The following is an 87,561-nucleotide window of genomic DNA, read 5'->3' on the forward strand; positions in this document are numbered from 1 at the left end:
GTTACTGATCAAGTGAGGTACAAAAGAAGCGTCACTTGAAGAATAAAGTGGATTTAGTGATCAAGTGAGTCTCAAAAGAAGTCTCACTTGAAGAATAAAGCGGATTTAGTGATCAAGTGAGGTACAAAAGAAGCGTCACTTGAAGAATAAAGTGGCGTTACTGATCAAGTGAGGTACAAAAGAAGCGTCACTTGAAGAATAAAGTGGATTTAGTGATCAAGTGAGTCTCAAAAGAAGTCTCACTTGAAGAATAAAGCGGATTTAGTGATCAAGTGAGGTACAAAAGAAGTGTCACTTGATGAATACTTCCGAGGGAACAAACTTTTTTCTCCACGCTGACGCGTTCCAGTTTCCTATACCTGATTTGATTTGATAAAGTAAGTCTACAAGGAGGGATAGAATGGTTAAATTACCAAATGGGGAAGAATATCCTAAATTTGGCATAGGGACGTGGCATTTGGGGGATAGACAAGAGAATCACCAGCAAGAAAAAGAAGTGATTCAATATGCGCTGCAACATGGTGTGACGTTAATTGATACTGCCGAAATGTATGGTAATGGAAATTCTGAAAAGTTAGTGGGTGACGCGATTCAAGGTTTCGATAGAGAAAGTTTTAAATTAGTATCAAAAGTATTGCCTCAAAATGCGAGTAAACAAAGAATGCGTCAAAGTTTAAACGCCAGCTTGGAACGATTGCAAACAAATTATTTGGACCTTTATTTATTGCACTGGCTTGGACAAGTGCCGCTGCAAGAAACGATCGAAGTCTTTGAAGAATTAAAAGCAGAAGGTAAAATCAAAGCTTGGGGAATCTCCAATTTTGATTTAGAAGAAGTAGCATCATTGCGGAATAAAGCTGATGGTGACCAAAATCAAATCAATCAAGTATTGTACCACCTAGGCTCACGCGGTATCGAGGTTGCTTTGAAACCTTATATGGACAGTATAGGCATACCTGTGATGGCGTATTGCCCAATGGGACAAGGCGGTAATTTAAATTCAGGCTTGCAGCATAACGATACGATTCAAGCTATCGCTAAAAAGCATCAAGTAAGCGAAATGCAAGTAATTTTGTCCTTTATTCTTCATCAACAAAATACCATTGCTATTCCACGTACCGGAAATCTGGAACACATGAAAGAAAACATCGCTGCTCAAGATATCAAATTGACTTCAGAAGAGTTGGACAGACTGGATCAAGCATTTCCAGCTCCAACAAAAAGAGTGCCTTTGGATATTGAATAGCAAATAGTACTGCAATCTTCTATATAGAAGATTGCAGTTTTTTTTGAATAATAGCCAAACCAACGATACGTTGAATAAATTTGTTTCTTTAGCTGTCTAACGTTAGGATTGTTCATGCTTATTGTTACCCTTTAAAAAAATATGGTTGACAACGAGCGGAATAAAAGTAAACTGAAGATAAGAAATGACATACGGAGCGTGAAAAAATGGCAACAAAAAATCGTGTATTGGATTATTTAAACCAGCATAAAGAATCAGCAGTGTCAGGTCAGGAAATAGCCGACCATTTAGCTGTCTCAAGAACATCTGTCTGGAAAGCGATCAAATCATTGCAGTCAGAAGGCTTTCAAATAGAAGCCACTACCAACAAAGGCTACCTCTTGACCAATGAGCCGGATATTTTATCTAAAACCGTTCTGCATTCCCTGCTCAAAGAAGAACCGGATTTCATTGAAGTGTATCCGCAAATCGGTTCCACAAATGATGAAGCTAAAAACATCATTAATGAGCGCTCTATCAACAAAGGAATCTTATTAGCGGAAGAACAGACAAAAGGAAGAGGTCGTTTAGGCAGACAGTTTTACTCTCCTCACCAAACAGGTCTGTACATGAGCTTGATCTACAAAAATAAGGACCAGTTGAACGCAGCTTCCATCACTACAGTAGCAGCAGTAGCGGTATGTCAAGCGATTGAGAAACTAACTGGTAAACAACCCGTAATCAAATGGGTGAACGATATCTTTCTTGACGGACGCAAAATTTGCGGTATTTTGACAGAAGGAATCCTGAATTTTGAAACGGGAACGATTGATTCCATTATCATAGGGATCGGATTGAATTTTAAAGTTTCTGATTCAGTTCCTGAAGAGTTTCGATCCATTATCGGCGCTTTATTCCAAGAGCAAGAAGTAACGTTGACGCGCAATCATCTAGCAGCAGAAATTATCAACCAGCTAGATGATATATACCAACATTTAGACAGTATCCAGTATTTGGACGAATACCGGAAACGCTGTTTCGTTTTGGGTCAGGCAGTTTCGTTTACAGACAAACAGAAAGTCATGAGCGGGACTGCGCGAGCGATTGATGACGAAGGCGGATTAATTGTGGAACTGAACGATGGACAAATGAAGACCTTGCGTTATGGAGAAATCAGCATTCGATTGGTGGGAGGTAATGAAAAATGACTTTATCGGTTAGAGACCTTACGCAAATCAGTCTGATGGCTGCCTTGACGTTTATAAGCGGATTTATCCTTATTCCGATGGGACCCGTACCGTTTACTCTGCAGACTCTTTTTGTACTGGTGACAGGTCTGTTGTTAAAACCAAAAGCCGCCTTATTGACGCAAGTGCTGCATGTGGTGCTGAAATTAGTGTTTGGCGGAGGTCAATCAGTACTGAGTCCCAGCTTTGGCTTTTTGTTCGGCTTTATTTTAGCAGCATGGGCAATGAGCAGGATGTTGCTCAAGTGGGAAAACAACATGGTTTCTTACGCGAAAGCAACGATAGTCGGGACTTTCCTTACTTACTTGATTGGAATGCCTTACATGGCTCTGATTTTAAATGGTTACTTAGGAGCAGGCTATTCCATTACACAAGTCTTTTGGACAGGAATGGGCTTGTTTATACCAGGCGATTTGGTAAAAGCCGGGTTAGCTGTTTTGATCGCTATGAGAATAAGAAGACACATTCCTCTGTTTAATTAAAATGTTCTGTTAGCTAAAAAGTAGAAAAAGATTTATGATGAAAAAGAAAAACGATTTTATTTTTGGAGGGATTTACGTGATTACATTGGAAAATGAAGAACTGCTTGTTGAGATTTCATCTAAAGGAGCAGAATTGCAAAAGATTTACAATAAGAAAGCAGGTTTTGACTACCTTTGGAATGGAAATCCCGAATACTGGGGCAGCCACGCGCCGAACTTGTTCCCGATCATTGGCCGTTTGAATGAGTACAAATACAAAAAAGGCGACGCTGTCTTCGAGCTGCCGCAACATGGCTTTGCGAAGGAAATGGACTTTGAAGCCATCAAAGAATCGGATGAAAAAGCGGTATTCACGTTACAGAACAACGAACAATCAGCGGAAATGTATCCTTATAAGTTTACATTGACCATTGAGTACACGTTAATCGGTTCACTAGTCTCTGTGAGCTATAAAGTGGATAACCATTCAGAAGAACGCATGCCGTTTTCTATCGGAGGTCATCCTGCTTTCAACGTTCCGTTAAACGGAGCCGGCAACTACGAAGATTACACGATTACGATCAGTCCAAAAGAAGAGGTTAGATACTTCGAAAGCAACCCACTGCCTTATCGTAGTGGAAACCGAAAAGTGCTTCGTGAAATGCGCGATGGTGTGATGCAAATGAATCATGAAACATTCCGTGACGGTTTGATTATTATTGATGAGCCAAAATTGAATCAAATTACCTTGACTAGTCCTGAAGAACATGGGGTAACCTTAAACGTCAGTGACTTCCCATATCTATGTCTATGGACAAAAGAACAAATCGACGCACCATTTATTTGTATCGAGCCCTTCTTTGGACTTCCAGATATTGCTGGTGAAATAGGCACGTTAGAAGAAAAAGACGGCATTATTTTACTGGAATCAGGAGACACGAAACAAATCAGCTTTACGATTGATACATTTTAAGCTGTGCAAATAAAAGAGGTTCTGGCTGCGATTAATTGCGGCTAGAACCTCTTTTTTTACTAGTCAATGGAAGAGTTAAAAAGATAGGTAGTATCATTTTGCAAAAAAAACACCAAGGAGGTTCTCCTTGATGTTTTTACTTTTAGGATCTTCATCTTCTAACGTTAGTAAAGAAATTTCCTCCGGCCTATAGGGTTGCTTATGGAAAGCCATGATTGTTGCTGCTTCAGCAGCTTACAAGCATGGTACACTTGGGCGTACGCCCACAGTGTTTCCTTTTTTTACATCCTTTTCATGGCTATAAGCAACCCCATATTCCTCCAGTAATTTCTAAGAATGAGTTTCTAATGGGGTTAGAGTTAAACAGAAGTGTATTTTCTACTTACCAATGTCAAATATTGTAGAATCTACTTTTAGCCACTCTTTAGTTAAAACGAGCTGCACAGAGCAGACCACATGTCTATAAGCCGAAGCAGTCCTGTTGATAAAAAGCATCAACTGGACTGCTCCTTCTTATAGCCAGTGGTCTGAACGCTCTGTTCCGCTCTCTTTAGACGAGTTGCGCGCGGCAGATTGCACGTCGATAAGCTGAAAAGGGTCTGTTAGGAAAGTTCACCTAACTGACCCTTTTCTTCTTATAGCCGGTAATCTAAACGCCGCGCTCCACTCTCTCTATCTAAGACGAGCTGCACAGAGCAGACCACATGTCTATAAGCCGAAGCAGTCCTGTTGATAAAAAGCACCAACTGGACTGCTCCTTCTTATAGCCAGTGGTCTGAACGCTCTGTTCCGCTCTCTAGCGGTCTCCGTTAAAGATTGAGTTTTTAACCAGTACGTAGTCTACTTTACGGATGGCTTCGAGATCTTTTCCGCCAGCGTATGAAATAGAGGATTGTAAGTCTTGTTTCATTTCAACTAAGGTATCTTTGATGCTGCCTTTGTGTTCAAGCATGATTTTCTTACCTTCGACGTTTTTGCGTTCGCCTTTTTGGTATTCAGAAGCACTACCAAAGTATTCTTTGTATTTTTTACCGTCTTTTTCAATCGTGTGTCCTGGAGATTCTTCGTGACCTGCAAATAATGAACCGATCATGACCATTGAAGCACCAAAACGGATTGATTTAGCGATGTCACCGTGATCACGGATTCCACCATCAGCAATAATCGGTTTGCGCGCAGCTTTAGCACACCAATTGATAGCCGCTAATTGCCAACCGCCAGTACCGAATCCAGTTTTTAATTTCGTGATACAAACTTTCCCAGGACCCACGCCGACTTTTGTAGCGTCTGCTCCAGCATTTTCCAATTCACGAACAGCTTCTGGAGTACCTACATTTCCAGCGATCACAAATGATTCTGGCAAATGTTTTTTGATGTGTTGGATCATATCGATAACCGATTGTGAATGACCATGAGCAATATCAATCGTGATATATTCTGGGATCAATGCTTTTTCAGCTAATTCTTCGATAAATGAATATTCGTTTTGTTTTACTCCTACACTAATAGAAGCAAAAAGACCTTTAGCGTGCATTTTTTCAATAAATGGGATACGGCTGGCTTCATCAAAGCGGTGCATAACATAGAAATAATTGTTGGCCGCTAATTTTTCAGCTAATTCTTCATCAATAACAGTTTGCATATTCGCCGGAACAACAGGCAATGCAAATGTATGGTTTCCTAAAGTAACAGTAGTGTCGCATTCTGAACGACTTCTTACAATACTTTTATTAGGGATCAATTGAACGTCTTCGTAATCAAAAATTTTCATGATTATTCCTCGTTTCTTTATTTAGTGTTGCTCTATTAGCACACAAAAAAACACGAACTTTTAAAGATTTGCATCTAATTAAAATTCGCACCTAGAACAATTTACACTATATTTATTCTTTTGTCAAAGGAAAAACGCAGAAAAAAACTGGTCTCTTCCTGTTTACAGATGGATTTGCCATAATCTCTTCTTTTTTGATTTTTAATATAAATTAATCAACCTTTCAAGTCTTTTTTGGTACAATAAAAACACTATCGAGAAATAACAAGGAGGAAGGAAATGCCAAGTCAGAAAAGGATTTTGGTTTTAGTTGGACCGAGCGGCAGCGGGAAATCAACCGTGAGTGATTTGCTGGTCGAAAAAGGTATCCCTAAATTGGTAACGTCAACGACAAGAAAGCCGCGTTTAGGAGAAGAGAATGGAATCCATTATTATTTCCGAACCAACGAACAAATGAAGGAAGAACCGTTTATTGAACAAACTTTTTATGCTGAGAATATTTATGGTTTATCTGTGAGAGAAGTCGAAAGCAAGTTGAGAAAGTACGACACAGTGCAAGTGACCTTAGATAAAAATGGCGCTCGTGTGATGAAGGAACAATTTGCAAAGGAAACGAAAGTGATCTTTTTTCAAATTACCGAAGAAGAAATGATAGAACGTATGAAAAATAGAGGCGATACTTTAGAATCCATTGAAAAGAGAATCGATTTCTGTCAAGCAACTAAAGAGCTGGAATCGCCTGAAGATACAGATTTAATTATTTCCAGCGGAACGCCCCAAGAGATTACCCAACAAATTCTGGATGAATATCATTAAAGTTATTTCAAGCAGGAAATACAGACAGAATACCTGCAAAAGTAAAACATTCTTTAGAGCATAAAGATGGCTATCAAAGTGACGTATGGATGTGAAAAGAAATAGGGTATTAGAGGCAGGGGAATGTATAAAGCATTCATCTGCTTCTAATTGCATATGTGCCAATATGGAACCTCAAAATATAGGACAAATAATTTAATTTAGCTAGATACTTCTAAATTAAATTGTTTACATAGAAACAATTGAGTTATAAAGGAGGGTCAACCAGTCTGAAGTTCCTAACAATCATTGCTCTACTGTTATTTTGTAAGCGTATTTAGTTGACCGTGGAAACTGGTCAAAATTAGTACGCAGGTTATAGCTTCATAGGAGGTTTAAATGGAGAATGCAACGAATATTTTCAAACTAACTCATATGATTGAACAGGTAATCAATGGAAATATTGTTCGATTTACTAAAGATTTTTCTTATCCTATTGGCATATCAACCATTAGTGTTTTAAGTAAGATAGAAGCCAAAGGTCCGGTAAAGCACATTGACTTGACTGAACCATTAGGGTATTCCAAAAGTACGAGTACAAAAATGGCAGAAAAACTGGCCAAGCTTGAATTGGTAAAACGGATGTATGATAAGAATGATTGTAGAGCGATTTATTTAGAAATTACTCCTAAAGGTACGGAAGCACTGAAAGAAGCTAGGGTTTATTGAAATAACATTAAAAAATAAAAATGATTTTATTACTGGAACTGGAGTTTTTTTATGGCTCGTTTAGAAGAAAAAGTTATCATTATTACTGGTGCTGCTCAAGGTATGGGTGAGTCTCATGCAAGACGCTTTATTGCAGAAGAGTGGGCTGCTGTTGTTGCTAAAACGGAAGAAACATTTGGACCAGTGGATGTCTTAGTCAACAATACGGGCATCACAATGGCAAATCTCTACTAGACACAACGGAAGAAGATTACCGCCGCATTGTGGAGATCAATCAAGTTTCTGTATTCTTAGGAATGAAAACAGTGGTTCCGTCTATGCAAAAAGCCGGTGGCGGTTCTATTGTGAATATCTCTTCTATGAACGGTATCGTTGGGGGAGCTGTTGGCTATACTGATACTAAATTTGCTGTTCGCGGTTTGACAAAAGCTGCTGCAAGAGAATGTGCCAATTATGGTATCCGTGTTAATTCAGTGCATCCAGGTGTGATTGCAACTCCGATGGTGGTTCAAGAAGATACAAAGGCTGTTATAGAGGCTTTTGCAAAACAAATTCCATTGAAAAGAGTTGCTCAGTCTGAGGAAGTAACCAACCTTGTATTGTATTTAGCTTCTGATGAATCCAGCTATTCAACAGGTTCTGAGTTTATTGTAGATGGCGGATTAACTGCTTATTAATGTAGACTCTCCAACAAACAAAATAGTAATTTTATAACTATCGGTGAAAAAGCAGCGAAGTCTTTCGGTGCTTTTTTGACGATTACCAGTAAAAAGTTTGCTATACTGGATTGGAATTCAATTAGAAAAAAAGTATGAGGAGAAAAAAATGGATAAAAATACCATTAAACAGTTAACAAAAAGAATGAAGAAATTCAGAACATGGACAGAAGGAACGTTTATCAATCCGATTTCTTACCGTGTAAATGGAAAATTGTATTATATGACAGGATTTACTAAAGGTGGAGAAAGTGTAGGGACAGCTTATTTTACTTTGGATGGAGAAGAAGTGAAAGCTGAAGCTTACGAAGCACAGACATACTTGTCTACATTTGCCGATATCAGCAAAAATATTTTTTCTATTGGAGAAGACCACTTGAAAATCGATCTAGATTATTATACGCTTCCTTTAGCGATTCCTGTGGATAGTGAACTATCAGAGGTCATTGCAGGACATCAAGCCTACCAAAAACTGTGGGAGTGGCACCAGGAATACAATCAATGCATTTTAGAATACAAGGACTATTATGAAAAAGATGTATTGATTCGGGAAGAGATTACCGTAGACGATGTTAGAAAGACACAAAAAACAGCTGCGATAGTCAATCTGTACCAATACGATACGCTCAAATTGTTATTGGAAAAAAATGCTGAAATAGAAGCCTATGTAGCGTATTTAGAAACTACTGCAGAATGGAAGAAGTTGACTAAAAATCAACGGTATTTTGTTAAAGAACTAACAAAAAATAAAGAAAGATTGAAGAATAGTCTACATACGTTAGATTTAATTGAAGCTGAAAATCGTGAAGAGATGCTGCAGCTGAATTTCGATTACGGAGTTAAAATAAATGTCGAGCAAATGATAGGGCAGCAACAATATATCCGTTACCCTTAATAAAATAAGCCTAAAAACGACGAATAATCGTCGTTTTTTTGTGCTCGCGTCACGAAAAAATTGTGCTATACTAAAATTTAGATGTAGAGAACAGAACGCATCGAATAAGCAGTACATAATCAGTAGTAAGATACTATCATAGAATGAAAAACAGAGGGGAAAAATGAAAATTTACTTGCTTTTAACGGATACAGGAACTGTTTTGAATACAGCGATTAAAAAATATACACGTAAACCTTACAATCATGCCTCTTTAGCTTTAGACAATCAGTTGACTCAAGTTTACAGTTTCGCAAGAAAGAATGTCTATAATCCGTTTTTTGGAGGTTTTGTTCGAGAAGATGTGACAGCACATCTATTAAACGAAGCTTTTTGTGAGCTCTACAGTTTAGAGGTCACGCCACTGCAATACAAACAGCTGCAGTTTATGATGAGTCAATTTGAGAAAGACAAAGACAAATATAAGTACAACTTTTTAGGCCTGTTAGCGATCGTGCTGCACAGAGACTTTAATCGTGACAATGCTTATTTTTGCTCACAATTTGTAGCTCATGCACTGAAAGAAGCCGATATTCAGCTGCATGATAAAGCTCCGCACCTGACGACACCGGATGACTTTAGACAACTTGAACAAGTCGAATTGATTTATGAAGGAACGGTTCAGGAGTATTTAGTCAAAGAAAATCCTATGTTTGATTTTTCTCGAGAAGCTGGTTTAACAGGAACACTACATCATTTTTATAAGCTTTGCCAAAAACGGTTAGTAGGATAATCAAAAGGAACGAGGAGATAGTATGTTAAAAGAAGTCTGCGTAGAAAACTTCACCAAGATTCCTAAAGCTATTCAACAAGGAGCCGATCGAATTGAACTGTGTGATAACTTGGCTGTTGGGGGAACAACGGTCAGTTTAGGTGTAATGGAACAAGCAATAGCTTATTGCAAAACCAAGGCGGTTCCGGTTATGGCCATCATCCGTCCTCGTGGCGGTAATTTTGTATATGACGATATCGAAAAGGCTATTATGCTGCGAGACATTCAACTGGCTCAACATGCTGGGGTTGATGGCATTGTTATTGGAGCTTTAACGGAAAAGAAAGAGCTGGACAAAGATTTTTTACGTCAAGTCGTTAAGTATGGCGGTTCCATGGAGAAGACATTCCATATGGCATTTGATGAGATTGCGGAAGATTTTCAGCAGAAAACTATCGATTGGTTATGTGACGCAGGCTTTTCACGTATTTTAACACACGGAGGTCCTTTGACTACTCCGATTGAAGAGCATTTTGTCAAATTAAGAGAAGGGATCAATTATGCTGGAGACCGGATCATTATTTTGCCCGGTGGAGGAATCACGCAAGATAATTTAGAAGAAATCCAACAAGAATTAGCGGTGCAAGAAGTACATGGCACAAAAGTCGTTGGAATATTATAAGCAGGAAAGTGGCCGTTAAAGGAATGCGGTCACTTTTTGTTGCCCTAAGTTAGTAAATTGTGCGATGACTAATCAGTGGCTTTTAAGACAAGAAAGCTATATGATGATAGTGAGGAAACAACAGGTAAAATGCAGTCAGAGTAATGGTTGTGTCAGGAAGAACTTCGTTAGGTAGCTAAATAGGAACACCTAATTTCTGTGAAAGCGAGGGATCTTTATGGAATGGGAAAAAGAACTCATTGCTGTGAACAAGCAGTATACGCCCTTAGACACTAAAGGCTTGATGGTCTCAGTAGGGGATAAAATGGTAACGTGGCAAGCAGAAAAGCTGTTTACAGCAGCAAATCTGACCAAGTTGCCCATCTATTTATTTTACTATGAAAAAGCTGTTCGTGGGCAAATGGATCTGCTGGAAGAAATCATTGTACCAACGGAAAGACGGATCGCAGGCAAAGGGGTACTGCATTTACTGCCCCGAATCGAAAAATGGACCATAGAAGATTTGCTGACAATGATGATCGCTGTTTCAGATCATGAAGCGACCAACCAATTGATCGCCCATGTTGGGCTCAGAACGATTCAAGAATGGATCGAAACAAAAGAATGGAAAAAAGATGTGAAGCTAAGACGTTACTTGATGGATTATGCTTCTGGCTTGACCAATGAAATCTCTCCTAAGGGAGCCATTGCAGTGATGAAAGACATCATTCAATTAGGAGAACAGAATCTGGAGTGGCAAGAAAAAATTGAATTTCCTTTATTAAATCAACAATTTCGAAACGGATTGCCTGGATCATTAACCGAAAAAAATATCCCTATTCTGGAAATATTAAATAAAACAGATGAAGACAACACTGTCTTGCATGATGTGGCTTTATTCCGCTACAAAGACAAGAAAGTGTATATCGCAGCTCTTGCTATGGACGTCCAAGATGAAGCTCAAATGTATGCTTGGATGCAGGACATCGGAAAATTGATCTTCCAGAAAATCGAAGAACGCTGAATGTGGTCTAAGTTTGACAACAGTTAAAGAATGAGAACTTTTGGGTTACTAAAAGTTCTCATTCTTTTATTGTTGTTAAAAAGGAACCATCTGAGCTGAAAAATGACGTGAAAAATTCGATTCTTTTGTTATAATGGACGAATACTATATTTTAGGAGTCTTGTAAACGATGAAAAAATGGATAGATTATTACCTTAATCAGCAGCTAAAAAAAGGGAGTCGTTCTCAGATTGGGATTTTCTCTGGTAAAATAGGCTTATTTTCCAACCTGCTTCTCTTTCTGTTTAAATTAAGTGCAGGCTGGATATCTGGAAGCGTCTCTATTATAGGAGATGCAATCAATAGCATGGCAGATTTCGCGTCCTCTATCCTTACATTATTTGGTTTTCATATGGCTGCCAAACCTGCAGATAAAGAACACCCATACGGTCACGAACGTTCTGAATACATCATCGGACTAATGGTTTCCATCGGGATCATGTTTGTGGGATTTCAATTTTTATTAACTTCCATTCAACGCATCTTGAATCCAGAGCCTTTATCCACGACACCGCTTGTTTTTATCCTGTTGATAGTCTCAGTGATGATAAAGGTGTGTCAGGGGTATTTCTATAAGCGAGTAGCAAATACGATCCATTCCAATGCTATTGAAGCAGCGGCTCAAGACAGTTACAACGATGTTTACACCACATTGGTTGTGTTAGGTGCCTCCATCGTAGAAGTTCTTTTTGGCTGGCAAATAGACGGTTATGCTGGTACATTGATTGCGGTGTATATTTTATACAATGGAATCCAAATCATACGCGACTCAATTGATGACTTGCTTGGTCCAAGACCAAATGAACAAGAAATAGAAAAAATCACGCAGTTTTTAGACAATTATACGGCTATCGTGGGTTACCATGATTTACTGCTCCACCATTATGGCCCAAACAAAACATTTGCTACTATTCATATCGAGATCGATGACAGCTGGAGTTTGACAGAAGCCCATCGCGTAATCGATACTATTGAAAAAGAATTTAAAGAACAGTTAGAGGTAGAGTTGGTGTGTCATTTGGACCCGATCGCAATCCAGAATGAGGAACAAACGAACATTTACAAACAAGTCAAACGCATCTTGCAATCCTATCAACTGAATCTTAAGTTCCATGATTTTCGTGTGGAAGAAAAAAATGGAACAGCTATTATTCGTTTTGATTTAGTAGTTCCTGATAATATTGAAAAGACTACTAACCAAGCCCTCCACGCCTCTATCCAAAAGAAAATCCAAGAAGAAGTCGGAGCCTATGAAGTAGCCATTGAATTTGATCGCCTGTACTTGCTGAAAAAGTAACTCATTCAATAGAGTACTTTTAAAGAAAAGAGCAAAGCTTGTTTCATCCTACAGTAAAAGCCCTTTCCACTACTGACTAGTGAAAAGGGCTTTTATTGGTTTTAAATTAAGAAACAGATGCATCATAAATTTCTTGAATAGAATCTTTTAAGATCGCATCAAATTCTTCTTCCGATTGATTAGCGTATAGTCCTTCAGATAGAGCACGAGAGAAGCTGGCAATCAAGCCGGTGTTGTTTTTCAATTTTTCGTTGGCTTCTTCGCGCGGATAACCTCCAGACAAAGCCACTACTCGCAGAACGCGAGGATGTTCGATCAATTCTCTATAAAAATCAGCGACTGTTGGAATAGATAACTTGATCATCACATTTTGAGAGTCATCCAGTTGATCCAAGTACGTTAAGAGTTCTTCTTTCAAAAGACTTTCGCATTTTTCTTTGTCTTCACTGTAAATATTGACTTCTGGTTCAATAATCGGCACTAAACCGGCATTGAGAATTTGTTTTGCTGTTTCAAATTGTTGGTCTACTACTTGATGGATGCCGTCTCTATTGGGTTCTTTGATAACAGAGCGCATTTTCGTACCAAAAATATTTCGTTCGTTTGCGCGTTTCAATAAGTCATCTAAAGTTGGATTGGGCTTCATTAATTGAACGCCTTCAGCTTCTTCTGCCAAACCTTTATCGATTTTCAAGAAAGGGACAATGCCTTTTTTATCCCATAAATAATCTGCTGTATAGTCATCTTCGATCTTACGGTCCATAGTCTGCTCAAAAAGAATAGCCCCTAGTATCGAATTTGAATTAAATGATGGAGAGGTAATAATACGTGTTCTCATTTCATGGACAAGATCAAACATTGTATCTTCATCAGAATATGAATTTTCATCCACACCGTAAAGTGCTAAAGCTTTCGGCGTACTTCCACCACTTTGGTCCAGTGCAGCGATAAAACCTTTGCCATTTTTGATAATGTCTACCTGTGCTTTATTCACGATATTTTCAGCTCCTTGTTTTTTTTTTGAAAAAGTTGTTTATCGAATGGGTATTGATTTCAACCGTTAACTTCTTCATATAGATTATAACAATGAAACACTAAATCGTAAAAAGATAACCATTATGACTCATTTGTGACAGAGAAAAAAACTTTTCCTAATAAGAAGGTTATTATTTTACTCCTTAAATAAAGAACGTTATAGTAGTTTTAAAAGTAACTGCTTACATTTTAAAAGAATGTAAGCGAAAAAAATTTAGGAGGCAAGAGAATGGAAAAGAAATATATCATGTCGATCGACCAAGGAACGACCAGTACCAGAGCTATTATTTTTGATAAGGAAGGGAACCCGAAATGGACCTTCCAAAAAGAGTTTACTCAATATTTTCCTGAACCAGGTTGGGTAGAACATGATGCAAATGAAATCTGGATCTCTGTGTTGACGGTTATTGCCGGTGCTTTGATCGAGTCAGGACTTAGACCCGGTGAAATCGATAGTATCGGAATCACCAATCAACGGGAAACTACCGTGGTGTGGGATAAAGAAAATGGCCGCCCAATCTATCATGCAGTGGTGTGGCAATCAAAACAAACCAATGATATTTCTACAAAGTTAAAAGATGACGGCTACACAGATATGATCCACAAAAAAACTGGTTTAGTGATCGATTCTTATTTCTCTGCTACTAAAGTTAGATGGTTGTTGGATAAAGTTGAAGGAGCTCAAGAAAGAGCTGAAAAAGGTGAATTGTTATTTGGAACGATCGATACATGGCTTGTTTGGAAGCTGACTGGCGGTGCTGTTCATGTTACCGATTATTCTAATGCTAGTCGAACAATGTTGTATAATATTTATGATTTAGAATGGGATAAAGAGATTTTGGAAATTTTAAATATTCCCGAAGCGATGCTTCCTGAAGTAAAATCTTCTTCTGAAGTTTATGGAAAAACGATCGCAGAGCACTTCTATGGAGAACAAGTGCCTATCGCCGGAATTGCCGGGGACCAACAAGCTGCATTATTTGGGCAAACGGGTTACGAAAAAGGGATGGTGAAAAACACCTATGGTACAGGTGCGTTTATCATCATGAATACCGGAAAAGAACCTATCCAATCTAAAAATGGGCTATTAACGACGATCGCTTACGGGTTGAATGGAGAAGTAACGTATGCATTAGAAGGTAGTATTTTCGTGGCTGGATCTGCTATCCAATGGCTGCGTGATGGTATGCGCATGTTCAGAGCGTCTCCAGAATCAGAAGAGTATGCTAAAAAAGTAGATACTACAGATAATGTCTATGTTGTTCCAGCCTTTACTGGATTAGGGGCTCCTCATTGGGACCAAGATGCGCGCGGTGCAGTCTTCGGAGTTACACGTGGAACATCTAAAGAACACTTTATTAGAGCCACTTTGGAGTCATTAGCGTACCAAACTAGAGACGTCATCGACACGATGAATAAAGATTCCGGCATCGAAACGACGACTATGCGTGTTGACGGTGGAGCAGCCAATAATGATTTCTTGATGCAATTCCAAGCCGACATTCTAGATGTGACGATTGAGCGTTCTAAAGTAAGCGAAACAACTGCTTTAGGTGCTGCTTATCTTGCAGGGTTAGCAACTGGATTTTGGAGCAGCCAAGAAGAAATCAAAAAATATTGGGAAAAGAATGCTACATTCGAGCCCGAAATGGACGAGGAAAAACGAGAAGACTTGTATGCAGGATGGCAAAATGCTGTTGAAGCTACCAAAGTCTTCAAGCACAAACCATTAAGAAAAAGCAAAGACTAATCCTTGAAACACGACGCTGTTCTTTAAGGAGGTTATGGAAACATGCCATTTTCAGGAAAGACTCGTCAAGAAAATATCGAGACTATGAAACAGACACCGCTGGATCTATTGATTATCGGCGGGGGCATCACTGGTGCAGGAATTTTGTTAGAAGCCGGAGCTAAAGGCATTTCCAACGGATTGATTGAAATGCAGGATTTTGCTGCAGGAACAAGCAGTCGTTCGACAAAATTGATCCATGGCGGTTTGCGGTATTTGAAACAAATTGAGGTCGAATTGGTAGCAGATGTCTCTCGAGAACGAGAGATCATCTACAATAATGCCTCTCATATTGTCAAACCGACTCCAATGACGCTTCCAATATATGAAGAATCAGGAGCCTCATTCGATTCTTTTTCAGCAAAAGTGGCGTTAAAACTTTATGACGACTTATCTGATGTGCAAGAAGAATACAAACACTACTTTTTAGATCGAGAAGATACCTTGAATCGGGAACCGGCTCTAAATAAAGATGGATTATTGGAATCCGGTGTTTATTTGGATTACACATCTGATGATGCTCGTTTAACACTTGAAATATTAAAAAAAGCCCATGGATACGGCTCGCTCATTGCAAATTACGTTCGTGCTGTCGATTTTATTTATGATGCAACGGAACAAATTTGCGGAGTGAAAGCAGAAGATGTGCTGACTGGTGAGGTATTTGATATCCAAGCGACTGTTGTGATAAATGCGACTGGTCCATGGTCAGATACCATAAGAAAAATGAGTACACCGGAAACAGAAAGTCTGATGCGGCCAACAAAAGGTGTGCATTTAGTAGTGGACAAGAACCGATTGCCTGTAAATGGACCTATTTATACCGATACTGGTTTACAAGATAATCGTATGATATTTATTGTACCACGACGGGATAAAACATATTTTGGGACTACGGATACAGATTATCAAGGCGACATTGCCGATCCAAAAGTGACTGATGAAGACATAGTATATCTGCTTAAAGCTGTCAATCAGCGCTTTCCTGAAGCACATTTGACCAACGAAGACATTGAAGCCAGCTGGGCAGGATTAAGACCGTTGATCAGTGAGGGGAAAGGAAAAGATCCTTCTGCCGTATCTCGTGGAAGCTCTTTGAAAGAGTCGAGTGATGGCTTAATGACCATCGCTGGCGGAAAATTGACGGATTACCGTCGGATGGCTGAGGGATCGATCGATCTGGTTGAAAAACGGCTGAAAGAGAAATCCGGCAAAGAGTTTCCAAAAGTTGAAACAAAAGCCATCAAGCTTTCTGGTGGAGACGTTCCATTAGGAGACGGGTTTGGTAAATATATAGAAGAATTATCAGCAAAAGGTGTGCAATTAGGGTTGCCCAAATCAGAAGCTATGCGATTAGTAGAATGGTATGGTTCAAACGCAGAAATCTTATTTAATGAAACAGAGGCTTTTGATCAATTACATGGATTAAATCACGGAGAAGGTTTATCACTGAAGTATTCTTTAGAAAACGAAATGACTTTGACTCCCACTGATTATTTTTCTCGCAGAACAGATACACTATTGTTTGATCATCCTCATTTACAGGAAATCAAAGAGCCGGTAATCAAAATCATGGCTGATTTTTATCACTGGGATGAAGCAACAAAGAGGAAGATGAGTGACGAGTTGGAAGATATGATACATGAAGTAAATCGGTCTTAATTATTCAAACTATGGAATTGAAAGAGAGGGAAAGAGAATGGACACAACTTTATGGCAACAGTTGATTGGAGAATTTATTGGAACAATGATTTTAGTGTTACTAGGGGACGGTGTTGTGGCGGGCACTGTATTAAATAAAACAAAAGGATTTAATACAGGTTGGCTGATGATCACATTAGGTTGGGGACTAGCGGTTACAATAGCTGTTTTCTCATCAGGATTTTTAAGCCCGGCGCATATTAACCCAGCAGTAACATTAGGAATGGCTATAGCAGGAGAATTTAGCTGGGATTTAGTATTGCCTTATATGGGTGCACAAATATTAGGAGGTATTGTTGGAGCAGTACTCGTTTGGATTCACTATATGCCTCACTGGAAAGCAACAGAAGACTCTGAAACAATCCTTGGTGTTTTCTCAACAGGTCCGGCAATTAAAAGTCCAATTTCCAATATCGTTAGTGAAGCTATCGGTACGGGTATGTTAGTATTTGGATTATTGGCTTTCACACAAGGTGAATTTACAGATGGATTAAACCCGATCGTAGTTGGTTTATTGATCGTATCTATTGGTCTTTCATTAGGAGGAACAACTGGATATGCCATCAACCCGGCTCGAGACTTAGGTCCAAGAATCGCTCACCAAATCTTACCGATCGCCAATAAAGGCGACTCTGACTGGGGATACGCATGGGTTCCCATCGTAGGACCATTAGTCGGAGCAGCAGTAGCCGCGTTATTATACCAATTATTACCATTAGGATAGAAAGTTAAGCAAGGCGTTAAAAAAATATAAACGACGAGAATTAGGTGTTCTTTACCTAACTCTCGTCGTTTATATTTTAGTAGGATAAGCAGCGCGGGCTGAATTGTGCAACGCGTAAAAGGAAGGCGGTCAGCTAATATTAAAAAGAAACCTGACAGGGAGAAACATTTCCTGTCAGGTTTCTTTTTAACGATGAAGTGCAGAGAATTAACATCAACTAGGCCGCCTAGATGATGAAGTTTACAACTTGAATACCGAGACTATTTCTTTCTCGATAAAGTTCCAAACTAAAACTCGACTACTAAACTAACTGGTAAAAAAATTCTTTTAGATTTTTGAAGTTTTTAAAAATAGCGCTATCATTGATAAAGCAACGTTTTGATTGTGTTTCTGTGCACAAGAAAGACATATTTTATTCAAAAAAATAAAAAAGCGGATTCTTTTTTGAGATATTAATCTTGTAAAGGGTTTCCTTTGATGATGCTATGTATTACATTGTGATACTACAAAACAAAAGTATTCTATAACACTCACAAAGGAAAGAGGAAATAAAATGGCAAAAGAAAGTTATGTAGAAGAAAATAGTACTTTAGCTACAGCGGCAAAAAAAGATGTACGTCCTTTCGGGATGAAGGATAAAATCGGATATATGGCAGGGGATATGGCCAACGATATGTTCTTTATATTTGCTAGTTCGTTCTTGATGGTTTACTATACAAATGTTTTAGGGATTAGCGGAGCAGCAGTCGGAACTTTATTCTTAGTAGCACGAATTGTAGACGCTTTTACAGATATTGGGATGGGACGCATCGTTGATACTTTTAAACCGGCAAAAGATGGCAGATTCAGACCATGGATACGTCGGGTAGCTCCATTTGCAGTTATTGGTGGTTTTTTGATGTTTGTTTATGTCGTAAAAGATTGGTCTATGCCAGCTAAAATGATTTACGTTTATGCAACTTACTTATTTTGGGGTAGTTTTTGCTATACTGGTATCAATATTCCTTATGGTTCAATGGCTTCAGTAATTAGTGACAAAGCAGAAGAGCATGCGGCTTTATCTACATTCCGTAGTGTTGGAGCAAGTATTGCATCTATCGTTATCTCGTTTGCTGTTCCATTAGTTGTTTATACAACCAATAGTTCTGGTAATCAAGTGATTATTCCTGAACGCTTTACAATGGTTGCAGGTGTATTTGCTATTATTGCTTTAGTATTGTATGCGCTTTTGTACTTCTGGTCTACGGAAAGAATCCAACTCCCGGAAAAAGATGCTTCTGAAACTGAGTCGATGGGTGAGCAAATGAAAACCATCGTTAAAGGATTGACAACGAATAGAGCCTTATTGGGAATCATTGCTGCGGCCATTTTCTTATTGTTGGCACAATTGTTAGTAGGTTCAATGAATGCTTACCTATATACAGTTTACTTTACGAATACTTCAGGTCTTGCTATTGCGGGTGTTCTTGGAACGGTAGGGGTATTATTGCTGGCTCCATTTGCAAGTAAAATCGCTGCACGTTTTGGGAAAAAAGAATCCGGTACAATCGCTTTGATCTTCAGTGCTGTAATGTATGGAATTTTATTCTTCTTAAAACTGGATAATGTATGGGCTTTCTTAACATTTTCATTCTTAGGGAACTTAGGTATGAACTACTTCAACATCATTATCTGGGCATTTATCTCCGATATCATTGACTTCCAAGAAGTACGTACTGGCAATCATGAAGACGGAACGATTTATGCAGTTTACTCTTTCTCTCGTAAAATTGGACAAGCATTTGCTGGTGGATTAGGGGGCTTTGCATTGACGGCTATTGGCTTTGTCTCTGGTGCAGCTTCTCAATCACAAGCAGTAGCAGATAATATTTACCGAGTGGCAACTGGAGTTCCTGCATTGGGTTACTTGATGGTAGCTCTTGCTTTAGCCTTCATCTATCCTTTAGGCAAAAAACAAGTGGAAGAAAACACACGTATCTTACAAGAACGTCGTGCAGCTGGGGAATAAGATATAAAAAAATAGGCTGTCTCAGTTGAGATAGCCTATTTCTTTATAGCGTTATTTCACTTTCAATTCAGCTAATTGTTTATCGATATCTTCCAGAGGAACTTCCACTTGCAAGAGAGAAGCTGCTGTATACGCACTTTCAATAAACGCTGTATCGTATAATGTGATATTTTTGTCTGAAGTTTCAATCGCCATTTCCAGATTCATTTTGGCACTGCCAAGATCGTAAAATGCGATGATCGTATCTTCTTCAAATTCTTCCACAGCTGCAGAAATCTTGTCGAAACTAGTTCCCACTTCGCCATCTTCTGTACCGCCAGCAGGTTTGATTGTGACATCAGCTGCTACTTGGCTTAATAGTTTCGTTAAGCCTTGCGCCACTTCTTCAACGTGTGAAACCAATAAAATACCAATTTCTTTACCCATTGTATACACCCGCCTCTAGCATAGTTTTGAAAAGATAGCTGCTGGACATGGCGCCTGGATCTAAATGACCAACGGAACGATCGCCTAGGTAAGAGGCCCGGCCTTTAGTAGCTTTCATTTGTTCTGTTTTCGCTGCAGCTTCTTCAATGATTTCGGTGGTTAAGGAATTTTCTTTGACAGCGTCTACTACCGGGATCCATTCGTCGACCATGGTTTTTTCTCCAGCGACAGCTTTGCCTCGTTTCTGAATACCATCTAAACCGGCTTCCAATAATTCAGCCAAATCTAGTTCGTCGTTGTCCTTGCTGGCTTTAGCCATACTGATAAAAGCAGATCCATATAGAGGACCTGAAGCTCCGCCGATTTTGCTGACGAAAACCATACCGATGTCTTTTAACAAATCAGTTAAAGCTTCATATTCATTATCTGCTAATTTCTCTTTCAATGCAGCAGCCCCGCGAGCTAAATTGTTGCCGTGATCTCCGTCACCAATTGCGGTGTCCAGTTCACTTAGATAAACTTTATTTTCTTGCAGTTGTTCAATAAATAGATCCATCCATTTAGTTACATTTTCAATTGAAAGCATATTGTGAGCTCCTTTCTTACCAAGCGATCGTTGTCACTGGTGCGTTTAAATAATCTAACCATTTTGTATCTTCTAATTTGACTAAAGTAACGGAGAGTCCAGCCATATCAATAGAAGTCATGTAATCGCCAACTTTTTTAAAGGGCAGTTTTAAACCATCTTGTTCTAATAATTGATGGACATCATTTGTGAAAACGAATTGTTCCATTAATGGAGTAGCACCCATTCCGTTAATCAACAGAGCATACTCTTCATCAGCGGACCATTGGAATTCTTTCTTCAATTGCTTCACTAATTCAGCTGCCAAGTCTTTTGAAGGTTGCAGTTTTTCTCGGCGGTAACCGGGTTCACCATGAATACCCACGCCAAATTCAATCTCATCGTCTGCTATATCAAATCCAGGTTTACCTACTTCTGGGTTAGTAGCTGGTGTTAAAGCAACTCCGATAGACTTGATAGCGGGAACTAATTTGTCCGCTAAAGATTTGATTTCTGTCAGAGAGGCACCTTCTTCTGCAGCGGCACCAAGAATTTTATGGACTAATACAGTACCTGCGATTCCGCGTTTTCCTGCAGTGTAGGTGCTGTCTTCAACTGCAATGTCGTCATCAACAACCACGAAATCGACAGGAATGTCTTCCATGTCTGCCAAGTCTTTAGCCATTTCAAAATTCATGATATCGCCCGAGTAATTCTTAACGATCATAAAGACGCCGTTTCCTTCATCACTGGCTTTAACGGCTTCTAGAATTTGATCTGGGGTAGGAGAGGTGAAGACTTCTCCGCATACAGCTGCAGACAACATACCTTTGCCTACGAAACCAGCGTGTGAAGGTTCGTGACCACTACCACCACCACTAACCAATCCTACTTTTCCATTTTGAGACTGTTTGCGATGAATCACGTTTGTTTCAGGTAAACGTTCAATTAATCCGTCGTAAGCAAAAACCATCCCTTTGATCATTTCATCGACGACTGCGGATGGTTCATTAATGATTTTTTTCATGACTCTTCCTCCCATTTCAATATAGTTCATTTCATCTCTATTGTAACCGTTTGCTTGGCAAAGGACAAATAGTAACTTGGAGATGATTTGACAAAAAAGCTTGAGAATAAAGTTGTAGGATAAGGTAATTATTGAGATAATGAAATAGAGCTAAACTTGCAACAAGTGAAGATAAATTAAGCTTACAACAAATAAAGAAAAGTGACGAGAAATTTAACTTCGTTCTACAGGGGGTGTGTCAAATGAAAGAGGAGACCAAAATATTTCAATTAGCTAAAGACCTCTATCAAGCCGCGTTTTGGGAAGATTATTGGGACACAGACATTTTAGCTTTACAGTTTCCAAGTAGAACTGAGCCTGTTTTTATCTCTATTTTAGGAAAAAGCGATGGCAATTATGGATTTCTTTTTTACCGTAATTTAGAAGAATTAAGGTATTATTTTGAAATGGCAAAGCAGACTCAAATAAGAGATTTGGAAACCTCGTTAGATTTTTTGCTCCTGCAAAAAGGCATCTCTTTAATGTATGAAAATCGTTCAGATTTAGAAAAAGAAGATTATGATAGAATAAAAAGCAGTGGTGTTGTATTTAGAGGAAAAAAAGCTTGGCCAGTGTTGATTGATTATAAACCAGGTTTTTATCCTGACGATGTTGATCCAATCGAAATACCATTTGTGATTGAAATAATGGAAAAATTGTTGAAGATGGGACACGACTTCCGCTCTAAGTTGGATGTATACGACACGGAAGAAAATAAAGAGAGGGTATTTTTACGTACATACCAAAAAAATGGAAAGTATAAAGATGATTTATTTTCCGTTCCGCTGACTGTTTTACAAGGTACAGCTGTTCAAGTGTATGAAAAGCAAGAAATTAAAATAACCGATTTTGAGATGAGACGGGCAGAATCTTTAAAGATCGGCAGCTCTATTTGGGAATTGGAATTAAATTATGTCGCTTTGCCAGTAGAAAATGAAGCAACTGAGCGGCCTCGTTTTTCTGTCATGTTGATGGTTGTGGATGCCAAAAGCACCGAGATCGTACTGGGTGAACTGGTTGAATTTGATGAAATCGAGCGTATTCAGCGCCTTTTTCTTAAAGCTTTAGTTGCTACTAATGTAAAACCGCCAACTATAGTAGTGAATATTGGTCGTTACAAACAGATTTCCGGAATATTTGGGGAGATGTTGAGTAAATTAGGCATTGGATTGACACCCGTGTATAAATTGCCTTTGATTTCTGTGGTGCAAAAGGATATGGTAGACTTTTTTGACGAGATTGAAAACACGTAGCATCATTCATTCAATACATGGAGGGGATAATAAACAGATGAAGACGTTGGTGATTATTTCGCATCCTGAGATAACTGAATCGGGAACCCAGCAATTTTTGTTGAGCTCGATTGCAGATAATGACACAGTAGAAGTACATCATTTAGAAGGAATTTATCCCGATAGAAAGATAGATGTGCTTGCTGAACAGAAGTTGCTGAAAGAGTATGACCGTATCGTATTTCAATTTCCATTCTACTGGTACAGTTCTCCGCCGATGCTGAAGCAATGGCAAGATGAAGTATTGACGGATGGATTTGCTTATGGAAAAAACGGACATCAATTAAAAGGGAAAGAGTTCGGATTAGTGCTGTCGATTGGGGTAAGAGAAGCTGAATACCAAGCTGGTGGAAGAGAAGCGTTCAGTATCCACGAATTGACGAAACCTTTTCAAGCCATGGCAGTTAAAACAGGAATGTCCTATTTGAAATCCTTTTTGATTTATCAATTTTCTTATATGATAGAAATCCAAAAGATGACCTTGCTGATCGAATACCAACAATTTTTAACTCGAGCAGCTGATGATAGCTTGCTGACGAGAGAAAATTGGTTGATAGATCAATTGTTGAAGACCGATAAAGAAACGCTAGCTCCTGGTGATGAAGTGATTTTACAACACGCGGTAGAAGCTATTGAAGAGAATCGGGATACGATAGATGGTTTAAAGATGGTTTTAGATGAGATGAACGGGTAAGAAAACGAATAAATTGGAGAGAAGAGTATGGATCAAAATGAGTGGATAGTGGAAGAGTTGGAACGTGTTTTTCAAAATAGTCGCGACTACAAACAAAAAGCTCTAATTGCTGCGACTCAACAATTGATCAAAGAACAAGCTTTGCGCGTAACGCAAATGGAAGGGGAACTTGATGGAACCCTTTGGAGTCCAAGAAATTGGAGTGAGTAGCGGGGTATTTTAAGTATTTTATAAAAAAAGCGGTCAAACCGATTGAAACAACTCGGTTTGACCGCTTTTTTATAGTGAACGACAACGTTTCTCTCGTTAGAAATGTCCTAATAAACTGGAAATCTTACGAGTGGTTTCGACAATTTTTTGGATGTAAATATCTTTATTTTTTACTTCCGAAAGCGGCAAGGAGATGCTGATAGCTCCTGCAGATAAATCCTTGTAGCTCGCAAATGAAGCCCCTATACAAACGATGCCATACTCATTTTCTTCATTGTCTATCGCGTAACCTTGTTGACGAACAGTATCGATTTCTGCTAAAAAGTCTTCAAGATTTGTGATGGTATGAGTAGTTTTAGGCTGGATGTCAACTTGATTCCAATAGTCAACAATAGCGCTATTGGTTTTAGTAGCTAAAATAGCTTTTCCGACAGCTGTGACATACATAGGTGCTTTTTTTCCAATTCTGGAATGCATCCCAGTTTCGGAATCTTGAGAATCGTGTTTATCTATATACAATACTTCGTTATCATCCTCAATGACCAAATGAACGGTTTGGTTGATTTCTTGAGATAACTGACGAATCATACTTTTAGCAACATTTAAAAAATCAATATTTTGTACTCTTCTATTTCCTAATTGAAATAACTTTAAAGAAATACGGTATTTTTTTGTAGTTGCATCTTTTTCAATATATCCATTTTCAAGTAAAGAGTTCACTAAGCGATGTGTAGTTGCTTTATGCAGCTGCACTTTTTCACTTATTTCCATTAGACTTAAATTGTCATAATTGGAAAGAATCTCCAAAATAGATAAAGCTCGATCTATGGTTTGTACTTTACCTGGGGAATTATTAGCCATATTATTACTCCTTTAAAAAATTATGGGTTGCTGTTTAACCGGTTCCAAATCTTAACAAGTTTTATTATATGAGATAACTTTTCAATGTACAAGTTGATGGAAAGAAATAAACGTAAATTTTGAAACGAATAATTCTACATTTGAACTAATTGTGACAATAAGAGGTAATATCAGACTAGAATAAATACAACTAGACCTCTTGTATACTTTTTCGGATGAAAAACCTTGTCTTATATTGTGAAAAAATAATTAATATAAAAGATGGACAAGAGAAAACGTTGTTATTCATAGTACATAACTAAAGAAAACCATTATACAAGATAGTAAAGTACGATTAACAGAATTTAGAATAATTTTCTGCTAATTTGTTCAAAACAGCACAATAAAGTGAAAAGACGTTCTCTCTCAAACTGCTAACATATGTAAATTTTCTATACCAATTAAAATAGGGATAAAGAAATCGGAACTCTGTAAAAGCTGAAAAAACATTGAAAAATGAGAGATTAATGAAAAAATACGGCAAAATGTTTCGTAAAACCGAAAGCTGTTTCATAATGTAGAACTAGATTCTGAAATATGATACTTTTTTTATGCGAAGTAATCTACAAAAGTCAATTGAAAGCGATGGCATATTGTTAAAATGACCTGAATAAGTTCAATCGAGTTTGTAAGAGAAGCACAATATTAGTTAGAGGTGGTAAGGAATAAAGTAAGAATGCTGGATGCAATGGATACGCAGATGACGAAGTATTAATGGTTGAAGATGCTCCTGGAGATCTTTCTGCAGCGCTTAAAAACAGTGTCTTGTACTACCCGATTTTATTTGGAAAAGAATCCTTCTCTTGGAAACGTTTATCAAGTGAAGCAGCTCCACGCTTTACAAATAAAACCTATACAGGCGAATACCAAGATTCAGTTATTCAAGAATTTGATGAGTTATTGAAACAATATTCTTAATTCGAAGTAAAGTTTTGACCGAAACTGTAATTACTTTAAGGAGGATTCAATAAAATGGCGAAAGTAGATTTAACAGCAAAACCGTACAACTTAAACGAAGAACAAATCAAATGGGTAAACGACACAATCGCTGGCATGTGAGACGAAGAAAAAGTTGGACAATTGTTCACGAACTTATTCTTTTTCGGAGAAGATAAATTCAGCGGGAACACGTTGACGAATAAAGAAATCTTAGAAAAATACCACATTGGAGGAGCACGTTACCAAGGTGGTACGGCTAAACAAGTTCAAGAATTGATCAACTCGCTACAAAAAGATACGAAAATTCCTTTATTAGTAGCTGCTAACTGTGACGCAGGTGGTAACGGAGCTGCTAATGATGGTACGTATATTGCTTCTGGAGCACAAGTTGAAGCTTCTGGCGATACTACAGTGGGATACAATGCGGGATACGTTTCAGGACGTGAAGAAGCTGCAATGGGAGTAAACGTCAACTTTGACCCATGTGTGGATATCTTGAAAAACTGGAGAAACACGATCGTTAACACTCGTGCTTACGGTACGAACGCTGACGACGTGATCAAATACACGAACGCTTATCTTGAAGGATTAGACCAAAGCGAAGTGATCAAATGTATCAAACACTGGCCTGGTGACGCTACTGAAGAACGCGACCAGCATTTAGTTTTAGGTGTCAACGAATTATCTGTTGACGAATGGGAAGATTCATTCGGACGCGTTTACCGCAACCACATCGACAACGGTGTTGAAATGATCATGGCTGGACACATTGCTTTACCTGAGTACCAAAAAGCTTTGGATCCAACATTGGAAGACAAAGATATCTTACCTGCAACATTAGCTCCTGAATTGATCGAAGACTTATTGAAAACGAAATTAGGTTTCAATGGTATGGTTATTACAGATGCTTCTCACATGTTGGGTATGACATCCGCTATGCGTCGTGAAGACTATGTTCCTAAAGCAATTGCTGCTGGATGTGACATGTTCTTATTCTTTAACGACATTGATGAAGACTTTGGATTCATGCTAAAAGGATACCAAAACGGTGTGATCACTGAAGAACGTATGACGGATGCTTTACAACGTGTTCTAGGATTGAAAGCTAAATTGAACTTGCACACAAAACAAGCTGAAGGCACTTTATTAAAAGATGAATCTGAATTAGAAGTTGTTGGTAGCGAAGAACATTTACAAATGCGCGCTGATGCAGCTGATAAAGGAATCACTTTAGTAAAAGATACTCAAAACAATTTGCCGATCAGCCCAGAAACACACAAACGCATTCGTTTATATGTACTTGAAGGTGAAAAAGGCGGAATCTACGAAGGCGGATCTGATATCGCTCAAAAAATTACAGATGAGCTAACTTCTCGTGGATATGAAGTAACGTTAAACGATGGTTCTACACGTGTGAAAGGTAAAACGCTAGAATACCGTGAAAACGTTGATTTAGCTTTAGAAGTTTCTGATATTGTTGGTTATGGTGCACAAAAGAACTACCGTATCCAATGGAGTACAGCAATGTCTAATGAAGTTCCTTGGTTCGTATACGAAGTACCAACTGTATTCGTATCTCTAAACTTCACGACTCATTTGCATGATGCAACAATGGTGAAAACTTTTGTGAATGCATACCACAATAACGATGAAACAATCAAACAAGTCATCGACAAATTAGAAGGTAAATCAGAATTCAAAGGAACTCCAAACGAAAATGTTTGGGCTAATAAATGGCAAGCTAAACTATAATTAATTGCCTGTTTAAATTCTTTTCTTTCTTGCACGCACTCGACTAGCTTTGGCTAGTGGGGTACGTGTTTTTTTTGTATAGTTTTGGGATATTCATCTTCTAGCGTTAGTAAAGAAATTTCCTCCGGCCTACTGAATTGCTTATGGTAAGTTAATGGACCGCAGTGAGCCGAAAAAAGTCTTAACCACCATATCTTTAAATTAGTTAACGGCATATGGTCCAAACCAGCTTCTCAACGACCATATCCTCAAACTCTTTAATCACATATGGTTCAAACCAACCCTTTAACTACCATATAATAAAAAAACCTCAACGATATGGTCCAACCTCCAATAAAAAGGCTCAATTGTAGCAATACACTTGGACGTAAGCCCGCAGTGTTTCCTTTTTTTTGCATCCTTTGTATGGCTATAAGCAACATCATATTCTTCCGGAAATTTCTAGAAATGCGTTTTTAAAAGGTTTAGATTAAAAAAACGTATTTTTTACTTACCAATGTCTAACGTTGTAAAACTTAATTTTGACAAGTTTACTTGTCAAATGTATAATTAACTTTGACAAGTAAACTTGGCAAAAATGGAGGAGAGAAAATGGATAAAGAGAAAATATTAGAGAAGTACCGCTCTGAAAAGAAAGACGAGGGAAAAGACTACGATAATGACTATTCAGACAACCAAGGTTTTTATGCTATGTGTTTTTTAGCAATACTGCTTATGACCTATCAAATTTTTAATGATTTGCCATTTGGAGACATTGCGGCACTCCTTTTTGCATTTATGGCTGTAGGAGGATTTTATAGGTATAAACTCAGAAAAGATAAAAGAGATTTATACTTTAGTCTATTCACTGGAATGGTAGGGCTGGCTTTTCTTATTTGGTATGTCGTACAAACTATATAAACTGGAGTAGTTATTATGGAAAAAGACGAATTAGTTTTAAAAAATACTATTAAACAGGCGAGAAAAGAAAAAGGTTTGTCTCAAAGAGAGTTAGCTGAAATCGTAGGAGTGTCCAGAAATACTATCAGCTCTATTGAAACCGGTCAATTTAATCCGACTGCAAAGTTAGCATTGATATTGTGTATTGCTCTAGATAAAAAGTTTGAAAGGTTATTTTATTTTTAACGGATGTGCCGACTTTATTCGGAAGGTACTTACTTTTAGTAAGTAAAATGATATGCTAAGTTAAATAAGAAGTCCTTCTTTAAAACTAAAATTTTACACATTAAGAAAGGAGCCAAAATAATGATTAGAGTATTGCCTCGTATTAATGAATTGGCTAAGAAAGCTAGAGTAAGTGGATTAACTAAAGATGAAAGAATAGAGCAAGCCACTTTAAGAGAGCAGTATTTGACTGTTATCAGGGGCTCCTCTAAAGAATTGCTTTTGAGCAGCACGGTAGTGGATATCCTAGGAAACGACGTTACGCCAGCCAAATTAAAACTGGCTCAAGGCAAACTGGATATCAAAGAAGAATGGCAAAAAAATCCCGATTCATTTTATGAGTAAATAAATATACTTTTTAGGAGGCTTGATTCTATGCAAGCCTCCTCTTTTTGCGCTCTTTAATTTGTATGTTATGGTTAAATCAGAGATAGAAATGAAAGGGGAAAGTATGAATGAAAGTATTAGTAGTCGGAGCAAATGGAAAAATAGGACGTCAAGTGGTAAATATGCTGGAAGAAAGTGATACTCATTCCGTCACAGCCTTTGTACGTAAAGAAGAACAAGTAGAAGAACTGAAACAAAAAGGTATTGAGGCTTATTTAGGCAATTTAGAAGGACCTGTAACAGATTTAGAAGAGGCTGTTAAAGGGATGGATGCAGTGGTATTTTCAGCTGGATCAGGCGGCAGTACTGGTGCAGACAAAACATTACTGATTGACTTAGATGGCGCTATAAAAGTCATGGAAGCTGCTCAAAATGTCGGTGTTAACCGATTTGTAATGGTCAGTGCATTTGGAGCCAACAATCGTGAAGGTTGGAGTAGAGACATGAGACCTTATTACGTTGCCAAACATTATGCAGACAAGGCCTTGGAACAAAGCGGCTTAGAGTATACAATCGTTCGTCCAGGTGGATTGTTGGATGAACCCGCTAAAGATAAAATCAAAGTTGCAGGGAATTTAGAAATATCTGAATCAGATGAAAAAACTGTTCCTCGCGAAGATGTAGCCAAAGTGATTGTGACTAGTTTAGACAATGAAAAAACTTACCGCAAAGCTTTTGACTTAGTGACCGGGGAACAATCGATTGAAGAAGCGTTGAACCAACTGTAAAAATAAGAAGTACCGCAAATGTTGTTTTTAACAGTTGTGGTGCTTTTTTATATGGGTTTCAAGTTTTTTTTAACTTGTCTAGATATTTTCCTGCAGTAGATTAGTGTACTTTTACATCTTGGAATCAATTGAAACTAGTGATGGTTATAAGAAAAAAATTAACACAATTGATTGTATTAATTTTTTTGGATGTTAAGATAGTAACGAGACTCTTTTTGAAAGCGGTGTCTTTTTTTTGTATGAGGAAATAAATTAGAGTAGGAGGAATTATAAGCTATAAACTACCAAGTTTACAATTTAAAGAAAATTACGAATGAAAGAACAAAATGAAGGAGTATACTAACGAAATGACTAATCATACTTATAATGCTTTTCATCTCCGTTTTGGAGATAGAAATTTGATTCCAGAATTAAAAATATTGATGGAAAAGGTACTCGCTCCGGCTGGAGTAGATATGCTTATTCTAGAAATTGATAAATCATTTGTTTTTAAAAGTCACCCCGAAATCGATGGTGGGAAAAACGCATTAACAACAGATGATGCTGCTAACTTATCAGCATTTTCAAGAAATTTAGGTATAGAGATTGTGCCATTGATGCAAAGTTTAGGACATCAAGGTTGGGGAGGAAGTAGAAGTGCGTTACTAACAGCTTATCCTGAATTTGATGAAACGCCTAACATTCCGTTGGATGCTGAATGGCCGGAAATTTTTTGCCGCAGTTGGTGTCCTCAACATCCAAATGTAAATGAAATCGTTTTTGATTTGATGGATGAACTGATCAATGGATTTTCTGCAAATTATTTCCATATTGGAATGGATGAAGTATATGAAATAGCGAGTGATCAATGCGAGCGATGTAATGGTGGAAACCGCGCAGAACTATTTACTAAAGCTGTAAATGATATGTATTCCCATTTGAATAAAGAATGTGGAGTAACAGTTATGATGTGGGGAGATAGATTAATTGATGCAGAATTATTTGGCTATGATAATTGGGAAGGGGACACATTTGGTACTTTCCATGCAATCGAAAACATACCAAAAGATATAATTCTGTTAGATTGGCATTATGATGAACGCGAAAATGGATTTCCAACACCAAAATATTTCATGGAACATGGATTTTCTGTAATGCCATCATGTTGGTTCAAACAAGATGTTGCTGAACAACTATTTAATGAAGCAAATACTGCTGCGAAAGAAGTGAAAGCTTCTAATCAGTTTTTTGGTAGACTAGTTACTTCTTGGCATTCATGGAATGAAGAAGCATTTGATCGCTTTATTTCATTTTCAGAGAAAGAAGGACAAGATGGAGAAGAACAGTGGAGACTTTATAATACGCTGCAGAAAGTTACTTCAATGAAATAGTATTAAAGGTATATCATAGAAGGTCTATTTTTTATATAGAGACCTTCTTATTTTTTTGCAGAGTTTTTAAACAATGAGATATAGGGAAAGTACTCGTAAAAGCCTATGACTAGCAGTTAAGCAAAAGGAAAATGTGTATATAACGTTCAGTGTGTATTTATTGCAGTTGTATTGAAAAGGCTTTCAAACTCCTTTAAACTAAAAAGTGAGCTTAAACATGAAAAAAATAGGAGGAAAATATAGTATGCTAAAATTACATCTTATTGGTGATTTGCAAGATCTGGAAGCTGGGTTGAAGTTACTGTCTCATGAATATAAGTTTGAAGAAAGCGAGGCAGGAATTCCACTTGAAATTCAAAAAAGTTTAGTGAAAGACAAACTATCCATTAGTTATGACGGTCAAAAAGGAATTATTGAGTACACTTCTAAAAATTCTTTTTTCAGGTTATTAAACTTATGGCTTTATCAATATAAAAAGAATACCACTTTCTCAGTTCAAGAAAAGGATTGCTTTGATAAAACAGGCGTAATGGTAGATGCATCAAGAAATGCCGTTGTAAGTGTTAGTGGAATGAAACTAGTATTGAATTACATGGCTAAACTCGGTCTAAATTTAGTTATGCTGTATACAGAAGATACATACGAAGTAAAAGAGTACCCTTACTTCGGTTACTTACGAGGAAGATATACACATGAAGAAATGAAAGAGATGGATGATTACGCTTTTGAATTGGGTATAGAGATGGTTCCATGTATTCAAACATTAGGACATCTTTTCAATGCTTTAAAATATGAATATGCAAATGGAATCAAAGATACATCAGATGTTGTTCTTGTTGGTGAAACAAAAACATATGAGTTTTTAGAAAACTTGATTCAATCGGCTACTAAACCGTTTAGATCAAATCATATCCATATCGGAATGGATGAAGCATTTGGATTGGGAACAGGTGTTTATCGCTCAAAAAATGGTATACGAGACAGCTTTACCATCATGAATGAACATTTAGAAAAAGTTATTGCTATTACTAAAAAACATGGCTTAGAAGCAATGATTTGGAGCGACATGTATTATCGTTTTGGTTCAAAAACTGGAGATTATTATGATTTAGAAAGTGATATTCCTGAAGAAGTTATTAACGATATTCCAGACGTAGATATGGTTTTGTGGGATTACTACCATGAAGATGAAAAAACATATGACATTTTGTTAGGAAAGCATAAAGAAATGAAGAAAAAAGTTATATTTGCAGGTGGAGTATGGACTTGGAATGGAATCGCTCCAAACTATGGGAAATCATTTGAAACAACAAAAGCAGGGTTAGCTAGTGCTAAAAAGAATGGTATTAGAGAAGTATTTGCTACGTTATGGGGTGATGATGGTGGAGAAACACCAATTTTATCTGCACTGCCTGGGTTACAACTATTCGCTGATTTATCTTATCGAGATGAAGTAGGTGAAGCTCAAATGAGAGAAGAGTTCCAATACAATACAGGATATTCTTTAAAAAAGTTTATGTTATTAAATGATTTTGATGAAACTCCAGGCGTTATGGAAAATAATTTAAATACCTCGGCTGCATCGAAGTTTTTATTATGGCAAGATCCATTATTAGGGCTGTATGATCAAACTGTTGCAGGGCTTGGCTTAGGCGAACACTACCAAAACTTGTCGATTCAGTTAAAAGAATTAGTCTCTAAAGAAAATGATTTGACTCCATTATTTGAGTTCTATCATACATTAGCCGTGGTTTTAAGTGTAAAAGCTGAATTAGGAATTCGTTTAAAAACTGCGTATGATACAGATAATAAGGATGCATTGAAAAATGAAGTAGAACAAATGAAGGCTCTTCAACGTTCACTTAATGAGCTTCGTATAGCACACCGAAATGTATGGATGGAATACAATAAGCCATTCGGATGGGAAGTTCTAGATATTCGTTATGGAGGGACAATTTCTAGAATGAGTACAGCTGTTGACCGAGTAACTGATTATTTAAATGGGAAATTGGATGAAATTTCCGAATTAAAAGAAAATAAATTACCATTCTCTAATCCTTATTATCTCGGGGAAGGAACTTTAGGAAGAGGATTATATAAAGACATGGTGACACCAAGTAAATTATCTGATGTTTAGTAAATAAGTGAAGTGTTAGATTTAAAGTGGATAGAAAGGCGGAGGAAAAGAATGAAAAAAGTACTTTTATTAGTTATAGCTGGAATTTTTTTAACTGGATGTAATTCGGTAGCAGTATATCAAGACCCGAAAACGGTTAGTTACTCTCTCGAAGGTGAATACGATAATACTGAGGATGCGCAGGAAGTAGTTCAAGTTATTCAAGATAATTTACATTACGCTCAAGAAGAAGATATGGAAGGGTACCTGTCCACTCTCATTTCCTCCGCACGAGAAGAGACGGAAGAAGAACTTTTTCCATTTTTTGAATCCTATGACTTGGAACACACGGTTTTAAGTGTAGAAATACTGGACCAAGAAGAAAACCGCATGTTGGTTAAAACGGAACAACAGGCAGTTATGGTGGATTCAGTAGACGGAGCAGAACAGTATAGAGACCATATAGCAGAAGCAAATCATACGGTGATAAAAGAAAATGAAGAATGGAAAATTGAAGAAACGATAATGACTGACACATTATTTTTAGATTAGAGGGAAGAAGATGAAATATGCAAATTGGAACAATGAATTAGGAAATTCAGAGTGGTTTTTACACGATCGATTTGGAATGTTTATTCATTTTGGCTTGTTCAGTCTAGCTGCACGCCATGAATGGCTAATGACCACAGAACAAATTTCTCCAGAAGATTATTATCACTATTTTGAACATTTTAATCCAGAATTAATGGATATGAAGGCATTAGCTAAAGCAGCAAAAGGAACGGGTATGAAATATGCAATACTTACGACTAAACACCATGAAGGATTTGCCTTGTGGGATACGGAATATTCAGATTATAAAATTACAAATACTTCATTTAAAAGGGATTTAGTACGAGAATTCGTAGAAGCATTTCGTGCTGAAGATATCAAGATTGGTTTATATCATTCTTTAATCGATTGGCATCACGAAGACTTTACAATAGATGGTCTTCATCCACAAAGAGAAGATGAAGAATATAGAAAATCAAACAACACTCGAAAAATGGATATTTATTTAGAGTTTTTAAAAAAACAAGTAACAGAATTATTGACAAACTATGGAAAAGTAGATTATCTCTGGTTTGATTTTTCATATGGCCATCGTGATTGGGGATGGTCCAAAGGAAAAGGCAAAAACGCATGGAAATCAAAAGAAATTTTAGATGTAGTGACAAAATTACAACCAGATATTCTAGTTAATGATCGATTAGACTTAGGTTTAGGTGTTGTAACACCTGAGCAATACCAACCCGTTCAGCCACTTGAAAAGGATGGGCAACCAGTCATTTGGGAAGCTTGTCAAGCGATGAAACCAACCTGGGGTTACGATCGTGACGCGAAAGATTGGAAAAGCAGTGAAATATTGCTAAAAATGTTGATTGAAACAGTATCCAATAATGGGAACTTTTTGTTAAATATTGGTCCAAATGGGAAAGGTGAATTAGATAAAAGAGAAGAAAACAGATTAAATGATATTGGTGACTGGATGAAACGAAACAGTAAATCCATCTATGGAGCAGGACAAAGTCCGTTTGAAGCTCCAAAAGACTGCCGATATACACAAGTCGGAACTAATAAATTGTATCTTCACATTTATTCTTGGCCATTAAGACACATTCATTTACAAGGATTAGCTGGAAAAGTACAATACGCACAATTTTTACATGATCATTCTGAAGTTTTCTTTAGAGAGTTTGATCCTGAAGAGGTCATTACAAGTACAGAAACGCTCATTGATAAGGATAGTGTCATGTTAGAATTGCCTGTCGAAAAACCTGAAGTTTTAGTTCCTGTAGTCGAGATTTTTCTGAAAGATTAAGGAAACGAAACAAAAGTATAAGGAGTGCAGTTATGCAATGGTGGAAAGAAACTGTCGTATATCAAATTTATCCGAGAAGCTTCCAAGATACTAATAACGATGGGATTGGTGATCTTTCAGGAATCATAAAACATTTGGATTATTTAGAGAAGTTAGGCATTGGAGCAATTTGGTTAAGTCCGGTCTATCAATCACCTAATTTTGATAATGGATATGATATCAGTAACTATGAAGAGATCAATCAAGAATCGGGCTCGATGATTGAAATGGAATTACTTATTGAAGAAGCAAGGAAAAGAAATATACGCATTTTAATGGATTTAGTATTGAATCATACAAGCGACAAGCATCATTGGTTTTTAGAAGCAAAAAAAGGGAAAGATAATCCATACCGCGATTATTATATTTGGAGAGATTCAAATAAAGGAAAAGAACCGAATGACTTAACAGCGGGGTTTGGTGGATCAGCTTGGGAATATGACCAAAAGAGTGAACAATACTACTTTCATTTATTCAGTAAGCAACAGCCGGACTTAAATTGGGAAAACCCTCGATTACGGCAGAAAATATGGCAAATGATGAGCTTCTGGCTCGACAAGGGAGTAGCAGGTTTTCGCTTAGATGTTGTGGACTTGATAGGCAAAGTCCCGGATGAAAAAATCACTGTAAATGGACCAAGATTGCATGATTATTTGCAAGAAATGTATCGAGAAGTACTTGCAGACAGAGATACCCTGACTGTTGGAGAAGTTTGGAGTGCCTCTCCAGAAGTCGCACAGCTTTACGGTGACCCTTCAAGGAATGAGTTATCCATGGTTTTTTCTTTCGAACATATGGTATTAGATGAACAACCAGCTAAATCTAAGTGGGACTTGAGGGTATTTACTTTACTCGAACTAAAGCATGCTATTGCAAAGTGGCAAGTAGCATTAGATGGAAAAATATGGAATAGCTTGTTTTGGAACAATCATGATCTTCCAAGAATCGTATCTAGATGGGGAAATGAAAAAGAATATCGTGTAGAAAGTGCAAAGATGTTTGCAATCATTCTTCACCTATTAAAAGGTACACCCTACATTTATCAAGGAGAAGAAATTGGAATGACTAATTTTCCAATTTCTGATATTTCAGAAGTTAATGATATTGAAACACGTTATATGTATTTCAAACGAATTAAACAAGGATACTCGCAAAAGGATATTTTTCATTCTATAAATGCTAAGGGACGAGATAATGCTCGAACTCCAATGCAATGGAGCGAGAGTAAAAATGGTGGTTTTACTCAAGGAGAACCTTGGCTCCATGTCAATCCCAATTATTCTGATATTAATGTAGAAGCAGCATTAGCTAATCCAAATTCTATCTTTTACACCTATCAGAAATTGATTAAATTGAGAAAGGAAAATCCTATAATTATTTGGGGAAAGTTTAAATTACTTCTTCCAAATCATCCGAAAATATTTGCTTATGAGCGTATTTATAAAGAAGAAACTTGGATAGTGGTGGCAAATATGAGTGAAAGCTATGTATCTTTCAGTTTGAATGATAGTCTAGATAAAAAACAATCAATTATTGGAAATTATCCAAATAAGGTTTATCAATTGAATAAACTTAATTTGCGTCCGTATGAAACGTTTGTTGTAAAGACTCACAATTAATAAAAACAATTTTAGTTTTTTTGTTAAACCTGCGAGAAGAACGATAGAAATAAGAGGTCATATCTATTTCTATCGTTGTTTTTTTTAAGTTTGGTATGTCGCAAACCAAACCTTATTTGATAAAAGCGCTTTTTTGTTATAAACTAATTTCATATGAAAAGACTAACAAAAATGGATTTGAAGTCTTTTTTTATTAAAACAAAAAGAAAGCGGTTCCTTAGCGGCTGCTGAAATGATTTTAAAGACCGAATTAGGGGGAGTTAATAAAATGTCGGATAATATTAAGAAAAGTAAATTTTTAAATGCACTTATTTCATTTGGAATGTGGATTTATAATTTTTTTATTTTGCAATTATTTTGGGTTTTACATAGTTTAAAAGGATTTATTGTATTTGGAGTTTTCCCTGCGAATGCTTCTGTTATAAGAGTAATGTATAGATGGTTTAATGAAAAAGGGGAAAGTTTTTCTATAAAAGAAGAATTTAGTCAAGCATACAAAGCTTACTTCAAGCGTTCAAACCAAATCGGGTACATGATGCTTTTGGCATTTGCAATTGTATATATTGATTTAAGGGTATCAAATGTGTTTATTCAATCTATTATTCTACATACGCTAATATTGTTTCTTGGGTTCCTTGTTCTTTGTGTTGGTCTATACACGTACACGATTATGATTCGATACAATTTCTCTTTAAAAAACACCCTTAAACAATCTTTTTTTATCGCTCTTTCCGTTCCATTATTTACTCTTTCAGCTGTGGTAGGGTTAATCATTGTTATTACCCTAATGAGAAATTACCTATTTCTGCTATTCTTTTTTGGGATACCATTATTTTTTCTGCCTATAGTGTGGTTCACATATACTGGAGCAATAAAAGCAGAGGAAAAGAGGAAGGAATTACAGGATTAATGCCAATCAGTTTGTTGTAAGAAAGGGGGATAAAATTTAGCAATGAGAAAAATTCCAAACTCTGATCTGTTTAAAAGTTATTTTGGTTCTTATTTACTTGTTTTTTCTATTCCTTTTATCATTTCTTTAATTGCAGTGAATATAATTTATGTCAGAAGTATCCGTGAAGAATTAACCTCAGCGAATCAGACTTCTTTAGAACAAGCAAGTTTACAGTTAGATGAACAAATTATGGAAATGGATTCAGTCGGGAATCAAATCAATTATACTCGTGATTTTGTTCCGCATTCGTTAAGTAAAAAGGAAGAATATAGGGAATATGTAGAACGCTTAAGGATGTATGATAACTCAATCCGTTCTACAAAAGGCATTTATATTATTATTAATGATCATCCAACTGTTTTTTCATCTAAAGGTACTATGTCGCTAGAGGCATTAATGAATAATACAAGTGATTTTAATATTACTGAAAAAGATCGGTTAATGGAAGAAATTATGCATCCTACAGAGAATGCATCTGTTTATACATTGGATAGGTTCTCAGGTAGTAATCTCTCTAACAATAAAATTGTCTATTATACTATGCCGCTTGAAGGAACATCTCCTGAATATGAATATGGCGTTATTCTTTTCGTAATGAATATGGATCCCTTAAAAGCAAATCTTAAAGCAATGGGTAATGAGGATGAAAGGATTTCGTTTGTAGCGGATAAAAAAGGAAGCTTGCTTTTTTCAAATGGAGAAATCTCTAAAGTGTCCCAATCAGACATCTTAAACAAAATGCCAGTCATCATGAATAATGAAACAATTCAAATCAATCAGAAAAATTTTACATTAAATAGTCACTCTAATTCAATCACAAGTTGGACAATCGTTTCTTTGATTGAAACAGTTCGTTTTTATCGCCCACTATATCGAGTATTATTTATTTTCATAGCAGCGGCAGTATTGCTTAGTCTTGTAGGCATGGGTGTTTCTTTTTACTTTGCTACAAAAAATTATCGGCCAATTAAGCGGTTAACGAGTACATTTTCATCAGAAGAAGATAAAATAAGTGATGAGTGGATGTTTATACAAACAAATGTAAAGCGCACTCGATCAGAATATAATTTGTTAAATCGTTTGATGAATGAGCAGGCTCCAATTGTACGAAATTCTGCATTATTGAACTTAATTGAAGGAAAGTACCTCCAAGACGACAAGTTTATAAATGGTTTGAAAGATATAGGAATAAATTTTCCATTTCCTTTATTTGCTATTTTAATTTTAGAACTTGGAGAAAAATCTGTGGAAACTAAAAATATTATCAATATAGAAAAAATTGTACAAAAATTAAATAAGACTGAAGAAAATCTAGATTGCTATATTGTTGAAGCAACTGTTCCACATTTTAAAAATAATCAGATTTTTGTCATCTTAAATATGGAAGAGGATAATAAAGCCCATTGGAATAAAACCATTTCATTTATTAAAGAAAAAATTGAGAGTGAAGATTTGCCAAAAAATGAAGCGTGGAAGTTTGCAGTCGGGAATGCCTACGAATCAGTAACTAAAATTAAAAATTCGTATATTGAAGCTAGTTCTACATTGGAACAATTGAATTCCTCTTCTTCTAAGACATCATCTATCATGTTTTTCAAAGAAGTGTCGCAAAAGAACGGTATAACGAATCCGACAGACATGATTCATTATCCAAATGAAGAAATGTTGGTTCTGATGCAAAGCATGAAGCAAGGGAATAAAGAAACTGCATTAGAAACAGTGGAGTCTTTATTTTATAAAATTGAACAATATGCTTATCAAGCAATTGCCACACAGGCAGTAGTCGCTGATGTATTTAATACTGTGTTTAAATTAGCTATTGATTTAGAAATAGACGATTACTATAAACAAGCTCTACAGTTATCTAATTTTTCCAATACGAAAGAAACAAAAGAAGTGTTAAACAGCATTGTCATTTCTATTTGTAATAACATAAATGAAAGACAAAAAACGGAAAGTATAAAAACAGAACAAAGAGTTGTTCAATTTATTTACCAAAATTATGATTCCCCTGATATTTCATTGGAAAGAATTGCTTCCGAGAATAATATTTCTATTTCATATGCCAGTAAACTAATTAAGGAAGAAACAGGAAAGTCTTTTTCAAATACTATACAAGTATTGCGTATGGGACGCTTTAAAGAGTTGCTGTTGACAACGAAAGAACCGATACAAGAATTGGTTAAAAAGATTGGATATTATGATGTATCTAATTTCACCAGGAAATTTCGGAAAGAAAATGGAATAACACCTGGAGAGTATAGAAAAAGATATCGAGAAAGCAATTAAAAAACAAAAAAGATATGAATGGGTAAACTATTCGTATTTTTTTTGTGTAGATGTGTAGAAAAATTACACATTCTATAATGCACAATCATTGATTTGATAATGTTTTTAACAAAAAAGCGTAAAAAACAACACATTGTAAATAATGCCTGATCTACATATAATGAAAGTGCTTACATTAGGGGTGGCCAACCACAAGCAACTAGGAGAAAGATGATTCTATTTTTACTCCTAAGAATAATATAGAAGAAGGAGGAATCAAATTTGTATGGAGAAACAAGCTAAGAAAATAGCGAGTATCCCAAATACTACAATTAGAAAGGGAAGCCTAGAAAAGACAAGGATAAAATCAAGTTGGAAAGATAAAACAAAAAAAATCCTCTCTAGCTGGCAACTATATGTATTGATATTACCTGCCTTTCTTTACTTTTTAGTTTTCCATTATGGACCTATGTATGGTGTTCAAATAGCCTTTAAAGACTATATGCCATCATTAGGAATTTGGGATAGCCCTTGGGTAGGACTTGCACACTTTGAAAAGTTCTTTGATTCTTATTACTTCTTGGATCTATTAAAGAATACATTGGGGATTAGTATTTATTCCTTAGTAGTTGGTTTTCCAATACCAATTATGTTAGCACTAGCCTTAAATGAAGTGAAAGATGGCGCATTTAAGAAAATGGTTCAAACAGTTACTTATGCTCCTCATTTTATTTCAACAGTCGTTATCGTTGGGATGATTATTGCTTTCTTATCGCCAACAAATGGGATTATTAATCACGGTTTGGAAGCATTTGGTTTTGAGGCAAAAGCATTTATGGAAGATCCTTCTTGGTTTAAATCAATTTATGTTCTTTCAGGAGTTTGGCAGAGCACAGGATGGAGCTCAGTCATTTATATGGCAGCTTTATCAGGGGTAGACCCGCAATTGCACGAAGCGGCTACAATCGATGGAGCATCAAGGTTACAGAGAATGTGGTACATCAATTTACCAGTTCTTATTCCTACCATGGTTATTTTACTCATTATGAATTTTGGAAGTATTATGTCTGTAGGACATGAAAAAATATTATTGATGCAAAATCCATTGAACATGCCGTCTTCTAACGTAATTTCTACATTCACTTACCAGCAAGGGTTATTGGATGCTCAATATAGTTATGCGGCAGCGATTGGTTTATTTAATTCAGTGATCAATGCGGCATTATTGATTGTAGTGAATAAGGTATCTCGTAAAGTAAGCGATGTATCCTTATGGTAATAATGAAGGGGAGTGAGGAAAATGAAAAGTGCTGCAGTTATAAAAAATTCTACCATTAAAGAATCTAAAACAGACCGAATGTTTCTTACCGTTGTGTACCTATTGCTATTGATCGCTCTTTTAATAGTAGTTTACCCCTTGGTTTATATCTTAAGTGCTTCAATCAGTGACCCATCTGTTGTAAACTCGGGAGAAATGTGGCTGTTTCCAAAAGAAATTACATTCAAAGGGTATCAAACGATATTGCAAAATGAAGCTATTTGGAGAGGATACCTCAATACTATTGTTTACACCGTGGTTGGAACATTAATAAATCTTGCGGTGACTATTCCGGCGGGGTATGTTTTGTCGCGTAAGGATTTTCCTCTCAAGGGCTTTTTTACAAAAATGATGATTATCACGATGTTTGTTTCTGGAGGGTTAATTCCAAGTTATATTTTAATAAATGATTTAGGATTGTCAAATACGATGTGGGCTTTGATTCTACCTGGAGCAGCGTCTGTTTATAACATAGTGATTACGCGAACGTTTTTCCAATCTACCATTCCTGATGAGCTAACGGAAGCAGGCCTTATGGATGGGGCTTCAAATTTCAAACTATTTACTGCAGTAGTTTTACCATTGTCTAAGCCAATACTAGCTGTAATGGCTTTGTTTTATGGAGTTGGTCATTGGAACCAGTATTTCCAAGCATTGATTTATATTGATGATCGAAATAAGTATCCATTGCAAATGGTTTTGAGAGAAATTCTTGTGTTACAGGATTTATCTTCAAATCCAACTACTATGATGACAGAAGAGACTGCAATGTACTTAAATGAACAACAAAACTTAAGCGCTATCATAAAGTACGGCGTTATGATTGTTGCTACACTGCCTATTATTATTGTGTATCCATTTTTACAAAAATATTTTGTAAAAGGTGTAATGATTGGTTCTATTAAAGGGTAATAAAAAATAAAAATTAGGAGTGAATATTCTAATGAAAAAAAACAAACGATTTTTAGCAACGGGACTCTTGTTCTCCACTTCATTATTATTAGCAGCATGCGGAGGTAGTTCAGCTAGCGAAGGTAGTTCCGATGAAAATACACCATCAGATACTCAAGAAGTTGCAAAAGAAGGGTTCCCATTAGTGGAAGAACCTATCAATATGACGCTGATGGCTCCTGGTACTGGTATGGCAGAATGGGAAGACATGGCAACGATGATAGAGTATGAAAAAATGACAAATATTGACCTTGATTATACTACACCACCCTTAAGTGATTTTAGTACGAAATTCAATTTAGCTTTTGCTAGTGGAGACGTACCGCATATGCTTTTTGGGCCAGGAACAGATGTTTTAACACCAGCTTTGGAAGTAGATTATGGTAAACAAGGTTTGTTATTGCCGTTAAATGACTTAATTGAGGAATACGCACCAAACTTGAAAGCAGCTATGGAAGAAAATCCAGAAATCAAGCAATCTATCACAACAACTGATGGAAATATTTATAGTTTGCCACGAATTAATGGAGGAGCAAGCTCAACTTGGATAAGAGGGCCTGTTTGGATTAATGGAGACTGGATGGATGCTTTAGAAATTGATGAGGCACCTAAAACGATTGATGAGTTATATGACATGCTTGTTAGATTTAAGACGGAAGATCCAAATGGTAATGGTAAAGCAGATGAAATTCCTTTTACAGATGTAAAAATGGATAGTACTCGTCCATGGTTACTTTCAGCATTTGGAATTAAAGAATGGGGAATTGAAGAAAATGATGGTACTGTTCGCTATGCTCCAACAACAGAAAATTACCGTGGCTATTTAGAATTCATGAACAAATTATATACAGAAGGATTACTAGACCAAGAAGTATTCTCTCAAGCAGATGAACAGAAAAAAGCTAAAGGTGAGAATAACCAGTTAGGAATGTTCCCAGATTGGTTCTCATTCTTTACAACGGGTCAAACAGAAGAAGAAGCTATCAATAACCCAATGATGGGTCCAATGACAAGCGAGTATTCTGAAGAACTAATATTCCCAATGAGTACAGGAATTCAAAGAGGTACATTTGCTATTACAAAAGATAATCCAAACCCTGCTGCATCTATGAGATGGGTAGATTACTTTTACTCTCAAGAAGGATATGATTTCTTAAATAGAGGACCGGAAGGATACTTATGGGTTTGGGCAGATGAAGAAGGCGGAGCAAGAGAATACAATGAAGATCTAGAAGCTAGTGATAGAGAAGAATACCGCGGTCAAATCACTCCAGACTACGGAATTACTACACCAGGAAATTCAGATTTTGAATTAGAGCCAATCGGCGATAGCGAAAAAACGGAATTTGAAATGTTTATAGAATCAGAAACGGAAGAAAAAATTAATCAACACGGAGAAGTTGCATTCCCACTCGTCTATTTAACTTCAGAAGAACAAGATACAGTAAGCGGAATCGAAGTCGACCTTCAAACGTATATCCGTAATTCTGAAGCACAGTTTATTACGGGTCAACTTCCATTAGATGATGAAAACTGGAATAAGTATGTGTCTACAGTTGAAAATATGGGTGTTGAAGAATACGTATCGGTATACCAAGCTGCTTACGACAGATGGGCAGAAGCTGGAAAATAATAAAAAAGACAAGTAAGTCTTATTGATATAAAGAATATAGCTCGTATTTGTTTTCTGAATCTATGAAAACTGTACGAGCTGTTCTATCTAGGACTAATTTATTGGAGGTAACTAATAATGGAAAAAACTCTTCCTAAATCTATTCAAACGTTTATGACTCGTATTAATTCATTAGGGAAAGAACATCCTGAATGGTTGGAAATTTTTAATGGTAGTTTTTTAGATACATTACAAAATACAGTGAAAATTTTAGAAGATGACACTACTTTTGTATTAACTGGAGACATTCCAGCAATGTGGTTAAGAGACTCGACGGCACAAATCCGCCCTTATTTATTTCTTGCAAATGAAAGTGAAGAAATTAAGTCTATCATTAAAGGATTGATTGAAAGACATTTTAAATTGATTCATATCGATCCGTACGCAAATGCATTTAACGAGGAAGAAAATAAAGCAGGACATCAAACGGATTACACAGAAATGAACTCTATTGTATGGGAAAGGAAATATGAAGTTGATTCGTTATGCTACCCTATCCAATTAAGCTATTTGTACTATAAACAAACAAAAGATACCTCTCATTTTAACGACACGTTCTTGAAAGCGGTAGAAGACATTTTGACTGTTTGGGAAACAGAACAACGACACGAAAATTCTCCTTACCTATTTGAACGAGATACCTGGCGTAAAGAAGACACATTAGTGAATGAAGGAAAAGGTTCAGAAGTGGCTTATACCGGCATGACGTGGTCTGGCTTCCGTCCGAGTGATGACACATGTGAATACCATTATCTTGTGCCGTCGAATATGTTTGCTGTTGTTGTGTTGCGCTACTTGGAAGAAATTTTTACGGATGTTTTACCGGATGAAGCAAAAAAAGAACGTGTGAAAAAATTAAGAGAAGAAATTAAAGCAGGAATCTCGAAACATGCAATTGTTGAAAATAATCAAGGCAAAAAAATATATGCCTATGAAGTGGATGGATTGGGAAACGCGTCTATTATGGATGACGCAAATATACCAAACCTTCTTTCAGCACCGTACCTAGGTTTTTGTTCTGCTGATGATCCAGTTTATGTGAATACTCGTGAAACAATTCTCAGTTCAGAAAATCCTTATTATTATAGCGGATCAGAAGCATCAGGAATTGGAAGTTCGCATACACCTGAAGACTATATTTGGCACTTATCTTTAGCTATGGAAGGTTTGACTAGTGACAATAAAGAAGATAAGAAACGTCTTCTTGATACGCTGGTAAAGACAGATGGCGGCAAGAAAGCTATGCATGAAGGATTTCATAAAAACGACAGTACACAATATACTAGAGAATGGTTCTCATGGCCAAATATGCTCTTTTGTGAATTAATGTTGGATTACTTTGGATATACGATTGAGAGGTAAATAATTATGGGAAAAAAATTTCCGAAAAATTTTCTTTGGGGAGCAGCAACATCCGCTCCTCAATCAGAAGGCGCACAATATGAAGATGGTAAAACACCTAGTACGTGGGATGTATGGTATGAAAAAGAACCAGAGCGTTTTTATAACGGGGTAGGTCCAAAAGATACTTCACTAACGTATGAAAGATATGCGGAAGATGCCAAATTAATGGCAGAAATGAATTTAAATTCCTTTAGAACATCTATTTCTTGGAATCGTTTGTTACCAGATGGCAAAACGGTAAACGAAAAAGCTGTTCGTTATTATCGCGATTACTTTTCAAAGTTAAAAGAACAAGGGGTAGAACCTATAGTAAACTTGTTCCACTTTGATATGCCATGGTGGTTGATGGAAAAAGGTGGCTGGGAAAGCAGAGAGTCCATTGAACATTTTGCTTATTATGCAGATACAGCATTTGAACAATTTGGAGATATAGTCCATGATTGGATGACCTTTAATGAGCCAATTGTTCATGTGCAGTGTGGTTATTTAGGAAATGATCACTGGCCACAAGTGAATAATTTTAAACGAGCTATTCAAGTTGCTTATCATACGATGCTAGCACATGCTGCAGCAGTGAAAGTATTCAAAGAAAAACAACGGAATGGAAGAATCGGAATCATCTTAAATTTATCGCCAGTCTATGCACGCTCAGAAAGTAAAGAAGACCAAGAAGCAAAGAAAAACTCTGAAGTACTTCATATAAAGAGTTTTTTAAATCCAGCTGTTTTTGGGAAATATCCTGAAAGATTGGTGACGCTGCTTAGAGAGAATGATTTATTGCCATCTATTGAAAATGGAGATGCAGAATTATTAGCTTCAGGGGTAGTAGACTATTTAGGAGTTAATTACTATCAACCAATACGTGTGCAAGCCATAGACAAAGAAAGAGTTCGCCAGCCTGCAAAAAGTCCAGGCGAATTTTCACGCGGCTATGATTGGCCAGAAAAAAGAATGAATTTATATCGAGGATGGGAAATTTATCCTGAAGGAATTTATGATATAGCCATAATGCTTAAAGATGAGTATGAAAACATTCCTTGGTATATTTCAGAAAACGGAATGGGTGTTTCGGATGAAGAACAATTTATGGATGAAGAAGGAATTGTCCAAGATGATTACCGAATTGAATTTATTCGAGATCATTTAAACCAAGCATTGCAAGCTATTGATGAAGGAGCAAATTGTTTTGGATATCATGTATGGACATTTGTGGATTGTTGGTCTTGGTTGAATGCATATAAGAATCGTTATGGTTATTATCGCTATGATTTAGAAACCGGCAAACGAATTCCTAAAAAGAGTTCGTTTTGGATGAGTGAAATCATTCAAAAGAACGAATTAGATCGTTAATATTTTTGTATTGAAGGAGCTAGATTATGAAAACCGTTCATATTATTTCACATAGTCACTGGGACAGGGAATGGTACTTACCATATGAAAAACACCATATGTTATTAATTGAATTGATTGATGATGTATTGGAGTTGTTTGAAACTGATCCTGGATTTAAGAGTTTTTATTTAGACGGACAAACGATTATTTTAGATGATTATTTAGAAGTTCGTCCTGAAAAAAAACCTTTACTAGAAAAATATATTCAAAATGGGAATCTAAAAATTGGACCCTTTTACATTCTTCAAGATGCATTTTTGACGAGTAGTGAATCAAATGTTCGAAACATGTTAATTGGTCACCGCGAAAGTGAAAAATGGGGGTCAAAAGTAGACATTGGATATTATCCTGACACTTTTGGAAATGTTGGGCAGACTCCTCAGTTAATGAAACAGTTGGGATTTGACATCGCAGCATATGGAAGAGGAGTGAAACCAACTGGATTTTCGAATAAGTCTACTGAAGATGATAATTTTGTTTCTTCTTATTCTGAAATGAAATGGATAGGGGCAGACCAATCAGAAATCATTGGGCTTCTATTTGCTAATTGGTACAGCAATGGGAATGAAGTTCCGGCAACTGAAAAAGAAGCTAAAATATTTTGGGATCAAAAATTAAAAGATGCCGAGGCTTATGCGTCAATGGATCAATTATTGTTCATGAACGGCTGTGATCACCAACCTGTTCAAAGAGATTTATCAAAAGCAATAGAAGTTGCGAATGAATTATATCCAGACTACAATTTTGTTCATTCCAATTTTGAGGAATATATGGGTCAAATGATGTCAGAACTTCCTGAAGATTTGGATACTGTTAAAGGCGAATTGACTTCTCAAGAGACAGAAGGATGGTATACCTTAACGAATACAGCTTCTGCTCGGACATACTTGAAACAAGCGAATCACCAAGTTTCTGTGTTATTAGAACAAATTGCAGAACCATTAGCAACGATGGCGTATGAAGTAACTGGGGAATATCCTCATGACCAACTGGATTATGCTTGGAAAATTTACATGCAAAACCACCCGCATGACAGTATATGTGGCTGTAGCGTAGATGAGGTTCATGCTGGAATGATGACTCGTTTCCAAAATGCAAGAAATGTTGGAGAATATGTTAAAGATGAGTCTATGGATAAATTGACGAACCATATCAAAACTGCACAAGATGGAATGGAAAAAGCAGTACCATTTGTAGTGTTTAATACAGCCGGTTCAGAAAAAAATGGAGTTTCTTCAATCAGCTTGGATACAGAAAAAATTTACTTTTCTGAACAATTTCCAACAGCAAGTTACGAAGAAATCAGAGAAGCAGATGCTCCTAAATACAAAATAGTGAATGCCTCAGGGGAAGAAGTGGAAGCCGAAATTATAAATGAAGGGCCACGCTTTGGATACGAATTGCCAAAAGATGCTTTTAGGCGTCCTTATATTTCAAGAAATATAACGGTTCAACTTCCTGTTAAGCAAATGGCCTCGTATTCTTGGGATACGTATTATCTAGTTCCAGTCGGAGAGAGAGTTATTCATGAAGAAAACCAAGAGAGGGATAAAACAGACGTAACCCTTAAAAATGACTGGGTGTCTTTAGAAGTAAACAGTGATGGAACGATTAGCGTGACTGATTTAAAACAAAATAGAACTTATTCTAATTTATTGGTCTTTGAAGATGTTGGAGATATTGGAAATGAATATGTATTTAAACAACCGAATAACGAAAAACCAATTTATTCACTGAACAAATTAGTAAGTGCTCAGGTATCAAAAGAGACTACATTCTTTAAAGAATTAACTTTGGTACACGAAATGGACGTTCCAGTTAGCGCAGATGAACAATTGGAAATAGAACAGCAAGCAGTCGTCGAATTTAGAAACCGTAAAGCTCAACGTGTGAAAGAAACGAAGCCATTACGTATTGAAACAACTGTTTCTCTCGTTAAAAATAGTCGTCACCTTTCATTTTCATCCACTCTTCACAATGAAATGAAAGACCATCGACTACGAGTGTTGTTCCCAACAGGTATTCAAACAGATGTCCATTATGCAGACAGTATTTTTGAAACGGTTAAAAGGGAAAATAAGGTTAGTGCAGCATGGACAAATCCGACGAATCCACAAAGAACGCATCGTTTTATTAATGTTCGTACAGACTCTCATGGAATGGTATTGGCACCTCAAGGGATACCAGAGTATGAAGTGATTTCAGAGAACGACCAACAAACGATTGGCTTAACGTTGTTCCGCGCAGTAGGAGAAATGGGAGATTGGGGTTACTTCCCAACGCCAGAAGCACAATGCCAAGGAACTTATACATTTGACTATTATTTAAGCTTCCATGGAAAAGATGACGTAGAAAAAAACTACAAAGAAGCTATTTATAGTTCAGTTCCATTATTGACCTATCAAACTGACTTGCATGATGGAACACTGAAATCAACAGATCAATTTCTCTCAGTTGATGGAGAAAACATTGCAGTAACGGCTTTAAAACGGAACGCAGGTACAAACAACCCAGTGACTCGTTTTTACAATTTTACAAGTAAAAAGAGCCCTTATAAATTAGAAATGGGTTCATATAAACCTGTTGAAGCAACTATTTTAGAGGAAGAAGTACCATACAATGGGAATACCCAAGAAGTAAAACCGTTTGAAATTAAAACACATATTTGGAAAAAAATGGAGGAAAGCGAAGTATGAAAGTAACTACGGTAGATACGCGACATGGTTCGTTAAATAAACCAGGATTTTCAAATGGGAACACTCTCCCTTATACAGGCGTTCCTTTTGGAATGAATTACTTCGTCTTACAAAACCAAATGGGATCGAATTGGATGTTCGATCCTACTTATCCCCTTTTCCAAGGTATTCGGCTGACACATCAGCCGAGTCCTTGGATGGGAGATTTTAGTTCATTTTTAATGACTCCAGTTACAGGAATGCCGACAGGAACTCACGTTGAATTGAATCAAAGTTCATACAAAATTGACAGAGCTTTTTTTCAACCACACTATTTTAAAGCAGATCTGTTGCGTTATCGTTTAGGAGTAGAGTTGGCTCCAACAACTTACGGAGCAAAATTAAAGCTGACTAATCAAAGCGAAAAGGAACTAGGCCTTCTTTTACATACTAATGAAACCATTGACTACACAGTAGATAGAGAAAGTAATCGACTCATTGGGAGATTACCTCAAAAAGTAGATAGCGATAAGTCTTTGTTGTACTTTTATTTTGTGTTGGATTTTGGCACCGCTGAAGAGGATAAAGTTTCTTACTTAACATTTGATGAAAAAGAAGGCTGGACAAAAACGCTTGAGCTTGAGGACACCATTACAAGTTGTTTATTTATCAGTCTAGGTAATCATTTGGAAGAAGCGGAAATTTCTTTGGGCACTTCCTTTATCAGTGAACAACAAGCTTTACTAAACTTAGAAAGAGAAAGTTTGACCGAATCATTTGAAGAGATAAAAGAAAAGGCTGCAGATGAGTGGGAGTATTATTTAAGTAAGATCGAAGTAAGCGATCGAGACACGCAAAAGGTTCAGGATTTTAACTTTTATTTGTACCGAATGTTCTTATTCCCGCAAACCTTTTACGAATTGGATGATGAAAATCAGCCGATTCATTTTGACGTATACAGCAACTCTATTAAAAAAGGTAAATTCTTTACGAATAATGGTTTCTGGGATACTTATAAAACAGTCTATCCGCTGTATTCATTAATTATTCCAGAAAAATACAAAGAAATCTTAGAAGGCATCCGGCACTTTTATGAAGAATCTGGTCATTTGCCTAAATGGATCAGCCCAGATGAACGTGGCTTAATGCCTGGAACACTTGTGAACGCAGTGATTGCAGATGCTGGTGTGAAAGGGTTATTAAATGAAGAAGAAATGCGATTCCTTTTAGATGCTATGGTGAAAGAAGCCACAATTCCGCCTACAGAAGAAAAGTTTGGGAGAAGTGGGGTACAAGACACACTGGCTTATGGTTATGTGACAAATAATAAAATTGAAAGCGTTAATCAAACTCAAGACAATGCCTATAGTGATTTCTGTATCCGACAAGTAGCCAAAATCCTTGGAGAAGAGGAAATAGCAGGTCAGTACGAAAAAGCGGCTTTAAATTACCATCATTTATTTGATGAAAATTCCGGTTTTATGCGAGGAAAAGATGCAGAAGGAGAGTATAAAGAATCCTTCGTGCCTGAAGATTGGGGATATGATTATACGGAGGGAAGTGCTTGGCAAAATAGTTTAGCTGTGTTTCATAATTTCCAAGACTACATAGATGTATTTGGAGGCAAAGAAGCGTTCTTAGAACATCTTGTTCGTCTGACAAATAGTGATCCTACCTTTGAAATTGGAAACTATGGAATGGAAATACATGAAATGAGCGAACTGGCAACTGCCGAATTTGGGCAAATTGCGATTTCGAATCAACCCAGTTTCCATATACCTTACTTGTTTGCTTATATTGGAAAACCGGCTTATACACAGTTGTTAGTCAAACAACTCTGTGAGCACGCTTTTTCAACCCATTTTGATGGTTATCCAGGAGATGAAGATAATGGCAGCATGTCAGGTTGGGTCATTTTTAGTATGTTGGGGTTCTATCCTGTGACTCCTGGTGTTCCTCAATATGTATTGGGAATACCACAATTTGATAAAAGCGTGGTTCATTTGCCGAATGGAAAAACGTTTACTACAGTTGTACCTAATCAATATCCGCAAAACAATTTTGTACAGCGGACGAAGCTAAATTCAGAAACAATGGAAAGTCTTTATCTAAATCATGAAACCATTCTTAAAGGCGGAAAACTGGAAGTCAAACTAGGCTTATTACCCTCAGAAAATGACTATCTTCCTCATGAGCTGCCTTATTCATTAAAGAATGAAGATAGCTAGTACAGACATTATTAAATATGGACTGTAGATTTATTCACAAGGAGGGGCATGATGCAAACAAGTTTAAATCGTGAATCTGCTCGAGCGGATTTTATTCCATATGGGTCACTAAAAGCTTATCAGCACAGAAAACAATGGAACGAATCTGATCGAACGATGAGTTTGAATGGAGCGTGGTCTTTTTCTTACTGGTCTAATCCTTTAGAGGCTGGAACGGCTTTCGCTGCAAAAACGTATGATGTTTCTAAATGGAAAGATATCTCGGTTCCTAGCCATTGGCAATTGGAAGGATATGGGAAGCCGCATTATACAAACGTTCAATATCCTATACCATTGGATCCTCCATACGTACCAGATGAGAATCCCACCGGGAATTACGCAAGAGATTTTTATTTGCCCGTTGGGTGGGATGAAAAAAAAGTTTTATTGCGTTTTGAAGGAGTGGACAGCTCACTAAAAGTTTGGGTAAACGGGGAAGAAGTAGGTATGAGTCAAGGAAGCCGGTTACCGGCTGAATTTGATATTACTTCATATGTAAAGGGTGAGAAAAATCGAATTGCCGTTCAAGTAACGAAATGGTCTGAAGGAACCTATTTGGAAGATCAGGATATGTGGTGGTTATCGGGAATATACCGAGATGTAACTTTAATTGCTCGCCCACAAACGTATCTTCAAGATACATTTGTTCATTCAGAAGTGAATGAGGCACTTTCTTCTGCTCAATTAGTGGTAGAGTCTGAACTCATTGGAGATACAGAAGGGATAACGGTCGTACATTCTTTAGTCGATCCTTTGGGGAAGGTACTTTATAGAGAGGAAGAAGCTGTTCAAGTAGATAATCAATATTGGAAATGGTCTGTTCCTGTAAAAGACATTCAACTGTGGTCAGCCGAGACACCTCATCTGTATGAAGTCCAAATTGAACTACGAGATATCCATAATCAAGTTTTGGAGACAGTTATCCAAAAATCTGGATTCCGAAAATTAGAAATAAAAGGAGGGTTGTTACATATAAATCAAGTTCCCATCAAATTAAAAGGGGTTAATCGACACGAGTTTCATCAAACAAAAGGACGAGCAATTGATTATGAGGATATCATTTTAGACCTCAAACTATTAAAGCAAGGGAACTTTAACGCTATTCGAACGAGTCATTATCCAAATACGCCGGCGTTCTATGCATTGTGTGATGAATACGGGTTTTATGTTATAGACGAAACGGATGTCGAAACACATGGCTTTGAAATAGATGGCAAGGTAGACGAATTAGCCAATCAAGAAATGTGGGAAGAGGAATATGTTTCCCGGATGGAACGAATGGTAGAACGAGATAAAAATCATCCTTCTATCTTTATGTGGTCTGTGGGAAACGAATCTGGAGCAGGAAAAAACCATGAAAAAATGGTTCAATTTACAAAAGAACGTGACCCTACACGGTTTGTCCATCATGAAGGAGAATCGTTAAAAATCAACTGGAGAGGAAAATTATTAGAAGAAGAACCAAAACTTTCTGCTGTTCATTCTACAATGTATACAGACTTGCCGCTTTTAAAACAATTAGGAGTACAATCACAAATGAAAAAGCCGCACATTGTTTGTGAGTATGCCCATGCCATGGGAAATGGTCCAGGAGCTCTTCAAGACTATTGGGACATCTTCTATAAGTTCCCAAGACTTCAAGGGGGATTCATTTGGGAATGGTGTGATCAAGGTATATTAGCTGAAAATGAAGAAGGGACATTAGTCTACCATTATGGCGGTGATTTTGGTGATGAACCGAATGATGCGAACTTCGTTATTGATGGCTTAGTGCAACCGGACAGAACACCGTCTCCCGGATATTATGAAGCAAAAAAAGCTCAAGAACCGCTTACAACTAAATGGCTCTCTAGTACTGAAATTGAAATAACCAATCGCAAAGATTTTACCACGGTGGATGACTTAACTGCAGAGTGGGTACTAAAAGTAGAAGGAGTTGCGATTCAAAAAGGTACTATTGATATTGTTGGGATTCAGCCGCATTCGGCAGTCAAACGAACACTATCTTATAATATACCAACTCATCAACAAAACGAGGCCGTGTGGATAGAAATACAGTACACTTCTAAACAAGATATGAAATGGTGTGAAAAAGGGTTTGAATTGGCCTGGAGTGAGTATGTATTGTACTTGCCGACAAGTATTTCTGTTTCAACTCCAGTGCCAGAATCAGCTGAAACAGGTCCATTTGTAAAGAGTGAGGCTGAAACCACTCTTGCCATTCAAAATAACTGTACTCAGGTATTGTTCAGCAAAGTAACTGGGAATCTGTTGGATTGGACAGTCCAAGGAGAAAAATTCTTTAAAACTGCGCCACGTCTAAATTTGTATCGACCGTTAACAGATAATGATCATCGAGTAGGAGCAACATGGAGAAATTATGGCCTGCATCAAACTCAAGAGCGTCTAGTATCAATTAATTACGATGATTCCCTTGAAAATACAACAGTAACGGTACAAAAAGTGGTTGGAACAAGAAAATTAGCGTGGAAGATCCATCTCACTTATGAATACAAGTTGAAGAAAGATGGTACATTGTCTTTTCATGTAAAGGGTAAACCAGAAGGACGTTTTCCTGATACGATTGCTCGTATTGGCTTAGAATCAGGAATACGCGCAGAGTACAAACATATTTCTTGGGTTGGAAAAGGGCCAAATGAAACGTATGTTGATACACAATCAGCAGGAAGATTTGGGTTATTTGAAAGTTCTGTAGAAAATTTAAATTTTCCCTACATTTATCCGCAAGAGAGTGGAAACCATTTAGACACTCATTGGGTTAAATTAAACGCCCAGGAAAGAAAACAAGTGCATATTTCCAGCACCAATTCATTTTCGTACAGTATCCATTCTAGTTCTCAAGAAAATATCGATTTAGCTCAGCACCGAGAAGAATTAGTGCAATCTCCTTTCAACTTTTTATATCTTGATATAGCACAGAATGGAATTGGGACTGGGAGTTGCGGTCCGGATGCACAGCCGGAATATACATTAAAAATGGACGATTTTGAGTTTGATTTTATTTTTCAACAAAGCCAGTTCAACCAGTGATGGAAACAAAAAGATTCTTTTTGAGGAAACACGAAAAGCTTTGCTTGCTGACTATTTTGAAGCAAGTAAAGCTTTTATACTTTGTAGTATACGAAACTTGCTAAGGAGGAAAACGAATGACTTATGGAATGATTGCAACATGGCGGATGGCTTATGAAGGAGTTCTTCATCAATCAGAAAAATTAGCTGATGGAAGTAGTGCAGGAGATGTACTTGAGGGAGTCATCAAAGAAGTAGAAGAGTTTGCCAATTTTATCTCAGTCGGTTATGGAGGCCTTCCGAACGAAGAAGGAATAGTGCAATTGGATGCAGCATACATGGATGGAACTACGTTAGAAATAGGGGCAGTTGCTGGGCTGGAGAATATAAAAAATCCCATTTCAGTTGCCAGAAAATTAAGTAAAGAGCGATTCAATTCATTTCGTATTGCCGAAGGAGCAAAAAAATGCGCAGTGAAAATGGGTTTTGAACAAGAAGATTTATTGACAGAAAAGTCTAAAGAAAAATGGGAAGAGAAAAAAAAGGAAATTGAAGCTAAAGAAATATCTCCTTATGATGGTCACGACACAATTGGGACGGTTGTATTAGATAAAGCCCATCATATGGCTGCAGGAACATCCAGTAGCGGTCTATTTATGAAAAAAGAAGGTAGGGTTGGAGATTCTCCTCTGCCGGGTTCAGGATTTTATGTAGACAGCGATATCGGCGGTGCAACAGCAACCGGTTTGGGCGAAGATTTAATGAAAGGCATTTTAAGTTACGAAGTGGTTCGGAAAATGGAAGAGGGATTACCACCAAAAGATGCAGCACAGCGAACTTTGGAGGAATTTGAAAAGAAATTAAAGAGAAAATATGGGAAAGTTGGAGCGATGTCGCTCATTTGTATGGACAATAAAGGGGAATGGGGTATTGCGACAAATGTAGAATTTACGTTTGTTGTTGCAACTGAATCGCAAAAACCCACGATTTATATTTCTCATCGGACAGAAGATGGACAGGTGATAATAGAAAAAACAACCGAAGAATGGTTGAAGGATTACTTGGGAAACGTAAACAATCGGACTGAATAGAGGAGGAGACGAAATGTGGAAAAATGGATACCAGGAGCTATTGATGAACAGATTGAAGACTATCTAAATGCGTTACAAAAGATGGTTCGTATAGAAAGTGTTGAAGGGAATGCAACTCCTGAAGCTCCGTTTGGAAATGGACCGAAACAAGCTTTAGAACAAGCTCTATCCATTGCTGAAGATTGGGGGTTTCAAACCGTTTCGATAGATAACGCTGTTGGTTACGCTGAATGGATCAATGATTCCATGACAAATGACTATGTAGGAGCTCTTGGACATGTAGATGTTGTGCCTGCTGGAACTGGCTGGTCGTATCCTTCTTTTGAGACCACTATTGAAAATGGCATAGTTTATGGGCGTGGTGTGTTAGACAATAAAGGGCCAACGATGGCTGTTTTGTTTGCTGCTAAGTTATTGAAAGATTCAGGGCAAACGTTTAAGAAAAATTTGCGGGTTATGTTCGGAACAAACGAAGAAACAGGGTCGAAAGATTTGCCTTTTTACTTAGCTAAAGAGCAGCCGCCAGTATACGGATTTACACCAGATAGCCAATTTCCTGCTGTCTATGCAGAAAAGGGAGTTGTCGGTATTCGTTATAAGACGTCCTTTTTAAAAGGTGATTTAGATGGATTAACAGCCATTCGTGGAGATTTTATTTCAAGTTCAGTTCCTGATGAGGCGGTATTTATTTTTGGAAATGGAACTGAAAAAACCTTTTATGGAAAGCGGGCTCCTAGTAATGAGCCGCAATTAGGAGAAAATGCCATTACAATGGCCGTTGAGAATTTAAAAGATCATTCGACACTATCCTTCGAACTGCAGGCTTTCTTTAATTGGGCTTCAACTACTTTTCATGATAAGCATTACGGAGAAGGATTGACTTCAATGAATGATTTGAACATATCAGATATGGCTATTCAAATTACCCCTTATAAGATAGAGATAAAAGAGGAACAAGTGATAGTTGAAGTTTCTTTTCGCTATTCAGTGGATTATACAGAAGCACAGGTTTTGTCTTTAATAAAGGAAAGTAATTTTAAGAACACAACAGTTGAAGTTATCCGTTCAATGCCTCCTAAAATATTGGATCGTACTCATCCAATGTTAGAAATAATGAAGCGTACTTATGAGGAAGTAACTGGTCTAGATGGTACTCCAATCGTTACGACTGGGGCAACCTATGCACGTTTTATGCCGAATATTATAGCCTTTGGACCATCTTTTCCTGGGCAAATTGGAATAGCACATAACAGTGACGAGTACATGTATATAGATGATTTAAAACGAAATATCAAAATATATGAATTAACGTTACAAGAAATGCTTCAATAAAAATAAAACGAAAACTGATTAGAAGGGATGTCGTCATAAATTGACTTCTTTAATCCAAGAACAAACTTTATTTTATTCAGGTATGAATGACTCAAAAGGATATCGTATTCCATCACTCATTACCACACAAAAAGGGACCGTTATAGCTGGAATTGATGCTCGTTTATACAACCAACAAGATAATCCAAATAAAATCAATATTTGTATTAGAAGAAGTGAAGACAACGGAAACACTTGGTCTCCAATTCAGACAGTAGTTGCTTTTCCAGATGAAAAATTAGATAGTGCTGCAGCGGTTGATTCTTCTCTTTTGCAAGATGAAGAAACCGGGACAATTTGGTTAATGTATTGCCATACTCCTGGAGGCATTGGGTTATGGAATAGTGAACCAAGTGTAGGTTTTGATTTAGCTGGTCAGCGTCAGCTATATGACAATAAAAAACAGCCTTATGAGTTGGAAGAAAATGGAGAAGTCAGAAATACAAAAAGAGAATTAAGCCGGTATACTGTTGATGGTGATGGAAGTGTGTTCATTAATGGACGAAAAACAGGACACATTTTTGAAAAAATTGATGAAAGCAATAAGCATTTATTGGTTGAAGCTTCAACTTCATTTTTGCAGTTGGTTAAAAGTGAAGATGATGGAAAGACATGGTCTAAGCCAATAGAAGTGAATCCCCATGTAAAAGAAGATTGGATGCGTTTTATAGGCACTGGACCTGGAAGGGGTATTCAAATTAAGAATGGGATTTATAAAGGAAGACTTGTTTTCCCTATCTATTTTTCGAATGAATCCGGGAGAATGTCCAATGCAGTTGCCTACAGTGATGATCATGGAATCAATTGGAAACGTGGCTCTACTCCGAATGATGGGAGAGAGGTTGATGGAAAGATTTTGTCTGCAAAAACATTAACAGAAGAGACTTACGAACTAACAGAATCACAAGTTATTGAACATGATGACGGGACTGTTGAGTGTTACGTTCGAAATCATTTTGGAAATGGAACGATTGCGAGAGCAGTAAGTGAAAATGGCGGAGAAACATGGGGACAACTCGAATTTGTAGAAGATTTAATCAATCCTGTTTGCCAAACAAGTGTCTTAACTATTCCTAATTCTGAAAAAGAAACGACTTCTATTCTATTTCTAGGAGCCCACAGTAAAACGGAAAGAAAAAAAGGAACTATCCAACTTAGTGAAGATAGCGGAAAAGCTTGGGCGTACAAAAAAATGATTGAACCAGGTGCGTTCTCTTATTCTTGTATGACGTTATTAAAAAACAATGATGTAGGAATAGTGTATGAAACTCAAGATGAAGAAGGTATGGTTAAGATTGTGTTCAAAAGAATGGGGTTGGAATGGATAAAAAATAGGTTCATGGGAAAATTGACTAGGTAATTATAGCTATTTTGCATAATCTACTCTCTTTAATAATCAGACTCTTGTAATAATAAGTAACCTCGACTTTAAAAATATTTTTTATTTCAATGATGCTTGGTGGCATATCTAAACAAATAGTACTGCTATAAACAAAAAAACTATGAAAGAAAAGTTTCACTTTCACAGTTTTTTATTTGTGTTCAGACAATAATAAAACACTTAAAATAAAAACAATAGAATACTGCCTAGATAAACTGTCCATCTGCTTCCATGTCGCGTCCAATGGCTAACAACCAGTCTTCTTTCCCTTTAGGAGCCGTGAATTGAACCCCAAGCGGCAATCCTTCTGTAGTTAAAAGCACCGGCAAACTGATCGAAGGCTGTCCGGTTAAATTGGCTTGTATGCCAAATGGTGTAATAGGCAAGCTTTTATCGAACATGTCCCACACCACTTGTTGTTGTTCTTCAGAACTTACTTCAGCAATATTTCTCATTCGTTTCAGCATGTCTTCGTCTTGCCATTGCGTACCTACTTTAGGCGCGCTGTCGGCAGTTGCGGGAGTTAGGAATAAATCAAATTCTTGATTAAATTCTGCCATCACTTCCGCAGCTCGATCCCAAGTATTCAATGTTTTAGAGTAAGCAGCCGCAGAAATGGTTTTTCCAGCGTTGTACAATACCCACGTCACCAATTCCATATCATCAATGGTCAATTTGCGCTGTAGAGTGATTTCGATGGATTCCATCATTGCAGTTGTTTCGCCAGAATTCATGACGTAGTAACTCTTCATCAAATCAACTCCATCAATCGGCGGCGTTTTTTCTACCACAGTGTGTCCTTGAGCTTTCAACCAGTCGACCGTCTTCAGAACAGCTTTTTTAGCTTCCTCACTAACTTCAGACAAAATAGGGGATTCTAATGAGTAAGCAATGTTGAATTTAGGAGTCGGTTTTTCTAAGGCATTCAAATAGCCTTCTGTAAATAAAGGTGTCTGGAAGGCAGCCGCTGGTTGGACAGTTTGCAACACATCCATCATGGCCGCTGTATCCCGAATGGATTTGGTCAACGCGAAGCTGATCGAAGCACCTTGCCAATTTCTGCCAGAACCTGGCCCAAGTGGAGTGCGACCGCGAGTTGGTTTCAGACCGACTAAGCCGGTAAAAGAAGCGGGAATCCGAATCGAACCGCCGCCATCACTGGCACCCGCCACAGACACCATACCTGAAGCCACACTTGCTGCCGCACCGCCGCTGGAACCGCCTGGAGAATAATCTGGATTCCAGGGATTACGAGAAGGTCCGTACAATTCGGGTTCGGTAATGTTCTTAAAACCGAATTCTGGTACATTGGTCTGCCCGATTACAATAAAACCAGCATCGATCAAGGCTTGAGTAAAGTGACTCGTTTGAACAGCTACCGAATCTTTAAACAAATGAGCTCCAGACGTGCTTGGTTCACCAGCTAGAGCTTGACCTAACCCCTTGACCAAAATAGGTACACCGCCATAAGGCTTGCCGCTAAAATCTCGTTCTTCGGCTTCTTTCAAAGCTTGTTCCTTTCGTGTATGAATCACCGCGTTTAACTGCGGATTTTCTTTTTCAATCATTTGAAAAGCTTGTTCTACCAGTTCTTTTGGCGTGACAGTTTTATTTCGTACTTGCTCTGCGTAAAATAATCCGTCTTGTTCACGATTGATAATACTCACAATATCCCTCTTCCCTAGAAATACTTCTTGTTCAGTGTAGCATTGCCGCGTTGAGAAAAGAACTCAAGCTTAGAAAAACGAGTTGAAAAAAGTGGCTATCTAGCCTTTTTCCAGCATAGATAGCCACTATATAAACAAAGTTGTTTTAGATTGTATAACTCAAAACGTAATCGTCCATCGCAAAACCATTGCCGATATCCGCTACTTGTTCGCAGACTTTTTTGAAGCCCAACTTTTTATACACCGCTATAGTAGGTGCGTTGTATTTATTGACGGTCAGACCAATAGACTCTTTATTTTTTTCAAATGCAATTTTCTTCAGTTCTTCAAATAAGAAGCGTGCTACACCTTGGCCGCGAGCAGCTTCAGTAAGATACAATTTGCTCAAGAAAAGCTGGCTTTCTTGAAGTTCATAACTGACATATCCAGCATCTTGGCCATCTACTTGAACCAGCCAATAAATCTTGCCGTCTTGAAGGTCTTTTTCAATGGCTGCTTGCGACTGAATGGTTTCCAACATATATTGCACTTGTTGCTCGCCAAGAATGGCAGTGTAGTGTTCTTGCCAAATTTCACGTGCTAATACAGCCAACACATGCGCATCAGAGGGTTGAGCAATTTTAGTGTTGATCATGTAGCATCATCTCCTTGTGTAAGCTGTTTTTTGATAGAAACTGCTATTTAATGCGATAGTTATCAAATTAAGAAACTTTTCGGTGACGAAAAGCTTTTCATACTAATAGTACGAGTTTAGATAGTGTCTAGATCACAATAGCGCTGATAAATAGGTAAGAACTATTAACTAGAGGTCGTCTAGTTAATAATAGCGGTAGTAAGCAAGCTCGAATTATTAACTAAAGACTGTCTGCTTCACAATAGCAGTAATAAGCAGGGGTGAATTATTAACTAGAGACTATCTACTTAATAATAGCGATAGTAAGTAGTCTCGAATCATTAACTAGAGAACATCTACTTAACAGTAGCGGTAATGAAAAGGTGCTAATTATGAACTAGAGGTCGTCTACTTAACGATAGCAGTAATAAATCGGTTCGAATTATGAACAAGAGACTGTCTACTAAACAATAGCACTGCTAAATTTGAGAAGACACTTAAGTAGCAGCCTTCAGTCTCATAAACGAGTTGCGAAAAGCAGCCTATGCGCCTATAAGCTAATTCCAACTGTCAGGTAAAAAGCACCTGTCTGTTGGAATTTTCTTATAGTCGATAGGCTAAACGCTTTTCTCCACTCTCTACTCTTAAACGAGTTGCACAAAGCAGGCTTCCTACGAAATCCTTAGCGCTTTGCTTCGCTCTCTACGAGTTTCACTAAGAAGTATTTTTTCTTGCCTTTGCGAACTAGAATAAAGCGTTCTTCGAATGAGTTTTCAGGTTTGATGATTGCGTCTACATCGGTTTCTTTTTCACCGTTGATGGAAATCGCGCCGTTGTTGATGTCTTCACGCGCTTGGCGTCTAGACGGCTCGATGCCGACTACATCTACTAACCACTCCACAATATTGCGTTCTTCTTTTGGTGCTTCGAAGGTTGGCATATTTTTGAAGCCTTCTTCAATTTGTTTAGCAGTCAAGTCTTTTACTTCTCCAGAGAACAAAGCAGCGGTGATTTGTTCAGCATCTGCCAAAGCTTCTTCACCATGAACAAACAACGTCATTTCTCGTGCCAACGTTTTTTGAGCGGCACGTTTGTGCGGTTCAGTTTCCACTTGTTCAGCCAACGCATCGATTTCTTCTTGGCTCAAGAAAGTAAAGTATTTCAAGTAACGAACCACATCACGATCGTCTTGGTTTAACCAGAATTGGTAGAACTCGTAAGGAGTTGTTTTTTCTGCATCCAGCCAAATCGCTCCACCGGCTGTTTTCCCAAATTTAGTACCATCTGCCTTCAACAATAAAGGAATGGTTAAACCGAATGCTTTAGCTTCAGCACTTTCTTGTTTACGAATGAATTCTAAACCAGCGGTAATATTGCCCCATTGATCGGCTCCGCCGACTTGTAATTGAACGTCTTCATTGCGGAATAAGTACAAGAAGTCCATGGATTGCAAGATTTGATAAGTGAATTCAGTGAATGAAATACCAGTTTCTAAACGACTCGCAACGATATCTTTTGCCAACATTGTATTAACGTTAAAGCTTTTACCGACATTGCGTAAGAAGTCCAATAGAGTTAATTCGCCAGTCCATTCTAAGTTGTTAACTAAGCGAATCGATTTTTCATCTTTACCAGCATCAAATAGTTTTTGTACTTGTGCGGTCAATTTTTGGATGTTTTTTTCGACTTGTTCAGCAGATTGTAAAACACGTTCTTCGGATTTACCACTGGGGTCTCCGATAGAACCTGTAGCTCCACCAACCAAGATCACTGGCTTGTGCCCGGCTAATTGAAAACGTCTCAAGACCATAAAAGGAATTAAATGACCGATGTGCATACTGTCTCCAGTAGGGTCGATTCCGCAGTAGACCCCGATTTCCTTCTCTGAAACTAGTTCACGTAAACCAGCCTCATCCGTTTGTTGGTTGATGGCTCCGCGCCATTCTAATTCATCAATAATGTTCATCTTTTTTTGCCCCTTTTCTATTTTTTTGTATAAAAAAAACCGATGAAAAGAACAAGTCTTTTCATCGGGACGAATGTATTTTCCGTGGTACCACCCAATTTGCAAGCAAACATCAGTTGAACTGAGTTCGTTGCCTCTTCAGTACTAGTATCGCCAGTATCGCGCTTGAGGTTAGTCAAGTTGCTCCAGAGTGTAATTCGACGTATTGTTTGTGCCAATTTCCAGCAATCATTGGCTCTCTCTAAACAGGGACAATACCCTACTGCGCTCTTTCTCTGCAAAGGTTATCAGATTTAAATTCAGTATAGAAAATTAACCATGAAATGTCAATCACAGAAAAAAAGTTATTGACAGATTAAGTGTATTAACCATATAATACACACAACGCAACTGTATTACGTGATTAATACATCGTTTTACATATAGTGTATTAACCTATTAATACAAAAAGAAAGCAGGTGTGTCGAACGTGCCAGAACTATTCAATCAAAGAGAACCGGTTTATGTGCAAGTTGTACGTCATTTTAAAGAACAAATAGCTGCGGGAGAATTGCAGCCCGGAGAAGAGATGCCCTCAAGACGAGAACTAGCAGGAAATTTAGGCATCAATCCAAATACCGTTCAACGAGCCTACAAACGAATGGAGGAAGAAAACTTGTTGTATACAGAAGGAAATATGCCCAGCAAAATCACAGAAGATACGAAGGTATTGACTCAAGTCCGTCACGAATTGATGTTGGAAGCTGTCGAGACCTTTATAGCAGCCGTAAAACCAATTGGTGTTTCTTTGCAGGAAGTCCAACACAAAATTAAAGAACAATTTTTATTAGAAGATGAGCAAGATGGGGGCGAAACAGCATGATCGAAGTAAAACAAGTAGAAAAGCGATTTGGGCGTAAAAAAGTATTGAACGGGATGTCTTTTACAGCCAATAAAGGTGAGATCACATGTTTAATCGGGACTAATGGCTCTGGAAAAACGACTGTCTTGAATGCCATCATGAATCTGACTCCCTTTAAAAAAGGCGAGATTTTGATTGGCGGAGAAATATTGACGAAGGAATCTTATGAAAAGATTGCTTTTATCCCTGATGCGATTACGATGTTACCGTCTATGACGATTCAACAAGCGATGGACTTTATGAATGATTTTTATACCACTTGGAACCAGGGCAGAGCAACGGAAATATTGAACTTTTTCAAATTGAGTTCGCAAGACAAAATCTCAACTTTGTCTAAAGGGAATACAGCAAAAGTAAATATGCTGCTGGGATTAGCCTTGGATGTGGATTATTTATTGATGGATGAGCCTTTTTCAGGAATCGATATCTTTAGCCGCGAACAAATAGCTGCTGTGTTTACCAGTCATCTGGTAGAAAATAGAGGTGTATTGATCACAACTCATGAGATCAGCGATATTGAACATTTGATCGATAAGGCTGTTTTGATCGAAAATGGAAAAGTGTTGACTGAATTCAACGCAGAAGAAATGCGCGAAGAAAAAGGGAAGTCAGTCGTAGATGTCATGAGAGAGGTGTATCAACCATGAAAAATTTTATTAAATTAGTCAACTTTGAACTCAATCGTTTCTTTCCGATTTATGCTGCATTAGGGATTCTGACGATCATCTTACAAGTCATTGGAGTATTTATTACATCAAATGATTATATCTATCAAATTGAAGAGCAAACAAAAATGGGAATCGTAAAAGAGAGCGCCATTATCCTTGAGATTGGTCAAATGGGGATGAGTCGCTTCGTTGGCAGTTTATGGTTTGTGGGGCCGATTGCCCTTTGTGTAGTGACTTTGCTCATTTACAGTCTATTTATTTGGTATCGAGACTGGTTTGGCAAGAATACTTTTATTTATCGCTTATTGATGTTGCCAACAGAAAGATTAAACTTATATCTTTCTAAAGCTGTAGCGATTTTCTTAATGGTTTTAGGATTAGTCACCTTACAGTTGGTTTTATTGCTTGTAGAAGAACAGCTTTTCTCTATGTTGATTCCTGCAGCGTACATTAAAACGTCTACTATAAGTCAAACAATTCTGGAATCTAAGTATTTGCTCGTTTTATATCCAACTTCTTTTATCGCAGCATTGGCCAATTACAGCAGAGGCTTTATAGCAATTTTGGTATTATTTACGTTGATTTTATTAGAACGCAGCTTTAAATTCAAAGGCTTACTATTGGCTGGAGTCTATAGTGTACTAACACTCATATGTCTATTTGCTCCTTACTGGATACAAGCCATCTTTAATCGTCAGTTATTCTTTACGAGTGAACTGTTTTGGATCACGTTAGCGTTGACTTTTGTGGTAGGAGCAATTTCCATTTGGATCAGTCATCGTTTATTAAACAAACGGATTACCGTCTAACGGATCTGCTTAGGGAATGGGAGGAGAAAAATAATGAAGAAATATTGGAAAGTCATCGCTTTGGTACTTTTTAGCGTAATTATTATCAGCGGTTTTTATGTACGAAAAGCTTTAGCGAGCACTTCATCACCTGAATATATGATTGAAACTCGTTCAGGAGACACAAGCTACATTGAGAACATATTGCTGTCAGGAAATGTAAATAATGAGGAAAATATGTATTGGGATTACGTACAGATCAGTACAGAAGGCACAAAAGCTTCAGAAGACTTTTCTTTTAATGAACAATTGGATTATATGTATACCTATAGCCCAGAAATACAAAAAATGTATCATGAGTATCCAGGTTTTCTTCGCGGTAAAAGCATGACTGCCAATTTATATTATGAAGATGAGACCGCTATTGTTTTTGTAGACACTTATATAGAAGATTATCAACTGCCTTATGAGCAAATGGAAATCGCTTTGTTAGATAAAAAATCTAATGATGAAACTCAAATAATGATCGATATTCCTGAGTATGAAAAATATGATGATCTTTACATTGAAAATGTTCAAAAAAGCGGCGAAGAAGTAATCATCTTTACTGTGAATTACTTTAATGATCAGCAATATGCAGAGCTGCACGCTTATCGAGTAGATGTGGCAACTGAAACAGTGATAGAAGACCAAATTATCCAGCCTGCAACAGGTGAAGCGGGGGTAGATTATTCTTCTATTTTACTCAATACCTATACAGGTCCGTATAGTTCAAAAGCAGAACGTTACATGATCTATGAAAGTAACCCAAAAGACGAGCAAGATGTAGAGACAGATAAAATACTGATGTCGGCCTACGATACAACGACTGGTAATTTGAACGAGTTGACAATACCTAATGAATTGCAAGAATTACCTTTATTTCCAGCTATGACGGTTCATGATTCATCTATCTATTACACAAATGCTGTAGAAAATGGATTTGAGGTTAGTCGATTTGATATTGAAGCAAATGAAGTTGCAGAAACACAGTTTGTTAGTCTGCCTAGTGAAGTGATGACAAATTTCTCTTCACAGACATATGAAGAATCCTCCTTTGTAACCTATATTGATGAAAATATCATCTATTATGTCAGTGCCTCAAAAGAAAAATCAGGAAAAGATATTGCCATCGTAGTTGCAGACTTTCATACAGGAAAAGTATTGTATGATGGAAAAATCATTGATGCACCTGAAATGAATGAGACATTTAAAGATAATTCGTTATCTATTGATTGGATTCGCTTTAACTAAATTTAAAAAAGGGCACTTTATCTCCAGATTTAGAGATAAAGTGCCCTTTTTAGTTAGCGTGATGTACCATTCAAAAATGGATTACTGTCGATTTCTTCTTGCACAGTTGTAGCACCACCATGGCCAGGGAACAAAACAGTGTCGCCTGGCAGCGGGGTGATGTATTTGTGAATACCTTTGATCAAGGTTTCATGACTTCCATATGGAAAATCAGTCCGGCCTACACTGCCTTTGAAAATAACATCTCCGACAATCGCAAACCCGTGATCTTTGAAAATGAAAATAGTGCTTCCAGGCGAGTGCCCTGGAACGTGCTGCATTTCAAAGGTGAATTCGCCGATAGAATAATTGCCCATTTCTTCCAAATGAACATCAGCTGGTTTGGTAGAGATCACGTCTTCGATTTCTGGATGGCGTCCTGAGCCGTTTTGTGCGGGGTCTACTAACCATTCCTTTTCGATAATGTGTTGATACACTGGTATGTCATAAGTATCTCTGATGTCATTTAATGCTCCGATATGATCGTAATGCGCATGAGTCAAAACAATCGCGATCGGGTTCAAATCGTGTTCTTTCACGATATTTTTAAGTGTTTCAGGTTCTGCACCCGGATCGAAAATAAGCGTCTCTCGATTGTTGTCGCCCACTAGAAAATAGCAATTTTCTTGGATCGATCCAACGGTTGCTCCATATAAATCCATGTTGTTGCCTCCTCATTCTATTTGTGTCTAGTATAAAGTATTTTTGAAAGATTGTCTTACACAAAGAGTGCAGGATAGTAAGGAAGCCTATTGAACTTAAGAAAAGCAAAATCAATTGCCGAAGCTTGCTAGGCATCTGAAGCAGACACTTTTTCAAGAAGTTTATTCAATAATGAGAATTTTGAAAGGAATTCCCGACGAGTTAGTGCTAAGATAGTTAAAAGACTGATTTTTAGTAAGAAAGGGGATTTTTATGAAATTAAGTGTTTTAGATCAAGCTCCGGTGACTCAAGGAAACACAGCAGCAGACGCGCTGTTAAAAGCAGAAGAACTGGCTGTATTAGCTGATGAATTGGGGTACACACGAATGTGGATGGCGGAACACCATGGGACTGAAAACTACGCCAGCTCGGCACCCGAGATTACGCTAGCTTATTTAGCGGCCAAAACTAAAAATATTCGCTTAGGTACAGGCGGAACGATGATGATGCATTATTCACCCTTGAAAATGGCAGAAGTCTTCAAAACGTTGAGTGCATTTGCTCCAGGACGGATCGATTTTGGTGTAGGGCGTGCTCCAGGTGGAGATCACGCATCCATGTTTGCGTTGGCGCAAGGAAATCGACCTCAGTTGGATAATATGTATGAAAAATTAGATGTGGCGCTGGAATTAATAAATGATCTAAAGCCTGCAGATAATCTGTACAACAAAACAATCGCTGCTCCTAGCGGTATTGTACTGCCTGAAGCTTGGTTGTTGGGTTCTAGTGGAAGCAGCGCTGTGCAAGCCGGCCGGAAAGGGATCGGTTATTCTTATGCACAGTTCTTTACAGGAGTGATGGAAAAAGCTGTGTTAGATCAGTATCGACGCAATTTCGAACCTAGTGCTTTCATGGAAAAATCCGAAATCAATGTAGCTTATATGGTTACCGCTGCCGAAACTATGGAAGAAGCGGAATATGAAGCATTGCCGCAGGATCTGGTTCGCTGGTGGATGTCTCAAGGAAAAATGGGGCCGATTTTAACACCAGAAGAAGCGCAAAATTACCCTTTGAATGAAGTAGATCGTCTGAATATGTTAGATAACCGGACTCAGCACATCGTAGGTTCGGCTAAAGAAGTGGCAGCAAATCTGATGCAGCAACAAGAACGCTATGGTTTTGATGAAGCCATGATTTGCAGTATCTCTCACTCACAAGAGAAACGATTGGATACGTATCGCTTGTTGGCGAAGGAATTGCTGTAATAATCAGTGCTTATTTGTGTTTAGGAAGAACTTCTAGAGATATTTGATTCAAAAATAAAGCGGAGAGAGAAGTTGTTTTTTCTCTCCGCTTTATTTTAATAGGTTTATAGAAATTAAAAAAGGTCCGAGTGTGTTCCAGTTCGGATAAAAGATACAAGATGTTGAGAAGGATAAAACTTATAAATCAATAGCCAGTCACTATTGCGTCCAGCAATATGACATTCCCAGCAATCGAGATAATCTTTTGTTGGTTCTAAGAGATGGGAACGATACTCTTCTTCTGATAAAGGCACTTCTTCAATGATCATTTGTATGACCGTTTTAAGTTTTTCCAACTTATAATTCCGTTTTTTAAACGTTTCATATCTTTTTTAAACGTTTCATATCTTTTTTAAACGTTTCATATCTTTTTTGAACTTTGTCGTTTGTATCATTTCCAACATAGCGGCTATTCTCCTAAACTATCCTCAAAAAGATCATCAATAGAAGAATAGCGTTTGCCCGTTCCATTTTTAATCATTTCATCGGATTCCTTAATTGCTGCAAATGTCTCATGATTAAATTTAGGTCGAGTGGGTTGAAACGGAAGTCCATTGTCTGCAATAACTTGTCTAAAGAAGACGTTAATGGCTGTACTGGTATCCATTCCAATGTTGTTCAAAACGTCTACTGCTTGACTCTTAATGTCTTCATCGATTCGAACTTGAACAACAGCTTTTTTTGCTTTAGTTGCCACTAGAATCACCCCCCTTGTTTATTTTTATTATACTCTTTTGTAATGCTGTTGTAAATACATCTGCATGCAATTAGCTCAAGTAGTGCGAATGTATCTGATTCAGAAAAAAACTGTTTTTATCTCCTCAAAGTCTTTGATGAATTTTTTAACTTGTTTACCAAAGAAATCTATAGTATTCTAATGTTATCTTTTGGGGAATGAATGTCTCCCTAAGCAAACTGCTTAAACCGCTTGATAAAGCTGATGACTTCTGCGCATAGGCCGCAGTCTGTCTTCAGCTTTTTTTGCGGGCTGCAAGAGGTAAGCATTAAAAATAGCCGTTGTTTTGAAAGGAATAGAAAATGAACAAATATCTATCGGAATATAAAGAAATTGGACTTTATGCGATTCTGGCCATCCTTATTGGCCTAGTAGTGGGCACATTAGATACCTTATTTGGGAGAGTATTGCTTATGATCAGTGCCTTTCGGGACAGCCACTTTGTGTACCTGATTCCTTTCCTGCCTTTAGCAGGTTTATTTATTGTATCTATGTACAAAAAAATCGGAAAGAATACCCAGAAAGGTATGAGTTTGGTTTTTGCAGCTGGAAATGAAGAGTTGCGGGAAATCCCGAAGCGTATGATTCCGTTGACCATCATCGGCACTTGGATCACCCATTTATTTGGCGGGAGTGCCGGTCGCGAAGGAGTGGCAGTCCAAATTGGAGCGACCTTTTCGCATGCAATCGGTCGCAACATACCCTATAAAAATGCCTCAAAAATAATGTTGATCACAGGAATGGCAGCCGGATTCGGCGGTTTGTTTGAAACGCCATTTGCAGCTACATTTTTTGCCTTAGAGGTATTGGTAGTAGGAAAACTAGAGTATTTAGCATTATTTCCTGCTTTGGTAGCCAGTTCTGTCTCGCATTTTTTAGGGCTGGAGAAATTTTCAGTCCACTTAGAATCCTCTGTGAGTATGGACGGTCAAACGATTTTAAAAATGATTCTTTTAGGGATTTTATTTGGCGTAGTCGGCGGTTTGTTTGCCTACTTGCTGGGCTATGCGAAGCAATATATTGGAAAGAAAATACCGGACTTGAGCAAACGGATTTTCTTCATAGGTCTGCTGCTCAGTGTGCTGCTCTTCATTCTCCATCTGGGAAGATATTCAGGTTTGGGAACAAATCTGATCGCCGCCAGTTTTGATGGAGGCAGTATCTACAGCTATGATTGGATCATCAAATTTCTATTGACCATTCTAACTTTAGCGGCAGGGTTTCAAGGAGGAGAGGTTACGCCACTCTTTTCTATTGGAGCTAGTTTAGGAGTTTGGCTGGCGCCGTTATTCGGCTTGCCGATAGAATTCGCGGCTGCTTTAGGGTATGCAAGTGTGTTTTCTTCTGCTACAAACACCCTCATTGCACCAGCTTTGATCGGTGCAGAAGTTTTTGGATTTGATTACCTTCCGTACTTTCTGATCACCGTTAGTATTTCCTATGTGTTCAATGGAAATCATTCTATTTATGGAGGACAAAAAACCATTTTTTAACTGAAAAAGTTCTACATCATTTGACGTTGGTAAGCGGAAAAAAATTTAATTGTAAACGTTTAAAAAGTCTCATTCCTAGAAATTTTTGGAGGAATATGGGGTTGCTTATAACCATGAAAGAGGATGCAATGGGAATTATTTAGCGTTAGGCTTTAGCCGTTACGCTAAATTTGACGCTTGCAAGCCTTGAGACGCGGTTTTCGGCTCAAGGCGTTCCCATGGTTCTCCACGAGCTACCCCGTAGGCCGGAAAAAATTTCTTTACCAACGCTAGAAGATGAAGATCCACTGAAAAAGGCTCTGAGAACAAAACATTCTCAAAGCCTTTTCATCATTTTATTTTGTAGCGCCTTCTGTAATCCCTTGGATAATGTATTTTTGCAGGAACATATACAGCAGTATGATAGGAATGATCGCCAGTACCAAACCAGCTAAGGCTAATTCCCATTGAATCGTGTACTGTCCAAAGAAGTAGTACATTTGCAAGGGAATGGTGTACATGCCGTCTTTATTGATGACCAGTGAAGGGAGCAAGTAATCATTCCAAATGCGAATGGAATTCAAGATAATAACCGTCACTGTCGTTGGTTTCAGTAGCGGGAATACCACGCGCCAAAAGATTTGAAAAGGATTGGCACCGTCTAAAATGGCTGCTTCGTCCAAGGATTGCGGCACTGACCGTAAAGCTCCAAAATATAAGAAGATAGACATACTGGAACCGAAACCTAAGTTCATAAAAGTCAGTCCCACGCGATTCAGCATATCAAATCGTCCAAATAAACTCACCAAAGGAATCATCAACGACTGAAAAGGGATCAGCATTGTAATCGCACAAATAAAATAAATCACGGAACTCATTTTTCCTGGATAGCGAGATAAGGCATAAGCTGCCATCGAAGAGAACAAGACGACCACGATGATACTAGCTACGGTGATCATCAATGAATTCATAAAACTGCGCGTATAATCTAAACTTTCATACGCTCTAGGGTAATTTTCTGTGGTCAATAGTTCTGGCCAAAATAAGGTGTTGGTAAAAATTTCTCTTCGGGTTTTAAAGGAGTTGATGAAAATCAATACGAAAGGATAAATCCACGTCAGAGAAACTACTGTACCTAGAATAATGACCAGCCATTTATGCATTTTTTCTGTTTTCATAGGTCAATTTCTCTCTTTCGTGTGTAATAAACTTGCGTTAACGAAATGGCCGCTACCAATAACAAGTAGACGATCCCTTTAGCTTGGGCATATCCTTGCTGGTACTGGAAGAAAGCCGTGTTGTAGATATTCATAGCTACCATCTCGGTAGAACCAAAGGGAGCACCATTCGTCAAAGCCAAGTTTTGATCGTAGACTTTGAACGCATTTGCCAAAGTTAAAAACAAGCTGATCGTAAAAGCGGGAGCCAGCATCGGTAGTTTGATTCGCCAGAATGTCTGCCAAGTGCTTGCACCGTCAATGGAGGCCGCTTCATTGATGTCGCCCGGAATGCTGTTTAAAAATGAAATGTAAATGATCATGATATAGCCGCTCATTTGCCATAAGAACACGATAACGAGTCCCCAAAATCCAGTCGTTGTATCTGCCAGCCAACTGCTGAAAAAACTAATGCCGGTCAATTGGGCGATGCCTTCGAAGGCTTTGACAAAAATAAATTGCCAGATAAATCCAAGAATGATCCCCCCGACTAAATTGGGCATGAAAAAGATCGTTCGAAACAAGTTGCTGATTTTTCCTGTCCGCTGCGTCACTAAAAGAGCCATACTCAACCCAATGACATTAACGCCAATAACAGAAACGACCGCAAACTTGACCGTAAACCAAACGCTGCTTAAAAATTGGTTGTCATTCAATAAGCGGGTGTAATTTTCTAGACCGATAAAGTTCATCGTGTATCCGTCAGAATCCGTAAAGGAAGTATAAATCCCATAAAGTAGAGGGATGAAGATGACTAAAGATACTGCTAATATGCTTGGGAATAGAAATGCCCAATAAAAATACTTTTCATTTTTTCGTTTCATTCTGTTGTTCGCCCCTTTTACCTTTAGGATAAGTTATTGCGAAAAAGAAAGAGAAATAGAAGAAAAGTTCTTCTATTCCTCGGTTGCAATGTCTAGCGCATTTCTGCAAATCGATTAGAAGTATTGGTTTCAAATTCATCCCAGCTGATGTCGCCGTTCAAATATTTTTGATATTCTGGGAACAATACTTGTTGGAACCAACCATCTGGATATTGTTTGTGCGTCATCGCGCCAGTCTCGCCATCCAGTAATGCTTGATAGATTTGTTGAGAAACCGGGTCGCTGATAGCTTCCACATCGTAACCTTCCTGTGCCGGCACGAATTCAAATTCTTCCAAGACTGCTGTTTGGCCTTCTTCAGAAGTGTACATCCAGTCTAAGAATGCTTTTGCTTCTTCCACAACAGCTTCGTCTAGATTCTTGTTGATTCCAATGTACCAAGGAGCTCCGGCGATGATTTTACCGGTGGTATCGTTTTCGCCAAATACAGGCAAAATGCCCATTTTATTGGCGGCGAATTCAGGATCAATACCATTCAAAGTAGGGACGATCCAGTTTCCCTGGTGCACCATAGCAACTGCATCGTTGATAAACAGTTCTTCCACAGAACGACTGTAATCAATCGTTAAAATAGGCTGTACATTGTATTGATTGAACAAGTCCGTGTATTTTTGCATTTGGTCGCCATATTCCCAATTCAATTCAGTCGCACTGTAGCTTTCCAAAATACTGTTGTTGTATTCAGGAGAAGTAAAGTTGGCTGAAAATTGGTTGGCAATGTAATTTTCTGCCCCACTAAAAGCGAAAACCGCATCGATCCCCAGTTCTTCTTTTTGGCTGTCTAGTGTTTCTACAGCGGTTACAAAATCATCGTAACTTTGGATGTCGTCTGGATTGACACCAGCTTGTTCAAAAATTTCTTTGTTGTACATCCAACCGAAACCCTCGATGTTCATTGGAACGCCTAATGGAACTCCCTCGATGGTTCCGCCTTCCAGCATTCCTTCAATAACAGTATCACTCAATTCAAGTTCCGTAACGTCCAACAATGTATCGCTGTAACGTTCCACTTCTGGCAAGCCACCCAGCATCATTAAAGCCGGCTCATCTCCAGAAGAGAATTTTGCTTGAAGAGCTGCAGAACCTTCTCCACTTCCTACTGTAGTGATATTGATACGAACATCGGGATTTTGTTCAGTATAACTAGCTGCTAAGGCTTCTAATTGAGTGGTAATCTCCGGCTTTTGGCTGAAGAATTCCACGACTACTGCCTCAGAATCACTGCCAGCGTTATCACCTGAACCTCCGCCGCAAGCGGCAAGAACGGCAGCTGTGCTTAAAAGTGCTAAAGATAGTTTAATAGTTTTTTTCATGATGAAATTCCCCCCTTTGATTATGTAAAACTGTCCAAATGAACTCTTAGACAAGAAACAATCTGTATCTCACTGGTGTTTGATAAAGCTCCTTTCTGACTAAATGTTGGATAATCAGAAGCTAGACTGAGTAGAGAAAGTGCGTGGTGTAAAAGTTGAAACAAACTTGTTAAATAAATTTTAGCAGACTTGTATGCGTATTCAAAACAATATGGATTTTTGCAGATAACGGCTTGCTTAAAGTTGATTTGAAAGCTAAAATAAGCTAAACGAAACTGTTTTCATAAATTAAGAGAACGAGTTACAGGAGAAAAGTATGCCAAAAATGATTTTCTTTGATATTGACGGAACTTTAGTGACACACAACAATTCGATTCCAGCTTCTACCAAAGCGGCGATCCGGAAATTAAAACAAAACGGCATTGTCCCGGCCATTTCTACGGGAAGACCGCTCACCTTGATGCAAGAAGTGGCGAATGAATTAGAAATTTGTACATTTATCGCGATGAATGGGCAATACGTGGTATATGAAGGAGAAGCGATTTTTCAAAATCCGCTGCCTCAAGAGTCGATTGCGCGGCTAATGAAAACCGCTCAAAAGCGTAAACAAGGCATAGCTTTTTGCGGAAGCGAAAAGATCACCGGGAATTCAATGATTCTGTTGGCCAATAGAGGTTTCGTAAAGTGGCTGCGGCCCTTTTTTTCGAAGATGGCTCCAAAAAGTGCTTTAAGACTGGTCAATCGCCGTTTTTCTGCCAAGCCGATTCAATCAACGGATTATGAAGATCGCCCGATTTACCAGTGCATTTTGAATGCCCCGGAATCCGATGATGCTTTTTATGCTAAAGAGTTTCCAGAGTACACCTTTACGCGATCGAATCCTTATTCTGTCGACGTCATCAGCAAAGGCGGCTCAAAAGCAGTCGGTATTCAAAAATTGTTGGAGCATGTTGAAGGCACTCTTGAAGATACCGTTGCTTTTGGAGATGGATTGAACGATATGGAAATGATCCAATACGCCGGAATCGGGGTAGCCATGGGGAATGGCAGAGTAGAGTTGAAGAATTTAGCTGATTTGGTCACCGACACTGTTTGGAATGACGGGATTTACAAAGGATTGGACGCATTGGGTTTGCTTTGACACATTGAAATGCAACTAAAACCAGCTGCTTCTTCGTGAGCAGCTGGTTTTTTTATCGCAAGTAACGGGCCTGTCACTACCTTGTACCAACTGCCAGAGACGAATCATTTGGTTTTATCTAAGCGTCACTATATAATAAGTTTAACAAATGATAACGCATACATTTCCGCTCTTTTGCAAGCCGATAAAAAGGTTGGGAAGAGCTTTTTTCTTCTAAAAATACATCTTCGATCAAGCAGCAACCAAACTAACTCATTTCTAAGTGTATCAAATCAACAAGAATAATTTTATAGGAGGGTAAGATGATGAAAAAGAAATTAGGGGTACTTTTTTTTGGATTGTTTAGCGCATCTTTATTAGCAGCATGTACGGGCGGGCCAGAAGCCAACCCTGAAGATTTTGCTAGTGGAGACGACAATACCATCACTGTATGGGCTTGGGATACAAACTTCAATATTCCTATCGCAGAGAAAGCAGCTGAATATTACAAACAAGCCGGCCATGAAGATGTGACCGTCAATGTTGTCGAGATGTCTAACGAAGATACCAAACAAAAATTGGTTTCAGGATTTACTTCAGGAGTATCTGAAGGATTGCCCGATATTATGCTGATGGATGATTACGACGTACAAAACTACATTACGAATTACGAGGGTAAATTTGCTGAATTGTCTAGCGAGATTGACTTTTCACAATTTGCCGAATACAAAGTAGAAAATGCTACGAAAGATGATGGTGTTTACGCTATTCCGTTTGATTCAGGATCTGCTGGTTTGTATTACCGCACAGATTACTTGGAAGAAGCGGGATATACACCGGAAGCTATGCAGGATTTGACGTGGTCTGAATTTGTGGAGATTGGGAAGGATGTCAAAGAAGCAACCGGCAAATGGTTCGTGGCATTTATTCCAAACAGAGGAACTCATTACATTCAAATGGCCATGCAATCTGCAGGCTTATGGTACTTTGATGAAAATGGAGAGATTTACTTGAAAGACAATCCTGCTGTACGTGAAATGGCGGAAATTTTGAAAGCCATCGAAGAAAACGAACTGGCCAAACCGGTAGATTATTTTGCTCCTGAAGGTATTGGAGCTGTTACGAGCGGAGAAGTGGCGGCTGTCAATTCAGCGATCTGGTTCTCAGCTACGATTCGTTCTGCAGAAGACCAAGCGGGCAAATGGGCATATACAAACGTGCCGCAACTGGAAACAGTCGATAACGCCACTCCTTATTCGAACTTAGGAGGAGCCAGCTGGGTCATTTTAGAAGACTCGCCAAATAAAGATCTGGCCATCGATTTTATGAAGACACAATTTGCCGGGAATGATGAATTCTATCAAGATATTTTAGTTGAAAACGGCGCCGTAGGAACTTATTTGCCATCACAGAGTGGAGAAGCTTACCAATTCGAAGACCCGTTCTTCAATGACGCTCCAATCTACAAAGACTTCTCGGACTGGATGGCTGAGATTCCGGGAGTGGATTATGGAAACAACACTCAGGCTGCTGTAGATGCTTTGCGTTCTGTGCTGCAGGACTACTTTGACGGCAACTTGACACTAGACGAGATGTTGGAAAAAGCGGAAGAAAACTACACGATGCAAGTTGGAGAATAATTAAAACTACTGGATAGGGTGAAAGGAGAGATGAAGATGAAGGCTCATCCGAAAGAAAAACGCATTCGCCGTCAAAAACAAGACGTCTGGAAATTTATCGTTTTTGCAGTTGTGTTAAGCAGCATCTTCCTTCTTTATCCTATTTTTTATTCCCTGTACCTTTCACTGCACAGCATGCAAGGCCTGCAGTCGGTATTTGTAGGATTTGGGAATTATCTGCGGATGTTTCAAGACGATATTTTTTTAAAAGCCTTGATGAATAATTTTACTTTCTTGATTTTCCAGGTGCCTATTATGGTAATTTTAGGCTTATTGATGGCTTTCCTGTTGAACACGCCTAACCTAAAGGGCCGTACTTTTTTCAAATTAGCTCTGTTCTTGCCTTGTGTGACGTCTCTGGTGTCTTATGCGGTATTGTTTAAAATGATGTTTCAAATCGGAGGGATCGTCAACAACGCTTTACTGGGTATCGGGATCGTTCAAAACCCCATTGACTGGTTAAACAGTCCTTTCTGGGCAAAAGTGACCGTCATTATTGCACTTTGCTGGCGTTGGACAGGATACAATATGATTTTTTATCTGGCGGGTCTGCAAAATATCTCAGACGACACGTTGGAAGCAGCGGATATTGATGGTGCTAACGGCTTCCAGAAATTTTTCCAAGTCGTTATCCCACAATTGAAACCAGTGATCGTTTTTACCACCATTACTTCAACGATCGGGACCATTCAATTATTTGATGAAGTTGTCAACTTAACTGGCGGCGGTCCCTCGAATGAGACATTGACTGCAGCACAATTGATCTACAATCATTCCTTTATTTATACGTCCAACTTTGGCTATTCAGCTACATTATCTTGGGCGTTGGTAGTGATCATCGCTGTCTTATCGATTATTCAATTGAAAATATCTAACCGAGACTAACATTTGCCAATGAAAGGGGAGGAGGAAAGATGAAAAAATTAACCAGTGTATTGAAATATGCCTTTCTGATCATCAGTTCCTTTATTTCGATTTTTCCTTTTTATTGGATGATTGCAGGTGCTACCAATACGACCAATCAAATCGCAGAAGGAAAACTGAGTTTTGGAAATCAGTTGTGGGTCAATTTGCAAGGATTACTGGGTACATACAACATTCCGCTGATTATGTGGAACTCGCTGAAGATCTCGGGCATTACCGTTGTTTTCAGTTTATTGGTCACCTCGCTGGCAGCTTTTGGCTTTGAAAAGTTTAAAACTAAAACAAGTGAATGGATCTACACCGTCATCTTACTGTTTATGATGATTCCACTGGCAGCGCTCGTTATTCCGCTGTTCAAGATCATGGCCGGCTTGCAATTGGTCAACCAACATTTGGCCATCATTCTTCCGGCGGTCAATAATCTATTCCTGATTTTCTTTTTCAGGCAAAGCTTCAAATCTTTTCCAAATGAAATCATCGATGCCAGTAAAATAGAAGGTGCCGGCAATTATGCGATTTTCTTCCGAATCGTTTTTCCCATGATGAAATCTACTTACGCTGCGGCCGCTATTTATGCGTTTATGAATTCTTGGAACAGTTACTTGTTGCCCTTGATTTTCTTGCAAACGGAAAACAAGTACACCATGACATTGCTGATTTCCAGCTTGTCTTCCGCTTCTTATGTAGCCAATTATGGTATGCAAATGATCGCCATCGTCATCGCCACCATACCGACCTTGATCTTATTCTTGTTTATGCAAAAAGGGTTTGTGAAAGGGATGACGGGGTCGCTGAAGATGTGATTGTTTGTATTGGGATAAGAAAAAGCGAGAGCTAGGGGTGGTGTTCCAAAAATTGATTTTGGAATCATACCCTGGCCTCTCGCTTTTTTTGTTTGTAGTGAGTTTTTTATAAAACCTCAAAATGCATGCATAATTTCGAATGCTATGACACGAAATCATGTATTGAATACTCCTAACAAAAAAGAACCCCATTCGCATAGAATTCTCGATACATGATTTTATACAATTTCATGTATCGTATGTGTAAAATATAGAGTATTAATTACTTACTTCTGAGATATAATAACAATAACTAAATGAGTAACTATTGAATTCAATTGGAGGTCCTAATGAAATTAAATCTATTGAAGTTTAAGGAAGATGATTTTGACTATTATTATCAACTTGTTTCAAATGATCGTGTTATGTCTCAAATCACTGAAAGAGCTATTCCCTATGAAGAAGCCAAAACAAATTTCCAAAAATTAGTAACCTATAATAAAAAAAAATAACAATTATGGTTCATACAAAATATCTATAGATTTAGATCAAAAATTTATTGGACTTGCTCATTTAACTTTAAATGAAAAACAACCTAACGAAGCAGAAATAGGCTATATGATACTTCCAAAATATTGGGGAAGAGGTTATGGAACTGGTGTAGCAAATCAATTAATTGAGATAGCAAGTCGACTAGGGTTAGAGAAAATACAAGCTATCATTGATCCAGAAAACGTTGCTTCTAGAAAAATATTAAGTAATCAAGGTTTCATATCTGAAATTGTATGTGAAATTGACGGATTGCCTGGAGAAATATTAAGTAAAAAATTATAGTTTTCATGTAAAAGCGTGAGTAGTAAAAGACTTGTGCTAGCAAGGTTTTTACTACTCACGCTTTTATCTAATTTAGTGTATTAGATCTTTTTACTTGAACCTAACGTTACGTAACGGTATATGGTAATTGTAGGGAGTGAAGATATGAAAAATTTAACTGGAAAAAAATTTTTAACAGCTAATAAAACAGTTCGTATTTATAAAGTAGAAATCCCTTGTGCCTCTGTCCCTTCTCATGTCACTAATTATTCTAATGATGAATTTAAACTATTCTGTACAAAGTTGCTAATTAGTGGGTGTTCAATGAAAGGGCTACTCAATGACTATCAACGTATTAGCATCCGAATGAAATTTCCAGGAACTTCAAATACAATTTCTATTAGTATTGAGGGCAGTGGTTTTGTAAACATTTTAGCTTCAGAACGTTTAGCGAGTTTAGAAACATCTGTAAATAAATTAATGAGGAAAAAAGAAGCTATATTAACCGCAACGCAAGGAAGCAATAACTTTGGGCAATCTACTAGCACAATTCCATTTAATGAAACTGATCCTGATAAGATAATTCAGCATTATTTTCAACAAAGCGAACAGATTGATACTGCGTTTTACACTCATTCTTTTAAAGGACATTGGATAGGATATATGGTTCAAGCATTACCTGGTGCAGACGTTGGAGAAGTTGAAAAGATTATAAGTAATCTAAAATTCTCTCACTCAGAAGGTCATTTGCAACAGTTTGAAGCAGATTGGCTATTCCTCACAAATTTCTTTTTCACTACAGAATGTTATTGTACAAAAGAAATGTATGGACAACTTTTATTGTCTTGGTCACACACTGACCTAATTGATTCAATTGAAAATAAACGTTCAGAAGAAACGGTTTGTACAAGTTGTGGGAAAAAATATCACTATACTCCAGAGGAATTATCGTTATTACTAGGAAGGGGAAAGTATAGCTCATGAAAGAAACATTTAGAATTGGAGAATTATCAGAAATGACTGGAGCTTCGATACGCACACTCCATTATTACGATGAAATAGGACTTTTAAAACCGTACAATATTACAGAATCCAATCATCGTATTTATGATATCACTAACTTAGAGCAACTCTATATTATTTTAGGTTTAAAAGAATTAGGATATTCATTAGATGAAATTAAAACAATTATTCTGAAAGATAAAATTTATCTTTCAGAGTACGTATATGTACAACGTGCTTTATTAGAAAAGGAAATCTCTTCACAACAAAAAAAACTAGATAACCTGTTAAATTTTGAAAAAACATTAGCAGACTATACCGCTATTGACTCTACTCTACTTGCAGAATTACTTACCTTTTATCGTACCAATGCACATTCTCATTTTACGATTCAAGAATTTAATTCAATGCGAACTTTAGTAACAGAAAAAGATAGTTGGAAAGAACATTATTCTGAATGGTCTAAATTTATAACTACTTTAGAAGAAGCCTATAAAGAAAAATTTCCTTCTACCCATCCTAAAGTAATTTATTGTAAGACATATTGGAAAAAATTAATATCAATGACTGATAAAGAACTACCAAATGTATACGAAAAGACAGGTTATTTTCATGCTGAAGAATCGTCTAAAGATCTTTCATTCGGTTTAACAACAGAGTTATACGTATATTTATTAAGACAAATGAACGAGGATGTCTGAATGAACGTCAAAAATAGGCTAGGACAAAAGGGCTCTCAAAAAATACACTCCCACTACTGAACAAAATAGTTCATAGTTTTGGGAGTGTATTTTTCTATATCTCTATCAAAATAAACAAAAGTGGGACTATTTTTTCACAAAAGAACCTTATCAAATCATTTTTTTGTATACATGACTTTATGTAATTTCATGTATTAAGATGATTTAGAAAACCGACAGTACGCCATACATTAAGAAAAACTCAATAAGAGCTCCTACTATCGCCAAGCTAGATTTTTCTAAGTTCATTCTCTTCCTGTTTTGTGTTTTCGGATCATTTCTTACTTCTCTATTGTCCATATAATCTAAGATTTTTTTATAGGTTTTTAGATTTTCTTTATCTTGGATCTTTTGAAGTTTAATAGCAGCATTGACCATGATTACTATAAAAGTAACTGGCAAAATCAAAGAAAAATCGCCCCAGTATTTAAATAAGGATGCAGTAATGAGGGTTAAAACAAATGATCCTATAATAACCAACATTAATTGATTCATCTTAGCAATAGTTACTTCTCTTTTCATCTTATCGTCATCTCCTTTAATCAATTCGTCTAAGGAGATATTAAAATAATTGCTTAAAAGTAACAGACTTTGTAGATTTGGATAACTTTTAGGTGTATACTTAATTTAGATAAAGTAACTTTAAAAGTTACTTTTTAAAGAAGGTGAATAATTTTGAGTGAATTTACGATTGCAGTACATGGGTTGGTCTATTTAGGTCATAACAATTCAATTTTTACCAGTGAAGCATTAGCTGAGAACATTTGTACGAATCCAGTTCGTGTTCGCAGAGTTCTGGCAAAATGCCGAAAAAAAGGATTAGTTCAAACAAAAAAAGGTGTGCATGGCGGATACTTTCTAACCGATAATTTAGAAGCTATCACTTTAAAAAATGTTTATGAGGCGATAAAGATCCCAATTATCCAAAATACTTGGCATTCAGGTTATATCAATGAACAATGTATGATTTCGTCTGGTATGTCAGAAGCTATGGATGATCTTTATGATGAGCTGAATAAAGATGCAGTAGCAAAACTAGCAACTATTACATTAAAAGATATGGAAGTAAAATTATATGCAATACAAAATGAGAGGGGCACTAAAATATGAATGAGTACACTACAGACGTAGCCATTATTGGATTTGGTAAAGCAGGAAAAACATTAGCAGGTGCTTTAGCTAAAAAAGGAAAAACCGTCACTGTGATTGAAAAATCAGCTAAAATGTATGGTGGAACTTGTATTAATGTGGGATGCTTACCGACTAAATCGTTGACACATAGTGCAAAAATTATTGATCAATTATCAGAATTTGGCATTGAACGAAATCCTGAGATTAACAACCAGTTTTTCAAACAAGCCATGGACTATAAAACTGAATTAGTAACCAAATTAAATAAAAAAAACTACCATAAAATTGCTGATTTAGATAACGTAACAGTCTTAGACGGTTTTGCTCACTTCAAAGATGACCATACTTTGTTAGTGGATACAGATACAGAAACGCTACAAGTTACGGCTGCTAATATCATTATTGGAACTGGATCTACGGCTGTTATTCCAGATTTTGAAAACAAGCAAAACAGTCCACACATCCACACAAGTGAAGAAATTTTAGAGCTAACAAATCTGCCAAAAAAACTAGGTATTATCGGAGCTGGTCCAATTGGATTAGAATTCGCTTCTTATTTTGCTGAATTTGGTTCTGAAGTAACCGTTTATCAATTCAATGACTCATTATTGCCACGTGAAGATAAGGATGACGCAGCAGCTATTTTGGAAAGATTAGAAGAATTAGGGGTAACTATTGAATTTAACGCTCAAGCTAAACGTGTTCAAGATACGGATAATGGTGTACGTTTAACATTTGAACAAAACGGCGAAGAAAAATCTGCTGAATTAAATGAAATTTTAGTTGCTACTGGCCGTATTCCTAACACAAATAAATTAGATATTGAAAAGGCTGGCGTGGCGCTCGGCGCTCGTGGAGAAATCAAGGTAAACAAGCACTTGCAATCTTCTGTTGAACACATTTGGGCAGTGGGCGACGTTAAAGGTGGACCACAATTCACTTATATTTCTTTGGATGACTACCGTATTGTTTTGCCTCAATTGCTAGGAGAAGAATCCAACTATAATTTAGAAACGCGTCGTGTTTATCCTACAGCAACATTTGTGGATCCAACATTTGCACGGGTAGGCTTTAATGAAAAAGAAGCAACTGAAGCTGGTAAAAATTATAAAGTTGCTAAGATGCCCGTTGCTGCTGTTCCTAAAGCTCAAGTATTGCGTGAAACAAGCGGCTTTTTGAAAATATTAGTTGATCCAGAGACTGACCTTATATTAGGCGCAAGCTTCTTCAGCTACGAAGCTCACGAAATGATCAACTTAATTGCATTAGCAATTAATGAAAATATTTCATATAAGAGTTTACGAGACGGTATTTATACTCACCCTACAATGAGTGAATCCATGAATGATTTACTTGAAATGATTTAACTTAAATTTAACCACAAAAGAGGCTGGGACAAAATAAAATGGACCTTATAGAGATCTATTTTTCAGAGTCCACTCTATAGGAGTCATTTTACACTATTCACCTCCTATTCATTATTACTTATAACAGATAAGAGGTGAATATCATGCCCTCACTAGACGTTTATGTACCAATTAATAACTCTATTTTAGTACTTGTTGAAGAAATAAAAGAGTGTCTAGAAACAAAATTTCTAATTCAGGCTACTCAACAAGAAATTATCGAAAATGCAATTGTTGCCCTAAAAACTCAACTAAATTAACTTTATATAAAGAAAAGAGGAACACTTCAACATAAGTGATCCTCTTTTCTTTATTTTTTCTACCACTAAATTTTAAAAAAGGAGCAAAAAGACTTTAAAAAGTTTTTTTAAAAGACTTATAATAGATCTAAGTAAAGGAGAGGATTTATATGGCCATGAAAATATTAGATATTCCAACATCTTCTATTTCCGAAGTAAAAAGGTCTCCTATGGAGGTCTTTCAAAAAGCTGATAAGGAAGCTGCTGGGGTTTATGTCTTTAATCGAGAAAAAGTAGCTGGAGTTATGTTGACACAAAAACAATATGAAACATTAAATAAAGAAGTTGACGGTTTATATGATCAAATTGCTGATTTAATAGCTGAAAAAAGATTACTGAATGAAAAAGTAGCTACTTTTTCTGATAGTGAAGTCCGTGGATCAATAGCAACTGAAGAACCTACTATCGACGAAGAAGATGGGTGGGAGTAAGATTTGTACCAAATTGAATGGACAGAATACTCAAAAGATGATTATGATAAGCTTGACGGAAGCCAAAAGGTTTTTGTCGATAAAGCTCTTAATCGTATTAAATTACGTGGTATGGACGCGGGTCAACCGTTACATGGCGCTTTAGCTCAGTGTAATAAAATGAAAAATAAAAAATGGGACTTCGCGTTATTTTTAGAGAAGTGCATGGTAAATTTGAAGTGATTCAAGTTGTTGTTATTGGAAAAAGAGATAAAGAAACCGTCTATAAAATCGCTGAAAATCGTATAAATTAACTAAACAAGAGCTCTAACACTATAATGAAAAGTGTTAGAGCTCTTGTTTTACAATATATGACTTTATCTAATTTCATGTATTAGTATAAATAATATTAGGGAGATGATAGTAACTATAATAAAATATTTTATATAGTATTTGTTAGAATTGTTTCTGGATGTAGCACTAATATATCAGAGGAAACTTCATTACTTAATATGATTAAAGAAAAAAGTACGTTGCCGATTACTGATGAAAAACCGCCTCAAGAAATATTTGAGGAATTAGAGCTTAAATAACTGGAATATTTGGACGTCCAATTTCACAAAAAACTTTTCCAATATAAGATATTTCCAAATAAGATTCTTGCCGAGCATATTCTCTGCCAACAACAACTGTGTAGGGCATCTTATTAATAAATCCCAGCCCTGCTAATCGTTCAATACGGTATAACTCTTGGGATGCGGTGTCTTTAATTTGACCGTTGTAAATTTTTAGAAGCATTTCCGTATCTGACAAATAGGATCGGCTCAAAGTATCTGTTAACTCTTGGAATTCCGTATAACTTAATTGTTCATTAATATAAGCCACTACAAACTTTGCTAAGATAGTTGACTTTTCAATATCTATCGTCGATTCTAAAATCAACATAATCCGTTCAACTTCTTTTTGAGATTTTTTATCACCATTTTTTATACGCTCAACAAACTTTTCTTTTTTTTCATTTATTATAGTTCCATTGTTTAATTCATGCATGAATTGTAAAGTTTGACGAATAAGATTACGATTTTTAAGCATAATCCCAGTCTTACCTATCGCCATAATTGCATTAACTATTGGTATGCCTTTAATGATTTCAGATTCAAAAAGGGTATCAAATGAAGCTTCAATCATGTCAACGCTCACATCTTTTGTACTATCATTAAAAATCGTTTCTGAAAAACTTTTCACTAGCTTATTATCTGTCTCCATAGACTACCTCCTGATAAAATAAGTAAAAAAATTTAAAATGATCTGTTACTTTTAGTATAGCAAAGATAAAATAGGCTTTGTTTAATTAAAAAAAATAATAATATATCAAAAAATAACCTTTATTAATCAAGGTTATAAATACATGAATCTATCTAATTTCATGTATCTTTTTATTTTTGAGCTAACATTTTGAGATAACTTTGATAATTTTTATTCCCACCAGATAAATTATAAACTTTTTTAAATCCATAATTTAATAATAAATTTTGAGATGCATTTCCAGTTACACCTTTATTACAATAAGTGACTGTTACTACATCTTTGTCCAATTCTGCATTGCTTGATCTTAGTTCTCCTAAAGGAACATGAATGGCTCCTTTGACATGTGATTTATCAAAATCCTTTTTAGAACGGGTATCGATAATTTGTAATTTTTCACCACTAGTTTGGCGACGTATTAATTCAGCTGGTGTCAACAAGGGGTTACGTTTCAATGCATTATCTAACGCCATACCGGTGTAAAGGACAGGGTCTTTTGTTGTCGCAAATGGTGGTGCATAGGCTAAATCTAAATGGAATAAATCTTCTGCTTTTGCTTTAAAGGTGATGGCTGTTGCGATTACGTCGATTCGCTTATCTACGCCACCTTGACCAATAGCTTGTGCGCCTAAAATGCGACCAGTTTCTTTATCCGCTAATGCTTTGATTGTTAATTCTTTCCCACCTAAATATTCGGCATGGTCTGGCTTGATATTATATAAAATTTCAACATCATAACCTTCTTTTTTTGCTTCTTTTTCAGTTAATCCTGTTTGACCAACGTGTAGATCAAAGATTCTAAAAATTCCTGTTCCTAAGACACCTCTGTGCTCTAAATCTCCACCAGTAATCACGTCTCCGGCAATCCGTCCCATTTTATTAGCTGTTGATCCTAATGGACGATAGATGGGTTTTCCTGTAATAACGGAGAAACTTTCTGCCACATCCCCAACGGCATAAACATCTGGAAGATTGGTTTGCATTTTGTTGTTGACCGCAATTGCTCTTGAAGCTCCCAGTTCTACGCCCATTTCTTTAGCTAATTCTGTATTTGGACGTACACCTGCTGATAAGATAACGATATCTGGTTCAATTGTAACGCCGTTTGTCGTGATAACTCTCTCTACTGACGTTTCTCCTTCAATCGCTTTTACCGTGTCGCTAAGGATTAAATTAACGCCTTTTGCACGCATATGCTCTTCTACACGGAAAGTCATATCTGCGTCCATAGGAGGCATGACTTGATCTTCTAATTGAACGATTGTTACTTCTAATCCTTTATGGATTAATTGTTCTGTCATTTCTAAACCAATAAATCCAGCACCAATAATCAATGCTTTTTTAGGTTGTTTAGCTGAATAGGCTCCAATATCTCGGGCGTCTTGAATATTTCGAACTTGGAACACATTATCATACTCTTTTTGATTAAATGGAGGTGGAGTGAATGGAGAAGCCCCTGTAGCAAAAACCAGTACATCGTAGTTTTCTACTTTCTTTTCTCCAGAAACAAGATCCGTCACTTCTAACTGTTTATTGGCCTGATCAACGTGTGTCACTTTATGCTCGGTGAAAACAGAGACATTGTATCTCTTTTTAAACCATGCTGCATTTCTAGGAGTTAAGGCACTTAACTCTTCTACTTCTCCACCAATGTGATAAGGAATACCGCAAACAGAATAAGAAATATCTTTTCCTTGATCGTACA

Annotated in this window: 77 protein-coding genes, 2 pseudogenes and 1 riboswitch; of the genes and pseudogenes, 61 read left to right on the forward strand and 18 right to left on the reverse strand. The window is 37.3% G+C overall.

What is annotated here, in order from left to right; translation table 11 throughout:
• Positions 1 to 400: 400 nt before the first annotated feature.
• The 4 genes from ACEN36_RS03170 to ACEN36_RS03185 all read left to right on the forward strand — a co-directional run bounded on the left by ACEN36_RS03170 (position 401) and on the right by ACEN36_RS03185 (position 3,906).
• On the forward strand, positions 401 to 1,246 hold the full coding sequence (locus tag ACEN36_RS03170; protein ID WP_407125934.1) for an aldo/keto reductase: 846 nt from the start codon (positions 401 to 403) through the stop codon (positions 1,244 to 1,246).
• Between the two features lie 206 nt (positions 1,247 to 1,452).
• On the forward strand, positions 1,453 to 2,433 hold the full coding sequence (locus tag ACEN36_RS03175) for a biotin--[acetyl-CoA-carboxylase] ligase (RefSeq protein ID WP_407096398.1): 981 nt from the start codon (positions 1,453 to 1,455) through the stop codon (positions 2,431 to 2,433).
• Complete coding sequence (locus tag ACEN36_RS03180; protein WP_407102328.1) at positions 2,430 to 2,954, forward strand: biotin transporter BioY; 525 nt, start codon at positions 2,430 to 2,432, stop codon at positions 2,952 to 2,954. The genes ACEN36_RS03175 and ACEN36_RS03180 overlap by 4 nt, the downstream gene beginning before the upstream one ends.
• 34 nt (positions 2,955 to 2,988) lie before the next feature.
• The gene (locus tag ACEN36_RS03185) at positions 2,989 to 3,906 is read left to right on the forward strand and encodes an aldose 1-epimerase family protein (protein WP_407125935.1); all 918 of its coding nucleotides are present in this window, start codon (positions 2,989 to 2,991) and stop codon (positions 3,904 to 3,906) included.
• Positions 3,907 to 4,702: 796 nt separating this feature from the next.
• On the opposite strand, the gene guaC is transcribed toward ACEN36_RS03185, so the two are convergent.
• Positions 4,703 to 5,677 (reverse strand): GMP reductase, encoded by a 975-nt coding sequence (gene guaC / locus ACEN36_RS03190; protein ID WP_407102326.1) that lies wholly within the window; start codon positions 5,675 to 5,677, stop codon positions 4,703 to 4,705.
• A gap of 279 nt (positions 5,678 to 5,956) precedes the next feature.
• Here guaC and ACEN36_RS03195 point away from each other — a divergent pair, with 279 nt between their 5' ends.
• The 8 genes and pseudogenes from ACEN36_RS03195 (at position 5,957) to ACEN36_RS03230 (ending at position 12,584) form a co-directional block, all read left to right on the forward strand.
• The gene (locus tag ACEN36_RS03195; protein WP_407096402.1) at positions 5,957 to 6,493 is read left to right on the forward strand and encodes an AAA family ATPase; all 537 of its coding nucleotides are present in this window, start codon (positions 5,957 to 5,959) and stop codon (positions 6,491 to 6,493) included.
• Between the two features lie 378 nt (positions 6,494 to 6,871).
• Positions 6,872 to 7,201, forward strand: coding sequence for a MarR family winged helix-turn-helix transcriptional regulator (locus tag ACEN36_RS03200; RefSeq protein WP_407096403.1), 330 nt, complete (start codon positions 6,872 to 6,874; stop codon positions 7,199 to 7,201).
• Between the two features lie 51 nt (positions 7,202 to 7,252).
• Positions 7,253 to 7,878 (forward strand): annotated as a pseudogene (locus ACEN36_RS03205) (SDR family NAD(P)-dependent oxidoreductase).
• 148 nt (positions 7,879 to 8,026) lie between these two features.
• A complete protein-coding gene (locus ACEN36_RS03210) occupies positions 8,027 to 8,812 on the forward strand; it encodes a hypothetical protein (protein WP_407102325.1) in 786 nt (261 codons plus the stop codon).
• A 163-nt stretch (positions 8,813 to 8,975) separates the two neighbouring features.
• Positions 8,976 to 9,584, forward strand: a complete 609-nt coding sequence (locus ACEN36_RS03215; RefSeq protein WP_407096405.1) for a hypothetical protein — start codon at positions 8,976 to 8,978, stop codon at positions 9,582 to 9,584.
• 22 nt (positions 9,585 to 9,606) lie between these two features.
• A complete protein-coding gene (locus tag ACEN36_RS03220) occupies positions 9,607 to 10,245 on the forward strand; it encodes a copper homeostasis protein CutC (RefSeq protein WP_407096406.1) in 639 nt (212 codons plus the stop codon).
• A gap of 217 nt (positions 10,246 to 10,462) precedes the next feature.
• Positions 10,463 to 11,248: a serine hydrolase gene (locus tag ACEN36_RS03225; RefSeq protein ID WP_407125936.1), complete on the forward strand. Its 786-nt coding sequence runs from the start codon at positions 10,463 to 10,465 to the stop codon at positions 11,246 to 11,248.
• Between the two features lie 169 nt (positions 11,249 to 11,417).
• Positions 11,418 to 12,584, forward strand: a complete 1,167-nt coding sequence (locus ACEN36_RS03230) for a cation diffusion facilitator family transporter (RefSeq protein WP_407096408.1) — start codon at positions 11,418 to 11,420, stop codon at positions 12,582 to 12,584.
• A 106-nt stretch (positions 12,585 to 12,690) separates the two neighbouring features.
• On the opposite strand, the gene ACEN36_RS03235 is transcribed toward ACEN36_RS03230, so the two are convergent.
• The gene (locus ACEN36_RS03235) at positions 12,691 to 13,578 is read right to left on the reverse strand and encodes a fructose bisphosphate aldolase (RefSeq protein WP_407096409.1); all 888 of its coding nucleotides are present in this window, start codon (positions 13,576 to 13,578) and stop codon (positions 12,691 to 12,693) included.
• Positions 13,579 to 13,848: 270 nt separating this feature from the next.
• On the opposite strand from ACEN36_RS03235, the gene glpK reads away from it, so the two are divergent.
• The 4 genes from glpK to ACEN36_RS03255 all read left to right on the forward strand — a co-directional run bounded on the left by glpK (position 13,849) and on the right by ACEN36_RS03255 (position 19,841).
• Entirely contained in the window at positions 13,849 to 15,369 is a 1,521-nt protein-coding gene (glpK, locus tag ACEN36_RS03240) for a glycerol kinase GlpK (RefSeq protein ID WP_407125937.1), read from the forward strand.
• 42 nt (positions 15,370 to 15,411) lie between these two features.
• Positions 15,412 to 17,070 (forward strand): FAD-dependent oxidoreductase, encoded by a 1,659-nt coding sequence (locus tag ACEN36_RS03245; RefSeq protein WP_407125938.1) that lies wholly within the window; start codon positions 15,412 to 15,414, stop codon positions 17,068 to 17,070.
• Positions 17,071 to 17,107: 37 nt separating this feature from the next.
• A complete protein-coding gene (locus ACEN36_RS03250) occupies positions 17,108 to 17,833 on the forward strand; it encodes an MIP/aquaporin family protein (protein WP_407102320.1) in 726 nt (241 codons plus the stop codon).
• A 553-nt stretch (positions 17,834 to 18,386) separates the two neighbouring features.
• Positions 18,387 to 19,841, forward strand: a complete 1,455-nt coding sequence (locus ACEN36_RS03255; RefSeq protein WP_407125939.1) for an MFS transporter — start codon at positions 18,387 to 18,389, stop codon at positions 19,839 to 19,841.
• 51 nt (positions 19,842 to 19,892) lie between these two features.
• On the opposite strand, the gene dhaM is transcribed toward ACEN36_RS03255, so the two are convergent.
• The 3 genes from dhaM to dhaK are packed head-to-tail and all read right to left on the reverse strand — an operon-like array spanning position 19,893 to position 21,859.
• Positions 19,893 to 20,267: a dihydroxyacetone kinase phosphoryl donor subunit DhaM gene (gene dhaM / locus ACEN36_RS03260; RefSeq protein WP_407096414.1), complete on the reverse strand. Its 375-nt coding sequence runs from the start codon at positions 20,265 to 20,267 to the stop codon at positions 19,893 to 19,895.
• A complete protein-coding gene (gene dhaL / locus ACEN36_RS03265) occupies positions 20,260 to 20,853 on the reverse strand; it encodes a dihydroxyacetone kinase subunit DhaL (RefSeq protein ID WP_407125940.1) in 594 nt (197 codons plus the stop codon). The genes dhaM and dhaL overlap by 8 nt, the downstream gene beginning before the upstream one ends.
• A gap of 16 nt (positions 20,854 to 20,869) precedes the next feature.
• On the reverse strand, positions 20,870 to 21,859 hold the full coding sequence (gene dhaK, locus ACEN36_RS03270; protein ID WP_407096416.1) for a dihydroxyacetone kinase subunit DhaK: 990 nt from the start codon (positions 21,857 to 21,859) through the stop codon (positions 20,870 to 20,872).
• A gap of 242 nt (positions 21,860 to 22,101) precedes the next feature.
• Here dhaK and ACEN36_RS03275 point away from each other — a divergent pair, with 242 nt between their 5' ends.
• The 3 genes from ACEN36_RS03275 to ACEN36_RS03285 are packed head-to-tail and all read left to right on the forward strand — an operon-like array spanning position 22,102 to position 24,094.
• Entirely contained in the window at positions 22,102 to 23,151 is a 1,050-nt protein-coding gene (locus tag ACEN36_RS03275; protein WP_407096417.1) for a DUF6930 domain-containing protein, read from the forward strand.
• A 37-nt stretch (positions 23,152 to 23,188) separates the two neighbouring features.
• On the forward strand, positions 23,189 to 23,884 hold the full coding sequence (locus ACEN36_RS03280) for an NAD(P)H-dependent oxidoreductase (protein ID WP_407102317.1): 696 nt from the start codon (positions 23,189 to 23,191) through the stop codon (positions 23,882 to 23,884).
• Positions 23,885 to 23,911: 27 nt separating this feature from the next.
• Positions 23,912 to 24,094, forward strand: coding sequence for a hypothetical protein (locus tag ACEN36_RS03285; RefSeq protein WP_407096419.1), 183 nt, complete (start codon positions 23,912 to 23,914; stop codon positions 24,092 to 24,094).
• 96 nt (positions 24,095 to 24,190) lie between these two features.
• Here the strand turns inward: ACEN36_RS03285 and ACEN36_RS03290 are convergent, their stop codons facing one another.
• Positions 24,191 to 24,955, reverse strand: coding sequence for an IclR family transcriptional regulator (locus ACEN36_RS03290; protein WP_407125941.1), 765 nt, complete (start codon positions 24,953 to 24,955; stop codon positions 24,191 to 24,193).
• Between the two features lie 753 nt (positions 24,956 to 25,708).
• On the opposite strand from ACEN36_RS03290, the gene ACEN36_RS03295 reads away from it, so the two are divergent.
• From ACEN36_RS03295 to ACEN36_RS03410, 24 genes and pseudogenes are all read left to right on the forward strand, one after another.
• Positions 25,709 to 25,912: a hypothetical protein gene (locus ACEN36_RS03295; protein WP_407125942.1), complete on the forward strand. Its 204-nt coding sequence runs from the start codon at positions 25,709 to 25,711 to the stop codon at positions 25,910 to 25,912.
• A 54-nt stretch (positions 25,913 to 25,966) separates the two neighbouring features.
• Positions 25,967 to 27,685: pseudogene (locus ACEN36_RS03300) on the forward strand (glycoside hydrolase family 3 protein).
• A 591-nt stretch (positions 27,686 to 28,276) separates the two neighbouring features.
• Positions 28,277 to 28,585: a DUF6442 family protein gene (locus ACEN36_RS03305; protein WP_407125943.1), complete on the forward strand. Its 309-nt coding sequence runs from the start codon at positions 28,277 to 28,279 to the stop codon at positions 28,583 to 28,585.
• A 15-nt stretch (positions 28,586 to 28,600) separates the two neighbouring features.
• Positions 28,601 to 28,810: a helix-turn-helix transcriptional regulator gene (locus tag ACEN36_RS03310; RefSeq protein WP_407102311.1), complete on the forward strand. Its 210-nt coding sequence runs from the start codon at positions 28,601 to 28,603 to the stop codon at positions 28,808 to 28,810.
• Between the two features lie 120 nt (positions 28,811 to 28,930).
• Complete coding sequence (locus ACEN36_RS03315) at positions 28,931 to 29,194, forward strand: DUF896 domain-containing protein (RefSeq protein WP_407102310.1); 264 nt, start codon at positions 28,931 to 28,933, stop codon at positions 29,192 to 29,194.
• Positions 29,195 to 29,304: 110 nt separating this feature from the next.
• The gene (locus tag ACEN36_RS03320; RefSeq protein WP_407125944.1) at positions 29,305 to 29,964 is read left to right on the forward strand and encodes an SDR family oxidoreductase; all 660 of its coding nucleotides are present in this window, start codon (positions 29,305 to 29,307) and stop codon (positions 29,962 to 29,964) included.
• A gap of 326 nt (positions 29,965 to 30,290) precedes the next feature.
• Positions 30,291 to 31,334, forward strand: coding sequence for a family 20 glycosylhydrolase (locus ACEN36_RS03325; protein WP_407103052.1), 1,044 nt, complete (start codon positions 30,291 to 30,293; stop codon positions 31,332 to 31,334).
• Positions 31,335 to 31,578: 244 nt separating this feature from the next.
• A complete protein-coding gene (locus ACEN36_RS03330) occupies positions 31,579 to 33,471 on the forward strand; it encodes a beta-N-acetylhexosaminidase (RefSeq protein ID WP_407125945.1) in 1,893 nt (630 codons plus the stop codon).
• A gap of 51 nt (positions 33,472 to 33,522) precedes the next feature.
• The gene (locus tag ACEN36_RS03335) at positions 33,523 to 34,002 is read left to right on the forward strand and encodes a hypothetical protein (RefSeq protein ID WP_407125946.1); all 480 of its coding nucleotides are present in this window, start codon (positions 33,523 to 33,525) and stop codon (positions 34,000 to 34,002) included.
• Between the two features lie 10 nt (positions 34,003 to 34,012).
• Positions 34,013 to 35,311: an alpha-L-fucosidase gene (locus ACEN36_RS03340; RefSeq protein ID WP_407125947.1), complete on the forward strand. Its 1,299-nt coding sequence runs from the start codon at positions 34,013 to 34,015 to the stop codon at positions 35,309 to 35,311.
• Positions 35,312 to 35,343: 32 nt separating this feature from the next.
• Positions 35,344 to 36,969 (forward strand): glycoside hydrolase family 13 protein, encoded by a 1,626-nt coding sequence (locus tag ACEN36_RS03345; RefSeq protein ID WP_407103048.1) that lies wholly within the window; start codon positions 35,344 to 35,346, stop codon positions 36,967 to 36,969.
• Positions 36,970 to 37,237: 268 nt separating this feature from the next.
• On the forward strand, positions 37,238 to 37,879 hold the full coding sequence (locus ACEN36_RS03350) for a YesL family protein (protein WP_407103047.1): 642 nt from the start codon (positions 37,238 to 37,240) through the stop codon (positions 37,877 to 37,879).
• A 42-nt stretch (positions 37,880 to 37,921) separates the two neighbouring features.
• Positions 37,922 to 40,210, forward strand: coding sequence for a helix-turn-helix domain-containing protein (locus ACEN36_RS03355; protein ID WP_407103046.1), 2,289 nt, complete (start codon positions 37,922 to 37,924; stop codon positions 40,208 to 40,210).
• Positions 40,211 to 40,475: 265 nt separating this feature from the next.
• Positions 40,476 to 41,468 (forward strand): ABC transporter permease, encoded by a 993-nt coding sequence (locus ACEN36_RS03360; protein WP_407097442.1) that lies wholly within the window; start codon positions 40,476 to 40,478, stop codon positions 41,466 to 41,468.
• Positions 41,469 to 41,489: 21 nt separating this feature from the next.
• Positions 41,490 to 42,419, forward strand: coding sequence for a carbohydrate ABC transporter permease (locus ACEN36_RS03365; RefSeq protein ID WP_407097441.1), 930 nt, complete (start codon positions 41,490 to 41,492; stop codon positions 42,417 to 42,419).
• 31 nt (positions 42,420 to 42,450) lie between these two features.
• On the forward strand, positions 42,451 to 44,091 hold the full coding sequence (locus ACEN36_RS03370; RefSeq protein WP_407103045.1) for an extracellular solute-binding protein: 1,641 nt from the start codon (positions 42,451 to 42,453) through the stop codon (positions 44,089 to 44,091).
• Between the two features lie 117 nt (positions 44,092 to 44,208).
• Positions 44,209 to 45,492, forward strand: a complete 1,284-nt coding sequence (locus tag ACEN36_RS03375) for a glycoside hydrolase family 125 protein (protein WP_407103044.1) — start codon at positions 44,209 to 44,211, stop codon at positions 45,490 to 45,492.
• Positions 45,493 to 45,498: 6 nt separating this feature from the next.
• Positions 45,499 to 46,884, forward strand: a complete 1,386-nt coding sequence (locus ACEN36_RS03380; RefSeq protein WP_407125948.1) for a glycoside hydrolase family 1 protein — start codon at positions 45,499 to 45,501, stop codon at positions 46,882 to 46,884.
• A gap of 23 nt (positions 46,885 to 46,907) precedes the next feature.
• On the forward strand, positions 46,908 to 49,622 hold the full coding sequence (locus ACEN36_RS03385; RefSeq protein ID WP_407125969.1) for an alpha-mannosidase: 2,715 nt from the start codon (positions 46,908 to 46,910) through the stop codon (positions 49,620 to 49,622).
• Entirely contained in the window at positions 49,619 to 51,829 is a 2,211-nt protein-coding gene (locus ACEN36_RS03390) for a GH92 family glycosyl hydrolase (protein WP_407097438.1), read from the forward strand. Before ACEN36_RS03385 ends, ACEN36_RS03390 begins: the two co-directional genes overlap by 4 nt.
• A 51-nt stretch (positions 51,830 to 51,880) precedes the next feature.
• Positions 51,881 to 54,919 carry a glycoside hydrolase family 2 TIM barrel-domain containing protein gene (locus tag ACEN36_RS03395; RefSeq protein ID WP_407103042.1) on the forward strand — a complete coding sequence of 1,013 codons (3,039 nt, stop codon included), beginning with the start codon at positions 51,881 to 51,883 and terminating at the stop codon, positions 54,917 to 54,919.
• A gap of 116 nt (positions 54,920 to 55,035) precedes the next feature.
• On the forward strand, positions 55,036 to 55,989 hold the full coding sequence (locus tag ACEN36_RS03400) for a N(4)-(beta-N-acetylglucosaminyl)-L-asparaginase (protein ID WP_407125949.1): 954 nt from the start codon (positions 55,036 to 55,038) through the stop codon (positions 55,987 to 55,989).
• Between the two features lie 15 nt (positions 55,990 to 56,004).
• Positions 56,005 to 57,321: a Sapep family Mn(2+)-dependent dipeptidase gene (locus ACEN36_RS03405; protein ID WP_407125950.1), complete on the forward strand. Its 1,317-nt coding sequence runs from the start codon at positions 56,005 to 56,007 to the stop codon at positions 57,319 to 57,321.
• 40 nt (positions 57,322 to 57,361) lie between these two features.
• A complete protein-coding gene (locus ACEN36_RS03410; RefSeq protein WP_407097434.1) occupies positions 57,362 to 58,720 on the forward strand; it encodes an exo-alpha-sialidase in 1,359 nt (452 codons plus the stop codon).
• 227 nt (positions 58,721 to 58,947) lie between these two features.
• Here the strand turns inward: ACEN36_RS03410 and ACEN36_RS03415 are convergent, their stop codons facing one another.
• The 3 genes from ACEN36_RS03415 to tyrS all read right to left on the reverse strand — a co-directional run bounded on the left by ACEN36_RS03415 (position 58,948) and on the right by tyrS (position 62,987).
• The gene (locus ACEN36_RS03415) at positions 58,948 to 60,408 is read right to left on the reverse strand and encodes an amidase (RefSeq protein ID WP_407125951.1); all 1,461 of its coding nucleotides are present in this window, start codon (positions 60,406 to 60,408) and stop codon (positions 58,948 to 58,950) included.
• Between the two features lie 145 nt (positions 60,409 to 60,553).
• On the reverse strand, positions 60,554 to 61,042 hold the full coding sequence (locus ACEN36_RS03420) for a GNAT family N-acetyltransferase (protein WP_407125952.1): 489 nt from the start codon (positions 61,040 to 61,042) through the stop codon (positions 60,554 to 60,556).
• A gap of 661 nt (positions 61,043 to 61,703) precedes the next feature.
• Positions 61,704 to 62,987: a tyrosine--tRNA ligase gene (gene tyrS / locus ACEN36_RS03425; protein WP_407125953.1), complete on the reverse strand. Its 1,284-nt coding sequence runs from the start codon at positions 62,985 to 62,987 to the stop codon at positions 61,704 to 61,706.
• A 469-nt stretch (positions 62,988 to 63,456) separates the two neighbouring features.
• Between tyrS and ACEN36_RS03430 the strand changes: the two genes are divergently transcribed.
• Genes ACEN36_RS03430 through ACEN36_RS03445 form a run of 4 tightly spaced genes read left to right on the forward strand, consistent with a single transcriptional unit; the run spans position 63,457 to position 66,637 of the window.
• A complete protein-coding gene (locus ACEN36_RS03430) occupies positions 63,457 to 63,849 on the forward strand; it encodes a GntR family transcriptional regulator (RefSeq protein WP_407125954.1) in 393 nt (130 codons plus the stop codon).
• On the forward strand, positions 63,846 to 64,535 hold the full coding sequence (locus ACEN36_RS03435) for an ATP-binding cassette domain-containing protein (protein ID WP_407125956.1): 690 nt from the start codon (positions 63,846 to 63,848) through the stop codon (positions 64,533 to 64,535). The genes ACEN36_RS03430 and ACEN36_RS03435 overlap by 4 nt, the downstream gene beginning before the upstream one ends.
• A complete protein-coding gene (locus tag ACEN36_RS03440) occupies positions 64,532 to 65,365 on the forward strand; it encodes a hypothetical protein (protein WP_407125957.1) in 834 nt (277 codons plus the stop codon). Before ACEN36_RS03435 ends, ACEN36_RS03440 begins: the two co-directional genes overlap by 4 nt.
• A 33-nt stretch (positions 65,366 to 65,398) precedes the next feature.
• Complete coding sequence (locus ACEN36_RS03445) at positions 65,399 to 66,637, forward strand: hypothetical protein (RefSeq protein ID WP_407125958.1); 1,239 nt, start codon at positions 65,399 to 65,401, stop codon at positions 66,635 to 66,637.
• A 53-nt stretch (positions 66,638 to 66,690) separates the two neighbouring features.
• Here the strand turns inward: ACEN36_RS03445 and ACEN36_RS03450 are convergent, their stop codons facing one another.
• On the reverse strand, positions 66,691 to 67,338 hold the full coding sequence (locus tag ACEN36_RS03450) for an MBL fold metallo-hydrolase (RefSeq protein WP_407125959.1): 648 nt from the start codon (positions 67,336 to 67,338) through the stop codon (positions 66,691 to 66,693).
• A 253-nt stretch (positions 67,339 to 67,591) separates the two neighbouring features.
• Between ACEN36_RS03450 and ACEN36_RS03455 the strand changes: the two genes are divergently transcribed.
• Positions 67,592 to 68,584 carry an LLM class flavin-dependent oxidoreductase gene (locus ACEN36_RS03455; protein WP_407125960.1) on the forward strand — a complete coding sequence of 331 codons (993 nt, stop codon included), beginning with the start codon at positions 67,592 to 67,594 and terminating at the stop codon, positions 68,582 to 68,584.
• A gap of 113 nt (positions 68,585 to 68,697) precedes the next feature.
• On the opposite strand, the gene ACEN36_RS03460 is transcribed toward ACEN36_RS03455, so the two are convergent.
• On the reverse strand, positions 68,698 to 68,919 hold the full coding sequence (locus ACEN36_RS03460; RefSeq protein WP_407125961.1) for a type II toxin-antitoxin system mRNA interferase toxin, RelE/StbE family: 222 nt from the start codon (positions 68,917 to 68,919) through the stop codon (positions 68,698 to 68,700).
• 113 nt (positions 68,920 to 69,032) lie between these two features.
• Positions 69,033 to 69,320, reverse strand: a complete 288-nt coding sequence (locus ACEN36_RS03465; RefSeq protein WP_407125962.1) for a type II toxin-antitoxin system RelB/DinJ family antitoxin — start codon at positions 69,318 to 69,320, stop codon at positions 69,033 to 69,035.
• Between the two features lie 184 nt (positions 69,321 to 69,504).
• Positions 69,505 to 69,580: riboswitch (Fluoride riboswitch) on the forward strand.
• An 81-nt stretch (positions 69,581 to 69,661) separates the two neighbouring features.
• On the opposite strand from ACEN36_RS03465, the gene ACEN36_RS03470 reads away from it, so the two are divergent.
• Positions 69,662 to 70,852 (forward strand): chloride channel protein, encoded by a 1,191-nt coding sequence (locus ACEN36_RS03470; protein WP_407125963.1) that lies wholly within the window; start codon positions 69,662 to 69,664, stop codon positions 70,850 to 70,852.
• Positions 70,853 to 71,187: 335 nt separating this feature from the next.
• Here ACEN36_RS03470 and ACEN36_RS03475 read toward each other — a convergent pair whose 3' ends face one another.
• From ACEN36_RS03475 to ACEN36_RS03485, 3 genes are all read right to left on the reverse strand, one after another.
• The gene (locus ACEN36_RS03475; protein ID WP_407097422.1) at positions 71,188 to 72,009 is read right to left on the reverse strand and encodes a carbohydrate ABC transporter permease; all 822 of its coding nucleotides are present in this window, start codon (positions 72,007 to 72,009) and stop codon (positions 71,188 to 71,190) included.
• A complete protein-coding gene (locus ACEN36_RS03480; RefSeq protein ID WP_407097421.1) occupies positions 72,006 to 72,872 on the reverse strand; it encodes a carbohydrate ABC transporter permease in 867 nt (288 codons plus the stop codon). Before ACEN36_RS03480 ends, ACEN36_RS03475 begins: the two co-directional genes overlap by 4 nt.
• A gap of 92 nt (positions 72,873 to 72,964) precedes the next feature.
• Positions 72,965 to 74,245, reverse strand: a complete 1,281-nt coding sequence (locus ACEN36_RS03485) for an extracellular solute-binding protein (protein WP_407125964.1) — start codon at positions 74,243 to 74,245, stop codon at positions 72,965 to 72,967.
• Positions 74,246 to 74,561: 316 nt separating this feature from the next.
• On the opposite strand from ACEN36_RS03485, the gene ACEN36_RS03490 reads away from it, so the two are divergent.
• From ACEN36_RS03490 to ACEN36_RS03525, 8 genes are all read left to right on the forward strand, one after another.
• Positions 74,562 to 75,386: a Cof-type HAD-IIB family hydrolase gene (locus ACEN36_RS03490; RefSeq protein WP_407125965.1), complete on the forward strand. Its 825-nt coding sequence runs from the start codon at positions 74,562 to 74,564 to the stop codon at positions 75,384 to 75,386.
• Between the two features lie 305 nt (positions 75,387 to 75,691).
• Positions 75,692 to 77,005 (forward strand): ABC transporter substrate-binding protein, encoded by a 1,314-nt coding sequence (locus tag ACEN36_RS03495; protein ID WP_407125966.1) that lies wholly within the window; start codon positions 75,692 to 75,694, stop codon positions 77,003 to 77,005.
• Between the two features lie 36 nt (positions 77,006 to 77,041).
• Positions 77,042 to 77,929, forward strand: coding sequence for a carbohydrate ABC transporter permease (locus ACEN36_RS03500; protein ID WP_407103278.1), 888 nt, complete (start codon positions 77,042 to 77,044; stop codon positions 77,927 to 77,929).
• 29 nt (positions 77,930 to 77,958) lie between these two features.
• On the forward strand, positions 77,959 to 78,771 hold the full coding sequence (locus ACEN36_RS03505) for a carbohydrate ABC transporter permease (RefSeq protein WP_407125967.1): 813 nt from the start codon (positions 77,959 to 77,961) through the stop codon (positions 78,769 to 78,771).
• A gap of 329 nt (positions 78,772 to 79,100) precedes the next feature.
• A complete protein-coding gene (locus tag ACEN36_RS03510) occupies positions 79,101 to 79,262 on the forward strand; it encodes a hypothetical protein (protein WP_407103275.1) in 162 nt (53 codons plus the stop codon).
• Positions 79,263 to 79,308: 46 nt separating this feature from the next.
• Positions 79,309 to 79,584 (forward strand): GNAT family N-acetyltransferase; N-acetyltransferase, encoded by a 276-nt coding sequence (locus ACEN36_RS03515; RefSeq protein ID WP_407097759.1) that lies wholly within the window; start codon positions 79,309 to 79,311, stop codon positions 79,582 to 79,584.
• A gap of 144 nt (positions 79,585 to 79,728) precedes the next feature.
• Positions 79,729 to 80,547 carry an Hsp33 family molecular chaperone HslO gene (locus ACEN36_RS03520; protein ID WP_407103274.1) on the forward strand — a complete coding sequence of 273 codons (819 nt, stop codon included), beginning with the start codon at positions 79,729 to 79,731 and terminating at the stop codon, positions 80,545 to 80,547.
• A complete protein-coding gene (locus ACEN36_RS03525; protein WP_407097744.1) occupies positions 80,544 to 81,266 on the forward strand; it encodes a MerR family transcriptional regulator in 723 nt (240 codons plus the stop codon). Before ACEN36_RS03520 ends, ACEN36_RS03525 begins: the two co-directional genes overlap by 4 nt.
• Positions 81,267 to 81,470: 204 nt before the next feature.
• Here ACEN36_RS03525 and ACEN36_RS03530 read toward each other — a convergent pair whose 3' ends face one another.
• Entirely contained in the window at positions 81,471 to 81,827 is a 357-nt protein-coding gene (locus ACEN36_RS03530; protein ID WP_021150714.1) for a hypothetical protein, read from the reverse strand.
• 153 nt (positions 81,828 to 81,980) lie between these two features.
• Between ACEN36_RS03530 and ACEN36_RS03535 the strand changes: the two genes are divergently transcribed.
• The 4 genes from ACEN36_RS03535 (at position 81,981) to ACEN36_RS03550 (ending at position 84,794) form a co-directional block, all read left to right on the forward strand.
• The gene (locus ACEN36_RS03535; protein ID WP_005237713.1) at positions 81,981 to 82,415 is read left to right on the forward strand and encodes an Rrf2 family transcriptional regulator; all 435 of its coding nucleotides are present in this window, start codon (positions 81,981 to 81,983) and stop codon (positions 82,413 to 82,415) included.
• Positions 82,412 to 83,803, forward strand: coding sequence for an NAD(P)/FAD-dependent oxidoreductase (locus ACEN36_RS03540; protein ID WP_005237714.1), 1,392 nt, complete (start codon positions 82,412 to 82,414; stop codon positions 83,801 to 83,803). The genes ACEN36_RS03535 and ACEN36_RS03540 overlap by 4 nt, the downstream gene beginning before the upstream one ends.
• Positions 83,804 to 84,251: 448 nt before the next feature.
• Positions 84,252 to 84,572: a type II toxin-antitoxin system Phd/YefM family antitoxin gene (locus ACEN36_RS03545; protein WP_407097698.1), complete on the forward strand. Its 321-nt coding sequence runs from the start codon at positions 84,252 to 84,254 to the stop codon at positions 84,570 to 84,572.
• A 3-nt stretch (positions 84,573 to 84,575) separates the two neighbouring features.
• Complete coding sequence (locus ACEN36_RS03550) at positions 84,576 to 84,794, forward strand: hypothetical protein (protein WP_207558107.1); 219 nt, start codon at positions 84,576 to 84,578, stop codon at positions 84,792 to 84,794.
• A 342-nt stretch (positions 84,795 to 85,136) separates the two neighbouring features.
• On the opposite strand, the gene ACEN36_RS03555 is transcribed toward ACEN36_RS03550, so the two are convergent.
• On the reverse strand, positions 85,137 to 85,817 hold the full coding sequence (locus ACEN36_RS03555) for a hypothetical protein (RefSeq protein ID WP_407097700.1): 681 nt from the start codon (positions 85,815 to 85,817) through the stop codon (positions 85,137 to 85,139).
• Positions 85,818 to 85,987: 170 nt separating this feature from the next.
• On the reverse strand, positions 85,988 to 87,561 hold a 1,574-nt coding region (locus tag ACEN36_RS03560; RefSeq protein ID WP_407125968.1), incomplete at its 5' end, for an FAD-dependent oxidoreductase.

The organism is Desemzia sp. FAM 23989 (assembly GCF_045528345.1).
Lineage (GTDB): Bacteria > Bacillota > Bacilli > Lactobacillales > Carnobacteriaceae > Desemzia.

Coding starts and splice junctions, on each gene's coding strand:
- ACEN36_RS03170 (WP_407125934.1), top strand. CDS start 401: ATGGTTAAATTACCAAATGGGGAAGAATATCCTAAATTTGGCATAGGG.
- ACEN36_RS03175 (WP_407096398.1), top strand. CDS start 1,453: ATGGCAACAAAAAATCGTGTATTGGATTATTTAAACCAGCATAAAGAA.
- ACEN36_RS03180 (WP_407102328.1), top strand. CDS start 2,430: ATGACTTTATCGGTTAGAGACCTTACGCAAATCAGTCTGATGGCTGCC.
- ACEN36_RS03185 (WP_407125935.1), top strand. CDS start 2,989: ATGATGAAAAAGAAAAACGATTTTATTTTTGGAGGGATTTACGTGATT.
- guaC (WP_407102326.1), bottom strand. CDS start 5,677: ATGAAAATTTTTGATTACGAAGACGTTCAATTGATCCCTAATAAAAGT.
- ACEN36_RS03195 (WP_407096402.1), top strand. CDS start 5,957: ATGCCAAGTCAGAAAAGGATTTTGGTTTTAGTTGGACCGAGCGGCAGC.
- ACEN36_RS03200 (WP_407096403.1), top strand. CDS start 6,872: ATGGAGAATGCAACGAATATTTTCAAACTAACTCATATGATTGAACAG.
- ACEN36_RS03210 (WP_407102325.1), top strand. CDS start 8,027: ATGGATAAAAATACCATTAAACAGTTAACAAAAAGAATGAAGAAATTC.
- ACEN36_RS03215 (WP_407096405.1), top strand. CDS start 8,976: ATGAAAATTTACTTGCTTTTAACGGATACAGGAACTGTTTTGAATACA.
- ACEN36_RS03220 (WP_407096406.1), top strand. CDS start 9,607: ATGTTAAAAGAAGTCTGCGTAGAAAACTTCACCAAGATTCCTAAAGCT.
- ACEN36_RS03225 (WP_407125936.1), top strand. CDS start 10,463: ATGGAATGGGAAAAAGAACTCATTGCTGTGAACAAGCAGTATACGCCC.
- ACEN36_RS03230 (WP_407096408.1), top strand. CDS start 11,418: ATGAAAAAATGGATAGATTATTACCTTAATCAGCAGCTAAAAAAAGGG.
- glpK (WP_407125937.1), top strand. CDS start 13,849: ATGGAAAAGAAATATATCATGTCGATCGACCAAGGAACGACCAGTACC.
- ACEN36_RS03245 (WP_407125938.1), top strand. CDS start 15,412: ATGCCATTTTCAGGAAAGACTCGTCAAGAAAATATCGAGACTATGAAA.
- ACEN36_RS03250 (WP_407102320.1), top strand. CDS start 17,108: ATGGACACAACTTTATGGCAACAGTTGATTGGAGAATTTATTGGAACA.
- ACEN36_RS03255 (WP_407125939.1), top strand. CDS start 18,387: ATGGCAAAAGAAAGTTATGTAGAAGAAAATAGTACTTTAGCTACAGCG.
- dhaM (WP_407096414.1), bottom strand. CDS start 20,267: ATGGGTAAAGAAATTGGTATTTTATTGGTTTCACACGTTGAAGAAGTG.
- dhaL (WP_407125940.1), bottom strand. CDS start 20,853: ATGCTTTCAATTGAAAATGTAACTAAATGGATGGATCTATTTATTGAA.
- dhaK (WP_407096416.1), bottom strand. CDS start 21,859: ATGAAAAAAATCATTAATGAACCATCCGCAGTCGTCGATGAAATGATC.
- ACEN36_RS03275 (WP_407096417.1), top strand. CDS start 22,102: ATGAAAGAGGAGACCAAAATATTTCAATTAGCTAAAGACCTCTATCAA.
- ACEN36_RS03280 (WP_407102317.1), top strand. CDS start 23,189: ATGAAGACGTTGGTGATTATTTCGCATCCTGAGATAACTGAATCGGGA.
- ACEN36_RS03285 (WP_407096419.1), top strand. CDS start 23,912: ATGGATCAAAATGAGTGGATAGTGGAAGAGTTGGAACGTGTTTTTCAA.
- ACEN36_RS03290 (WP_407125941.1), bottom strand. CDS start 24,955: ATGGCTAATAATTCCCCAGGTAAAGTACAAACCATAGATCGAGCTTTA.
- ACEN36_RS03295 (WP_407125942.1), top strand. CDS start 25,709: ATGGTTGAAGATGCTCCTGGAGATCTTTCTGCAGCGCTTAAAAACAGT.
- ACEN36_RS03305 (WP_407125943.1), top strand. CDS start 28,277: ATGGATAAAGAGAAAATATTAGAGAAGTACCGCTCTGAAAAGAAAGAC.
- ACEN36_RS03310 (WP_407102311.1), top strand. CDS start 28,601: ATGGAAAAAGACGAATTAGTTTTAAAAAATACTATTAAACAGGCGAGA.
- ACEN36_RS03315 (WP_407102310.1), top strand. CDS start 28,931: ATGATTAGAGTATTGCCTCGTATTAATGAATTGGCTAAGAAAGCTAGA.
- ACEN36_RS03320 (WP_407125944.1), top strand. CDS start 29,305: ATGAAAGTATTAGTAGTCGGAGCAAATGGAAAAATAGGACGTCAAGTG.
- ACEN36_RS03325 (WP_407103052.1), top strand. CDS start 30,291: ATGAAGGAGTATACTAACGAAATGACTAATCATACTTATAATGCTTTT.
- ACEN36_RS03330 (WP_407125945.1), top strand. CDS start 31,579: ATGCTAAAATTACATCTTATTGGTGATTTGCAAGATCTGGAAGCTGGG.
- ACEN36_RS03335 (WP_407125946.1), top strand. CDS start 33,523: ATGAAAAAAGTACTTTTATTAGTTATAGCTGGAATTTTTTTAACTGGA.
- ACEN36_RS03340 (WP_407125947.1), top strand. CDS start 34,013: ATGAAATATGCAAATTGGAACAATGAATTAGGAAATTCAGAGTGGTTT.
- ACEN36_RS03345 (WP_407103048.1), top strand. CDS start 35,344: ATGCAATGGTGGAAAGAAACTGTCGTATATCAAATTTATCCGAGAAGC.
- ACEN36_RS03350 (WP_407103047.1), top strand. CDS start 37,238: ATGTCGGATAATATTAAGAAAAGTAAATTTTTAAATGCACTTATTTCA.
- ACEN36_RS03355 (WP_407103046.1), top strand. CDS start 37,922: ATGAGAAAAATTCCAAACTCTGATCTGTTTAAAAGTTATTTTGGTTCT.
- ACEN36_RS03360 (WP_407097442.1), top strand. CDS start 40,476: ATGGAGAAACAAGCTAAGAAAATAGCGAGTATCCCAAATACTACAATT.
- ACEN36_RS03365 (WP_407097441.1), top strand. CDS start 41,490: ATGAAAAGTGCTGCAGTTATAAAAAATTCTACCATTAAAGAATCTAAA.
- ACEN36_RS03370 (WP_407103045.1), top strand. CDS start 42,451: ATGAAAAAAAACAAACGATTTTTAGCAACGGGACTCTTGTTCTCCACT.
- ACEN36_RS03375 (WP_407103044.1), top strand. CDS start 44,209: ATGGAAAAAACTCTTCCTAAATCTATTCAAACGTTTATGACTCGTATT.
- ACEN36_RS03380 (WP_407125948.1), top strand. CDS start 45,499: ATGGGAAAAAAATTTCCGAAAAATTTTCTTTGGGGAGCAGCAACATCC.
- ACEN36_RS03390 (WP_407097438.1), top strand. CDS start 49,619: ATGAAAGTAACTACGGTAGATACGCGACATGGTTCGTTAAATAAACCA.
- ACEN36_RS03395 (WP_407103042.1), top strand. CDS start 51,881: ATGCAAACAAGTTTAAATCGTGAATCTGCTCGAGCGGATTTTATTCCA.
- ACEN36_RS03400 (WP_407125949.1), top strand. CDS start 55,036: ATGACTTATGGAATGATTGCAACATGGCGGATGGCTTATGAAGGAGTT.
- ACEN36_RS03420 (WP_407125952.1), bottom strand. CDS start 61,042: ATGATCAACACTAAAATTGCTCAACCCTCTGATGCGCATGTGTTGGCT.
- tyrS (WP_407125953.1), bottom strand. CDS start 62,987: ATGAACATTATTGATGAATTAGAATGGCGCGGAGCCATCAACCAACAA.
- ACEN36_RS03435 (WP_407125956.1), top strand. CDS start 63,846: ATGATCGAAGTAAAACAAGTAGAAAAGCGATTTGGGCGTAAAAAAGTA.
- ACEN36_RS03440 (WP_407125957.1), top strand. CDS start 64,532: ATGAAAAATTTTATTAAATTAGTCAACTTTGAACTCAATCGTTTCTTT.
- ACEN36_RS03445 (WP_407125958.1), top strand. CDS start 65,399: ATGAAGAAATATTGGAAAGTCATCGCTTTGGTACTTTTTAGCGTAATT.
- ACEN36_RS03450 (WP_407125959.1), bottom strand. CDS start 67,338: ATGGATTTATATGGAGCAACCGTTGGATCGATCCAAGAAAATTGCTAT.
- ACEN36_RS03455 (WP_407125960.1), top strand. CDS start 67,592: ATGAAATTAAGTGTTTTAGATCAAGCTCCGGTGACTCAAGGAAACACA.
- ACEN36_RS03470 (WP_407125963.1), top strand. CDS start 69,662: ATGAACAAATATCTATCGGAATATAAAGAAATTGGACTTTATGCGATT.
- ACEN36_RS03475 (WP_407097422.1), bottom strand. CDS start 72,009: ATGAAAACAGAAAAAATGCATAAATGGCTGGTCATTATTCTAGGTACA.
- ACEN36_RS03480 (WP_407097421.1), bottom strand. CDS start 72,872: ATGAAACGAAAAAATGAAAAGTATTTTTATTGGGCATTTCTATTCCCA.
- ACEN36_RS03485 (WP_407125964.1), bottom strand. CDS start 74,245: ATGAAAAAAACTATTAAACTATCTTTAGCACTTTTAAGCACAGCTGCC.
- ACEN36_RS03490 (WP_407125965.1), top strand. CDS start 74,562: ATGCCAAAAATGATTTTCTTTGATATTGACGGAACTTTAGTGACACAC.
- ACEN36_RS03495 (WP_407125966.1), top strand. CDS start 75,692: ATGAAAAAGAAATTAGGGGTACTTTTTTTTGGATTGTTTAGCGCATCT.
- ACEN36_RS03500 (WP_407103278.1), top strand. CDS start 77,042: ATGAAGGCTCATCCGAAAGAAAAACGCATTCGCCGTCAAAAACAAGAC.
- ACEN36_RS03505 (WP_407125967.1), top strand. CDS start 77,959: ATGAAAAAATTAACCAGTGTATTGAAATATGCCTTTCTGATCATCAGT.
- ACEN36_RS03510 (WP_407103275.1), top strand. CDS start 79,101: ATGAAATTAAATCTATTGAAGTTTAAGGAAGATGATTTTGACTATTAT.
- ACEN36_RS03520 (WP_407103274.1), top strand. CDS start 79,729: ATGAAAAATTTAACTGGAAAAAAATTTTTAACAGCTAATAAAACAGTT.
- ACEN36_RS03525 (WP_407097744.1), top strand. CDS start 80,544: ATGAAAGAAACATTTAGAATTGGAGAATTATCAGAAATGACTGGAGCT.
- ACEN36_RS03530 (WP_021150714.1), bottom strand. CDS start 81,827: ATGAAAAGAGAAGTAACTATTGCTAAGATGAATCAATTAATGTTGGTT.
- ACEN36_RS03540 (WP_005237714.1), top strand. CDS start 82,412: ATGAATGAGTACACTACAGACGTAGCCATTATTGGATTTGGTAAAGCA.
- ACEN36_RS03545 (WP_407097698.1), top strand. CDS start 84,252: ATGGCCATGAAAATATTAGATATTCCAACATCTTCTATTTCCGAAGTA.
- ACEN36_RS03555 (WP_407097700.1), bottom strand. CDS start 85,817: ATGGAGACAGATAATAAGCTAGTGAAAAGTTTTTCAGAAACGATTTTT.